The 113,449-nt window shown below is 60.8% G+C and carries 105 protein-coding genes and 4 tRNA genes (2 of these 109 running past the window's edge); 40 read left to right on the top strand and 69 right to left on the bottom strand.

What is annotated here, in order from left to right; genetic code table 11:
* On the top strand, positions 1 to 177 hold the end of the coding sequence (locus GTP58_RS08615) for a phospholipase A (RefSeq protein ID WP_161077062.1). The gene continues 945 nt to the left of window position 1, outside the view; 177 of the gene's 1,122 nt are visible here — the last part of the coding sequence; its start codon lies off the left edge, out of view; it ends in the stop codon at positions 175 to 177.
* Here the strand turns inward: GTP58_RS08615 and GTP58_RS08620 are convergent.
* From GTP58_RS08620 to GTP58_RS08640, 5 genes are all read right to left on the bottom strand, one after another.
* Positions 174 to 371: a hypothetical protein gene (locus GTP58_RS08620; protein WP_161077063.1), complete on the bottom strand. Its 198-nt coding sequence runs from the start codon at positions 369 to 371 to the stop codon at positions 174 to 176. The two genes, GTP58_RS08615 and GTP58_RS08620, sit on opposite strands and share 4 nt — an antisense overlap.
* A gap of 129 nt (positions 372 to 500) precedes the next feature.
* Positions 501 to 749 (bottom strand): hypothetical protein, encoded by a 249-nt coding sequence (locus GTP58_RS08625; RefSeq protein ID WP_072781828.1) that lies wholly within the window; start codon positions 747 to 749, stop codon positions 501 to 503.
* A gap of 57 nt (positions 750 to 806) precedes the next feature.
* Positions 807 to 1,757, bottom strand: coding sequence for a methyltransferase domain-containing protein (locus GTP58_RS08630; RefSeq protein WP_139260345.1), 951 nt, complete (start codon positions 1,755 to 1,757; stop codon positions 807 to 809).
* 95 nt (positions 1,758 to 1,852) lie between these two features.
* Positions 1,853 to 2,518 carry an ankyrin repeat domain-containing protein gene (locus tag GTP58_RS08635; protein ID WP_161077064.1) on the bottom strand — a complete coding sequence of 222 codons (666 nt, stop codon included), beginning with the start codon at positions 2,516 to 2,518 and terminating at the stop codon, positions 1,853 to 1,855.
* On the bottom strand, positions 2,515 to 3,294 hold the full coding sequence (locus GTP58_RS08640) for a TatD family hydrolase (protein ID WP_161077065.1): 780 nt from the start codon (positions 3,292 to 3,294) through the stop codon (positions 2,515 to 2,517). The genes GTP58_RS08635 and GTP58_RS08640 overlap by 4 nt, the downstream gene beginning before the upstream one ends.
* 144 nt (positions 3,295 to 3,438) lie before the next feature.
* Here GTP58_RS08640 and GTP58_RS08645 point away from each other — a divergent pair, with 144 nt between their 5' ends.
* Together GTP58_RS08645 and GTP58_RS08650 are read left to right on the top strand one after the other, a co-directional pair.
* A complete protein-coding gene (locus GTP58_RS08645) occupies positions 3,439 to 4,647 on the top strand; it encodes a cation:proton antiporter (protein ID WP_161077066.1) in 1,209 nt (402 codons plus the stop codon).
* A 19-nt stretch (positions 4,648 to 4,666) separates the two neighbouring features.
* The gene (locus GTP58_RS08650; RefSeq protein WP_161077067.1) at positions 4,667 to 5,224 is read left to right on the top strand and encodes a DNA-binding protein; all 558 of its coding nucleotides are present in this window, start codon (positions 4,667 to 4,669) and stop codon (positions 5,222 to 5,224) included.
* On the opposite strand, the gene GTP58_RS08655 is transcribed toward GTP58_RS08650, so the two are convergent.
* Genes GTP58_RS08655 through mltG form a run of 5 tightly spaced genes read right to left on the bottom strand, consistent with a single transcriptional unit; the run spans position 5,199 to position 8,761 of the window.
* A complete protein-coding gene (locus GTP58_RS08655) occupies positions 5,199 to 5,702 on the bottom strand; it encodes a GNAT family N-acetyltransferase (RefSeq protein ID WP_161077068.1) in 504 nt (167 codons plus the stop codon). The genes GTP58_RS08650 and GTP58_RS08655 overlap by 26 nt on opposite strands.
* An 18-nt stretch (positions 5,703 to 5,720) precedes the next feature.
* Positions 5,721 to 6,104: a PilZ domain-containing protein gene (locus GTP58_RS08660; protein WP_202413520.1), complete on the bottom strand. Its 384-nt coding sequence runs from the start codon at positions 6,102 to 6,104 to the stop codon at positions 5,721 to 5,723.
* Positions 6,105 to 6,114: 10 nt separating this feature from the next.
* Positions 6,115 to 7,143 carry a DNA polymerase III subunit delta' gene (locus GTP58_RS08665; RefSeq protein WP_161077069.1) on the bottom strand — a complete coding sequence of 343 codons (1,029 nt, stop codon included), beginning with the start codon at positions 7,141 to 7,143 and terminating at the stop codon, positions 6,115 to 6,117.
* Between the two features lie 16 nt (positions 7,144 to 7,159).
* Complete coding sequence (tmk, locus tag GTP58_RS08670) at positions 7,160 to 7,765, bottom strand: dTMP kinase (protein WP_161077070.1); 606 nt, start codon at positions 7,763 to 7,765, stop codon at positions 7,160 to 7,162.
* A 6-nt stretch (positions 7,766 to 7,771) separates the two neighbouring features.
* The gene (gene mltG / locus GTP58_RS08675) at positions 7,772 to 8,761 is read right to left on the bottom strand and encodes an endolytic transglycosylase MltG (protein ID WP_202413521.1); all 990 of its coding nucleotides are present in this window, start codon (positions 8,759 to 8,761) and stop codon (positions 7,772 to 7,774) included.
* Positions 8,762 to 8,917: 156 nt separating this feature from the next.
* On the opposite strand from mltG, the gene GTP58_RS08680 reads away from it, so the two are divergent.
* The 3 genes from GTP58_RS08680 to GTP58_RS08690 are packed head-to-tail and all read left to right on the top strand — an operon-like array spanning position 8,918 to position 10,957.
* A complete protein-coding gene (locus GTP58_RS08680; protein WP_161077071.1) occupies positions 8,918 to 9,934 on the top strand; it encodes a folate-binding protein YgfZ in 1,017 nt (338 codons plus the stop codon).
* A gap of 1 nt (position 9,935) precedes the next feature.
* On the top strand, positions 9,936 to 10,223 hold the full coding sequence (locus tag GTP58_RS08685; protein ID WP_161077072.1) for a DUF4936 family protein: 288 nt from the start codon (positions 9,936 to 9,938) through the stop codon (positions 10,221 to 10,223).
* Positions 10,214 to 10,957 (top strand): NRDE family protein, encoded by a 744-nt coding sequence (locus GTP58_RS08690; RefSeq protein WP_161077073.1) that lies wholly within the window; start codon positions 10,214 to 10,216, stop codon positions 10,955 to 10,957. Before GTP58_RS08685 ends, GTP58_RS08690 begins: the two co-directional genes overlap by 10 nt.
* Here GTP58_RS08690 and GTP58_RS08695 read toward each other — a convergent pair.
* Positions 10,912 to 11,988 (bottom strand): RimK family alpha-L-glutamate ligase, encoded by a 1,077-nt coding sequence (locus tag GTP58_RS08695; RefSeq protein WP_161077074.1) that lies wholly within the window; start codon positions 11,986 to 11,988, stop codon positions 10,912 to 10,914. The two genes, GTP58_RS08690 and GTP58_RS08695, sit on opposite strands and share 46 nt — an antisense overlap.
* 97 nt (positions 11,989 to 12,085) lie before the next feature.
* Here GTP58_RS08695 and GTP58_RS08700 point away from each other — a divergent pair, with 97 nt between their 5' ends.
* The gene (locus tag GTP58_RS08700) at positions 12,086 to 12,454 is read left to right on the top strand and encodes a flagellar protein FlaG (RefSeq protein ID WP_072781800.1); all 369 of its coding nucleotides are present in this window, start codon (positions 12,086 to 12,088) and stop codon (positions 12,452 to 12,454) included.
* Positions 12,455 to 12,531: 77 nt separating this feature from the next.
* Entirely contained in the window at positions 12,532 to 13,020 is a 489-nt protein-coding gene (locus GTP58_RS08705) for a PEP-CTERM sorting domain-containing protein (protein WP_161077075.1), read from the top strand.
* 1 nt (position 13,021) lies between these two features.
* Here GTP58_RS08705 and GTP58_RS08710 read toward each other — a convergent pair whose 3' ends face one another.
* The 7 genes from GTP58_RS08710 to GTP58_RS08740 are packed head-to-tail and all read right to left on the bottom strand — an operon-like array spanning position 13,022 to position 19,480.
* Entirely contained in the window at positions 13,022 to 13,435 is a 414-nt protein-coding gene (locus GTP58_RS08710) for a GNAT family N-acetyltransferase (protein WP_161077076.1), read from the bottom strand.
* A complete protein-coding gene (locus GTP58_RS08715; protein WP_161077077.1) occupies positions 13,432 to 14,343 on the bottom strand; it encodes an SDR family oxidoreductase in 912 nt (303 codons plus the stop codon). The genes GTP58_RS08710 and GTP58_RS08715 overlap by 4 nt, the downstream gene beginning before the upstream one ends.
* 2 nt (positions 14,344 to 14,345) lie before the next feature.
* On the bottom strand, positions 14,346 to 15,344 hold the full coding sequence (locus GTP58_RS08720) for an NADP-dependent oxidoreductase (protein ID WP_161077333.1): 999 nt from the start codon (positions 15,342 to 15,344) through the stop codon (positions 14,346 to 14,348).
* Between the two features lie 2 nt (positions 15,345 to 15,346).
* On the bottom strand, positions 15,347 to 16,126 hold the full coding sequence (locus GTP58_RS08725; protein WP_161077078.1) for an SDR family oxidoreductase: 780 nt from the start codon (positions 16,124 to 16,126) through the stop codon (positions 15,347 to 15,349).
* A gap of 13 nt (positions 16,127 to 16,139) precedes the next feature.
* Positions 16,140 to 16,442 (bottom strand): Dabb family protein, encoded by a 303-nt coding sequence (locus tag GTP58_RS08730; RefSeq protein WP_161077079.1) that lies wholly within the window; start codon positions 16,440 to 16,442, stop codon positions 16,140 to 16,142.
* Positions 16,443 to 16,454: 12 nt separating this feature from the next.
* Complete coding sequence (locus GTP58_RS08735) at positions 16,455 to 18,296, bottom strand: acyl-CoA dehydrogenase (RefSeq protein ID WP_161077080.1); 1,842 nt, start codon at positions 18,294 to 18,296, stop codon at positions 16,455 to 16,457.
* Positions 18,297 to 18,301: 5 nt separating this feature from the next.
* Entirely contained in the window at positions 18,302 to 19,480 is a 1,179-nt protein-coding gene (locus tag GTP58_RS08740) for an acetyl-CoA C-acyltransferase (protein WP_072781782.1), read from the bottom strand.
* Positions 19,481 to 19,683: 203 nt separating this feature from the next.
* Here GTP58_RS08740 and GTP58_RS08745 point away from each other — a divergent pair, with 203 nt between their 5' ends.
* The gene (locus GTP58_RS08745) at positions 19,684 to 21,378 is read left to right on the top strand and encodes an MFS transporter (RefSeq protein ID WP_161077081.1); all 1,695 of its coding nucleotides are present in this window, start codon (positions 19,684 to 19,686) and stop codon (positions 21,376 to 21,378) included.
* A 94-nt stretch (positions 21,379 to 21,472) separates the two neighbouring features.
* Here GTP58_RS08745 and GTP58_RS08750 read toward each other — a convergent pair whose 3' ends face one another.
* The 4 genes from GTP58_RS08750 to GTP58_RS08765 all read right to left on the bottom strand — a co-directional run bounded on the left by GTP58_RS08750 (position 21,473) and on the right by GTP58_RS08765 (position 26,203).
* Positions 21,473 to 22,306: a transposase gene (locus GTP58_RS08750; protein ID WP_161077082.1), complete on the bottom strand. Its 834-nt coding sequence runs from the start codon at positions 22,304 to 22,306 to the stop codon at positions 21,473 to 21,475.
* 182 nt (positions 22,307 to 22,488) lie between these two features.
* On the bottom strand, positions 22,489 to 23,142 hold the full coding sequence (locus GTP58_RS08755; protein WP_161077083.1) for a PEP-CTERM sorting domain-containing protein: 654 nt from the start codon (positions 23,140 to 23,142) through the stop codon (positions 22,489 to 22,491).
* Between the two features lie 181 nt (positions 23,143 to 23,323).
* The gene (locus GTP58_RS08760) at positions 23,324 to 23,962 is read right to left on the bottom strand and encodes a PEP-CTERM sorting domain-containing protein (RefSeq protein ID WP_161077084.1); all 639 of its coding nucleotides are present in this window, start codon (positions 23,960 to 23,962) and stop codon (positions 23,324 to 23,326) included.
* A gap of 159 nt (positions 23,963 to 24,121) precedes the next feature.
* Positions 24,122 to 26,203 carry a 3-hydroxyacyl-CoA dehydrogenase NAD-binding domain-containing protein gene (locus GTP58_RS08765; protein WP_161077085.1) on the bottom strand — a complete coding sequence of 694 codons (2,082 nt, stop codon included), beginning with the start codon at positions 26,201 to 26,203 and terminating at the stop codon, positions 24,122 to 24,124.
* A 333-nt stretch (positions 26,204 to 26,536) separates the two neighbouring features.
* Between GTP58_RS08765 and GTP58_RS08770 the strand changes: the two genes are divergently transcribed.
* The 8 genes from GTP58_RS08770 to GTP58_RS08805 all read left to right on the top strand — a co-directional run bounded on the left by GTP58_RS08770 (position 26,537) and on the right by GTP58_RS08805 (position 34,186).
* A complete protein-coding gene (locus GTP58_RS08770; RefSeq protein ID WP_161077086.1) occupies positions 26,537 to 28,234 on the top strand; it encodes a methyl-accepting chemotaxis protein in 1,698 nt (565 codons plus the stop codon).
* A 2-nt stretch (positions 28,235 to 28,236) separates the two neighbouring features.
* Positions 28,237 to 29,049 (top strand): protein-glutamate O-methyltransferase CheR, encoded by an 813-nt coding sequence (locus tag GTP58_RS08775; RefSeq protein WP_161077087.1) that lies wholly within the window; start codon positions 28,237 to 28,239, stop codon positions 29,047 to 29,049.
* A 13-nt stretch (positions 29,050 to 29,062) separates the two neighbouring features.
* Entirely contained in the window at positions 29,063 to 29,632 is a 570-nt protein-coding gene (locus tag GTP58_RS08780) for a chemotaxis protein CheD (protein WP_161077088.1), read from the top strand.
* The gene (locus GTP58_RS08785) at positions 29,625 to 31,151 is read left to right on the top strand and encodes a chemotaxis protein CheW (protein WP_161077089.1); all 1,527 of its coding nucleotides are present in this window, start codon (positions 29,625 to 29,627) and stop codon (positions 31,149 to 31,151) included. Before GTP58_RS08780 ends, GTP58_RS08785 begins: the two co-directional genes overlap by 8 nt.
* Before the next feature lie 64 nt (positions 31,152 to 31,215).
* Positions 31,216 to 31,908: a DUF4197 domain-containing protein gene (locus tag GTP58_RS08790; protein ID WP_161077090.1), complete on the top strand. Its 693-nt coding sequence runs from the start codon at positions 31,216 to 31,218 to the stop codon at positions 31,906 to 31,908.
* Positions 31,909 to 32,010: 102 nt separating this feature from the next.
* A complete protein-coding gene (locus GTP58_RS08795; RefSeq protein WP_161077091.1) occupies positions 32,011 to 32,460 on the top strand; it encodes a MarR family winged helix-turn-helix transcriptional regulator in 450 nt (149 codons plus the stop codon).
* Entirely contained in the window at positions 32,457 to 33,872 is a 1,416-nt protein-coding gene (locus tag GTP58_RS08800) for an MDR family MFS transporter (protein ID WP_161077092.1), read from the top strand. Before GTP58_RS08795 ends, GTP58_RS08800 begins: the two co-directional genes overlap by 4 nt.
* An 11-nt stretch (positions 33,873 to 33,883) precedes the next feature.
* Entirely contained in the window at positions 33,884 to 34,186 is a 303-nt protein-coding gene (locus GTP58_RS08805) for a hypothetical protein (RefSeq protein ID WP_161077093.1), read from the top strand.
* Here the strand turns inward: GTP58_RS08805 and GTP58_RS08810 are convergent.
* The 4 genes from GTP58_RS08810 to GTP58_RS08825 form a co-directional block, all read right to left on the bottom strand.
* A complete protein-coding gene (locus GTP58_RS08810; RefSeq protein ID WP_161077094.1) occupies positions 34,183 to 34,929 on the bottom strand; it encodes an AraC family transcriptional regulator in 747 nt (248 codons plus the stop codon). The genes GTP58_RS08805 and GTP58_RS08810 overlap by 4 nt on opposite strands.
* Positions 34,930 to 34,976: 47 nt before the next feature.
* Positions 34,977 to 35,423 carry an ester cyclase gene (locus GTP58_RS08815; protein WP_161077095.1) on the bottom strand — a complete coding sequence of 149 codons (447 nt, stop codon included), beginning with the start codon at positions 35,421 to 35,423 and terminating at the stop codon, positions 34,977 to 34,979.
* Positions 35,424 to 35,523: 100 nt separating this feature from the next.
* A complete protein-coding gene (locus GTP58_RS31715) occupies positions 35,524 to 37,125 on the bottom strand; it encodes a methyl-accepting chemotaxis protein (protein WP_161077096.1) in 1,602 nt (533 codons plus the stop codon).
* Between the two features lie 163 nt (positions 37,126 to 37,288).
* Complete coding sequence (locus tag GTP58_RS08825; protein ID WP_202413598.1) at positions 37,289 to 38,914, bottom strand: 3-(methylthio)propionyl-CoA ligase; 1,626 nt, start codon at positions 38,912 to 38,914, stop codon at positions 37,289 to 37,291.
* A 219-nt stretch (positions 38,915 to 39,133) separates the two neighbouring features.
* Here GTP58_RS08825 and GTP58_RS08830 point away from each other — a divergent pair, with 219 nt between their 5' ends.
* The 6 genes from GTP58_RS08830 (at position 39,134) to GTP58_RS08855 (ending at position 43,624) form a co-directional block, all read left to right on the top strand.
* A complete protein-coding gene (locus tag GTP58_RS08830; RefSeq protein ID WP_373924729.1) occupies positions 39,134 to 40,525 on the top strand; it encodes a YdiU family protein in 1,392 nt (463 codons plus the stop codon).
* A 14-nt stretch (positions 40,526 to 40,539) separates the two neighbouring features.
* Positions 40,540 to 40,938 (top strand): peptide-methionine (R)-S-oxide reductase MsrB, encoded by a 399-nt coding sequence (gene msrB / locus GTP58_RS08835; protein WP_161077098.1) that lies wholly within the window; start codon positions 40,540 to 40,542, stop codon positions 40,936 to 40,938.
* Between the two features lie 9 nt (positions 40,939 to 40,947).
* Positions 40,948 to 41,577 carry a septation protein A gene (locus GTP58_RS08840; protein WP_161077099.1) on the top strand — a complete coding sequence of 210 codons (630 nt, stop codon included), beginning with the start codon at positions 40,948 to 40,950 and terminating at the stop codon, positions 41,575 to 41,577.
* The gene (locus tag GTP58_RS08845; RefSeq protein WP_161077100.1) at positions 41,574 to 41,855 is read left to right on the top strand and encodes a BolA family transcriptional regulator; all 282 of its coding nucleotides are present in this window, start codon (positions 41,574 to 41,576) and stop codon (positions 41,853 to 41,855) included. Before GTP58_RS08840 ends, GTP58_RS08845 begins: the two co-directional genes overlap by 4 nt.
* 120 nt (positions 41,856 to 41,975) lie before the next feature.
* Positions 41,976 to 42,752: a peptidyl-prolyl cis-trans isomerase gene (locus tag GTP58_RS08850; protein ID WP_161077101.1), complete on the top strand. Its 777-nt coding sequence runs from the start codon at positions 41,976 to 41,978 to the stop codon at positions 42,750 to 42,752.
* Positions 42,753 to 42,844: 92 nt separating this feature from the next.
* Positions 42,845 to 43,624 (top strand): peptidylprolyl isomerase, encoded by a 780-nt coding sequence (locus tag GTP58_RS08855; RefSeq protein WP_072781738.1) that lies wholly within the window; start codon positions 42,845 to 42,847, stop codon positions 43,622 to 43,624.
* A gap of 327 nt (positions 43,625 to 43,951) precedes the next feature.
* On the opposite strand, the gene GTP58_RS08860 is transcribed toward GTP58_RS08855, so the two are convergent.
* The 3 genes from GTP58_RS08860 to purL form a co-directional block, all read right to left on the bottom strand.
* Positions 43,952 to 44,524: a PEP-CTERM sorting domain-containing protein gene (locus GTP58_RS08860; RefSeq protein WP_229215468.1), complete on the bottom strand. Its 573-nt coding sequence runs from the start codon at positions 44,522 to 44,524 to the stop codon at positions 43,952 to 43,954.
* Positions 44,525 to 44,582: 58 nt separating this feature from the next.
* Positions 44,583 to 45,161 carry a PEP-CTERM sorting domain-containing protein gene (locus GTP58_RS08865; protein WP_229215469.1) on the bottom strand — a complete coding sequence of 193 codons (579 nt, stop codon included), beginning with the start codon at positions 45,159 to 45,161 and terminating at the stop codon, positions 44,583 to 44,585.
* Positions 45,162 to 45,332: 171 nt separating this feature from the next.
* Positions 45,333 to 49,382 carry a phosphoribosylformylglycinamidine synthase gene (purL, locus tag GTP58_RS08870; RefSeq protein ID WP_161077102.1) on the bottom strand — a complete coding sequence of 1,350 codons (4,050 nt, stop codon included), beginning with the start codon at positions 49,380 to 49,382 and terminating at the stop codon, positions 45,333 to 45,335.
* A gap of 227 nt (positions 49,383 to 49,609) precedes the next feature.
* Here purL and GTP58_RS08875 point away from each other — a divergent pair, with 227 nt between their 5' ends.
* A complete protein-coding gene (locus GTP58_RS08875; RefSeq protein WP_161077103.1) occupies positions 49,610 to 51,250 on the top strand; it encodes a response regulator in 1,641 nt (546 codons plus the stop codon).
* Positions 51,251 to 51,252: 2 nt separating this feature from the next.
* Here the strand turns inward: GTP58_RS08875 and GTP58_RS08880 are convergent, their stop codons facing one another.
* The 5 genes from GTP58_RS08880 to GTP58_RS08895 all read right to left on the bottom strand — a co-directional run bounded on the left by GTP58_RS08880 (position 51,253) and on the right by GTP58_RS08895 (position 56,898).
* Entirely contained in the window at positions 51,253 to 52,260 is a 1,008-nt protein-coding gene (locus tag GTP58_RS08880) for a TraB/GumN family protein (protein WP_161077104.1), read from the bottom strand.
* Between the two features lie 10 nt (positions 52,261 to 52,270).
* Positions 52,271 to 52,411 carry a hypothetical protein gene (locus GTP58_RS31045; RefSeq protein WP_167544250.1) on the bottom strand — a complete coding sequence of 47 codons (141 nt, stop codon included), beginning with the start codon at positions 52,409 to 52,411 and terminating at the stop codon, positions 52,271 to 52,273.
* A gap of 90 nt (positions 52,412 to 52,501) precedes the next feature.
* Positions 52,502 to 53,026 carry a Clp protease N-terminal domain-containing protein gene (locus tag GTP58_RS08885; RefSeq protein ID WP_161077105.1) on the bottom strand — a complete coding sequence of 175 codons (525 nt, stop codon included), beginning with the start codon at positions 53,024 to 53,026 and terminating at the stop codon, positions 52,502 to 52,504.
* A gap of 2 nt (positions 53,027 to 53,028) precedes the next feature.
* On the bottom strand, positions 53,029 to 53,265 hold the full coding sequence (locus tag GTP58_RS08890; protein ID WP_161077106.1) for a helix-turn-helix domain-containing protein: 237 nt from the start codon (positions 53,263 to 53,265) through the stop codon (positions 53,029 to 53,031).
* A gap of 36 nt (positions 53,266 to 53,301) precedes the next feature.
* Positions 53,302 to 56,898: a hydantoinase B/oxoprolinase family protein gene (locus tag GTP58_RS08895; protein WP_161077107.1), complete on the bottom strand. Its 3,597-nt coding sequence runs from the start codon at positions 56,896 to 56,898 to the stop codon at positions 53,302 to 53,304.
* A 96-nt stretch (positions 56,899 to 56,994) separates the two neighbouring features.
* On the opposite strand from GTP58_RS08895, the gene GTP58_RS08900 reads away from it, so the two are divergent.
* Positions 56,995 to 58,500 carry an NAD(P)H-hydrate dehydratase gene (locus tag GTP58_RS08900; RefSeq protein ID WP_161077108.1) on the top strand — a complete coding sequence of 502 codons (1,506 nt, stop codon included), beginning with the start codon at positions 56,995 to 56,997 and terminating at the stop codon, positions 58,498 to 58,500.
* Here GTP58_RS08900 and GTP58_RS08905 read toward each other — a convergent pair.
* Positions 58,497 to 59,954, bottom strand: coding sequence for a S41 family peptidase (locus GTP58_RS08905; protein WP_161077109.1), 1,458 nt, complete (start codon positions 59,952 to 59,954; stop codon positions 58,497 to 58,499). The genes GTP58_RS08900 and GTP58_RS08905 overlap by 4 nt on opposite strands.
* On the bottom strand, positions 59,954 to 60,670 hold the full coding sequence (locus GTP58_RS08910; RefSeq protein ID WP_072781722.1) for an ABC transporter ATP-binding protein: 717 nt from the start codon (positions 60,668 to 60,670) through the stop codon (positions 59,954 to 59,956). The genes GTP58_RS08905 and GTP58_RS08910 overlap by 1 nt, the downstream gene beginning before the upstream one ends.
* 91 nt (positions 60,671 to 60,761) lie before the next feature.
* Between GTP58_RS08910 and GTP58_RS08915 the strand changes: the two genes are divergently transcribed.
* Both GTP58_RS08915 and mnmH read left to right on the top strand, forming a co-directional pair.
* Positions 60,762 to 61,343 (top strand): arylesterase, encoded by a 582-nt coding sequence (locus GTP58_RS08915; RefSeq protein ID WP_373924730.1) that lies wholly within the window; start codon positions 60,762 to 60,764, stop codon positions 61,341 to 61,343.
* Entirely contained in the window at positions 61,340 to 62,407 is a 1,068-nt protein-coding gene (mnmH, locus tag GTP58_RS08920; protein WP_161077111.1) for a tRNA 2-selenouridine(34) synthase MnmH, read from the top strand. The genes GTP58_RS08915 and mnmH overlap by 4 nt, the downstream gene beginning before the upstream one ends.
* Positions 62,408 to 62,414: 7 nt before the next feature.
* Here mnmH and GTP58_RS08925 read toward each other — a convergent pair whose 3' ends face one another.
* From GTP58_RS08925 to GTP58_RS08940, 4 genes are all read right to left on the bottom strand, one after another.
* Entirely contained in the window at positions 62,415 to 62,900 is a 486-nt protein-coding gene (locus GTP58_RS08925; protein WP_202413524.1) for a DUF4844 domain-containing protein, read from the bottom strand.
* 16 nt (positions 62,901 to 62,916) lie between these two features.
* Positions 62,917 to 63,156, bottom strand: coding sequence for a hypothetical protein (locus GTP58_RS08930; protein ID WP_161077112.1), 240 nt, complete (start codon positions 63,154 to 63,156; stop codon positions 62,917 to 62,919).
* Positions 63,146 to 63,289 (bottom strand): hypothetical protein, encoded by a 144-nt coding sequence (locus GTP58_RS08935; RefSeq protein ID WP_161077113.1) that lies wholly within the window; start codon positions 63,287 to 63,289, stop codon positions 63,146 to 63,148. Before GTP58_RS08935 ends, GTP58_RS08930 begins: the two co-directional genes overlap by 11 nt.
* Before the next feature lie 125 nt (positions 63,290 to 63,414).
* The gene (locus GTP58_RS08940) at positions 63,415 to 65,325 is read right to left on the bottom strand and encodes a SurA N-terminal domain-containing protein (RefSeq protein ID WP_161077114.1); all 1,911 of its coding nucleotides are present in this window, start codon (positions 65,323 to 65,325) and stop codon (positions 63,415 to 63,417) included.
* A 226-nt stretch (positions 65,326 to 65,551) separates the two neighbouring features.
* On the opposite strand from GTP58_RS08940, the gene GTP58_RS08945 reads away from it, so the two are divergent.
* Entirely contained in the window at positions 65,552 to 65,734 is a 183-nt protein-coding gene (locus tag GTP58_RS08945; RefSeq protein ID WP_161077115.1) for a hypothetical protein, read from the top strand.
* Between the two features lie 171 nt (positions 65,735 to 65,905).
* On the opposite strand, the gene GTP58_RS08950 is transcribed toward GTP58_RS08945, so the two are convergent.
* The 11 genes from GTP58_RS08950 to GTP58_RS09000 form a co-directional block, all read right to left on the bottom strand.
* A tRNA-Asp gene (locus GTP58_RS08950) sits at positions 65,906 to 65,982 on the bottom strand.
* 31 nt (positions 65,983 to 66,013) lie between these two features.
* A tRNA-Asp gene (locus GTP58_RS08955) sits at positions 66,014 to 66,090 on the bottom strand.
* Between the two features lie 71 nt (positions 66,091 to 66,161).
* Positions 66,162 to 66,237, bottom strand: a tRNA-Val gene (locus tag GTP58_RS08960).
* Positions 66,238 to 66,286: 49 nt separating this feature from the next.
* The gene (locus GTP58_RS08965; protein ID WP_072781714.1) at positions 66,287 to 66,559 is read right to left on the bottom strand and encodes an HU family DNA-binding protein; all 273 of its coding nucleotides are present in this window, start codon (positions 66,557 to 66,559) and stop codon (positions 66,287 to 66,289) included.
* A 182-nt stretch (positions 66,560 to 66,741) separates the two neighbouring features.
* On the bottom strand, positions 66,742 to 69,153 hold the full coding sequence (lon, locus tag GTP58_RS08970) for an endopeptidase La (protein ID WP_072781712.1): 2,412 nt from the start codon (positions 69,151 to 69,153) through the stop codon (positions 66,742 to 66,744).
* A 275-nt stretch (positions 69,154 to 69,428) separates the two neighbouring features.
* Positions 69,429 to 70,697: an ATP-dependent Clp protease ATP-binding subunit ClpX gene (gene clpX, locus GTP58_RS08975; protein WP_072781710.1), complete on the bottom strand. Its 1,269-nt coding sequence runs from the start codon at positions 70,695 to 70,697 to the stop codon at positions 69,429 to 69,431.
* Between the two features lie 149 nt (positions 70,698 to 70,846).
* Positions 70,847 to 71,464, bottom strand: a complete 618-nt coding sequence (gene clpP, locus GTP58_RS08980; protein ID WP_371851423.1) for an ATP-dependent Clp endopeptidase proteolytic subunit ClpP — start codon at positions 71,462 to 71,464, stop codon at positions 70,847 to 70,849.
* Positions 71,465 to 71,540: 76 nt separating this feature from the next.
* On the bottom strand, positions 71,541 to 72,881 hold the full coding sequence (gene tig / locus GTP58_RS08985) for a trigger factor (protein WP_072781707.1): 1,341 nt from the start codon (positions 72,879 to 72,881) through the stop codon (positions 71,541 to 71,543).
* A gap of 32 nt (positions 72,882 to 72,913) precedes the next feature.
* Positions 72,914 to 73,000: transfer RNA gene (locus GTP58_RS08990), tRNA-Leu, on the bottom strand.
* A gap of 176 nt (positions 73,001 to 73,176) precedes the next feature.
* On the bottom strand, positions 73,177 to 76,263 hold the full coding sequence (locus tag GTP58_RS08995) for an efflux RND transporter permease subunit (protein WP_161077116.1): 3,087 nt from the start codon (positions 76,261 to 76,263) through the stop codon (positions 73,177 to 73,179).
* On the bottom strand, positions 76,260 to 77,384 hold the full coding sequence (locus GTP58_RS09000; RefSeq protein ID WP_373924713.1) for an efflux RND transporter periplasmic adaptor subunit: 1,125 nt from the start codon (positions 77,382 to 77,384) through the stop codon (positions 76,260 to 76,262). Before GTP58_RS09000 ends, GTP58_RS08995 begins: the two co-directional genes overlap by 4 nt.
* Positions 77,385 to 77,567: 183 nt before the next feature.
* Here GTP58_RS09000 and hpnC point away from each other — a divergent pair, with 183 nt between their 5' ends.
* Positions 77,568 to 78,410: a squalene synthase HpnC gene (hpnC, locus tag GTP58_RS09005; protein WP_161077117.1), complete on the top strand. Its 843-nt coding sequence runs from the start codon at positions 77,568 to 77,570 to the stop codon at positions 78,408 to 78,410.
* 27 nt (positions 78,411 to 78,437) lie between these two features.
* Here the strand turns inward: hpnC and GTP58_RS09010 are convergent, their stop codons facing one another.
* Positions 78,438 to 78,761, bottom strand: coding sequence for a hypothetical protein (locus GTP58_RS09010; protein ID WP_161077118.1), 324 nt, complete (start codon positions 78,759 to 78,761; stop codon positions 78,438 to 78,440).
* Between the two features lie 132 nt (positions 78,762 to 78,893).
* Positions 78,894 to 79,304: a VOC family protein gene (locus GTP58_RS09015; RefSeq protein ID WP_161077119.1), complete on the bottom strand. Its 411-nt coding sequence runs from the start codon at positions 79,302 to 79,304 to the stop codon at positions 78,894 to 78,896.
* Positions 79,305 to 79,391: 87 nt separating this feature from the next.
* On the opposite strand from GTP58_RS09015, the gene hpnD reads away from it, so the two are divergent.
* The 5 genes from hpnD (at position 79,392) to GTP58_RS09040 (ending at position 83,548) form a co-directional block, all read left to right on the top strand.
* Positions 79,392 to 80,225, top strand: a complete 834-nt coding sequence (gene hpnD / locus GTP58_RS09020) for a presqualene diphosphate synthase HpnD (RefSeq protein ID WP_161077120.1) — start codon at positions 79,392 to 79,394, stop codon at positions 80,223 to 80,225.
* Positions 80,218 to 81,645: a hydroxysqualene dehydroxylase HpnE gene (gene hpnE, locus GTP58_RS09025; protein WP_373924714.1), complete on the top strand. Its 1,428-nt coding sequence runs from the start codon at positions 80,218 to 80,220 to the stop codon at positions 81,643 to 81,645. The genes hpnD and hpnE overlap by 8 nt, the downstream gene beginning before the upstream one ends.
* A gap of 112 nt (positions 81,646 to 81,757) precedes the next feature.
* Positions 81,758 to 81,913 carry a hypothetical protein gene (locus GTP58_RS09030; protein WP_161077121.1) on the top strand — a complete coding sequence of 52 codons (156 nt, stop codon included), beginning with the start codon at positions 81,758 to 81,760 and terminating at the stop codon, positions 81,911 to 81,913.
* A gap of 24 nt (positions 81,914 to 81,937) precedes the next feature.
* Positions 81,938 to 82,732 (top strand): DUF1700 domain-containing protein, encoded by a 795-nt coding sequence (locus GTP58_RS09035; protein WP_161077122.1) that lies wholly within the window; start codon positions 81,938 to 81,940, stop codon positions 82,730 to 82,732.
* A gap of 9 nt (positions 82,733 to 82,741) precedes the next feature.
* Positions 82,742 to 83,548, top strand: a complete 807-nt coding sequence (locus GTP58_RS09040) for a head GIN domain-containing protein (RefSeq protein ID WP_161077123.1) — start codon at positions 82,742 to 82,744, stop codon at positions 83,546 to 83,548.
* Here GTP58_RS09040 and GTP58_RS09045 read toward each other — a convergent pair.
* The gene (locus tag GTP58_RS09045) at positions 83,535 to 84,785 is read right to left on the bottom strand and encodes a TIGR03862 family flavoprotein (RefSeq protein WP_161077124.1); all 1,251 of its coding nucleotides are present in this window, start codon (positions 84,783 to 84,785) and stop codon (positions 83,535 to 83,537) included. The two genes, GTP58_RS09040 and GTP58_RS09045, sit on opposite strands and share 14 nt — an antisense overlap.
* Positions 84,786 to 84,821: 36 nt before the next feature.
* Here GTP58_RS09045 and GTP58_RS09050 point away from each other — a divergent pair, with 36 nt between their 5' ends.
* The gene (locus tag GTP58_RS09050) at positions 84,822 to 85,064 is read left to right on the top strand and encodes a hypothetical protein (RefSeq protein ID WP_072781690.1); all 243 of its coding nucleotides are present in this window, start codon (positions 84,822 to 84,824) and stop codon (positions 85,062 to 85,064) included.
* Here the strand turns inward: GTP58_RS09050 and moaD are convergent.
* Genes moaD through thrC form a run of 3 tightly spaced genes read right to left on the bottom strand, consistent with a single transcriptional unit; the run spans position 85,061 to position 88,022 of the window.
* Complete coding sequence (gene moaD, locus GTP58_RS09055; protein WP_072781688.1) at positions 85,061 to 85,315, bottom strand: molybdopterin converting factor subunit 1; 255 nt, start codon at positions 85,313 to 85,315, stop codon at positions 85,061 to 85,063. The genes GTP58_RS09050 and moaD overlap by 4 nt on opposite strands.
* Complete coding sequence (gene glp, locus GTP58_RS09060; protein WP_161077125.1) at positions 85,315 to 86,532, bottom strand: gephyrin-like molybdotransferase Glp; 1,218 nt, start codon at positions 86,530 to 86,532, stop codon at positions 85,315 to 85,317. The genes moaD and glp overlap by 1 nt, the downstream gene beginning before the upstream one ends.
* Positions 86,532 to 88,022 (bottom strand): threonine synthase, encoded by a 1,491-nt coding sequence (gene thrC / locus GTP58_RS09065; RefSeq protein ID WP_161077126.1) that lies wholly within the window; start codon positions 88,020 to 88,022, stop codon positions 86,532 to 86,534. The genes glp and thrC overlap by 1 nt, the downstream gene beginning before the upstream one ends.
* Positions 88,023 to 88,201: 179 nt before the next feature.
* On the opposite strand from thrC, the gene GTP58_RS09070 reads away from it, so the two are divergent.
* Positions 88,202 to 90,940: a bifunctional diguanylate cyclase/phosphodiesterase gene (locus tag GTP58_RS09070; protein WP_161077127.1), complete on the top strand. Its 2,739-nt coding sequence runs from the start codon at positions 88,202 to 88,204 to the stop codon at positions 90,938 to 90,940.
* On the opposite strand, the gene GTP58_RS09075 is transcribed toward GTP58_RS09070, so the two are convergent.
* From GTP58_RS09075 to GTP58_RS09085, 3 genes are all read right to left on the bottom strand, one after another.
* Positions 90,921 to 92,300, bottom strand: a complete 1,380-nt coding sequence (locus GTP58_RS09075; protein ID WP_161077128.1) for an L-serine ammonia-lyase — start codon at positions 92,298 to 92,300, stop codon at positions 90,921 to 90,923. The two genes, GTP58_RS09070 and GTP58_RS09075, sit on opposite strands and share 20 nt — an antisense overlap.
* A 70-nt stretch (positions 92,301 to 92,370) precedes the next feature.
* Complete coding sequence (locus GTP58_RS09080) at positions 92,371 to 93,339, bottom strand: NAD-dependent epimerase/dehydratase family protein (RefSeq protein WP_072781681.1); 969 nt, start codon at positions 93,337 to 93,339, stop codon at positions 92,371 to 92,373.
* A 26-nt stretch (positions 93,340 to 93,365) separates the two neighbouring features.
* The gene (locus tag GTP58_RS09085; RefSeq protein WP_161077129.1) at positions 93,366 to 94,571 is read right to left on the bottom strand and encodes a glycine C-acetyltransferase; all 1,206 of its coding nucleotides are present in this window, start codon (positions 94,569 to 94,571) and stop codon (positions 93,366 to 93,368) included.
* A 159-nt stretch (positions 94,572 to 94,730) separates the two neighbouring features.
* On the opposite strand from GTP58_RS09085, the gene GTP58_RS09090 reads away from it, so the two are divergent.
* Entirely contained in the window at positions 94,731 to 95,306 is a 576-nt protein-coding gene (locus GTP58_RS09090) for a helix-turn-helix domain-containing protein (protein ID WP_072781677.1), read from the top strand.
* Positions 95,307 to 95,313: 7 nt separating this feature from the next.
* Here the strand turns inward: GTP58_RS09090 and GTP58_RS09095 are convergent, their stop codons facing one another.
* The 6 genes from GTP58_RS09095 to GTP58_RS09120 form a co-directional block, all read right to left on the bottom strand.
* Positions 95,314 to 96,516 carry an ammonium transporter gene (locus tag GTP58_RS09095; RefSeq protein WP_161077130.1) on the bottom strand — a complete coding sequence of 401 codons (1,203 nt, stop codon included), beginning with the start codon at positions 96,514 to 96,516 and terminating at the stop codon, positions 95,314 to 95,316.
* A 229-nt stretch (positions 96,517 to 96,745) separates the two neighbouring features.
* Positions 96,746 to 97,474: an FxDxF family PEP-CTERM protein gene (locus GTP58_RS31320; RefSeq protein ID WP_229215470.1), complete on the bottom strand. Its 729-nt coding sequence runs from the start codon at positions 97,472 to 97,474 to the stop codon at positions 96,746 to 96,748.
* Between the two features lie 86 nt (positions 97,475 to 97,560).
* Positions 97,561 to 100,059 (bottom strand): zinc-dependent metalloprotease, encoded by a 2,499-nt coding sequence (locus GTP58_RS09105; RefSeq protein WP_161077131.1) that lies wholly within the window; start codon positions 100,057 to 100,059, stop codon positions 97,561 to 97,563.
* Complete coding sequence (locus GTP58_RS09110; RefSeq protein WP_161077132.1) at positions 100,056 to 102,227, bottom strand: prolyl oligopeptidase family protein; 2,172 nt, start codon at positions 102,225 to 102,227, stop codon at positions 100,056 to 100,058. Before GTP58_RS09110 ends, GTP58_RS09105 begins: the two co-directional genes overlap by 4 nt.
* A gap of 95 nt (positions 102,228 to 102,322) precedes the next feature.
* Positions 102,323 to 104,746 (bottom strand): bifunctional diguanylate cyclase/phosphodiesterase, encoded by a 2,424-nt coding sequence (locus tag GTP58_RS09115; RefSeq protein WP_161077133.1) that lies wholly within the window; start codon positions 104,744 to 104,746, stop codon positions 102,323 to 102,325.
* Between the two features lie 15 nt (positions 104,747 to 104,761).
* Positions 104,762 to 105,391 carry a methylamine utilization protein gene (locus GTP58_RS09120; RefSeq protein WP_161077134.1) on the bottom strand — a complete coding sequence of 210 codons (630 nt, stop codon included), beginning with the start codon at positions 105,389 to 105,391 and terminating at the stop codon, positions 104,762 to 104,764.
* A gap of 208 nt (positions 105,392 to 105,599) precedes the next feature.
* Between GTP58_RS09120 and GTP58_RS09125 the strand changes: the two genes are divergently transcribed.
* The gene (locus GTP58_RS09125; protein ID WP_161077340.1) at positions 105,600 to 107,351 is read left to right on the top strand and encodes a GGDEF domain-containing protein; all 1,752 of its coding nucleotides are present in this window, start codon (positions 105,600 to 105,602) and stop codon (positions 107,349 to 107,351) included.
* A 1-nt stretch (position 107,352) separates the two neighbouring features.
* Here the strand turns inward: GTP58_RS09125 and GTP58_RS09130 are convergent, their stop codons facing one another.
* The 3 genes from GTP58_RS09130 to GTP58_RS09140 form a co-directional block, all read right to left on the bottom strand.
* Positions 107,353 to 108,759, bottom strand: a complete 1,407-nt coding sequence (locus GTP58_RS09130) for a tetratricopeptide repeat protein (protein ID WP_373924715.1) — start codon at positions 108,757 to 108,759, stop codon at positions 107,353 to 107,355.
* Positions 108,760 to 108,856: 97 nt separating this feature from the next.
* The gene (locus tag GTP58_RS09135) at positions 108,857 to 109,483 is read right to left on the bottom strand and encodes a PolC-type DNA polymerase III (protein ID WP_161077136.1); all 627 of its coding nucleotides are present in this window, start codon (positions 109,481 to 109,483) and stop codon (positions 108,857 to 108,859) included.
* Positions 109,484 to 109,491: 8 nt separating this feature from the next.
* Positions 109,492 to 110,742: an Hsp70 family protein gene (locus GTP58_RS09140; RefSeq protein WP_161077137.1), complete on the bottom strand. Its 1,251-nt coding sequence runs from the start codon at positions 110,740 to 110,742 to the stop codon at positions 109,492 to 109,494.
* A gap of 189 nt (positions 110,743 to 110,931) precedes the next feature.
* Here GTP58_RS09140 and GTP58_RS09145 point away from each other — a divergent pair, with 189 nt between their 5' ends.
* Together GTP58_RS09145 and GTP58_RS09150 are read left to right on the top strand one after the other, a co-directional pair.
* The gene (locus GTP58_RS09145) at positions 110,932 to 112,056 is read left to right on the top strand and encodes a LacI family DNA-binding transcriptional regulator (RefSeq protein WP_161077138.1); all 1,125 of its coding nucleotides are present in this window, start codon (positions 110,932 to 110,934) and stop codon (positions 112,054 to 112,056) included.
* Positions 112,057 to 112,059: 3 nt separating this feature from the next.
* Positions 112,060 to 113,449, top strand: the 5' portion of a protein-coding gene (locus GTP58_RS09150) for an ATP-dependent helicase (RefSeq protein ID WP_161077139.1). Its footprint extends 782 nt past the window's final position; only the first 1,390 of its 2,172 coding nucleotides appear in the window; it begins with the start codon at positions 112,060 to 112,062; the stop codon falls past the right edge of the window.

Genomic DNA, 113,449 nt, shown 5'->3' on the forward strand with positions numbered 1-113,449 from the left:
GTCATGGGGCGCCGCAACTTCAGCACGCGCCACGGCGCGCTGCAGTTCGGCTGGGCCTTCCCGCTGGCCGCCAATCTCAAGGGCTATGTGCAGGGCTTTAGCGGCTACGGCCAGAGCCTGATCGACTACAACTATTCGCAGAAATCCCTGGGCGCGGGATTCCTGGTCAACTTCTAACGGGGCGAGCCGCCCAGGATGCGCGCCGGCAGCATGACGATGGCGCGCAGCAGCTCGAACAGGCCTTCGACCCCAATGCCGATCAGGCGGAACGGCAAGGTAATCAGCCAGAAGAAGGGATACAGCACCAGCGCCAGCAACGCCAGCGGCCAGCACAGGAACAGCAACACCAGCCACAGCATGAAACTCAGCATGAGACGCTCCCGAAATGGTTGTTTTTCTATGGTGTCACTTTAATCAAGCGACCCATCGGGGGCAATTTCTGTGCGACCAGCTGCATAAAAACGCTGACCAAGCGCTGCTTTCAGGGGATAAACGGCAGCTTACTGGCCCAGGCAGATGATTTTGGTGACGTACTCTTTGGCGTTGGGCTTTTTCTGGTTGGCCCAGGCAATCGCCTGGTTGGCTTCGTCGATGGTCAGCACCGAGGCCTTTTCCTTGGATTTGATGAAGGACACGCCTTCAAACACGCCTTCCTTGCTGCGCATGACTTTGGCAAACACGGGCGGTTTGGCCTCGCCATCGACAAGTTTGTTTTGCTGGATCAGGTAACGTTGGTCGGTCTGGGTCATATATTTCTCGCTTAAAAGGCGAAATATACGCTCCCGACCGGCCGTCGTGGGGACTTTTTACGCGTAAGCAGGGACGCGCGTGGGTTGCAGCGTGGCTTCGTACAGGATCTCGGCCTTGAGCGAGGCTTGCAGCGATGGAATTGCGCCACCGGCGCGGTACTGGAAGCTCACCTGCAGCACATCGCCTTCACGCGCCTTGACGGGCGTGGCCAGCGGCAGCGTCATATAGTGGTTGAGCCAGTCGATGGTGGTGGAACGCTCCTGCACCACCGCCAGAATGTTCTTGGTGACAAAGCGCATGGCATTGATCTCGCCATTGCGCTCGACCACGAACTTGCCCTGCCACGAATACATCAGCTCGTTCGGCTGGTTGAAATCGATGATGCTGTAGACGGCCGGCGGCGCCATTTCCACCGTGCCCGGATAGATCACCGTGGTTTCCTGGAACTGTACGATCGGCGCGTAGAAGCCTTCAAAGTCGTATTCCTGCTGCAGCGGCTGCACTGCCATGATGACGGCTTCCGGCAGGAACACCGGCAGCGGGCCGCCGAAGCGCTCGGTATAACGGCGCTTGAACGATTCAATCACTTCCACCTGCTTTTCGCGCAGCATGCCGACGTGGATCATCTCGCAGATCACCACATCGACCGGTTCCGGCGGCAGGTATTCAAACGCATCCGCGTGGACGACTTCGACTTTTTCGCCGTTGGGATTCATGGCCAGGAACTTGCGGGCTTCCTTGACCATGTCTGGATTGAATTCGACGCAATACACCTTGGCCGCCTTGGCGGCAGCAAACCACGACAGCACGCCCGTGCCGCCACCAAGCTCCAGCACCTTCATGCCCGGCTTCACGGCATAGTCGATGGCTGACTTGAACCCGTGCATGCGGTTCTGATCCATCAGCATATTGTGATGGTAGTGGACTGGAATAAACTGCCCCAGATAGCAGCTTTCAATTTCGCGTTCGTTCAGCATGGTGGTCCTTGGTGAGTGCTCTAAGGACATTATCGTTAAGATTGTTGCCCCACCATGCAGTGAGCTGGGCAACAAATACCCGTCAATTCAATCGCTCACCAAAATACCGTCACGCGTTACGTTATTTATGGCTTCGCCTGCTTTGCCGCCAGGAAGGCGTTGATGGTTTTGGCGATCCAGGGCTTGTCGGCCTTCAGCGCAAACTCGGCGGCCGTAAGGTGGAAGCCGCCATCTTTGAGGGTGGCGTCGGCACCCTCCTTGAGCAGCAGCGCCACCACGTCTTCCTGGCCTTCGCGCGCGGCGATCATGAGCGGCGTCATGCCGGACGGGGTTTCGGCGTCGATGTAGGCGTACTTGTCCAGCAGGATGGTGGTGATTTCCACGCTACCCGCGGCGGCGGCGTAATGTAATGCCGTCCAGCCCTTCTGGTTGACCTGGGCGCCGCGCTGGAGCATCTCCAGCACGGCCTGCTTGTTGATGCGGAAGGCAGCCATCATCAGCGCGGTATTGCCGTTGGGGGCCTTGGCTTCCAGATCGATGCCGGGCTGGTCCATAAGCAGGCGCGCCACCTTGAGCGACTCGTAACGCATGGCGACAATCAGCCCCGTCTCACCGTTGGGATCACGGACATTCGGGCTGACGCCACGCAGCAGCGCGGTCTGCACGCGGCTCACCGCGTCCAGCTGGGCGGCGCGGAAGAAGTCAACCTCGTCGTCGCTCTGCCCAGTGGCAAAAGCCGGCGCACTCAAGGCGGCAGCCAAGCCCAGCAGAATGAGGCGGCGGCGCATCATGCGGCAACGTTGAACAGCATGCGGAAGTTGGCCGTGGTCTGCGCGGCGACCTCTTCTACTGGCACGCCTTTGAGCTTGGCGATGTACTCGGCCACGTGCGCAACAAAGCCCGGCTCATTCATCCTGCCGCGGTACGGCACTGGCGCCAGGTAAGGCGAATCGGTTTCGATGAGGATGCGTTCCAGCGGCAGTTCCAGCGCCACCGCCTGCAACTCCTTGGCGCTCTTGAAAGTCACGATGCCCGAGAAGGAAATATAAAAGCCCATCTCGATGGCAGCCTTCGCCACTTCCAGCGACTCGGTAAAGCAGTGCATCACGCCCGCCACGCCGCCCGCCTCCGTGCCAGCGCCCTCTTCGCGCATGATACGGATGGTGTCTTCGCTGGCGCTGCGGGTATGGATAATCAAGGGCTTGCGGGTGATACGCGAGGCCTTGATGTGGGTGCGGAAGCGCTCGCGCTGCCATTCCAGATCGCCTTCCAGGCGGAAGTAGTCCAGCCCGGTCTCGCCTATCGCGATGATCTTGGGGTCATCCGCCAGCGCCACCAGCTGCTCGACGGTCGGTTCCGGCGTGTCTTCATAATCCGGATGCACGCCCACCGAGGCGTAGATGTGCGGATACTGGTGCGCCAGCGCCAGCACCTGCGGGAAATCCGGCAAGTCCACCGACACGCACAGCGCATGGGTGACCTTGTTGTGCGCCATCTGGGCCAGGATGTCCGGCATGCGAGCAGCCAGCTCGGGGAAATTGATGTGGCAATGAGAGTCGATATACATGCCGGGATTGTAACCGATCCCGCCGTGCGCCCGATTTGTGGAAACGATACCACTGTCGATATCAAAAACACTTTCCGGACTGTTAATACTCGGCTACCATCGCTTCACGTTATGTAATTACGTTACAAAAACAAAAGGAGACCTATGAGTACCACCGAAATTTTCCTGCTGGCGATGCTGCTGATTTTTGTTGCCCCTTACCTCGTCTGGCGGCTGGGCAAAACCGATTACTTCGCACCGCTGGTGATCGTGCAGATCATCATGGGCATCATTCTTGGCCCTGGCGTGCTCGGCGCCACCATGCCCGATTACTACAAATTCCTGTTCAATCCCGACGTGGTCAAAACCCTCAACGGCATTGCCCAATGGGGCGTGATGCTGTTCGTGATGCTGGCCGGTATCGAGCTGGACCTGAAAACAGTCTGGCAATACCGCCGCGAAAGCGTCACCACCGCCGGCCTGTCGCTGGGCGTGCCGCTGCTGTTCGGTTGCGCTGCCGCCCTGCTGCTCATGAACTACCAGGGCTGGATGGGCGCCAAGGCCGCCAACTGGCAATTCATGCTGGGCACCGGCATGGCCTGCGCCGTGACCGCGCTGCCGGTGCTGGTGCTGCTGCTGGAAAAACTCGACATCCTGCGCCAGCCGATGGGCCAGCGCATCCTGCGCTATGCCAGCCTGGATGACGTCGCCATCTGGGGCGTGCTGGCGCTGATTATGCTGGACTGGGAGCGCGTGGGCCGCCAGGCCGGCTTCCTGGTGGCGTTTGCCACGCTGACCTTTGTGTTCCGCCGCCTGATGGCGCGTCTGGAGGAAAGCGACCGCTGGTATGTGGCCGTGATCTGGCTGATCGCCTGCTCGTTTGGCGCCGACTGGGCCGGTCTGCACTTCATGGTGGGCGCTTTCCTCGCAGGCGTGGTCATGGACGCGGAATGGTTCGGCCAGGAAAAGCTGGACGCGCTGTTCAAAAACGTGCTGCTGGTGCTGATGCCGGTATTCTTCCTGAGCACGGGCCTGCGCACCAAGTGGGACCTGGGCGGCTACTCGGTGTTCTTCGTGGCGGGGCTGCTGCTGTTGGCTTCGGTCGGCGGCAAGCTGGCCGGCGCCCACCTGGCCGGCAAAGTGCTGAACTGGAAAAAAGGCGAAGCCTCGATCATCGGCTGGCTACTGCAGTCCAAGGGCCTGATCGAGATTGTGTTTGCCAACATCCTGCTGGACAAGCAAATCATCACCAACGAAACCTTTACCGCGCTGTTGCTGATGGCGGCCGGCAGCACCATGTTGACGATTCCGATTGTGCACCCTAAACTCAACCGTGCACAAAACCGGGGACTGGTGGGTCAAGCCAGCTCCTGAACGACAACAGGACAAACACATGGCGCGTACCGGATTAAGCAAATCACAGGTCAGGGAAACACGGGACCAGATCGTGGCCGAGGGGCGCTACCCCTCGGTTGATGCGGTCCGCCATGCCTTGGGCACCGGCTCCAAGTCCACCATCCACAAGCATCTCAAAGACCTGGCCGAGGAAGACAGCCAGTCCGGCCAGGGCCTCCGGCGCGACGACACGGCGCGCAGCATTACGGCGCTGGTCGAACAGCTCACCGACCGCCTGCATAAGGACACCGACCGCCGCCTGCGCGATCTGTGCGCCGGCTACGAGGAAGAACTGGAAGAAAAAGACCGCGAAATTGCCGAGCTGCGCCGCACTGTCGCGCGCCTGGGCGCGCGTCTCGACCAACTTCAAGCCGGCACCCGCGCCACCGATGCGCAGAACCAGGGCTTCGGCGACTTCAGCGACCTGTTTGCCAGCTCACGCAGCGGACCGCGTGACGATACGCCGTTCAATGTCATCCTGGCGGGCGGCCGTACCATGACCATCGATTTCGACAGCCCGCAAATCCACCTTACGCCACGCGTTTTCCAAGGATAATCAGGTCGCGCTCAACGCCGTCCAGATTCGCCACCTTGGGGAGGTGCGCCCAGGTTTCAAAGCCGAATTTGCCGAACAGGCCCAGGCTCGGCTGATTGTGGCCGAAGATGAAACCCAGCAGCGTGTGCACCTTGATCTGCGGCGCGTAGGCAATCGCCTGCTCGATGCAGTAACGGCCCACGCCCTTGCCGCGCGCCGCCTCGGCGATATAAATTGAAATTTCCGAAGTCCCTGAATAGGCCGGGCGGCCATAAAAATTCGAATACGACATCCAGCCCAGCGTCGCGCCGCTGTCAGCCGCTTCGATGATCCACAGAGGACGCTTGTCCGGCGTATGCTCGTGGAACCACGGCAGACGCGATTCCACCGGTACCGGCTCGGTATCGGCAGTCACCTCGCGCGAGGCGATGGTGCTGTTGTAGATGGCAACGATGGTAGGCAGATCTTCAAGCGTGGCAAGGCGATGGCGGAAAGTCATGTGAAGTGAAAAGCAGGGTTACAGGGTATGGGTAGCGCGCGCAGAACGCAACGCGGCGCCGAGGATATCTTCGATGCGCAGCCGGGCGCGCTGGCCGCTCTCATCGTCCGGAAAATGCACGCCCACGCCCTGCGCCTTGTTGTTGTGCGCGCCGGCCGGCGTGATCCAGGCGACTTTGCAGGCGATCGGATACTTGTTGGGGTCGTCCATGAGCGCCAGGATCAGATAGATCTCGTCGCCCAGTTTGTAGGGCTTCTGGGTCGGCACGAACATGCCGCCGTTTTTCAGGAAAGGCATGTAGGCGGCATACAGCGCCGCCTTTTCCTTGATCGCCAGCGACAGCACCGTCGGCCGTGGCGTCATCGGCACGGTGTTCGGGTCAAGTGGGCTGGCAGCGGACATTCCTTACCTTTCAGGCGCAGCAGGTCGTGTATTCAAGCAGCATATCCTCAAGGAACAGCTTGGGTGACAGCGGATGGTCGGCAGTCGCGCGGCGCTCATTGGCGCCCTTGATCGCGGCCATCAGGCGGCTGACGTGGATCTTGTCCGCCAGGCTGGCCACCTCTTTCTGATAGCGAGGATAATACCGGATGTTACCGGACAGTTTGTAGGAAAACACATCATAAAGCCAGCGCTGCAGCCAGGACACCGGGCCGCTCAACGGCGCTTTTTGTAACTTATCCGCAACTTTCAAGGCGAGATCCACGCTTGGATGGGCCAGCATCTGCAGCAGCGTTTCCAGATCCTCGCGGCTGCCGCTCTCGGCCTGCTCCATGGCCGCCAGCGGCGCGCCGCCCTGCTCGCGCAACCAGCTGTCGGCGTCCGGCACGCCTTGCTCCTTGAGCCAGGCCAGCGCCTCGGCATGGCTCGGCATCGGCAGCGCGAACTTGCGGCAGCGCGACAGGATGGTCGGCAGCAGGCGGTCCAGGCTATTGGACGCCAGCAGGAATACCGTGCCTGGCGGCGGTTCCTCCAGCGTTTTCAGCAGTGCATTGGAGGCCGGCATATTCAGCGCTTCGGCCGGATACAGCACCACCACGCGCAAGCCCTGGCGATGGGTGGAGATGTTCATGAAATCCGCCAGGTTGCGGATCTGTTCGATCTTGATTTCCTTGGATGGCGTCTTCGACTTGGCGGCCTTTTTGGTCTCGCCTTCGCCGTCTTCGCTGTCCGCCGGCTCATCCTCCATGGACTCGGGCCGCACGCGGCGGTAGTCCGGGTGGTTCTGCTGCGAGAACCAGCCGCAGGACGCGCACGTACCGCAGGCGTGGCCATCCGGCAGCACCGCCTCGCACAGCAAGCCCTGCGCAAAGCGCTCGATGAAATCGGACTTGCCTATCCCGGCGGCGCCATGGAACAGGATGGCATGCGGCATGCGCTGGCGCAGCGTTTGCAGCTGCTGCCACGCGGATTGCTGCCACGGGTAAATGGAATCACTCATTATTCAGTATTTTATTTCAAAAGCAGGCGTCGAGGATGACAGCGATCTGCTGCTGAATCTCGGCGATGCTTTGCGTGGAATCGATCACGCGGAAGCGCTGCGGGAACTGGGCCGCGCGGCGCAGATATTCGTTGCGGGTGGCGGCGAAGAAGTCGGCCTTTTCCTGTTCGAACTTGTCCAGCTCGCGCGTAGCGTCCAGGCGCGCGCGCGCCACTTCCAGCGGCACATCAAACAGCAAGGTCAGGTCTGGCTGCACATCTGGATGCACCCACTGCTCCAGCACTTCCAGCTTGGCCAGGCTGGTGCCGCGGCCGCCGCCCTGGTAGGCAAAGGTGGAATCGGTGAAGCGGTCGGAGATGACCCAGGCGCCGCGCGCCAGCGCCGGCTGGATGACCTGGGCGAGATGTTCGCGGCGGCTGGCAAACACCAGCAGCGCCTCGGTTTCCAGGTGCATTTTTTCGTGCAATACGATTTCGCGCAACTTCTCGCCCAGCGGCGTGCCGCCCGGTTCGCGCGAGCTGACCAGCTCAATGCCGCGTGCCTTGATGTAGTCGCTGACGAAGGCAATGTGGGTGGACTTGCCAGCGCCATCAATGCCTTCAAAGGTGATGAATTTAGACATTTACTCTTATCGTTGATACTGATTGACTGCCCGATTGTGGTCGTTCAGGTTGTCCGAGAACTGGCTGGTGCCATTGCCCTTGGAGACGAAATACAGCGCCGCCGTCTTGGCCGGCGCCAGCGCCGCCGTCAGCGACTGCACGCCCGGCAAGGCGATCGGCGTCGGCGGCAGGCCGGAACGGGTATAGGTATTGTACGGGGTGTCGGTTTCCAGGTCCTTCTTGCGGATCTTGCCGTCGTACTTGAGGCCCATGCCGTAGATCACGGTCGGATCGGTCTGCAGCAGCATGCCGATCTTCAGGCGGTTGACGAACACGCCGGCGATCATGGCGCGCTCGGATTTCTGGCCGGTTTCCTTTTCCACGATGGAGGCCATGGTCAGCGCCTCATACGGATTCTTGTACGGCAGCGCCGGATCGCGCTTTTCCCAGGCATCGGCCAGACGCGTGAGCATCATGGCATGCGCCTGCTTGTAGATTTGCAGGTCGCTGGCGCCCTTGGCGAACAAATAGGTATCCGGGAAGAACAGCCCTTCCGCATCCTTATATTCGGACGCAATGGCGCTCATCACTTCCTTGTCCGACAACGCGATAGTGTCGTGCTTGAGGCCCTTGTGTGCGGCGATCGCGGCGCGCATCTGGCGGAACGACCAGCCTTCGATGATAGTCAGCTGTTCTTGCGCAAACTCGCCGCGCGCCAGCTGGTCGATCAGGCGCAGCGGCGTCGATCCCGGCTTCAATTCATAGGAACCGGCTTTCAGCTTGCTGCTCTTGCCCGTCACGCGCGCCAGCAAGTTGAACAGCAGCGGCTGGATGGGGACGCCCGCTTCGGCGATTTGCTGGCCGGCGGCATGGGCGCCGCTGCCGGGCGCGATCGTAAACTCAATCGACTCCGCCTCGGGCGGAATGATCGGATTTTGCGACCAGTACATAAAATAAGCACCGCTGACGATGGCCAGCAAAACACATAGACCGATTATTTTTTTGATAAAAGCCATTATTAAAGCCGAATTGTTGGGTCAAGTCGCACAGCTTGCCAGTTCCTGGCACGCCACGCCAGTGCCACGTTTTGCGTGGCATCTGACGCGATCGCCGCGACATCACTATAATGAGCCCGTAATGATAATGCCTTCCCCGTCAAAATATTGAAAATTATGTCTTCTTGGAACGAACTTTTAGCGCAGCAAGCGGCTCCGCTGACCACCGCACAACTGCAAGCCGGCTTTGTCGCCCCGATCACCGACCTGGGCCTGATCGCGCTGGACGGCGAGGAATCGGCCAGTTTCCTGCACAATCAGTTGACCAACGATGTTGAGCACCTGGGCCAGGGCGAAGTGCGCCTGGCCGGCTACTGCTCGCCGAAAGGGCGCCTGCTGGCCTCGTTCCTGATGTGGCGCAACGTAACTACTATCTTCCTGCAACTGCCGCGCGACATCCAGGCGCCCGTGCAAAAACGCCTGAGCATGTTTGTGCTGCGCTCCAAAACCAAGCTCAGCGACGCGACCGACGCCCCGGCCAACCAGCTGCTGCTGGGCCTGGGCGGCGCCAGCGCCAACACCGTGCTGGGCCAGTGGTTCAGCGCCCTGCCCGCCGCACCGTACACCAGGATCGATGCCGAAACCGGCACGCTGATCCGCGTTGCCGACGCCTTCGGCGCGCCGCGCTACCAGTGGCTGATGTCGGCCGAAACTGCCGCCGCCGTGGTGCCGGTGCTGGCCGGCAAGCTGACCGTGGGTGCTGGCGATGCCTGGCATCTGTCGGAAATCCATGCCGGCGTGCCGCAGATTGCCAAGGCGACGCAGGAACAGTTCGTTCCGCAGATGGTCAATTACGAGCTGCTGGGCGGCGTCAACTTCAAGAAAGGCTGCTACCCGGGCCAGGAAATCGTTGCGCGCAGCCAGTATCTGGGCAAGCTCAAACGCCGCACCACGCTGGTCAGCATTCCAGACGCCACCGCCGCCGCCGGCATGGAAGTGTTTGCTACCGCCGATCCCGAACAGCCCTGCGGCATGATCGTCAACGCCGCACCCAACGGCCAGGGCGGCATCGACGCGCTGGTGGAAATGAAGCTGGCCGCCATCGAAGCTGGCTCGGTCCGCCTCGGCTCGGCCGACGGCGTGGCGCTGACCTTCCTCGACATGCCGTACGTGCTGGAACCGCTCGATCTCTAGCATGGATCTGTACATCTACTACAAGGTCAAGGACGCGGACGCAGCATCCTTGCAGGCAGCGGCCGCCGTCATGCAGGCGACGCTGGCGCAGCGCCATGGCGTTGCGGGCCAACTCAAACGCCGTCCAGAGACCAGGGAAGGCGTGCAGACCTGGATGGAAGTCTACCCGTCCACGCCGGAAGGATTTGCCGCCGTGCTCGACAGCGCGGTGCACGAGGCCGGCTTGCTGGCCTGGATCGCCGGCCTGCGCCACACCGAAGTTTTTATGGATGTCGTCCCATGTGCCTGATTGTTTTTGCCTGGCAGGTCGTGCCTGCGGTACCGCTGATCGCCGCCGCCAACCGCGACGAATTCTACCAACGCGCCACCGCGCCGGCCGCACCGTGGCCCGAACATCCACAGATTTTCGCGGGCCGCGATTTGCAGGCAGGCGGCAGCTGGATGGGAATTACCCAGCCGGGCGATGACGGCGGGCCATCGCGCTTTGCCGCCATCACCAACATCCGCGCGCCGTCCGAACATAAGGACCAGGCGCCATCGCGCGGCCAGCTGGTGGCCGACTACCTTGCGGGCAGCATGTCGCCGCAGGAATATGTCGCCGCCATCCGCCCCACTGCCGACCAGTACAACGGTTTCAACCTGGTGCTGGGCGACCGCGATACGCTGATCTGGTATTCCAACAAGGGCGACAACGATGCGCGCAACGGCCAGCCGCTCGCGCCCGGCGTCTACGGCCTGTCCAACGCCTTGCTGGATGCGCCGTGGCCGAAAGTGCTGAAAACCAAAGCCCAGTTCGCCAGCCTGCTGTGCCTGGGCGCGCCGGACGAAGCTTTCTTTGAAATGCTGTCCGACACCGCACCGGCGCCGGATCTGCGTCTGCCGGAAACCGGCGTGCCGCGCGATCTGGAGCGCGTACTCTCAGCCGTCCGCATCGAAAGCCCGAGCTATGGCACGCGCACGTCCACCGTGGTCAAACTCTACAAGGACGCCCCGGCCACGCTGCACGAAATGCTGGTCCACTGAGCGGCCACCCGGCCCAGCAGGTCGCGGAACGCCTTGCGCTGCACATCGGTGAAGCTGCCCTTGGCGTTGGATACATCGACAACCAGCAGTTCGCCGCCCGGCAGCTCCGCGCAATCCACACAGAGGTAAGGCAGGTTGAGGCGTTGCTGGATGGCCGATAGCGCTGGCCGGTGCCGCCGCATGTCATCGCAAACGCAAGGCTCGCCATCGATCAGGACAACGCGGCGCAGTGCTTGCGCACCATCACCGGCAGCGCTGGCAACGAAGAATTCCACACCCTCCGCTGCTGCCAGATAGGCGGCCAGTTGCGCTGGCGTCTCTATCCTGTGCCAGTGCGTTTCACCTTTGGCTGGCCGCACGCTGACCGGCAACTGGGCGACTGCAAGCCGGCCCAACGCGCTGCAATCCACACGCACCGCCAGCGGCATCGCCACACCTGGCAGACCGCTCAGTGCAGCCGGCACCCGGTCCGGCGACAGCATACGGATCTGCTCGGGATGGCTGATTACCGGGCGCGGCCAGTTGCTGACGTAGTCCGCCAACAATGCCAGCAGCGGTTGATTTGCCTCCGTGCTGGCCACCGCAACCAGCATGATGTCATGCGCGGGCACCTGTTCCGGGAACGCCTCATCAGCGCGCAGATACAGCAACTCCAGTTTGACGTCGCTGTCCTGCAGCAGGAATTCAACCGGCGTGTTGGCCTCCAGATCGCCCGGCCCCATCAGCGCCAGCAGTGTCAATCCGGGCTGCGGCCGCGCGGCGGGAATCGTATAGTGCGGCTGCAGCATGATGGCTTCCGCTTGCACGGCCAGCGCATCTTCATGCTCGCCCGTGAGATGCAAGACCGTGGAAAAATCCATGTAGGCGTGGGCGTCATTGGGGTAGGCTTGCGCGCGTTGCAACAACACCTGGCCGATCGATGCCAGGTCTTCGCCCGCATCGGCATGCCGCAGCAATGACGCCAGGCCCATCAGCGGGGCATCATGTTGCGCGATGGCATCTGCGAGCATCTCATGCATTTTTTGGGACATTTCGCTCAATTTTTCTTCAGACCTGCCGTTATCACCAGTAGCGGAGCATTCCGTTGCCTGCCGCGCCCCACGACACAGAAGAAGGAAATCAGCCACTATGGACACAAGCAGCATCAGCCGCCTGGACTTGCCATCCATCGCCACTGTGGCGACGGCGTCCACGCCTGCGTCCGGTAAAAATGGGGGCACGGATGCAACAAACGCTATTGTCGCGCCTAAAGACAGTGCTCAGCCCCGCGCACCGAGTAAAACTGAGTTAAAAAATTCCGTAGATGCAATTAATCACTTTCTGAAAGACAACAGCGAAGTGCATTTCAGCATCGATGAGGATAGTGGCCTGTCGGTCGTGAAAGTCATCGATAACGAGACCAAAAAAGTGCTGCAACAGTTCCCATCGGAACAGTCGCTGCAAATCGGCAAAAAGCTCGACAGCCTCAAAGGCTTGCTAATCAATAGCGAAGCTTGATTTAAAAAATGTTGTTATAAACAATTTCCTTCGTGATAGCATCTAGTGAAATTTAGATAATTCACAAAGGGGAATGTATGAAAACCATGAAGATGCTGTTGGCAGGTGTTGCGCTCGCCGGTGTCACGGCTGTCAACGCTTATGCGGGCGTCATTACGGTTCCAGACACAGGGCTGAGCACCCAGTTTAACTGGAACGCCGGCATCGGCCCTGCCCTCGACAGTTTCAGCCTGACGGTGGCCGGCCCATCCAAAGTAAGCGTCACGCTCACCGACATGTTTATCCCAGGCGACGAATTTGCCCTGTCGCTGGACGGCAATGCCATCACCTGGAATACCAGCGGCTACGTCGGCAACTACTTCCAGGGTGTCGCCAGCAATGTCCTGCTGAGCGCAGGCACGCATAGCTTCGGCATTACCCTGACCAAGACCGCGCCAGGCTACACCGCGGGTTCGGCATTGGCCACCTTCGGCGCAGTTACCGCAGTTCCTGAACCGGCAACCTACGGCATGCTGATCGCCGGCCTGGGCATGCTGGCCTACGCCGCACGCCGCAAAAAGGCCTGATTCAGAAGTTGCGCTGCATGTTGATGTGCGCGATACCCGCCTCGTAAAACTCATCGCCATCCACGCTGAAGCCGTGCCGTTCGTAAAACGGTGCGGCATGCGTTTGCGCGCTCAGCGCCACCAGGGTATCGCCGCGCAATCTGGCCTGCTCCATCAACGCTTGCAGTAGCTGACCGCCGACGCCGGTGCCGCGCGCGGATTTGCGTACCGCCATGCGGCCGATGTGGCCATCCGGCAGCAGGCGGCCGGTACCGACCGGCGTTCCCTCGGCGTCATAAGCCACCGCGTGCAGGCAGACCGCATCCATGTGGTCCATTTCCAGCTCGGCCGGCACGTTCTGTTCTTCGACGAAGACTTCCGTGCGGATCAGTTTTGCATCCGCGCTCAGCGTGCCCCAATCTCCCAGCCTGATCATGCTTTTGCTCCTTTGATTTTCGCGCGCAGCAGGTCCTTGAGTTGCGGCGCTGCGGCGTACGGGTCGGCGGGATTGGCGCCCGCCACAATATGCTCCATGCGCTCACGCACACCGGCCAGCGCTTCGGGATGCGAGTAAATGTAGAAGCGGCCTTCCGCCACGGCGCGGAAGGTTTCCTCCGCCACTGCTTCGGCCGACACCTTGCCGGACGAGACGGCTTTATCCGTCATGGCCTGCGCCGCCAGCTGGCTGGCCGTCGGCCCCGTCGTCATACGCACATCCTCGGGACGGTTGCGGTGCGACTGGCTTATGCCGGTCGGAACAAAGTACGGGCACAGCACCGAGGCGCCGATGGGCGCGCCCACCAGTTGCAAGTCCTGATACAGCGTCTCGCTCAGTGACACCACCGCGTGCTTGGAGACGTTGTAAACCCCCATCGCCGGCGCATTCAGCAGGCCCGCCATCGACGCTGTATTAACGATATGGCCTTCGAATGCGGGATCGCTCTCCGCTGCGGCCAGCATCAACTTGGTGAAAATCCGCATACCGTGGATCACGCCCCAGACATTCACCCCCATCACCCATTCCCAGTCCGCCTCGGTGTTTTCCCAGATCAGGCCACCGGAACCCACGCCAGCGTTGTTGAACAGCAGATGCACGGCGCCGAACTTGGCCACCGCCGCATCGGCCAGCGCCTGCACCTGCTCGCTTTTGCGCACATCGCACAGCTGCGCGATGACGCTGGCGCCCTGCGCGGTCAATTCATCGACCGCCGTTTGCAGCGCGTCACGTTGTACATCGGCCAGCACCAGCTTCATGCCCTCACGTGCCGCCACGTTGGCGAATTGACGGCCCAAACCACTTGCACCGCCGGTGATGACGGCGACTTTGTCCCGGAATGTTTTCATTTTTAAATGAGCTTCACCAGTTGTTTGCCAAAATTACGCCCTTGCAGCAGGCCCATAAACGCTTCCGGCGCGGCGGCCAGGCCGTCCGCAACGGATTCGCGATATTTGATCTGACGGTTGGCGACCAGCACGGCCAGCTCCTGCAGGCCCTGCTGCCAGTACTCCATATGTTCGGTGATGATGAAACCGCGGATGGTCAGGCGGTTAATCAGCAGCACGCGCGAATTCTTGATCGGCATGTCGGCGCCGTTGTAGCCGGCGATCAGGCCGCACAGCGCGATGCGCGCAAACGCATTGGTGCGCGCCAGCGAGGCATCGAGGCAGGCGCCGCCGACGTTCTCGAAAATCGCATCGACGCCGTCCGGCGTGGCGGCCGCAAGATCGGCGTCCAGATTGCCAGCCTTGTAATCGACGCAGGCATCGAAGCCCAGTTGATTGACCACGTAATCGCATTTCTCCGGCCCGCCCGCGATGCCCACCACACGGCAGCCGCGCAGCCGCGCCAGCTGGCCGACCACGCTGCCCACCGCACCGCTGGCGGCCGACACCACCACGGTTTCACCCGCAGCCGCTTCCATGATCTGGTTGAAGCCATACCACGCCGCCATGCCCGGCATGCCGACCACGCCAAGATAGGCCGACAATGGAATGCGCGTGGTATCGAGCTTGCGCAGCATGACGCCATCGGACACGCCCATCTCGGCCCAGCCCAGCATGCCGTTGACGAAATCGCCGGCCTGATAAAACGCGTTGCGCGACGCGACCACTTCGCCGACCGTGCCGCCGATCATGGTCTCATCCAGCGCTTGCGAAGCGGCGTAGCTGGCGGCCTTGCTCATGCGCCCGCGCATATACGGGTCCAGCGACAGATAGTGATTGCGGATCAGCACCTCGCCATCGGCCAGTGCCGGCACTGGCACGGTCTCGAGGCGGAAATTCTCCGGCGCGACCGCACCACGCGGACGCGCCGCCAGTACGATGCGCTGGTAATGCTCAGGAATACTCATACTGCGGAAACGCCTCCGTCCACTGCCAGGATCTGGCCCGTGATATGTTTGCCCGCGTCCGACGCGAACAGCACCGCCGCGCCTTTGAGGTCTTCATCATCGCCCAGGCGGTTCAGCGGCGCGTGGGCGATGAGCTGGTCGCCCATTTGCGACAGCAGGCCCTTGGTCATCTTCGATGGGAAGAAGCCCGGCGCCAGCGCGTTGACGGTGATGCCATGGCGGCCCCACTCGCCCGCCAGCGTGCGCGTGAAGTTGACCAGCGCGCCCTTGGAAGTATTGTAGGCGATGGTCTGCATCGTGCCTGGCGGGTTACCAGCCAGGCCTGCAATCGAAGCGATGTTGATGATGCGGCCATAACCGCGCGGGATCATCGAGCGCTTGCCCACCAGTTGCGACACCACGAAAATGCTGCGGATGTTGAGGTCCATGACCTTGTCCCAGGCATCGACAGGATGGTCTTCCGCCGGCGCGCCCCAGCTGGCGCCTGCGTTGTTGATCAGGATATCGATGTGACCGAGATGCGCAATGGCGCCATCCACCAGCTGCGCGGCCTGCTCGTCCTGCGACAGGTCGGCGGCAATCGCATGCGCGCTGATGCCGTGCTGCGACAGGTAGGCGACCGCTTCATCAAGGTCGGCCTGCTTGCGGGCCGAGACCACGATCTTCGCGCCCTGCTCGCCCAGCGCCAGCGCCATTTGCAGACCCAGGCCGCGCGAGCCGCCGGTCACCAGTGCCGTCTTGCCTTGCAGGGAAAAGAGTTCTTGGGTAGTACGCATGGGATGTCTCCTTTTATATTTCGTAGTCCATGCACTGGCGCTGATCGCGCACCGCGCCGAAGAACGGCTTGATGGCGACATGCTCAGGATGGTTCTGGTACGCGTCCAGCGCGGCCTTGCCGGTAAATTCGGAATACAGGATCACATCGTAGGTGGCTTCCAGGCCAGGCTGGGCCACCACCGCTTCAAACTTCAGGATGCCGGGCACCAGATTGGCGCAGGCGTCCAGCATGGACTTCATTTTGGCGGCATTGGTGGCGCGGTCGGCGCCTTCGGCGTGGTCCTTCAGTTTCCACATCACGATGTGCTTGAGCATTGCTATTCCTTGTTAAAACCACGCATCCTTCATATCGAGCGTGGTGGTGTCTATGCTGGCCAGCAGTTCCAGCTGCGGCCCAACCTTCGGCAGCTCCCACCGGAAGAAGTAGCGGCAGGCTTGCAGCTTGCCGTGATAGAAGTCCGCATCGTTCGCGCCGAGCGATGCGGCTGCCACCAGCGCCTGCTGCAGCCAGATCCACGCGACCACGATGTGGCCACAGGCTTCCAGATAGGTGCTGGCGTTGGCCAGCGTCTTGTTCATGTCGCCGACAGCATACAGCTTTTGCGTCACTTGCTCCAAGACCTGCCATGCCTGTTCCAGCGCATCGGCGTGCGACAGCAGGTCCTGGCCGATGCCGGCATAGCCCACCGGCGCTACATCCGGTGCGCCAACGCTGCCGCGCACCTTGCGGATGGTCTTGCGCACTTCGGCGGCAAACGCCTTGAACAGCGCGCCGTCCTGCATCGACACCTTGCGGCCCAGCAGATCCAGGCCATGGATGCCGTGCGTGCCTTCATGGATGGCATTCAGGCGGTTATCGCGGTAGAACTGTTCGACGTTGTACTCGCGCGTGTAGCCATAGCCGCCGTGGACCTGGATCGCCAGGCTGTTCGCTTCCACACACCATTGCGATGGCCAGGACTTGGTCATCGGCGTCAGGAATTCAAGCAGGCGGGTAGCATGTTCGCGCGCTTCCGGCGTTTCGGCGGTCTGCTGCTCGTCGACCAGTCGGGCGCTGTACATTACCAGGCCCAAACCGCCTTCCACATAGGCTTTCTGCGCCAGCAGCATGCGCCGCACATCGGTGTGTTCGATGATGGCCAGCTGCGGCTGCGCCGGATCTTTTTGCGCCGGATGACGGCCCTGTGGACGGTTACGCGCGTAGTCCAGCGCATGCAGATAGCCGGTGTAGCCCAGCACAGCAGCGCCCAGGCCCACGCCAATGCGCGCCTCGTTCATCATGTGGAACATATTGGCCAGGCCCTGATGCGGCTTGCCGACCAGGTAGCCGATGGCGCCGCCCTTTTCGCCAAAATTGAGCAGGCAATTGGTGGTGCCGCGATTGCCCATCTTGTGATTGAGGCCAGCCAGCGCCACGTCATTGCGTGCACCCAGGCTGCCGTCATCGTTGACCAGGAATTTCGGCACGATGAACAGCGAAATGCCCTTTACGCCGGGTATCAGCTTGCCGTCTTCACCGGGAATCTTGGCCAGCACCAGATGCACAATGTTCTCGGCCAGCTCGTGCTCACCGGCAGAAATCCACATCTTGTTACCGGTCAGGCGGTATTGATGCTCGCCGTCCGGCACCGCGCGGGTGGTGATGTCCGACAGGCTGGAACCGGCCTGCGGTTCGGACAGGCACATGGTGCCAAAGAAGCGGCCTTCCAGCATCGGGGTGACGAAGCGCTGGATCTGCTCCGGCGTGCCGGTCTTGAGCAAGGTGTTGGCGTTGCTCATGGTGAGGAAGGTGTAGGCCGACGTGCTGACGTTGGCCGCGGTGAAATACGCCGCGAGCGCCTTCTCCACCACCACCGGCAACTGCATGCCGCCGCGTTCATAGTCATGGCCCGCCGCCATCAGGCCGGCGGCGGAGAAGGCCTGCAGTGCCGCCCTGACCTCAGGGATGATCTGCACCTTGCCGTCCACCACGTGCGGCTCGTTGCTGTCGGCTTTCTTGTTGTGCGGCGCGAACAGCTCGGTGGCGAGGCGTTCAGCGGTATCCAGCGCCGCATCGAACGTTTCACGGTTGTGATCCTGGAAGCGGGTGCGCCGCGTCAGCGCCTCCGCATCCAGCCATTCGTACAGCATGAAAGCGAGGTCGCGGCGCGACAGAATGGTCGAGTCCATGCGGCTTACACCACTTCGAACAGACCTGCCGCTCCCTGGCCGCCACCGATACACATGGTGACCACCACATATTTGACGCCACGGCGCTTGCCCTCGATCAGCGCGTGGCCAACCAGGCGCGCGCCCGAGACGCCGTAAGGGTGGCCGACCGCAATCGCGCCGCCGTTGACGTTCAGACGATCCATCGGGATGCCCAGCTTATCGGCGCAATACAGCACCTGTACGGCAAACGCTTCGTTGAGCTCCCACAGACCGATGTCCTCCACTTTCAGGCCCGCCTTTTTCAGCAGCTTGGGAATCGCGAACACCGGACCGATGCCCATTTCATCCGGTTCGCAACCCACGGCAGCGAAGCCACGGAACACGCCCATCGGCGCAATGCCTTTGGCGGCAGCCGTTTGTGCGTTCATCACGATGGTCATGGCGCCGCCGTCCGAGAACTGGCTGGCGTTACCGGCCGTGATCACACCGCCCGGCAGTGCGGTGCGGATTTTCGAAACGCCTTCATACGTCGTATCAGCGCGGATGCCCTCGTCGGCCGAAATCGTGACTTCCTTCGACAGCAGCATGCCCGAGGCCTTGTCTGCCACGCCCATCACCGTAGTCATTGGCACGATCTCGGCGTCAAAGCGGCCGGCAGCTTGCGCAGCGGCGGCGCGCTGCTGGCTCTGCGCACCGTATTCATCCTGGCGTTCGCGGCTGATGTTGTAGCGCTTGGCGACGGTTTCCGCCGTCTGCAGCATCGGCCAGTAGATTTCCGGCTTGTGCTGCGATAGCCAGACTTCCTTGTACATATGCAGATTCATTTCCTGCGCCACGCAGGAAATCGACTCGACACCGCCAGCGGCGTAGATGTCGCCCTCGCCCGCGATGATGCGCTGGGACGCCGTGGCAATCGATTGCAGGCCCGAGGAGCAGAAACGGTTGATGGTCATGCCGGCAGTCGTCACCGGGCAGCCGGCGCGAATGGCGATCTGGCGCGCGATATTGCCGCCGTTGGCGCCTTCAGGGAAAGCGCAGCCGGCCAGCACGTCTTCCACTTCGCCCGCTTCAATGCCAGCGCGCTCGATCGCGGCTTGCAGCACGTGGCCGCCCAGCGTGGCGCCATGCGTCATGTTGAACGCGCCTTTCCAGGACTTGGCCAAACCCGTGCGGGCGGTAGAAACAATGACGGCATCGATCATGAGAGTCTCCTATGGAATGAGGTGTTATGCGGTCCAGAATAGCATATTTTTAGTACGGTCGTTCGCAAATATTTTTGTCAGTTTCGCGTAAGTTTCAAGCAAGCATGACGTAAGGTTCGGGGTACAGACTGGGATCAAGCTGACGAAGTTATAACTATCTCGGCTGGGGAAAAAATCCTAAAAAACTAAAGGAGACACACATCATGGCAAATACAGGAACCGCTGACGCGCGCACGCCCGGGCGCTCCAGCCCGATCACTGCCGAAGAGCGCAAGGTGATCTTTGCGTCCTCGCTGGGCACCGTGTTCGAATGGTATGACTTTTATCTGTACGGCTCGCTGGCGCCGATTATCGCCAAGCAGTTCTTCATCGGCGAACCGACTACCACCTTCATCTTTGCGCTGCTGGCGTTTGCCGCCGGCTTCATCGTGCGTCCGTTCGGCGCGCTGGTATTTGGCCGCCTGGGCGACATGATCGGGCGTAAATACACCTTCCTGATCACCATTCTGATCATGGGCGCCTCCACCTTCATTGTCGGCCTCCTGCCCGGCTATGCGGCCATCGGCATCGCGGCGCCAATTGTGCTGGTCACCCTGCGGATTCTGCAGGGCTTGGCGCTGGGCGGCGAATATGGCGGCGCAGCGACCTATGTGGCGGAGCACGCACCGCACGGCAAGCGCGGCGCCTTCACCTCGTGGATCCAGACCACCGCGACGCTGGGCCTGTTCCTGTCGCTGTTGGTAATCCTGGGCACCCGCACTGCGATCGGCGAAGAAGCCTTCAACGCCTGGGGCTGGCGCGTGCCGTTCCTGGTGTCGGTACTGCTGCTGGGGATTTCGGTGTGGATCCGCCTGTCGATGAATGAATCGCCGGCCTTCGCCAAAATGAAAGCCGAAGGCAAGACCTCCAAGGCACCGCTGAGCGAAGCGTTCGGCCAGTGGAAAAACCTGAAAGTCGTGATCCTGGCGCTGATCGGCCTGACCATGGGCCAGGCAGTGGTGTGGTACACCGGCCAGTTCTACGCCCTGTTCTTCATGACCCAGGTACTGAAGATCGACGGCGCCAACGCCAACATCATGACCGCCGTGTCGCTGGCGCTGGCGACGCCGTTCTTCATCTTCTTCGGCATGCTGTCCGACCGGATCGGCCGCAAATACATCATCCTCGGCGGCTGCGTGCTGGCTGCGGCGACCTACTTCCCGCTGTTCGGCGCCCTGACCCACTACGGCAATCCGCAGCTGGAAGCAGCGCTGAAAAATTCGCCGGTGGTGGTGGTAGCCGATCCGGCCTCGTGCCACTTCCAGTTCAACCCGACCAACACCAAGAAGTTCCCATCGTCGTGCGACATCGCCACCGGCATGCTGTCGAACGCCTCGGTGAACTACACCACGCAGGAAGCGCCAGTTGGCAGCGTGGCCAAGATCAAGGTCGGCGACAAGGAAATCAGCTCGTTCAACGCCGTCATGACGCCGGACGGCCTGAACTTCGACAAGCCATCGAAAGACGCTGAAGCCGCGCTGAAAAAAGAAGTCGGCGGCGCCATCAAGGCCGCTGGCTACCCAGCCAAGGCAGATGAGGCGCAGATCAACAAACCGATGGTGGTGCTGATCCTGTTCATCCTGGTGCTGTATGTGACCATGGTGTACGGCCCGATCGCGGCGATGCTGGTCGAGATGTTCCCGACCCGCATCCGCTACACCTCTATGTCCCTGCCCTACCATATCGGCAACGGCTGGTTCGGCGGCCTGCTGCCGACCATTTCGTTCGCGCTGGTGGCCTTCAAGGGCGACATCTACTACGGCCTGTGGTATCCCATCATCATCGCCCTGGCCACCGTCGTGATTGGCGTACTGTTCATCGGCGAGACCAAAGACAACAACATCTACGCAGCGGACTAAAGCCTTTCCCGCCGCTCCGCAAAAGCCGCCTTCGGGCGGCTTTTTTCATCCGGGGTCAGTTCTTGCAATCCAACACGACCTCATCAATAACGGCTTACTCTGCACGGTGGATGATGCGGCTGACAGTGGCGTAGGAGATGTGGAAATGCGCCGCTATCTGCGCCATCGTATATGCGGTGGACCGATAGGCTTGAGCGATAGCCATATCCCGATCCTGAAATTTTGCCTGATATTCGTCCAGCGAAAGCGCTAGTGCGCGCCGATGCGTTTTCGTCACTTCGTTTAACGTGGTATCGAACTCTGCACAACGATGGCCGGCAATAAAAGCCTCGTCGCCAAGAAACAGTTGATGCCGAACGTTGTTGAAAGGATTGCTCCCTCCTATTCCAGCGACGATAAAGCTGCGATAGGCTTGAATCGCCTCCAGACGAGTGGCTCCGAATTGCGCCAAAATCAAGTTGGTTTGCATCCAGGGCGGTGATGCATCCAGGCTCGTCACGAGATGGTAGCTACTCCAATGCCAATCATCCGGCAACCGCACCATTCCTGCGCGCACTGGATTCAGCACAACGTAACGCGCAGCTTCGCGCAAATGCGCTTCTTTCTGAACCAGGATCGCCTTATATCTGCCCTGAAACAGGTGCCCCACTACTCGATGGCGACGATTGAAGTACTGAGAATAAATTCCATTTAACTGGCGCATTCCGCGCGACAAATTCGCATCGCCAGTCTCTACCAGCAGATGGTAGTGATTCGTCATCTGGCAAAAGCCATGTACTGAAAAGTTGAAGCGTTCACAGGTCTTTTTTAGTACTTCTAACCAAAACAACCGGTCCGTGTCGTCACGATAGATAGCCTGCTGCCTGTCGCCGCGTGCGGTGACATGATACAGCGCGCCGGGAAACTCGAATCGTAATGGTCTGCTCATGAAGCAAACCGTACATCGGGAAGAGATCCATCGTTCTGTGTAGTCTCAACAGACGAGCCCGTGTTGGATTGCAAGAACTGACCCCGGAAAAAAAAACCGCCTCGTGGAGAGGCGGCAAACTATTAACCCAAGGAGTTTCTACTACTACTACTGCTACTTGCTACTACTGCTCTACTGCTTGCTCAGTGCTGCTGGCGGCGGCGCGCTAGGGCGCCAACCAAGGCGAGGCCGCCCAGCAGCATGGCGTAGGTTTCCGGTTCCGGAACCGCCGCCATGACACTCGACGTGCCAAACTCAACACGCAGGCCGGTCGGATTGCCGCCGTTCTGCGCCCAGTTGGTGACCACGAAGTCCAGCTTGTTGAGGCCGGACACAAATCCTGTACTTGCGCTGAAGTTGCTCCAGTCGGTAAAACCGCTCGCGCTGCTGATGACCTGGTTGTTGAGTTTGACCACCACCGCATTGTCCGCCGCCAGGCGGCCCACGAACGAGGCGCTGGCGGCGTTGAAGCCGCTCAGGTCAAACGACAGGGAATAGGTGTAGGTGCCCGCGCTCCAGGCGTCAAAGCTCTGTCCCTGGCTGCCGGTCGGCGTGATCCATTTGGAGCTGCTGCTGTTCGACAGCCACGGACCGATCGGCCATTGGCTGTCGTAAGTGATGACCGGTACGCTGTTGCCGATAACGATATCGCTGCTGGCTGCACTCAGGCTGTAGTTGGTGTCGGCACTGCCGCTGGCGCCCAGGCCGGTGTTTTTCAGGCCGGTGATGCTGGCAGCGTGTGCAGCAGTCATGGCAGTGAATGCCAGTACGGCAACGGTAATCAGGGGGCGTTTCATGGGAGCCTCTAAAAAATCGGTTAGTCGTTTCAGCCAGCATCGATGGGGATGCCTGGAGTTCCGACCCGTTTTTTAGGGCGTCGAAGGAGGTGCTTGTTGTGAAGAATTATATCGGGCTTTTCGCCGAAATGCTCACATGCCAATAAATTTTCTCTACGGCATGTGAGCTTTTACCACACTTTTATTGTTGTTTGCGACGGCGCGCAATGGCGCCAACCAGCGCCAGACCACCCAGCAGCATGGCATAGGTTTCTGGTTCAGGTACGGCTGCCACATTGGAGTTCAGGAACTCGACGCGCAGGCCGCTTGGATTGCCGCCATTCAACGCGTAGTTGGTGACGGTGAATTCCAGCGTGTTGACGCCGGCCACAAAGCCGCTGTGGGCCGAGAAATCGCTCCAGTTGGTGAAGCCGACCGCATTGCTCAACAGGCTAGTGGTATTCAATTTGACGGACACCGCGTTATCCGCCGCAATGCGCGCATTGAACACTGCCGACGCGGCGTTGTAACCGGTCAGGTCGAACTGCAGCGTGTAGGTGTAAGTGCCATTGCTCCATGGGTCCAGGCTCTCGCCCTGGGTGCCGGTTGGCGTGATCCATTTCGAGGCGTCGGTGTTGGCCAGCCACGGGTTGATCGGCCACTGGCTGCCGTTGGTGATGGTCGGTACGGTGTTGCTGACGCTGCTCGAAGTCAGCGTGTAGTACGCGTCTGCCGTGCCGCTGATGCCTTCGCCGGTGTTGTGCAGGCCGTTGATGGAGGCAGCCTGAGCCGATGAGAAGCTGGCGATTGCCAGTGCGGCAGCGATGATGGTGTGCTTCATGAAAACCCCTGGATTTTTTAGTATGAATTCGGACGCCCACCACACTGCCAGCCGTTTCCTGGGCGCGGGAAAACAAAAACGGCCGGGGTCGATTATAGCGACCCCGGCCGAAAAATGTGAACACAAAATTAATGACTATGGTTTATTTGCAACGTTAATTTATCCGTTGAAACTTTTCCCATCAGCAGCCAGTTTGCTCAGCAATGGCGCTGGCTTCCACGCCCCGCCCTGGTGTCCTTTGGCGTATTTGTTGATGGCCGACAGCACATTCGGCAAGCCAACCGTATCGGCGTAGAACATCGGTCCGCCACGGTACAGCGGGAAGCCATAGCCGGTCAGGTAGACCATGTCGATGTCCGACGCACGCAGTGCAATGCCCTCTTCCAGGATCAGCGCACCTTCGTTGACCAGCGAGTAGACCAGGCGCTCAACGATCTCCTCATCGCTGATCTTGCGGCGGGTGATGCCCAGGTCGGCAGAATGCTTGACGATCATGGCATTGACGTCCTCGTTGGGATACGCCTTGCGGTCGCCCGCCTTGTAGTCGTACCAGCCGGCGCCGGTTTTCTGGCCATAGCGCCCCATTTCGCACAGCAGGTCAGCGGTTTTGGAATAGCTGATCTCTGGCTTCTCGACATAGCGGCGCTTGCGGATCGCCCAACCAATGTCGTTGCCGGCCAGGTCGCCCATGCGGAACGGCCCCATGGCAAAGCCGAATTTCTCGGCAGCCTTGTCGACCTGCTCCGGCAACGCGCCCTCTTCCAGCAGGAAACCAGCCTGGCGGCTGTACTGCTCGATCATGCGGTTGCCGATGAAGCCGTCGCACACGCCCGACACCACGCCGGTCTTCTTGAGTTTTTTGGACAGCGCCAGCGCGGTCGCCAGCACGTCTTTGCCGGTGGCCTTGCCACGCACGATTTCCAGCAGCTTCATGACATTGGCCGGCGAGAAGAAGTGCGTACCGATCACGTCCTGCGGGCGCTGGGTGAACGCGGCGATCTGGTCAACGTCCAGCGTCGAGGTGTTGGTGGCCAGGATCGCCCCCGGCTTCATCACTTCATCGAGCTTGCGGAACACGGCTTCCTTGACGCCCATTTCCTCAAACACGGCTTCCACCACGATGTCCGCCTGGCCGATATCTTCGTAGGCCAGCGTGCTGCTCAGCAGGCCCATGCGCTGATCCAGTTTTTCCTGCGTCAGCTTGCCTTTTTTCAGCGTGTTTTCATAGTTCTTGCGAATCGTGGCGATGCCCTTGTCCAGCGCTTCCTGCCGGGTTTCCAGCAGCTTGACGGGAATGCCTGCGTTCAGGAAGTTCATGGCAATCCCGCCGCCCATGGTGCCGGCGCCGATGATGGCCGCGCTCTTGATCGGACGCACTGGCGTATCGGCAGGCACATCCGGCACCTTGCTGGCCACGCGCTCGGCAAAGAAGGCATGGCGCAGCGCTTTCGATTCGGTGGTCTGGATCAGGTGCAGGAAGCGCTCGCGCTCGAACTTCATGCCGTCTTCAAATTTCATGGTGACGGACGCGGCCACGGTTTCCACGCACTCCAGCGGCGCCGGGAACGGACCGGCCATGGCCTTGACCGTGTTGCGCGAGAACTGCAGGAAGGCTTCGTGGTTCGGGTAGTCCACCTTGCGGTCGCGCACTTTCGGCAGTGGACGCACATCGGCAATCTTTTCAGCGAAGGCCACGGCCGACGTCAACAGGTCGGCATCGGCGGCAAAGATCTCGTCAAACAGGGCCGGCAGCTTTTCCGACGCGACCGGATTGCCCGAGACAATCATGTTCAATGCCGGCTCCAGGCCCAGCACGCGCGGCAGACGCTGCGTGCCGCCAGCGCCTGGCAGCAGGCCCAGCTTCACTTCCGGCAGCGCGATCTGCGCGCCCGGCATGGCGACACGGTAATGGCAGCCCAGCGACAGTTCCAGGCCGCCGCCCATGCACACGGTATGGATCGCCGCCACCACCGGCTTGGTCGAGCTTTCGGCAGTGGCAATGAAGGTATGCAGGCTGGGCTCGGCCAGCGCTTTGGGGGTATTGAATTCTTTGATGTCGGCGCCGCCCGAAAAGGCTTTGCCGGCGCCGGTGATGACGATGGCTTTGACCGCATCGTCCGCCAGCGCTTGCTGGATGCCCTTCACCGCCGCAGTCCGGGTCTCCAGGCCCATGCCGTTGACCGGCGGATTGTTCAGGGTAATGACGGCAACGGCACCGTGCACTTGATATTCAGCAGTCATGTCTCTTCCTTATGTTTTGGTTGAAATGGCAGGCTTGCTTACTATACCTTACAAAACGAACGACCGTGTTATTTTTTGTGACGAGCTCATGCTTTTGAATCCGGCGGTAGCGCTTCGTAATGGCGCGAGTGATTTAAAAACCTGTCGTTTGCGGAGTACACTTAACCATGATTCCTTATTGCTCAGCTTGCCCCAGATTTAAATACAGGAAATAATTAATCAACGCCACGCATATTCCCTACCCCCGAATATCATATTGAATCTCACTAAATATCACACTGTATCAAAATACCTACGTATTTAGTATCTCATTAATATCAGACAGGGACTCCCATGAACGCTCCTAGCCAGCTAACCCAGACGCAGGATGTAGAACTCCAGGCCATCCACGCGGCATTGAACCGCGTGCAGGCAGTCATCGAGTTTGATCTTGAAGGCATCATTTTGCACGCCAATGAAAATTTCTTGCGCGTGCTCGGCTACTCGCTGAGCGATGTTCAGGGCCGCCATCACTCGATGTTCTGCGAACCTGAATTTGCTGCCAGCCCAGCGTACAAACAGTTCTGGATCCGCCTGGCTGCAGGCGAATACGAGCATGGCGAGTACAAACGCGTGGCCAAGGACGGCCGTGAGATCTGGATCAACGCCTCCTACAATCCGGTGATGGATGCCGATGGCAAGCCCTACAAAATCATCAAGTTCGCCACCGACATCACCGATAACCGCCTGCGCAACGCCGAGTATGAAGGCAAGGTCAGCGCCATCAGCAAAGCCCAGGCCGTGATTGAATTCGACATGCAGGGCCACGTGCTCAACGCCAATGAAAATTTCCTGGATGTTATGGGATATTTTATGGACGACATCAAAGGCGAGCACCATCGCATGTTTGTCGATCCCGATTATGCGGCCAGTGCCGAATATAAACGTTTCTGGCAAAAACTGAATCGTGGCGAGTTTGATGCCGGACGCTATAAACGAATTGGCAATAATAAGAAAACGATATGGATTCAAGCCACATATAATCCGATTATGGATTTAAATGGTAATCCATACAAAATAGTTAAATACGCAACTGATATTACCGCCCAGGTGGAACTGGAAGAATCCGTCACGGCCAAAGCCAAGGCTGACGGCGATAAAATCGCCCGCCTGCTGGACTCGGTGGAACGCGCGGCCAGCGGCGACCTGACCAGCAAAGTCACGATCGAAGGTGACGAGCCGCTGGATCACCTGGCCGAAGGCATCAGCAAGATGATTACCGACCTGCGCCGCGTCATCAGCGACGTCGTGATGTCGGCCAGCGGCCTGGCCGACGCCTCGACTACGATTGCCGAACGCTCCAACGGCGTGGCCGTGGGCACCCAGGCGCTGGGCGCCACCGTGGAAGAGATGAACGCCTCCATCGATGGCCTGACCAGCTCGATCAACACGATCGCCGGCAATACCTCGGACGCCGACGCCATGGCCAAATCCACCCAGCACGAGGCGGAAGTGGGCGCCAAGGCCGTGGCCAAGTCGATCGAAGCCATGGACCTGATCAACCGCTCGTCGGAAGACATCGGCGAAATCGTCAAGGTCATCAGCGATATCGCCAACCAGACCAATATGCTGGCCTTCAACGCGGCAATTGAAGCAGCGCGCGCAGGCGAGCACGGTCTGGGCTTCTCGGTGGTCGCCGACGAAGTGCGCAAGCTGGCGGAACGCTCGTCGCAGGCGACCAAGGAGATTTCCAAGCTCATCAACGAGTCGGTCAAGCGCGTGTCGGCGGGCAGCGAGATTTCGCGCCAGGCCAGCGATGCGTTCGACAAGATCCTGGTCGGCGTGGTCAAGACCACCAATGCGATTTCCGATATTTCCAAGGCCACCAACGAGCAGTTGCTGACCGCGCGTGAAGTCAGCACTGCGGTGCAGTACATCGCCGAGGAGGCCGAGAAATCGGCCGCCGCCTGCGACAGCATCGCCCGCTCGACGGAAGGCTTGAACCAGCGTGCCGGCGATCTGAATAAAACGGTAGCCGGCTTTACGGTGTAACCATGGACGTCGGTATCACACCGGCAACGCTGTCCGCGCTCATCGCGCTGGTGCGCAAGCATACCGGCATCGCGATGACCGAGCGGAAAAGCGTGTTGCTGGAGCGGCGCTTGCGCCCGCGCGTTCAGGCGCTGAAGCTGAACAGCTACCAGGCTTATCTGGACATGGTGGAGCAGGACCGGGCCGAGATACCGCATTTTATCGACCTGGTCACCACCAACGACACCCTGTTCTTCCGCACCCCGCAAGTGTGGGATTACGTGGAACAGGAGTTTTTGCCACAGTGGTGGCGCGAGCATCCCGGCAAGCGCCTCAAAGTGTGGTCTGCAGCAGCCTCGAGCGGTGAAGAGCTGTACTCGATGGCCATGCTGTGCGAAGAGTTTCAAGCCGCGCACCCCGGCTTCAGCTACCAGATCCACGCGACCGATATTTCGCGGCAGATCCTGGCGCTGGCGCGCGACGGCCAGTACACCGGCCGTTCGGTGGAACGCATCCAGTCCTCGCATCCGGACTGGGTCAAGAAGTACTTCCGTCCCAGTGCCAATGGCCTGCGGGTGGTGGATGCATTGAAGAATAACGTGGAATTAGCCCAACATAATTTGCTAACGCCACTCAAGCCTGCCAAGCAGTTTGACCTGGTATTTTTGCGCAACGTGCTGATCTACTTCGATCAGGAACAGCAGCAAACCATCCTTCAGCAAGCGCGCCTGAGCATGGCGGCCCACTCAATCATGATTGTGGGTGAATCCGAATCGATCTCTGGCCTCAACACCGCCTACCAGTTCGACCGGCCGATGATATATCGAATGGAATAAAAGGCGGTGTCCCATGCAAGCAACCATCCATACCAATCTGCCGTTTCTGGCGCCCCTGCCCTGGCCGGAGCTGGAGGCGCCCGAACGCGACAGCAGCGCGCCGCGCCCACCAGTCCAGGTCGGCATGGGCCAAATCAAGATCGCCAGCCGCACCGGCCAACTGCAGGCGCTGCTGGGCTCGTGCGTGGGCATCGGCATCCTCTGGAAAAAGCGCGGGCGCTGCGGCCTGGCCCATTGCCTGCTGCCGGAGTGCCCGCAAGCGGCCGAGGAACTGGGTGCGCGCTACGTCAACCAGGCCGTGCCTTCGCTGCTGCGCCTGATGGGCGCCACCGAGGCGGATTACGCGGATATTGAAGTGGTGGTCGCCGGCGGCGCCACCATGCTCAATGCCTGCTCCAGCCGCCTGCAGATCGGCCAGCAGAATGCCGACGCAGCGCGCCATCACCTGCGCAAACACGGCCTCAACGTGGCTTACTGCCGCGTCGGCGGCAAATGCGGCCGCACGCTGACCATCGATTGCGCCACCTGCGACTACACGGTGCAGGAAATCGTCACCACTACTTCGAAGGCTACCTATGCCTGATGCTTCCGCCACCTCCGTCACGGAGCTGTTTGGTTCTTTTGTGTTGGGCGAAGACGAATTCGCCTTGCCCGCAAGCTGCTTCCGCGAGGTGGTCAACTATCCGGACAAGATGACCACGCTGCCCTTGTCGCCCAAATTCCTGGAAGGGATCTTCACGCTGCGCGGCAGCGTGATCCCGGTGGTGAACCTGGGCCGCGTGTTTGACGCCAGCGCGCGTTCGGCGCTACCGACCGACAAAATCGCCATCCTCGATTATCAGGGCGTGCTGGTCGGCATACTGTTCCACGCCACCGGCGAAATCCTGCGCGTGCGTCCCGAGCAGCGCAGCACCCTCACCTACAACGATGGCGACCAAGGCGGCGTGGTGGCCGGCACGATACTGCTCAACCACGGCGCACGGCTGGTGCAGGTGCTGGACCCGGACGCGCTGATACGCATTGAAAACGTGCCGCAGGTGCTGGCGCTGCAATCCGCCGACCGCCTGGCGCGCCGCACGCACGGCGAGCGCCGCCAGTGCGTGAGCTTCTGCGTGGGCGGCTCGGCGTTTGCCTTCGAGATGAGCGCGATCCAGGAGATTATCCGCGTGCCCGAGCTGCAGGCCTCGGTGCTCAACAGCGCACTGTGCCTGGGCCGCATCAACTTCCGCGGCAGTCCGGTGGCGGTGGTGGACTTTGCCACGCTGCTCAATGCGGCGACGCCTTCAGTGGCGGGCGCCGAGCGCAGTTTCGGCGCCGACCAGCGCATCATCGTGGCGCGCATCGACGACGCCACCATCGGCTTCCTGGTCGACTCGGTCAACAACATCGTCAACTTCTACAGCGAAGAAGTGATGCCGATTCCGCTGCTGAGCAAGACCCGCACCGGCATGTTCGGCGGCTGCCTGTCCAAGCCGGACCTGGGCGATATCTTCTTCCTCGACCACCAGCAAATCTTCTCCAGCAACGAGATCAAGGAAATGCGCAGCGGCCACGCCAACCTCTACCCCAAGGACGAGGAGGTGCTGAACAAGCTGCAGCGGCAGGACGCGCGCCGTGGCCAGCGCAAGGTCTACATCACCTTTGCGCTGGAAAACAGCTATGCGGTGGAGATCAAGCAGGTGCGCGAGATCATCGACTTCACGTCCGGCGAAATCACGCGTCCGCCCGGCGTGCCGGCGTTCATGTATGGCATGCTCAATCTGCGCCAGCAAATGGTCAGCGTAGTGGACTTGCGCAGCCTGTATGGCATGGCGCCGCTGCAAGACACCTCGAAAGCCAAGATTCTCGTGGTGGACCGTGGCGACGAATGCTATGGACTGATGGTGGATGCGGTCGAAAACATCATGACCATCGAGGACAGCCGCCGCTTTGGCGCGCCCAAGATGATGCGCAACCCGAACGCGCAGGGCGATCCGCGCACCGAGATGGATGAGGTCATCAACATCGACAACGACGACGGCAGCCAGACCACGCTGAGCGTGTTCCAATGCGACCGCCTCATCGAACGCCTGTCGAGGGAGATGCCGGCGCTGGCGGCGTAAGGCGCGGTGGAGTACAGTAGCGCATACCGGCGGTTGCCGGTGCTGCCAACCTGGAGGTCCACCCATGCAGATATCCCGTCGTTCCATCGCCGTATTGATTCCTCTGAGCGTGCTGGCGGCCAGCGCCTTTGCGCTGTCGCTGGACGATCTCACCAACAAGGACGCTTCCGGCGGCCTCAAAGCAGCGCTGGAAACCGGCTCCAGCCAGGCCGTCAGCAAACTCGGCGCCGACGGTGGCTTCCTCAACAACGACAAGGTGCGTATCCCGCTGCCCAAGATACTGGAACAGGCGCGACCGATTCTCAAAATGACGGGCAAAGGCCAGCAACTGGACGACCTGGTGGTGCAGATGAACCATGCGGCCGAAGCGGCCGTGCCCATGGCCAAGCCGCTGCTGCTGGATGCGGTCAAGTCGATGACCGTCACCGACGCCAAGAACATCCTGACCGGCGGCGAGACCTCGGTCACCGATTTTTTCCGTGGTAAAACCCAGGACAAGCTGGCCGTGCAATTCCTGCCGGTGGTGAAAAAAGTCACCGACAAATCCGGCCTGGCCACCAAATACAATGCGGCCATGAACCTGGCGCCGAAAATCGGCGTGATCGCCAAGGATCAGGCCACGGTGGAAGGCTATGTCACGCAGCGCGCGCTGGACGGCCTGTACACCATGATCGCTGAAGAGGAAAAAGCCATCCGCGCCGACCCGCTGGGCACGGGCAGCAAGTTGATTGGCAAAGTGTTCGGCGCCCTCAAATAAGCCTGCTTCCTCCCTCTGCCCGGTTCGCCGGGCTTTTTTTCATCTTGAATTCCAGCCAGGCGTGGCTTAATATAGATAGGTAGCCTACCTATATTTATTGCCATGAGCCCTGAAAAACCCATCCCCCAGCATGCGATCGCGCTCGCCGACGAGCTGCGGGTCGCGCTGCACCATGTGTTCCGCCGCATCCGCCAGGAAAGCGACAACGATCCCTCCGGCCTGACCTTGCAGCAGAAAATGCTGCTGTCCACCATCAGCCTGCATCCAGGCATCGGCGTGGCGGAGCTGGCGCGCATGGAAAAACTGCGTGGTCCGACCATGAGCGGCCATATCAAGGCGCTGGAGGGGCTCGATCTGGTGCGCCGCGACGCGCCCGACCCAGAAGACCGGCGCCGCAGCGGCCTGCTGCTGACCAAACACGGCACTACCGTGCTGGAAGACATCCGCACCCGCCGCCGGGACTGGCTGGCCCGCAAACTCGCGCAACTGCCGCCGGAAGGCGCAGCGGCACTCCGCAACGCTTTGGTTTATCTGAATGAGATTGGCGAATGACGACGATGCAAAACCCCACCAAAATCCGGAATATCTACATGGGCCTGGTCATCATGATCGGCCTGTCCGCGCTGGACCAGAGCATCGTGGCCACCGCGCTGCCGCGCATCGTGTCGGAACTGGGCGGCATGGCCCACCTGTCGTGGGTGGTAACGGCCTATGTGCTGGCCTCCACCGCCACCATGCCGCTGTACGGCAAACTCAGCGACCAGTACGGCCGCAAACCGCTGCTGTACGCGGCCATCATCCTGTTCCTGACAGGTTCGGCACTGTGCGGCCTGGCGCAAAGCATGACGCAGCTGATTGTGTTCCGCGCCATTCAGGGCCTGGGCGCGGGCGGCTTTTTGCCGCTGGCGCAAATCGTCATCGGCGACCTGATTCCACCGGCTGAACGTGGCAAGCGTCAGGGCAGCATCGCGGCCGTGTATGCGGCCACCAGCGTCATCGGACCCGTACTGGGCGGCTTGATGACGGACTGGCTGTCGTGGCATTCGATTTTCTACATCAACCTGCCGATCGGTGCGGTGGCCGTGTACGTGATCGGCAAATATATGCACGACGATAAACCGCACCATGCCCACAAAATCGATTATCTGGGCTCGGTGCTGCTGACGGGCGCGGTGACGTCGGCGTTGCTGGTGCTGGCGCTGGGCGGTACCGAATGGCGATGGGACGGCAATCAGGTCAAGGAACTGGGCGCGCTGGCGCTGGTGCTGGCCATCGCGCTGCTGTTCCACGTGCGCCGCGTGCCGGAACCGGTGCTGCCGCCAGACCTGTTTGACAACCGCGTGTTCAACGTAGCGAGCGTGGTGCTGGCGCTGACTTTCGTCGGCATGATGGGTTCCAGCGTGTTCTTCCCGCTGCTGTTCCAGATGGTGATGGGAGTCAGCCCGGCCAATTCCGGCCTGCTGACCATGCCGATGATGGTGGGCCTGGTGCTGTCATCCACGCTGAACGGCCGCGTGCTGCTGAAATCCAGCGGCCGCTACAAGCCGGCGCAAATCCTGGGCCTGAGCCTGGCCACCTTGTCGTTTGCCACGCTGTCCTGGGGCATAGCGCATGCGGCCGGCTTTGGCCTGCTGGAGCCGGCCATCTTTGTGCTCGGCGCCGGCCTGGGCCTCGTGATGCCGAACATGACCATGGCGGTGCAGAACGCCCTGCCCGCCATGCGCCGCGGCGTCGGTACCGCCATGCTGGGCTTCTTCCGCTCGCTGGGCGGACTGATCGGCGTGACCGGCTCCGGCGCGATCCTGGCGATGCAGTTGCATGGCCAGGCCGCCAACCCAGATCTGTACCGCCACGCGCTGGCCATCATCTTCAGCGCTGGCACGGTGCTAGTGGGACTCGGGCTGCTGATGCTGTTCTGGCTGCCCGAACTGCCGCTGGCACATCACACCAACGCCAAACAATAAGGAGGGCCACCATGCACGCCTTTGCTCATTTCTTTACCGGCGCATTCCTGTGCAATGCCCTGCCCCATCTGGCGGCGGGCCTGCAGGGCAAGCGCTTTCCGACGCCGTTTGCGAGGCCGCGCGGCGTCGGCCATTCGTCCGCTGTACTGAATGTGCTGTGGGGCTTCTTCAACCTGCTGGCCGGCCTGGCGCTGTTGACGGCATGGCCGGTGCAACCTGGCGTGACGCTGGAGTTTGGCCTCACGGTGCTCGGTGCGCTAGCGCTGGGGCTCTATCTGGCGCGGCATTTCGCCAAAAACGCTGTTCCGGCTTAGCCTAGCCGCCGCCGATATTGTGTCGGCGTTTCGCCCATGACCTGACGGAAGGCCTGGGCGAACAGGCTGGCGCTGGAAAAGCCCGTTTCGTGGGCAATCTGGACCACCTGGTCGCGCGACATCGCCAGCCGCTCCGTGGCTTTGACGACACGTGCGCGCTGCACGAACTCCGACCAGCTCATGCTGAATTCTTCGGTGAAGCGCCGCGACAAGGTGCGCTCGGACGTGATGGCTGCTCTGGCCACGTCCGAAAAACTCAACACATCGCCGAGATGGGCCAGCGTATAGCTCACCGCACGATCCAGCTCCGCCGTGCGGGCACGCGGAAACCACAGGTCTTCGACGCAAGCGGCAGCTTCGCCGACGACGCCTGCCAATGCGGTCAGAAACGGTTGCGAGCTTTGATCCGATGCCGCCTGCTGCGCATCCCAGCGGGTCGCGTATTGAATCATTTCCGCGATCAACGGCGTGACCCGGAATACCTGGCAAGGCAGCGAAGGCTGTGCCACGCATCCGGGCGCGAACAGCACGGACGCCGAGGTGGCGGCAGCATTGCTGCGAATGCGGATCGGCGTGCCCGCCGAAATCAGCGCCGCCCGGTGCGGTGGCAGCAGCCAGCTGCGCTGTTCAACGTCCAGGTGGAAGGCGCCAGCGGAGGCATACAGCAGGTAAGCCTGCCCGAAGATGCGCTCACCGGTATCAAAGGGTTCGTCGAATCGCTTGGGGTAAGCGAAGGAAATCATGGCGCCTCATTGAAGAATCTCGGCGGATTATACGTCACGCCGACGGCCTATTTCAGCGCGCAGTCGCCAGCCACCACCAGTTCCGGCTGCAATTGCCGCAGCAGGCTGGCGGTATCGAACAACGCCCAATGCTCGACGATGCGGCCCTCGGCAACCCGGAAGGTGCGGTATTGCGCCACCTCGACGGCATTGCCGGTGGCGGCGATGTCGCGAAACCGGCCGCTGTGGCAGGCCTGGACCCTAAGCTGGAGCATCACCATGTCACCCTGTGCCACGCACTGTTCCACCCTGTGCGCGGCGCCGCTGAAGGCGGCAGAAAAGCCCCGCACCATATTCGCATGGCCACTGCTGTCGTGAGGTGTGTAGGCATGGTCGACAAACCCGGCGCCGACATAGTTATCGATCAGCTCTGGATTGCCGTCGCCCCAGACGGCCTGCATGAAATCGGTGACGAGGCTAACGTTGGCGTCCAGCGGTGGCGTGATAGCGGGCATGGCTTTCTTTCATGTGAGTCGGAGAGGGACTTCATGATAGAAAATGGCACCCAGAGCCGATAGGCCCTGGATGCCAAATGCTGCCGGTTTTACGCCAATCTTAGTTGGTCAGCGCCAGCGTTGGGCGACGCAGCGCTGCACGCATGCCCATGCGTGGCGTGCTATCGAGCTTGAAGGTGCTGACCATTTCTTCCAGCTGCGCGGCCTGCTCCTGCATGGCGTTGGCGGCTGCGGCGGCTTCCTCCACCAGCGCGGCGTTCTGCTGCGTCACTTCATCCATCGAAACGATGGCCTGGTTGATCTGGTTGATGCCTTCGCTTTGCTCTTCGCCGGCCACCATGATTTCGGTCATGATGCTGGTGACGCGCTCCACGCTGCTGACGATATCGCCCATCGTGGCGCCGGCCTTGTCCACCAACGCCGTGCCCGCGTCAACCTGTTCCACGGACGCCGTAATCAGCTCCTTGATCTCCTTGGCTGCGGCGGCCGAACGCTGGGCCAAATTGCGCACCTCGGTGGCCACCACGGCAAAGCCGCGCCCTTGCTCGCCAGCGCGCGCCGCCTCCACTGCGGCATTGAGCGCCAGGATATTGGTCTGGAAGGCGATGCCATCGATCACGCCAATGATGTCGGCAATCTTGCGCGACGAATTGTTGATGCTACCCATGGTATCCACCACTTGCGACACCAACTGGCCGCCCTTGCCCGCCACGTCCTGCGCGCTCAGCGCCAGTTGGTTGGCTTGACGGGCGTTGTCGGCGTTCTGGCGTACCGTCGAGGTCAACTCTTCCAGCGACGACGCGGTTTCTTCGAGTGCCGCAGCCTGATTCTCGGTGCGGCGCGACAGATCCAGATTGCCGGCTGCGATTTCCTCGCTGGCAGTTGCGATGGCACTGCTGCCGTGACGGATGCTGCTCACGGTGCTGGACATCTGGTCCTGCATTTTAATCAGGCCCTGCATCAGGCGGCCCATTTCGTCGTGGCGCTCAATGCGGATCTGGTTCGCCAGGTTGCCGCTTGCGATCTGGTCAAAGTGGCCCAGTGCGTGCTCCAGCGGGCGCAGAATGGCGCGCAGCAGGCGTACGCTGGAAATCACAATCAGCGCTGCGCCCACCAGCAGAATCACAGTAAAGCCTTTGGTAAAGCCGGAAAAGAAGGACTGGCTGTCGTCGTAATGCACCTTGGCGGAGTCCATCTGGAACGCTTCCAGCTTGTTGGAGGCTGCATCGAATACGCCAAACTGCGCCGACAGGGTCTTCATCGACAGCGTGTCGATTTTTTCCATGTCCTGAGCACGCAGCGCCGCCATCAGGGCGCGCATTTCGTTTACGTACAGCGTGCGTTTGGCATCGAGGTCGGCCGCCAGTTCTTTTTCGCCATCGCCCAGCGGCAGCGCCAGATAAGCCTTCCAGGCCTGGTCGGAATCCGTAATGAAGCCGTCGGCGCGGCTCAGGGTCTTGTCCAGATCAGGGGCGTCCGGGTGGAACACGCCGCGGTCGATCACAAAGCGCGAGCGGTTCAGGAAATTCTTGGCATTGGTCAGCGTGACGGTCGAGGCCATCTGGTTGGTGTACACGTCTTTCAGCGAGTAATTGACGGTGTTCATGCCGTAGATGCTGAGGCCGCCGAGGAACAGCATCAACGCGCCGAGGAAGGACAGGCTGGCGATCAAGCGCGTTCGTATCGTTATATTTTTAAACATCTTTATCTCTCCGTTTAGTCACAAATGATTCCACAGGGCAATAATGTAATGGTAAATTAGTTCGCAGTCAAAACATTTATTCCTGAATTAAACGGTTTTCCGATAGCTAAAAACAACAGCCCCGGCACGTGGCCGGGGCTGGATTGCGGCATAACGCTGGGGCTTATGCGGTGGGCAGCACGTAGTTGCGGTACTGCTCGCGCAGCTTGTTTTTCTGGATCTTGCCGGTGCCGCCGACCGGCAAGGCATCGGCAAACACCACATCATCCGGCAACCACCACTTGGCGACCTTGCCGTCAAAATGGGCCAGCAACTGCTCCCGGCTGACCTCCTGACCGGGCTTGCGCACCACCACGAGCAGCGGACGTTCATCCCACTTCGGGTGGAATACACCGATGCAGGCGGCCTGCATCACGGCCGGATGCGACATGGCGATGTTTTCCAGGTCAATGGTGCCGATCCACTCGCCGCCGGATTTGATGACGTCCTTGGCGCGGTCGGTGATCTGCATGAACCCGTCCGCATCGATGGTGGCAACGTCGCCGGTCGGGAACCAGCCGTCTTCCAGCACATCGCCGCCCTCGCCCTTGAAATAGCTGGCGATAATCCAGGGGCCTTTGACCAGCAGGCTGCCGCTGGTCACGCCATCCCATGGCAGTTCCTCACCCAGTTCATCCACGATCTTCATATCGACACCGTAAATGGCATGGCCTTGCTTTTGCAGGATCTGGCGCTGCGCCGCTTTCGGCAGTTCCAGGTGTTTGCTCAGCAAGCCGCCTGTCGTGCCCAGCGGCGACATCTCCGTCATGCCCCAGCCGTGGATGACCTGCACATCAAACTCGTCGATGAGCGTGTTCATCATCGCTGGCGGACAGGCCGAACCACCGATGACCGTGCGGCGGAAGGTGGAGAATTTCAGCCGGTTTTGCATGGCGTAGTTAATCAGGCCCAGCCAGACGGTGGGCACGCCCGCCGAGAATGTGACCTTTTCCTGTTCCATGAGCTCGTAGACGGACTTGCCGTCCAGCGCCGGGCCGGGAAACACCATCTTGGCGCCCGACAGCGGCACGGAATACGGCAAGCCCCAGGCATTCACGTGGAACATGGGCACGACCGGCATTACGGAGTCGCGCGACGACACGTTCAGCACATTGGGCAAGGCCGAGGCATACGCATGCAGCACCGTCGAACGGTGCGAATACAAGGCGCCTTTAGGATTGCCGGTGGTGCCGGATGTGTAACACAGTGTCGCAGCGGCGTGCTCATCAAACGTCGGCCAGGTGTAGTCCGGTGATTGCGCGGCCAGCAGATCTTCGTAGCACAGCAGGTTGGGAATATTGGTCTGCGCCGGCATGCGGTCGGCCGCACCCAGCAGCACGAAGCCTTTGACGGTCTTGCAGTGCGGCGCGATGGCCTCAACCAGCGGCAGGAAGCAGAAATCAAACAGCAGATACTGGTCTTCCGCGTGGTTGCAGATGTAGGCCAGTTGTTCGGGATGCAGGCGTGGGTTGATGGTATGCAGCACGGCGCCACTGCCGGAGACGGCATAGTAGGCTTCCAGGTGACGGTAGCCGTTCCACGCCAGCGTGGCCACGCGTTCGCCCATTTGCACGCCAAGCGCCTGCAGCGCCTTGGCCAGCTGTTTGGCGCGCTGCGCGCAGTCGCGGAAAGTGTAGCGGTGCAGGTCGCCTTCCACGCGCTGCGAGACGATCTCGCTGTTGGCGTAATGGCGCGCGGCAAATTCGAGGATGCCTGAAATCAGCAACGGCTGATCCATCATCTGGCCCATGAGCATGCAAGGTCTCCGTTTCGTCGTAGTTTGGATGGTCCGAGTGTGGTGCGCCGTTGCGCAGAGCGTCAACGGATTTCGATGCTGCACCGCCGCATCGCCGGCCTGCGGTAAAATTCCGGGCTAGCTTATTCTGAATGGGAACACATCATCACTGCCGCCAATCTGCCGCTGGACAATTCCTTCGCGTCCTTGCCGCCTGCGTTCTACACCCGTTTGATGCCGACCCCGCTGCCCGCACCGTATCTGGTGAGCGTCAGCGCTCCGGCTGCGGAGCTGATCGGCCTGACGCCGGCGCAAGTCGCCGACGGCCTGGATATCCTGATCGGCAACGCCGTGCCGGAGCGCGCGCAGCCGCTGGCCGCCGTGTATTCGGGCCACCAGTTTGGCGTGTGGGCCGGCCAGCTGGGCGACGGCCGCGCCATCCTGTTTGGCGAGGTCGCGACGCCGCAAGGTCCGCTCGAGTTGCAATGGAAAGGCGCCGGCCTGACGCCATACTCGCGCATGGGCGATGGCCGCGCAGTGCTGCGTTCGTCGATCCGCGAATTCCTGTGTTCCGAAGCCATGCAGGCGCTGGGCATCCCGACGTCGCGCGCGCTGTCGGTGGCGGGTTCCGACCAGGGTGTGGTGCGCGAAACCATTGAAACCTCGGCCGTGGTGGTACGCATGGCGCCCAGTTTCATCCGCTTCGGCTCCTTCGAGCATTGGTACTACCGCAAGAAAAACGACGAACTCAAGGTGCTGGCTGATTACGTCATCGACCGCCACTATCCGGCGCTGCGCAGCGCGGAAAACCCGTATGCCGCCCTGCTGGAAGAAGTCACGCGCCGTACGGCGCACACGATCGCGCACTGGCAGACAGTGGGTTTCATGCACGGCGTGATGAACACCGACAATATGTCCATCCTGGGCCTGACGCTGGATTACGGCCCCTACGGCTTCATGGAAGCGTTTGATGCCAACCACATCTGCAACCACACTGACCAGCAAGGCCGCTACTCCTACGCCAACCAGCCGCAGATTGGCCACTGGAACTGCTACGCGCTGGCGCAAGCGCTGCTGCCGCTGATCGGCGAAGTCGAGCCGACCCAGGCCGCTTTGGACGTCTATCAGCCCGCGTTCGCCGCCAAAATGGACGAACTGCTGCACGCCAAACTGGGCCTGACCATGCTGGACGAGCACCTGGACGCCGACCGCACACTGTTTGACGATATGTTTGCGATGCTGCCCGGCGTCGATTTCACGCTGTTCTTCCGCCGCCTGAGCGGCATGCGTGCGGCCGATGCCAGCGGCGACGAGCCGCTGCGCGACCTGTTCATCGACCGCGCCGCGTTCGACGCCTGGGCGCAACGCTACCGCGCCCGCCTGCACGCCGAAGCCAGCGACGACAGCGCGCGCGCGCTTGTGATGAATCAGGTCAACCCCAAATATGTGCTGCGAAACTACTTGGCCCAAGTGGCCATTGAAAAAGCGCAGAATAAGGACTTTTCCGAGGTGGAACGCCTGCTGGCCGTGTTGCAGCGTCCCTACGACGAACAGCCCGAACATGAGCACTATGCCGCCTTGCCGCCGGACTGGGCAAGCCACCTGGAAGTCAGCTGTTCCTCTTAAGCGAGTACTAAGCCATGAGCAATAAAGTCACCAAACCCGACGCCGAATGGCGCGCCCAACTGGACCCGATGGAATATCAAGTGACCCGGCATGCCGCCACCGAGCGCGCATTCACCGGCAAGTTCTGGGATCATCACGAACCCGGTATTTACACCTGCGTGTGCTGCAACACGCCGTTGTTCCGTTCCGACACCAAATTTGACTCTGGCTGCGGCTGGCCCAGCTATTTCGAGCCCATCGACCCGGCCAATGTCATCGAGAAAGTCGACCGTACCCATGGTATGCTGAGAACGGAGACTATCTGTGCCGTGTGCGACGCCCACCTCGGCCATGTATTCCCGGACGGCCCGCCGCCGACCGGACTGCGTTACTGCATCAACTCGGCGTCCCTGCGCTTTGACCCACAAGACTAATAAGACATCATGAAATTCCTGTTCGACTTTATCCCGGTACTACTGTTTTTTGCAGCCTACAAACTGACTGGCTTGAATGCCGATGCGGCCCAGCATTTCATCAACACTTACCTGAGCGGCATGATTTCCGGTGGCTCCGTCACGCCAGAGCAATCGCCTATCGTCATTGCGACCCTGGTCGGTATTCTGGCCACCATGGCGCAAATTGGCTGGATCAAGCTGCGTGGCCGCAAGGTTGACGGGATTTTGTGGCTGTCGCTGGGCATGTTCGTCGTGTTCGGCGGCTTGACCATTTACCTGCACGATGAAGACTTCATCAAATGGAAGCTCAGTATCGTGTATTGGCTGCTGGCGGCCCTGCTGCTGGTCAGCGACCTGGTGTTTAAAAAGAACCTGATGCGCAAATCGATGGGCGAGATCATTGAATTGCCGGATCAGATCTGGACCCGTCTGAATCTGGCGTGGATCGGTTTCTTTGTGTTTATGGGTGCATTGAATTGGTATCTGGCCTTTGTGCTTTTCAAAGGCAATACCGACGCCTGGGTCAACTTTAAAGCGTTTGGCGCCACCGCTATCATGTTTGTATTTATCGTGGCGCAAACGGTTTATTTGTCGCGTCATATCAAGGACCAGGCATGAACCCGAATCAGGATACCCGCCTGGAGCGCATGCGCGCCCGCTTTATCGACAAACTCAATCCTGTGGAACTGGTGCTCGATGACGACTCCGCCGCCCACGCCGGCCATGCCGGCGCGGCGTCCGGTGGTGGCCATTACAACGTTAGAATTGTTTCGTTACAATTCGAAGGCCTTAAACTCGTCACGAGACATCGACTCGTGTATGATTCCGTGCACGATATGATGCATAAAGAAATTCATGCATTGGCCATTACCGCATTGGCTCCGTCCGAAGTATGATGTAGCGCTTGGAACGGTGAGGCTGCTATCGGCTTTTAAAATAATTGAAGACAAAGACAGATAGTTAGTCCAACCCCATCCGAGTACCTCGCTAAACTTTCCCTATTACAGGAATTAATAATGACTTTCAAGCCAGCCAAGTTGCTGATTGCACTTCTCGTTGTCGCTGTTCCAGCTTTTGCGCAAAACGTTGCCGTTGTTAATGGCAAGGCTATTCCAACTTCGCGCGTGGACGCGGTCGTCAAACAAGTCGTGGCCCAGGGCCAGCAGCCTGATTCCCCACAACTGCGCGATCTGATCAAGAAAGACCTGATCGGCCGTGAAGTCATGATGCAGGAAGCGGAAAAACAAGGTTACGCCAAGAACGCCGACGTCAAGACCGCGCTCGAGAACGCCCGTCAAGCCATCATGATCAACGCCATGGTTGCTGATTACGTCAAGAAAAACCCGGTATCGGACGCTGATATCAAGGCCGAATACGACCGCTTTGTTGCCCAGGCTGGCGACAAGGAATACCACGTGCGCCACATCCTGCTGGGCACCGAAGCCGAAGCCAACGACGTGATCGCCAAGATCAAGGGCGGCGCCAAGTTTGAAGACCTGGCCAAGCAGTCGAAAGACACCGGCTCGGCAGCCAATGGCGGCGACCTGGACTGGGCTTCGCCTTCGTCCTTCCCACCAGTGTTCTCGCAAGCCTTTGTGGCCCTGCAAAAAGGCCAGGTTACCGAGAAGCCAGTGCAAACCCCTAACGGTTTCCACGTGATCAAAGTGGACGATATCCGTGCCGCCAAACTGCCAACCCTGGAAGAGGTGAAGCCACAAGTGGCCGAAGCACTGACCCAGAAGAAACTGCAAGCTTACCAAGAAGAACTGGTCAAGAAAGCAAAAGTGCAGTAATGTTATGAAAGGCGGCGCCCTGCGGGGCGCCGTTTTTGATTCAGCGTTGGTATCATGCGCCCTTAGCGTGTACTTTTTATAGGATTTAAATAATGATGTTGAAACCAGCCCGCCTGTTGTTAGCACTGATCGCTGTCGCTGCAGCACCAGCATTCGCGCAGAACGTCGCGACCGTCAATGGCAAGGCTATTCCTGCCGCCAAGGTTGATCAAATGGTTAAGCAAGTCGTTGCGCAAGGCCAGCAACCTGATTCGCCGCAACTGCGCGACATGGTGAAAAAAGAACTGATCGGCCGTGAAGTATTGCTGCAGGAAGCGGATAAACAAGGCTACGGTAAAAAGCCTGAAGTCAATGCCGCAATCGACAATGCCCGTCAAAGCATTATCATCAATGCGATGCTGGCTGATTATGTGAAAAAGAATCCAATCAAAGACGCTGATATTCAGGCTGAGCTGGATAAATATAAAGCAGCAGTTGGCCCAACCGAATATCACTCGCGTCATATTCTGGTAGCGACCGAACAGGAAGCCAAGGATATTATCGCCAAGCTCAAAGGCGGCGCCAAATTCGAAGACCTGGCCAAAGCATCGAAAGATCCAGGTTCGGGCGCCAATGGCGGCGATCTGGGCTGGATGTCCCCAGGCAAACTGGTCAAGCCATTCGCCGATGCCATGGTGGCACTGAAAAACGGTGAAACCACCCAGACCCCGGTCAAATCGGAATTCGGCTACCACGTGATCCGCCTGGAAGAATCGCGTCCAACCAAGTTCCCTACCCTGGACGAAGCACGCGGCCAGATCAGCGAAGGCCTGATGCAGCGTAAGATCGCCGCATACCGCGAAGAACTGATGAAGAAAGCCAAGATCCAGTAAGCTGGATTCCGGCAGCAAGAAGCGCCTGTACGCAGGCGCTTTTTTTACGTCTTGTTCGCACTGATAAATGGCTTGAACGCGCCAACTACTAGCATGAAACCCGGCTTCTTGAATGTAGGGAAACGCGTATCGCTTTACTTCACCAATTGGGCTGACGCGATAAAGCCGATAAAACACCTATTATTTAATTACTCTTTTTCATTCAAAAATCCATCGGCGGCGAAATTACGCGCACCATGCACCGGATGCGGTACGGATATTCACACATAAAGAAAAAGAGCGGCTTGCGCCGCTCAGTTTTAGATGCCAATAAACCCCGCTAATCAATCAAGCCTGACGACGGCGGGCGCAAACAGCCAATAAACCTGCACCGACCAGCATCATGCCATAAGTGGCAGGTTCTGGAACCGCAGTAACCTGCCAGGTATAGTTGACTTCTGCATCTTCCGGATTTTGACGGTAATAAGGCCCCACACCTGACACATACATTTCCATACCGATGGTCATGGGATATGGCCAAGTCGGATCAACGGTGTAACTATAAAACGAACCCGTGAAACGATCGCCGTCGAGATTCTGGCCACTAGTATAAAAATCGTTGTTATAACCACTGAACGAGACCACGGGTTTAACGCCTGTGCCCGCGATAAATGGTTGAGTTGTCCAGGTATCAAAAACCATACCGTTATACGTAAAATTCTTAAACACCACGTCACTGATGATGTCGCCATTACTCTGTCCAGTGAAGTCCGCCGTCACAGTAACGGGGATCTCGTGCATGGGTGCATCATACGTTGTTGACGTAAAGGTATAACTAAGGTGAAACTGTTCGGTTGCAGCGAAGGTAGCTGTGCTGCACAAGATTCCCAAAGTAGCAATCATTCCCTGAGCGATTTTCATTTTTTTCTCAATCACGTAAGTGTTGAAGTTATTGAAGCCTATGTCATGCCGTATCGGATCAAGCCTTGCGGCGGCGCGCCGTTACGCCAACCAGGGCTGCACCGAGCAGCAGCATGCCGTAGCTGGCCGGCTCAGGGACGGCGCTAACACGCCAGCTGTAATTAATTTCCTGGTCTTCTGGCGTGTAGGAATAGAGTGGCTCGATCGTCGGGACGAACATTTCCATGCCAATTTGCGGCGGAGGCTGCACAGGTATATCAAGGAAGGTATAGCTGAAAAAAGAACCGCTATAGGGATATTCGGGGCCGCCAGCACCATGAACGTAAAAATCGTTGCTATAACCGCTGAATGAAATGACCGGCGCAGCATTCTGACTACCCGGGAAGGCCATCGCCCTCCCTGTGTGGAGCACGTTGCCATTGTAGGTAAAGTTTTGGAAAGACAGGTTTGTGATGACATCGCCATTCTGCTCGCCGGTGAAATCAGCCGTGACGACAACGGGAATCGTATGCATTGCCGAGTCGCCCGGCACCTGCGCCGTGAACGTGTAATCGAGGTGAAAGCGCTCAACAGCTGCGTACGAAGCGCTGCTACAGAAGATACCCAAGCCAACAATTAGCCCATGAATCCGTTTCATATAATCTCCATAAGGTTGCAAAACAATATTTTCATCATTGCAATTATTATGGATTTTATATTTATAATTTCTTGTCGTCTAGCCTAATTGCAAAAAAAATAAACCCCGGAGCTGTATGTCAGCTTCCGGGGTTTATTTCTTTATGCAGGCCATCTGCCTGCGCCGCGTTGTTTAGCCTACAAACTTGCGTGCATTGCGGAACATCCGCATCCAAGGCGATTCCTCACCCCACGACTCCGGCGCCCACGAGTGCTGGACGGAACGGAACACACGCTCAGCGTGCGGCATCATGACGGTGAAGCGGCCATCCGGCGTGGTCACCGAGGTCAGGCCTTGCGGCGAGCCGTTCGGGTTGTACGGATAGGCTTCGGTGGCGGCACCACGGTTGTCGATGAAGCGCATCGCCGCAATCGCGTCGCCGATGTTGCCGGTCTGCGAGAAGTCGGCATAGCCTTCGCCGTGCGCAATCGCGATTGGCGTCTGGGTGCCGGCCATGCCGTTGAAGAAGATCGACGGCGAATCCAGTACTTCCACCATCGCAAAGCGGGCTTCGAACTTCTCCGACTTGTTGGTGGTGAACTTGGGCCATGCCTGCGCGCCGGGGATCAGCGGTTTCAGGTTGCTCATCATCTGGCAGCCGTTGCAGACGCCCAGGCCGAAGGTGTCCTGGCGTGCGAAGAACTTGGCGAACTGGTCCGACAGCGCGTTGTTGAACAGGATGGTCTTGGCCCAGCCTTCGCCCGCGCCCAGTACGTCGCCGTACGAGAAGCCGCCGACGGCGATAATGCCCTGGAAGTCATCCAGCTTGGCGCGACCCGAGATCAGGTCGCTCATGTGCACGTCGACTGCGGTGAAGCCAGCCTGGTGCATCACGTAAGCCGTCTCGATATGCGAGTTGACGCCCTGCTCGCGCAGGATGGCAACGCGCGGACGCACGCCGGTGGCGATGAACGGCGCAGCGACGTTCTCGCTCAGCTCAAACGTCACTTTCGGCGTGATGCCTGGGTCTTGCTCGTCCAGCAGACGGTCGTATTCCGCATCGGCGCAAGCAGGATTGTCGCGCAGGCGGGCGATACGCCAGCTGGTTTCGCTCCACAGGCGGTGCAGTTCAACGCGCGGCTTGGTGTAGATGATCTTGGCGTCGCGTGTGAACTCAATCACGCCACGGTCGTTCGGCTTGCCAATGATGTGGCTGCAGGCGCCCAGGTTGAACGAACGCAGCACATCCATCACGACCGACTTCTCGTCAGCACGCACCTGGATCACCGCACCCAGCTCTTCCGAGAACAGCGCGCGCAGAGTTTGCTCGTTGCGGCGTTCGGCGATCTGGGTAGCCCAGTTCTTGGCATCGCCCTGGTCGGCGCCATGGCCTTCTTCCAGCGTCAGGATGTCGAGGTTGATCGACAGACCGGCACGGCCAGCGAAAGCCATCTCGGTCAGCGTACCGTACAGGCCGCCATCCGAACGGTCGTGGTAGGCCAGCAGCTTGCCGTCCTTGTTCAGTTGCTGGATCGCAGCGAAGAAGGCTTTTACGTCTTCCGCGCTGTCCACGTCCGGCACGCTGTTGCCCAGCTGGCCCATGACTTGCGACAGCGACGATGCGCCCAGACGGTTTTTGCCACGGCCCAGGTCGATCAGGATGATGGCGGTGTCGCCGGCATCGGTACGGATTTGCGGCGTCAGCGACTTGCGCACATCGTACACCGGCGCAAACGACGACACGATCAGCGATACCGGCGACAGCACGGCCTTGGCGTCATCGCCTTCTTTCCAGGTGGTGCGCATCGACAGCGAATCCTTGCCGACCGGGATGCTGATGCCCAGCGCCGGGCACAGTTCCATACCAACGGCCTTGACCGTGTCGTACAGCGCTGCGTCCTGCCCAGGCTGGCCGCAAGCGGCCATCCAGTTGGCCGACAGCTTGATGTCTTCGATCGAGTTGATCGGTGCAGCAGCGATGTTCAGCACCGCCTCGGCAACCGCCATGCGGCCCGACGCGGCAGCGTCGATCACGGCCAGCGGCGTACGCTCGCCCATGGCCATCGCTTCGCCCTGGTAGCCTTCAAAGCTCATCGCCGTCACGGCGCAGTCCGCTACCGGCACCTGCCATGGGCCGACCATCTGGTCGCGCACCGACATGCCGCCCACGGTACGGTCGCCAATGGTAATCAGGAAGGATTTGTCGCCAACGGTCGGCAGCAGCAGCACGCGCTTGGCGGCTTCTTCCAGATCCATGCCGGTCAGGTCGATGGCCGGGAAATCGTTTTGCACGTGATGGACGTCGCGCTGCATCTTGGGCGGTTTGCCCAGCAGGACTTCCATCGGCATATCGACCGGGCTGTTGCCCAGGTCCGGATCGATCAGCTTCAGCTGACGTTCTTCGGTGGCAGTACCGACCACGGCGAACGGACTGCGCTCGCGTTCGCAGATGGCCTGGAATACCGGCAGATCGGCTGGTGCAATCGCCATGACATAGCGTTCCTGCGATTCGTTGGACCAGATTTCTTTCGGCGCCATGCCGCTTTCTTCCAGCGGAATCTTGCGCAGATCGAAGATCGCGCCGCGCTTGGCGTCGTTGGTGATTTCCGGGAAGGCGTTCGACAGACCACCCGCGCCAACGTCGTGGATCGAGATGATCGGGTTGTTCGCGCCCAGCTGCCAGCAGCTGTTGATGACTTCCTGCGCACGGCGTTCCATCTCTGGATTGCCACGCTGGACCGAGTCAAAGTCCAGGTCCGCCGTGTTGGTGCCGGTTGCCATCGACGAAGCAGCCGAGCCGCCCATGCCGATCCGCATGCCAGGGCCGCCCAGCTGCACCAGCAGGCTGCCGACCGGGATGTCGTTCTTGTGCGTGTGCTGCGACGAGATATTGCCGATACCGCCAGCAATCATGATCGGCTTGTGGTAGCCGAACACGGTGTCGTGCGCGCCGGCAAACTGCTTGCCGATGTTTTGTTCGTAGGTACGGAAGTAACCGCCGAGCACCGGACGGCCAAATTCATTGCTGAACGCGGCGCCGCCAAGCGGACCGTCGATCATGATTTGCAGCGGCGACGCGATGCGCTCCGGCTTGCCGTATGGCTGGCCGCTGTCGCGGTAGTCAGCCACCGGTGCGGTCACGACCGCGTCGCTTTCCCATGGACGTACGGCACCCGGCAACAGCAGGTTCGACACGGTAAAGCCGGCCAGCCCGGCCTTGGGCTTGGCGCCGCGGCCGGTTGCGCCTTCGTCACGGATCTCGCCGCCGGCGCCGGTCGAAGCGCCAGGGAATGGCGAAATCGCGGTTGGGTGATTGTGGGTTTCCACTTTCATCAGGGTGTGCGTCAGTTCGGTGACTGGCGCATATTCCTGGTTGCCCGACTGCGGGAAGAAGCGCATCACTTCGGCGCCTTCCATGATCGACGAGTTGTCGCTGTACGCCACCACGGTGCCTTTCGGCTGCAGCTGGTGGGTGTTCTTGATCATGCCAAACAGCGATTTCGGCTGGGCCACGCCATCGATGGTCCAGTCGGCATTGAAGATCTTGTGGCGGCAGTGTTCCGAGTTGGCCTGCGCGAACATCATCAGTTCAACGTCGGTTGGATTGCGGCCGGCCTTGGTGAAGGCGGCATCCAGGTATTCCACTTCGTCGTCCGACATGGCCAGGCCGAGGTCGGTGTTGGCCTTGTCCAGCGCAGCCTTGCCGCTGCCGATCACATCAATGGCTTCCAGCGGACGCGCTTGCAGCTCGCGGAACAGGCCTGCGGCCTCATCCGCCGAGCGCAGCACCGATTCCGTCATGCGGTCGTGCAGCAGCGCGGCGACGGCCTGGATTTCCTCGTCCGACAGCTTTTTCGGTGCGCCGATCGAGCTGCCCAGAATGCCGGTCTTCAGGTTGATGCGGTACGCCACGCCACGCTCGACACGCTTGATGTGCGCCATGCCGCAGTTGTGGACGATGTCGGTGGCTTTCGAGGCCCATGGCGAAATCGTGCCGAAACGCGGGATGACGAAGAACTCTTCGGCATGGCCTTCGGTGTTGTCGGCGTGGGCCGGCTCACCGTAGGTCAGCAGACCACCGAGGCGGCTGGTGTCGTCGGCCGACAGCGGCTGGGCGGCATCGATGAAGTGGACATAGCGCGCCTGAACAGCGGCAACAGATGGCAGCACAGCCTGCAGTTGGTTCAACAGACGTTGGCTACGGAATGCGGACAGGGCGTTGGAGCCCGGCAGAATCAGCATGGTTGGAAGATAGTTGATGCAGCTAGGCTGCGGTTTAAAGGGGAATGAGGCACGAGATACTTGGTCTTGCAGATTTTCCTTTGCCGACATTATACCCGCTATCAGCGTTGCCATATAGTGCCTCTACCTGGCAAAAGCTGCCACAGAAGCAACATTTCGCGCCAAAAATAAGGTATTTTCACTTGCCATGGAGTATGCTGAACAAAACTTAGCATGGATGTAAAACAATGGCAGAATATAGCGACTTGTCAGTGCTGATCGTTGATCCCAACCCCGGGATGCGCGGCAACCTGCACAATATGCTGAGCCAGTCATCGATCACAAAAATTGACTATGCGGTCAGTTCCGGCACGGCGATCCGCCAGCTGGCGAAAAAACCGTTCGACATTATTTTGTGCGAGTACGACCTGGGCAATGGGAGCGGCGAGAACAATGGCCAGGACGGCCAGCAGCTGCTGGAAGACCTGCGCCATCACAAGCTGATCCAGCCCTGGACCATCTTCATCATGCTGACCTCGGAAGGCGTCTACAGCAAGGTCATCGGCGCCGCCGAGCTGACCCCGACCGATTACGTGCTCAAGCCATTCACGGTCGACGCCCTGCTTCAGCGCATCCGCAAAGCCGTGGACCGGCGCGAGGTGTTCCTGCCGATCTACCAGTTGATCGAGTTTGGCAATATCCGCAAGGCCATCGCCGACTGCAAGGTCGCCGAGGAAAAGAACCCGCGCTACGCGGTCGACTTCGCCCGCCTGCGCGCCGAATTGCTGTTCGATCTCGAAGAACTGGCCGATGCGGAATTGATTTACCAGTGGATCCTGATGACCAAGCCCATCGCCTGGGCGCACCTGGGCCTGGCGCGCTGCCTGTTCGGGCAACAGAAATATCTGGAGACGCAGGAGACGCTGGAAACGCTGCTGGAACAGAATCCCCGCTACATGGCGGCCTACGACCTGCTGGCCCGCACGCACGAGGCGCTGGGCCAGCAGGAAGCAGCAAAAAAAATCCTCGAAGACGCGGTGGCGATTTCCCCGCACATGGTGCGCCGCCTGCGCCATCTGGGTGAGGTCGCGTTTGAGGCGGGCGACGTCGGCGTGGCCGAAAAAGCCTTCAAGCAGGTGGTGGCCAAGGCCAAGTATTCCGAATTCCGCGATCCCGAAGACCACGTCAAGCTGGTCAAGACGCTGGTCAAGAAAGGCGATGCCAACCAGGCCAGCGGCGTCATCCGCGACATGGAGCGCTCGCTGCGCAGTGGCCCGAATGTGGACGTGTGCCGCGCGATTGCAGCCGGTATGGTGCAGGAGATGGCAGGCAATATAACCGCCGCCGCGACCGAGCTGACCAATGCCGTCAACTCAGTGGCCGGCAGCCGCGGCTTGTCGACCGGCCTGAAAATCGGCCTGGTACATAGCTGCCTCAACATCAAACTGGATCAGCAGGCGTCCGACCTGATGCTCAACCTGATGAACGACGTGGAGAGCGGCGTCTCGATGGACGATGCCGTGAATGTGTTTGAGAAGGCCGGCCGCCACGACCTGGCGCAGGGCATGGGCGAACAGATCAAGATTCAGGTGGACGAGCTCATCGCGCACGCGGCCGACCAGCGTTCACACGGCGACCTGCGCGCGGCGGTGGATACTTTGAATGCCGGCCTGCGCAAGGCGCCGGGCAATCTGGCGTTGCTGCCAGCTGCCGCCTCGGCCATCCTCAAGCAGCTGGATGACCTGGGCTGGGAGGCGCCGCTGGCCGAACAATGCTACTTCCTGCTGGAGCGCATGCGCCGCCTGGACCCGACGCATCCGTCACTGGAAGCGCTGACGGCGCAATATCACCACACCCAGCGCAAATACGGTATCTCGGCCGTGGCCTGACTTTAGTCCGGGGCGTCGATCTGGTAGCCCTTGGCCTTCAACGCGGCGAGATAGTTGCGGGAACCGAGAATATTGCCGAGGCCAAGGACGGCAAAACTGGTGTTGTTGGTGCTGATCGCCTTTTCCGCCGCAATCACCCAGGCGTCCTGGATGCGCTGCTCCAGGTTTTGCCAGCCGGGCTGATTCTTGACAAAACCAGCGCCCATCATGGCATCGTCGCAGGCGCTTTCCTGGTCTGGATAGCTGAGTTTCTGTATGCCTTCCAGATCGCCTTTGGCCCAGGCGTTGGCGCGCACGCGCATGCCGTCCAGATCCTGCTCCAGGCGGGACACGGTTTTGGTAAAGCATTCGGTATCCGCCAGCGAGGAATTCTTGAAATCGCTGAGCGCCTGCGATGCGCCACTGGTATCGAGTGCAATCGCGGTCTCGGTGACTTTGATGTTGTGCTCCTTGACGATGCCGCGCAGCTTGGCGCCCACCGCCTGGCCCTTGTTCAGGCCGGCCTGTTTGAGGCCAGCATCGAACAGCGCCTGCGCCGCGAAGATGGGACGTTCCTGTTCCACATCGTTATTCCTGGGCAGGTATTTGGCTTTAAGCGGCTGCCAGCGCGCGTAAATATCGGCGGGCAGCACTTCCTTGAGCGAGGCGCCGTCAGGATTTTTCTTCAAGCCGATCAGCTTGGGCAGCAAGGTCAGGCCGCGCAAGATGCCAACATGAGCCGAAGCGCCGGGCGGCGCCAGGTATTCCTGCGATTGCGACAGAATGTTCTCGACCTGCTGCGAGCGCCACTCCATCTTCTCCGGCAGCGGGCCGTAGCTGCCAAACACCCACAGCACGTGGCCGTCCTTGCTCACCTTCCACAGGCCGGGGCCGGGACGCTGGCCAACCAGCAGCACTGTCTCGCCTGGTGCCGCCGCTGGCTCGGCCTCCGTGGGCGGGGCCTCGGTCTGGGCCCAGGCCGTGGAGAGCGACAAGGACAGGCAGAGCGCTGGCAGCAGGTATTTGGTCATGAACGGGCTTTCAGAAGGAAATCAGGCCGGGCGTCAGGCAGTGGCTGATGATGTACCAGGAAGCAAAGTACAAGCCGCAAAGCAGGAAGGCCAGAATAATCGCCGTGCGCGACGAATTACGGGATTGAAAAATCCTGAGTAATGTACGCATCGTGCCCTCCTCTTGCCTGTCGAAAACACGACTGTACGTCGGCGGCAAAGTCGCAGACAAGCAAGGAATCCGGGGTAGCAGATTTCAGCACTACCGGTATTGAGATACAGCACGCAACTCCGCCTCTGCGGCGCTGCTCAGTACATTCAGGTCAATGCCGGCGGCTTTAAAAGCGCGTCCAGCCGCACTGTGGGCCATCGAGGCGGCGGCCAGCAAAACATGGGCGCCACACAGCGGCGCCGGCAAGCGCTGCTGCAACTCGGGCAGGCGGCGCATCAGGCTCTGGCCCGAAGGCTGGGCATCGAACAATGCTGAAGGCGGTACTGGCAGCGGCGCTTCGGCGTTCGGCGTCGCGGCGGCAGCGCCGTCCAGCCCCATGGCGCTCAGCGCGTCGCCATGGCGGCTGGCCAGCGCCGCGCGATACGCTTCCGGATTGACGCCAATGCGCGCAAAGACGCGACGTGCGGAGCCGTCTTCCAGGTCCAGCGCGGCCAGTGTGTAGTGCTCGGCGCCAGGATGCTTGTGGCCCTCCTGCAGCGCGCGCTTCTCTGCGTCCAGTGACAGGGCCATGATAGTACGGGTATCTTTCCAGCGCTGTTTCAGTTTGGCGAACATGCTCAGTCTCCGGTGAGGTCGGCTGCGCGCCGCGAGGCGCATGCTGCAGCGTGTTTTTTATGGGCCGCCTGCCGGGTCACACCAAGCGCTTCGGCGATCTGGGCCCACGTCCAGCCTTGCTCCACCGCCTGCCGCACGGCCTTGCGCTCGATCTGGTCGGCCAGTTCGCGCAAAGCCAGGGCGGCCGCCATTGCGTCGCCCGGCTCTTCCGGGATGTTGAGGTGGTGGAGATCGGTCATGCGTCAACTGTAGTTGACAACACGGGGAATGTCAACTCAAGTTGACACGCCATAACCGCCCCCGCCCGGCGTCTCGATCACGAACACATCGCCCGGCTGCATATCGGTCTTGCCGATGTGGCCCAGCTCCTCGATGCTGCCGTCCGCACGCTGCACGCTATTGCGGCCCAGGGCGCCCGGCTCGCCACCAGCCATGCCGAATGGCGCGTGGATACGGTTGTTGGACAGGATGGCGGCCGTCATCGGCTCCAGGAAGCGTACCTTGCGCACGCCGCCGTTGCCGCCATGCCAGCGTCCCGCACCACCGCTATCGGCGCGGATCTCGTAGCTGTCGAGACGCACCGGGAAGCGGAACTCCAGTATCTCCGGATCGGTAAGGCGCGAGTTGGTCATATTGGTTTGCACTACGCTGGTGCCGTCGAAACCGTCGCCGGCGCCGGAGCCGCCGCTGATGGTTTCGTAGTACTGGTAGCGCGCGTTACCAAACGTGAAGTTGTTCATGGTGCCCTGCGCCGCCGCCATCACGCCCAGCGCGCCATACAGGGCGTTGGTGATGCAGGTTGAGGTTTCGACGTTACCCGACACCACCGATGCCGGATAGCGCGGGTTCAACATCGAGCCCTGCGGAATAATCACCTTGAGCGGCTTGAGGCAGCCTGCATTGAGGGGGATCTCATCGTCCACCAGCGTGCGGAATACGTACAGCACGGCCGCCATGCACACTGCGGACGGCGCGTTGAAATTGTTCTGCAACTGCGCCGAGGTGCCGGTGAAATCAATCTCCGCGCGCCGCGCCGCCTGGTCGACACGCACCGCCACCTGGATCTGCGCACCGTTATCCAGCGGCAGCGTGTAGCTGCCGTCCTTCAAAGCGCTGATGACGCGGCGCACCGCTTCCTCGGCATTGTCCTGCACGTGGCCCATGTAAGCCTGCACGACATCCAGGCCGAAATGCGCGACCATCCTGTGCAGCTCTTCGACGCCTTTCTGGTTGGCCGCAATCTGCGCGCGCAGGTCGGCCAGGTTCTGATCAGGACTACGCGCCGGGTATTGCGCGCTTGCCAGCAGCGCGCGGGTTTCCACTTCGCGCAGCTGGCCGCCGTCCACCAGCTTGAAGTTATTGATTAACACGCCCTCTTCTTCGATCACGCGCGAATCAGGCGGCATCGAGCCTGGCGTGGTGCCGCCGATGTCCGCGTGGTGGCCGCGCGAGCCGACGTAGAACAGGATGTTGGCGCCAGCTTCGTCGAACACCGGCGTAATCACCGTGACGTCCGGCAGATGGGTGCCGCCGTTGTAGGGATCGTTGAGCATGAAGACATCGCCGGCGCGCATCTTACCGGCGTTTTCGCGCATCACGGTCTTGATGCTCTCGCCCATGGAACCCAGATGCACCGGCATGTGCGGCGCGTTGGCGATCAGGTTGCCGTCGGCGTCGAAGATGGCGCAGCTGAAGTCCAGGCGCTCCTTGATGTTGACCGAGTACGCGGTGTTCTGCAAACGCAGCCCCATTTGCTCGGCGATCGACATGAACAGGTTGTTGAAGATCTCCAGCATCACCGGATCGGCGGTGGTGCCGATCGCGCGGCGCTCGGGCAATGCGGCGACGCGGCGCAGTATCAGGTGATCGTGCAGCGTGACCTCGGCCTGCCAGCCCGTTTCCACAATCGTGGTGGCATTGGCTTCGGCGATAATCGCCGGAGCTTTGACGATATCGCCAATCCGCGTGGCGGAGCGCTGGTACAAGCTGGTTTGCCGCCATTTGCCGCCGCTGTACATCGGCACCACTGCGTGCGGCATCAGGCCGGACAAGCGGCGCGCCGCCGGTTCTACCGCTTCCAATGGCGCATCGGACTTGCCGACCGCTTCCACCGATACGGCTTCCACGATCAGCGCGCGCGCCGGCATCAGGAAGGAATAGCGTTTGCGATAGGCCGCTTCAAACTGGGCCTGCATGCTTTCCGGTGTATCGAACAAGACGATCAGCGCGGTGTCCGTGCCTTCGTAACGCAGATGGACGCGGCGGATCAGCGCAATGCGCTCGTCTTCCACCTGCTGATGATGCAGGTCGGCGCGCGCCTGGCGGCCCAGCGCATGCAGGCGCGCGTCCAGATCAGCGTGCGCTTCAGCGCTCAAGCGTATTTCAACGGCGGCTTCGCGCATTGCGGTCTGGTCGGCCAGGCCCATGCCGTATGCCGACATCACGCCGGCCAGCGAATGCACAAAGACGGTCTTCATGCCCAGCGCATCCGCCACCAGGCAAGCGTGCTGGCCACCGGCGCCGCCAAAGCTGGTCAGCGCGTATTCCGTCACATCGTGGCCGCGCTGCACGGAGATCTGCTTGATGGCGTTGGCCATATTGCCGACGGCGATATCCAGGAAGCCTTCCGCCACCTGCTCCGGCGTGGCCGGCTGGCCGGTGGCGGCAGCGATCTGCTCGGCCATCTCGCTGAAGCGCTGGCGTACCGTGGCCGCATCGAGCGGCTGCTTGCCGTCCGCGCCAAACAGCTGCGGGAAATGCTGCGGCTGGATTTTACCCAGCATGACGTTACAGTCGGTGACCGCCAGCGGACCGCCACGGCGATAACTGGCCGGTCCCGGATTGGCGCCCGCGCTGTCCGGGCCGACGCGATAACGGCTGCCGTCAAAGTGCAGGATCGAACCGCCGCCCGCAGCCACCGTGTGAATGCTCATCATCGGCGCGCGCATGCGTACGCCCGCAACCTGGGTCTCGAACACGCGCTCAAATTCGCCGGAGAAGTGCGAGACGTCGGTCGAGGTGCCGCCCATGTCGAAGCCGATCACCTTGTCAAAGCCGGCCAGCTTGCTGGCGCGGACCATGCCGACAATGCCGCCCGCCGGGCCGCTCAGGATCGAGTCCTTGCCCTGGAACGCGCGCGCGTCAGTCAAGCCGCCGTTGGACTGCATGAATTGCAGGTTCACACCGGGCAGCTCCTGCGCCACCTGGTCCACGTAGCGGCGCAGGATCGGCGACAGATAGGCGTCGACCACGGTGGTATCGCCGCGCGCCACCAGCTTCATCATCGGGCTGATTTCGTGCGACACCGAGACCTGCGTAAAGCCCATCTCGCGGGCCAGATCGGCCACCTTGGTTTCGTGCGCGTGGTAGCGGTAGCCGTGCATGAAGACGATGGCCAGCGAACGTAGACCACGGTCGTATGCCTCGGCCAGACCGGCGCGCGCGGCGGTGAGGTCAAGTTCCGCCACCGTCTCGCCGTGGGCGCCCATGCGCTCATCAATCTCGATCACATGCGAATACAACAGCTCCGGCAGCAGGATGTGGCGATCAAACAAGCGCGGACGGTTCTGGTAGGCGATGCGCAACGCATCGCGGAAGCCACGGGTGATCGCCAGTGCCGTCGGTTCGCCTTTGCGCTCCAGCAGCGCGTTGGTGGCGACCGTGGTGCCCATTTTGACAGCACCGATCTGCGCCACCGGAATCGCTTTGCCTTTGGCCACACCCATCAGCTGGCGGATGCCGGCAATTGCTGCATCGGCATAGTGCTCTGGATTTTCGGACAGCAGCTTGAGTGTACGCAGCCGGCCATCCGGCGCGCGCGCCACGATGTCGGTGAACGTACCGCCCCGGTCTATCCAGAATTGCCAATCCATGCGTGCCTCGCTAAGCTGTGAAGCGTATATTGTAGTGCTGCGTGCCCGCCGCGCACCAGACGCTGTGACCAAAATTTTAGATGCTAAAATGGCACGATGAATCCTCTCTACTCCGTCGCCGAAATCCGTGCCATCGAACGCGCCGCCGCAGCCACGCTGCCGCCGGGCGCCCTGATGCAGCGCGCGGGCCAGGCCAGCGCCAATGCCGCGCTGGATTTGATGCCATTCTCTACGGCCCACGCCAAGGTACTGGTGCTGGCTGGCCCCGGCGACAATGGCGGCGATGCGCTGGAGGCGGCGGCCCACATTTCCTACACTGGCGCACAAGTCACGCTGATTCATTTTACGCCCGCTGGCACAGCATCGCCCGAGCGCATGGCTGCGCTGGAGCGCGCCAAGGCCAGTGACGCCCGTTTCCGCGCCTGGGACGATGCCGATATCGCCGGCACGGACTGGAATCTGGTGGTTGACGGGCTGTTTGGCCTGGGCCTGAAACGCCCGCTGACGGACGAATTCCGCACGCTGGCGGAAGCGGTCAATAAACTCAGCTGCCCGGTGCTGGCGCTGGATATCCCCAGCGGACTGGATGCCGACACCGGCTGCGTGGTCGGTCCTGACGGCATCGCCATCCACGCCACGCATACCATCACTTTCATCGGCAACAAACCCGGTTTGCATACCTGCGATGGCCGCGACTATGCGGGCCTGGTGGACGTGGCCCGGCTTGAAATCGACGCCGCACACTACGTGCCATCCCACCTGCATCTCAACGACGTCAAGTTCTTCTCGCGCCACCTGCGCGCGCGGCGCCATAACTCGCACAAAGGCAGCTATGGCAATGTAGCAGTGATCGGCGGCGCACGCGGCATGAGCGGTGCACCGGTCCTGGCCGCGCGTGCGGCGCTCAACAGCGGCGCCGGCCGCGTTTATGCCCTTTTTGCGGACGAGGCACTGGCCAGCGATCCGGGCCAGCCGGAACTCATGTGCCGTTCCGCCGGCGAGTTTGACCTGAGCATGGCGACACTGGTGGTCGGCCCCGGTCTCGGCGACGAGCGTCACGCGCACGACCTGCTCGCAAAAGCCATCAACTGCGGCAGCGCCCTGCTGGCTGACGCCGATGCACTCAATCTGCTGGCCGTTGACCCGGCCCTGCAAAATGCGCTGGCGCACCGGCCGGCCGCCGTGGTGCTGACACCGCATCCGCTGGAAGCGGCGCGCCTGCTCGGCACCACGATTGCCGCCGTACAGGCCGACCGTCTGGCCGCGGCCCGCACACTGGCCGCGCGCCTGCACGCCATCGTGATCCTGAAAGGCTCGGGTACCGTGATTGCCGCCCCAAGCGGCGATGCGGTCATCAACACCACTGGCAATCCGGCGCTGGCCACGGCCGGCACTGGTGACGTGCTGGCCGGCCTGTGCGGTGCACTGCTGGCGCAAGGCTGGCCCCAGTGGGAGGCAGCGCTGGCCGCAGTCTGGTTGCATGGCATGGCGGCCGACGTGCTGGTGACGGAAGGCCTTGGCCCTATCGGCCTGACTGCGACGGAACTGATCCCGGCGATCCGCACGGCGCTGAACCGCATGGTCCAGCACCACGGCCGCTAACGCGTTTTCAGATCCGCCTCGATCACTTTCAGGAAATTTTCGGTCGACCATTCGAGATCATTGACCTCGATCTGCGGCGAATAAAACTGTCCCGATGCGCGCGGACGGCCAACGTACACCTTGTTGGGAATGACGACGCGGACCAGCCCTGAATCCAGCGGCTGGTAACGCACTTCCATGTAAGTGGAATCGGCAGAACTCGGAGCGCCAATCAGCTTCGTATTCGGGAACATGGTGAACACGTCCAGCGCATCCAGGCAGGCGCTCGCGCACTGGCCGGGCACGATGACGTACACCGGGCGGTTGAAGGCCGAAGCTTGCACTTCCGCCGCTGCCACAGGCGGTTTTTTGTCGCCAGTGACGAAGAACTTGTCGCCGCGCTCCAGCGCCAGTTGCATCTGCTTTGCGACTTCCCGCACGCCGGCTGCGATATCGGCGCGTCCCTGCCCGTCCAGCATGCCGGCCAACCAGCGCACATGCGCCACATTGCCAGCCGACGCCCGCCACCACACCTGCTGCTTGCTCAGGTTTGCACGTTCGTGCTGCGCGACGGCTTCATCTCCCCACAGTGCGCGGGCAAAATCCTGGCTCCACAGCGAGGAACCGCCGTGGTTGCCGCGCAGGTCGATCACCACGGCGTCGGCCTGCTGATAGCGTTCGGGATGCGCATGCAGCGCTTCGTACATGGCGCGATATGCGGCGCGCTGCGGCTCATCGGGCTGGAAGTCCGGCATCGCGGCCCAGTAAAGGCGCGGACGCGGTTCAGTCAAGCCTACCGGAAGGACGTCGCCATTGTAGCTCTGCTGGCGCCAGCGCAGCATGTCGTTGTCCATCGGACTCCAGGCCAGCGTCATGCTGAAGCGTTTGCCATCCTTCGTAAAGCTGCACACGGACGGCAGCTTGATAAACGGATTGCCCGCATCGGTGAATACTTCGCGCGCTGTGATCCACCAGCTGCCGCGCTCCTCGCTGCGGCCCTGATAGGCAAACACATTGGTTTCGGCCAGCTTGGCAACTGCCTGGCCATCGCATTGCTCGATCTTGCTGCCGGCCGCAGGGCCGCCCGGCACGGTGGCGTAGACATACATGCTGTCGCCGCGCCATGCCGCCACAAAGCCGGGCCAGCGCCACTGCGCCGCCAATGGCCTGGTGAATTCCACACCTCCGTGGCCGTCGTGGATGGCGGCATTAAAACCGGCCAGCGCCGCCTGATAGCCCGCACCATCGCGCACCTGCGTCGCCAGTTGCAGGCCAAGCTTGCGCGCCTCGGCCAGATGGGAGGCAAAGCCGGGATTGGCGGGATCATAGGTGCCGGGATGGTTGTCCAGCGTCAGCTGGTAGGCAACCTCAATATCGGCAACGGCAGCGTGCTGCCATTGCTCGGGCGTCTGCGGCGGCTCCGCTGCCATCGCCACGCCGGCCGCAAACAGGCTCGCCGCAACGAGGCGGCGCATCAAACCAGTCTGCCTGCCGCGATGGTGATGGTGCGCGCACAGCGCGCCGCCATGGCCTGATCGTGCGTGACCAGCACCAGCGTAGAGCCATGCTGGCGATTTAGCTCGAACATCAGTTGAATCACGGCTTCGCCAGTGGCGGCATCCAGGCTACCTGTCGGCTCGTCGGCAAACAGCAGCGGCGGTTCAGTGACGAAGGCACGCGCCAGCGCCACACGCTGCTGCTCGCCGCCGGACAAATATTTGGGATAGTGTTTCAGGCGGCTCGACAAACCCACACGCGACAGCATGGCTTCCGCCCGCTCTTTCGCGCCCGGCACACCGGCCAGTTCCAGCGGCAGCATGACGTTTTCCAGCGCCGTCAGGTGCGCCAGCAGCTGGAAGGACTGGAACACAAAGCCCAGCTTTTCCTTGCGCAGCGCGGCGCGGCCGTCTTCATCCAGTGCATAAATGTCTACGCCATCCAGCACTACTTTGCCGGCGCTGGGCGTGTCCAGGCCTGCCAGCAGGCCCAGTAAAGTGGATTTGCCGGAGCCGGAGGCGCCAACAATCGCCAGCGTCTCGGCCTTTTGCACGGTAAAATCCACCTCGTGCAGGATTGTCAGTTCGCCGCTGGCGTCGGCGACACGCTTGGCCAGGCCGCTGACGGCAATCGCAGGCGCCACAGACGCCGCCACCGCGGCTTTCGATGACACAGCCGCCGGAGCATCCGGCATGAAATGGGAAGACGCATTAGGGAAATCAGGCATGCTCAATATGTTCAATCGTTTATTATCTGGAAAACCACTGGCCGCCCTGCTCTTGTCGATGGCAGCGGCGAGCGCCTATTCTGCACCAAAAACGGTACTTGTGGTGGGGGATAGTTTGTCAGCCGAATACGGCCTGTCGCGCGGCACCGGCTGGGTCGCGCTGGCGGAGCAGAAGCTCAAGCAAAACAATATCGATGCCGTGGTGGTCAACGCCAGCGTCAGCGGCGAAACCACGAGTGGCGGCCGTTCGCGCCTGCCGGCCCTGCTGACCAAATACAAACCGGACGTGGTCGTCATCGAACTGGGCGCCAACGATGGCCTGCGCGGCCTGCCGGTGGCGGCGGCCCAGGCCAATCTGCGCGCCATGAACGATGCCGCCACCCAGGCCAAGGCCAGGGTAATGCTGATCGGTATGCGGATGCCGCCCAACTACGGCCGCGACTACGCCGACAAATTCTTCGCCATGTACGGCACGCTGAGCAAGGACATCAAGGCGCCGCTGGTGCCCTTCATGCTGGATGGCATAGCGGACCAGCCGCAGATGTTCCAGTCCGACCGCTTGCACCCACTGGCCGAAGCCCACCCTGCCATCCTGGCCAATATCTGGCCGGTGCTGCAGAAAACCATCAAGACAAAATGAAATACCCGGAAATACTGGGCATCGACGAGGTCCTGTCCCAACTCGACACCTTTGATGCCATCATCGACGCGCGCAGTCCCTGCGAATTCGCGCTCGACCACCTGCCCGGCGCCATCAACGCGCCGGTGCTGGATGACGAGCAGCGTATCCGCGTCGGCACCATGTACAAGCAAACCGGTTCATTTGAAGCCAAGAAGACCGGCGCGGCGCTGGTCGCCAAGAACATCGCTCATCACATTGAGACGCTGTGGATCGACAAGCCACGCGAATGGCGGCCGCTGATTTACTGCTGGCGCGGCGGCAATCGCAGCGGCGCGATGGCGCACATCCTCGCCAGGATCGGCTGGCCGGTGGTGCAGCTGGAAGGCGGCTACAAAGCCTTCCGTCAGCAGGTCAATACGGTGCTGGAGCAGGCGCCCGCGCTGCGCTTCAAGGTCATATGCGGCACTACCGGCAGCGGCAAGAGCCGCCTGCTGGAGGTGCTGGCGTCACAAGGTGCGCAGGTACTGGACCTGGAGCGGCTGGCCGCGCATCGCGGCTCGGTGCTGGGCCAGTTGCCCAATGCACCGCAGCCCAGCCAGAAAGCGTTCGAGACGGCGGTGTGGGAGGTATTGCGCCGTTTCGATCCGGCGCGTCCGGTGTTTGTGGAGTCCGAGAGCAAAAAGGTCGGCAATCTGCGCGTGCCGGCGGCGTTGATGGACACCATGCGCGCGGCGGACTGCATCGCGCTGTCGCTGTCCGTGCCGAACCGCGTGCGTCTGCTGATGGAAGACTACGAGCATTTCCTGGTCAGCCCGGACACCCTGAATGGCCAGCTGGCGCATCTGACACAGCTGCATGGCCGCGAGCAGATCGCGCAATGGCAGGCCCTGTCGCAAGCCGGCCAGATGCCGCAGCTGGTTGAACAGCTGCTGGTGCAGCACTATGATCCCGCTTACCTGCGCTCCATCGACCGCAACTTCACGCAGTATGCGCAGGCCGTAGCGCTGGCGCTGGATGATATCGATGCTGCGAGCTTCGCCGCGGCGGCGCAGTGGCTCATCGCCAATCACTCAGGCGCGTGACTTCGGGTCAGAGGAACCAGCCGTACGGAAAACCATAGCGCCAGACATTGAATAGCTCGGCGGAACTCTGCACCCCGCAAATCTCCATGATCTGGGTGAAATATCCCAGCAGCCGGTCACGCTCTTCCGATTCCACGGTATCGAAATTCGCCAGGGCGACCTTCATCGTGCCAAGTACGGTCGAGCGCTGTGGATGTGCCGGCAGCTGGGTAATCAGTGATGCAATGGTCGCATCCACCGCCGCCTGCGCAGCCGCGCGCTCCGTCTCATTGCGCGCACCTGGGTAGAATGTCATGGCGTCAGGCTCGAATTTGCGCTCCGACTGCAAATCGCGCAAGCGCTGTATGACCTCCGGCGTAATGGCCAGTTTGTGGTCAATCAAGCTGGTCGGCCAAACGTAAAAGATCAAACCGGTACAGCCGGCAAACACAACCGCTGCAATAAATGCGGCCACGGCGACCAAAGGGGTCGCCACAAATTTTTGCAACATCATTCCTAACCTCCGGATACTATTGATCCGGTTTTGTCTTGTTTTTGAAATACTCGGCGTCTGGATCAAGGTCTTCGTACTGCTGCACAATTGGGCGCTGCAGTTTGAGCCAGATGTCAGCCACCAGTCCGGTCAGGGCAGGCAGATAGGCGCTTCGCTCCTCGGCGGACAGCGTACGGATTACACTATCGGCCTCATTCAGCACCGCCCCCATGCGATCATAGGTCGACATGAGCTTCTTGGCAGTTTCATAGTCCATGGCGACGGCGGCGAGCGAGTGCGCCGAGAGAAATGAAGATGCCGCTGATCGCCACGAAAGCGTGCGCCAGCAGCTTCGCCAGTGCGAGTACGCCGGACAGGCCCGGAATGATTGCGGTTCTACTGAAAGACATCTTTTACCCTTGAACTCAACAGGCTTTCAGCATAACAGTTTGCTGCGGCGGAAAATCCTCATATTGTCACGCAGGCATCACTCATAAACAAAAAAGGCCGCTGATGTTTTCAGCGGCCTTTTGTTTTACTTCACTTCGGCGACGGTTGTCGTCGTCACAGGCTTGAGGATTTTCACTTTCGCCTTTTGCTTCAGCAGTTCGATGTATTGCGCCATCTCTTGCTGGGCGATGATGTTACCGATCTGCTCGGCTTCCTGCTTGCGCTGCGCCTCGTCCTGCTGGGCAGGCTGCTGCACCTTGGCGATACGGTACACGCCGTAGCCCATGCCGGGCACATCGACGCCGACGTAGGCTGGCAGCTTGGTGGTGTCCGTCTTCATGATCGACTGCATGGCCAGGCCGTTGATGCCTTCGTTCTTGGCGCGCGAGACAACTTTCGCAGCGCTGAAGCCAGTCGCTTCGCCGGACTTCTTGAACGCAGCCAGCTTGTCTTCACCCGCTTTGGTGGCCAGCTTGGCGGCTTCTTCCATGGTCACGCGCTGACGGATCTGCGCATCGACTTCTGCCAGCGGACGCTTGGTCGCAGGCTTGAATTCGACGATGCGGCCGGCCACCAGCGTGCTTGGCGCGGTTTCAACGGCTTCGGTATTGCGCTTGCTGCTGATCGAATCGTTGGAGAACAGCGCAGCCAGGAACTTGGCGTTGTTGTACGGTGCCGCAGCAGCCATCGGCGATGGCATACGCGATACATTGGCCGCGGTTTCGATCTTCAGGCCCAGCTTGTCAGCGACCGGCTTCAGGCTGTCCGATTGCTCGTAGACGGTGTTGGTGAAGGCTTCAGCCATCTCCGAATATTTCTTCGAGGCTTTCTGCTTTTTCAGCATGTCGGTCACGTCAGCTTTTACCGACTCAAACGGCTTGACCAGGGCTGGCTTGAGCTCGGTCACGGTCAGGATGTGGAAGCCGAATTCCGACTGTACCAGATCGCTGATCTCGCCCTGCTTCAGCTTGTTGATGCCGTTTTCAACCGGCGCCACCAGCATGCCTTTTTCAATCACGCCCAGATCACCGCCCTGCTCGGCCGAACCTTGGTCTTCCGATTTGGCTTTTGCGATTTTGGCGAAATCAGCTGGCGCCTTGCGCACTTCCGCCAGGATGGCTTCGGCCTTGGTTTTGGCTGCGGTGGTCTCAGCGGCGCTGGCGCCCTTCTTCAAGGTCACCAGGATGTGGCTGGCGCGGCGCACTTCACCGGTGGTGAATTGCGCTTTGTTCTTCTCGTAGTAGTCCGACACTTCGGCGTCGGCCACGCTGATCTGGCTCAGCACCGCATCGTTGTTGAACACCACGTATTCGATCTTGGCCTGTTCAGGCACTTCGAACTGCTTGGCGTTCTTTTCGTAGAACGACTTGACCATGTCGTCGGTCACTTTCACTTGCGGCACGAAGTCAGCCACCGGCAGCAGCAGCTCCTGTACTTCGCGCTCCTGCGCGGCGATGTCCGACAGCGACTTGGCCACGGTGCGCGGTGCAAAGCCCGTGCCTTCCACCGCCACGGCCAGTTGCTGCAGCACCAGATCCTGACGCATACGCGCGTCAAAATCGGTCGGCTTCATGCCTTGGGCGGCCAGCACCTGTTTGTAGGTGTCCATATTGAAGTTAGCCGGACCGCCGAACTGGTCCATGATGGCCTTCTGCAGCTGAGCGTCAGGGACAGCCAGATTGCTGTGGGCGACTTCCGCAGCCACGGCGCGCTGCGCGATGAGCTGGTCCAGCACGCTTTGCTTGAACTCAGGGGTGTCAACCATCTTCTGGTCGAACTGTGCGCCCATACGCTGGCGATAGGTGTCCAGCTGGTTGCGCACGGCGTTGTCAAATTCCAGCTGGGACAAGGGCTTGCCATCGATTTTAGCGATGGTGCCGGCATCGTCGCCAAAGCTCTTGTAACTACCGAGACCGACAAATGCAAACGACGGAACAATAATGATCGCCAGGAAAATCTGCATCAAGCGCTGATGGGTACGAATAAATTCAAACATGGTCTACCAATTCGGATGATGGTTACTTGCACATACAAAAAAGGCGAACTCGCGTTCGCCAATTCTCTTTTTTATTCAATGACTTGCACCGCAAAGTGAAGCCGGAGTATGCCGAAAAAATCAGTATCGCACGATTCTACAGGGGCACTGGTGGCTTAGCAAGCATCTGCTTATCACTTTGATAGCGGACGATCGGCAAAAATGAAGATTTTCAGAAACTATGTTTATGACCCAGCTCACCAAAGGATGTTCGATGCGCCCTACTTTGACGCTCCTCTTTGCATGCAGCGCTGCCGTCGCCAGTCACGCGGCTGACTTGCCGGGCACTTGGCAATATGAAACCGGTGCGGCGTATTTCGGCCAGGCGGGCGTGTTCTTGGTCATCAAAAACGGTAAAGTCACCGGCTAGATGCCACCAGCACGAAAATATTAACAATAAAGAAAATAGCACCGGAGTCGTGCATTTACGCCACGAACAGTTCGTTTAATTGCGGCAGCATTAAATCAATACGGGGAATTAATCTGACGTGGAAAAAGAAAAACCCCGCAGCTTATTTAAAGCTGCGGGGTATCTTGTTCTTGGCGGAGCGGACGGGGCTCGAACCCGCGACCCCCGGCGTGACAGGCCGGTATTCTAACCAACTGAACTACCGCTCCTTGTTGGGCACTACTAAACTCAATATCTCGTTGGCGGAGCGGACGGGGCTCGAACCCGCGACCCCCGGCGTGACAGGCCGGTATTCTAACCAACTGAACTACCGCTCCAGCTGGATACTGAGGTGCAACATTTTACTACATGATTTACTGCTTGGCAAATGTGATTGATAAACAATCTTTGGTGGGCGGTGAGAGGCTCGAACTCCCGACCTAAGCCTTGTAAGGGCTCCGCTCTACCAACTGAGCTAACCGCCCATCTGCCGCAGTGAACAGCTTGATTACCTTTGCTGCTCACCGAAGTCCGTTAGTTTACAGCATCTTTCAAAGCTTTACCAGCTTTAAATTTAGGAACTTTAGCTGCCTCGATAACGATCTCTTCTTTGGTGCGTGGGTTGCGGCCGGTACGGGCTGCACGCTCGCTGACCGAGAAGGTGCCAAAGCCGACCAGGGTCACGCTGTCGTTGTTTTGCAGGCTGGTGGTCACGCCGTCGATTACTGCGTCCAGTGCGCGTGCAGCAGCCGCTTTCGAGATATCAGCGGTGGTGGCGATATGGTCAATCAATTCAGTCTTATTCAAAGCAATTCCCCGTGACTAAGGTTATATCTGTTCCCGTTAAAATAACTGGAACGCAAAAAATTCAGGCCGTATTAAACAAGCCAGCCCACTATCGTGTCAAGGCTGCACAATAGAAAAATAAGTAAAAATAAAAAAACAGGCGCTATAAAAGCGCCTGTTTTCTTGATATTACAGCTAAACAGTTAGTGTTTTACCACGTCACCCTGGCCGTCAGGTTTGGTCGCGGCAGCCGCCACAGCCTCCACTGGTGCGGTTTCCACCAGCGCTTCCGGCTGGCGCTCCAGCGCGATTTCCAGCACTTTGTCGATCCAACGCACCGGAATGATTTCCAGTTTGTTTTTGACGTTGTCCGGAATATCGGCCAGATCCTTGACGTTCTGCTCAGGGATCAGCACGGTTTTAATGCCACCGCGCTGCGCTGCCAGCAGTTTTTCCTTGAGGCCGCCGATCGGCAGCACTTCGCCGCGCAGCGTGATCTCACCCGTCATGGCCACATCGGCGCGGACCGGGATGCCGGTGAACACCGACACCATGGCCACCGTCATTGCAGCGCCGGCAGATGGACCATCTTTCGGCGTCGCGCCTTCCGGCACGTGGATGTGGATGTCGCTCTTCTCAAACACCTCGTTCTTGATGCCGAGACGGTTGGCACGGCTGCGCACCACGGTGCGGGCAGCTTCGATCGATTCCTTCATCACGTCGCCCAGCGTACCGGTACGGATCACCCCGCCCTTGCCTGGCATCGACACAGCTTCGATGGTCAGCAGATCGCCGCCCACCTCGGTCCATGCCAGACCCACCACCTGGCCGATCTGGTTTTCCTTCTCGGCCACGCCGAAGTCGTAGCGGCGCACGCCCAGGAACTTGTCCAGGTTTTTCGGCGTGACCGTAACCTTCTTCTCCGACTTCTTCAGCAGCAGCATCTTGACCACCTTGCGGCAGATCTTCGACACTTCGCGTTCCAGGGAACGCACGCCAGCTTCACGCGTGTAGTAGCGCACGATGTCGCGGATGGTCGCTTCGCTGACAGCAATCTCGTCTTCCTTCAGACCATTGTTCTTGATCTGTTTCGGCAGCAGGTAGCGCTGGGCGATGCTGGTCTTCTCATCTTCGGTGTAACCCGACAGACGGATGACTTCCATACGGTCCAGCAGTGCCGGCGGAATATTGAACGAGTTCGAGGTCGCCACAAACATCACATCCGACAGGTCGAAATCGACCTCGATGTAGTGGTCCGAGAACGTGTGGTTTTGCTCAGGATCCAGCACCTCGAGCAGCGCCGACGATGGATCGCCGCGGAAGTCCGCGCCCATCTTGTCGATCTCATCCAGCAGGAACAGCGGATTGCGCACGCCGACCTTGGCCAGCGACTGCAGCACCTTGCCCGGCATCGAACCGATGTAGGTACGGCGGTGGCCCCGGATCTCGGCCTCGTCACGCACACCGCCCAGCGCCATGCGCACAAACTTGCGGTTGGTGGCGCGCGCGATCGACTGGCCCAGCGAGGTTTTACCCACGCCTGGCGGACCGACGAAGCACAGGATCGGCGCTTTCAGCTTGTCCACGCGCTGTTGCACCGCGAGGTATTCCAGAATGCGTTCTTTGACTTTTTCCAGGCCGTAGTGGTCGCCTTCCAGCACTTTTTCAGCGTTGGACAGGTCGTTGTTGACCTTGGATTTTTTCTTCCATGGCAGGCTGACCAGCGTGTCGATGTAGTTGCGCACCACGGTGGCTTCGGCCGACATTGGCGACATCAGCTTGAGTTTTTTCAGCTCGGCGGTAGCCTTGTCCAGTGCCTCTTTCGGCATCTTGGCCAGTGCGACCTTCTTCTCCAGCTCGTCCAGATCGGCGCCGTCTTCGCCCTCGCCCAGTTCCTTCTGGATGGCTTTGACCTGCTCGTTCAGGTAGTACTCGCGCTGCGACTTTTCCATCTGGCGCTTGACGCGGCCACGGATGCGCTTCTCGACTTGCAGGATGTCCAGTTCGCCTTCGAGCTGGCCCAGCAGGTGCTCCAGGCGCTTGGCAACACTGAAGATCTCCAGGATCACCTGTTTCTGCTCCAGCTTCAGCGGCAGGTGCGCAGCGACGGTGTCAGCCAGGCGGCCGGCGTCATCGATGCCCGACAGCGATGCCAGGATCTCCGGCGGGATTTTCTTGTTGAGCTTAACGTACTGGTCGAACTGCTGCACGATGGCGCGGCGCATCGCCTCGATTTCCGAATCGTCGCCCAGCTCGGAATCGAGCGGCGTCAGATCGGCCACGAAGTGCGTCGGCGCATCGGTAATTTTGTTGATGCGTGCACGCTGAGCGCCTTCAACCAGCACCTTCACGGTACCGTCCGGCAGTTTCAGCATTTGCAGAATATTGGCCACGCAGCCAATTTCATAGATATCGGAAGCAGAAGGTTCGTCCTTGGCAGCGGCTTTTTGCGCGGCAAGCATAATGCTCTTGCCCTGCTCCATAGCGGCTTCCAGCGCCTTGATCGATTTTGGGCGCCCTACGAACAGCGGTATCACCATATGCGGAAATACGACGACGTCCCGCAGTGGCAATAACGGCAGCTGAGTTTGCTCAGTTAATTTGGAAGTTGTCATGGCGTACCTTATGTGAAAGCGTGATTATGATATTGGCGCTGTTTTGCCGAATCACAAGACCAAACTACAAGAAATAATTCCTTATATAAAAGAATGTTTTTCAAAGAAGCCAGTCGCACTCTAAAAGAATCAAATAAAAAAGCCACGCGTGACAGGGTGTCACGTGTGGCTTTCCGAATGAAGCCTGATTCTTTTATTGGTTTTGATTGTACCGCCTTGCCCTTGGGATGCGAAATGAATTTTGCATCCGTCAGAGCGAAGTGTGCACAAGTTATTTAATTCTCACCAGACGCTTTTGCCTGCTCCTGATAAATCAGCAAAGGTTTAGCGCCACTGGTAATGGTATTTTCATCAATAACCACTTTAGTGACATTGGTTTCATTTGGCAGCTCGTACATGGTATCGAGCAGCGCATGTTCCAGGATCGAACGCAGGCCACGGGCACCGGTTTTACGCGCCAGCGCTTTTTTGGCGATCGCGTGCAGTGCAGCAGGACGGATCTCCAGTTCAGCGCCTTCCATTTCCAGCAGCTTGGAATATTGCTTGATCAGCGCATTTTTCGGCTCGACCAGAATCTGGATCAGCGCCTCTTCGGTCAGCTCGGCCAGCGTGGCCACTACCGGCAGACGGCCCACCAGCTCAGGGATCAGGCCGAACTTGATCAGATCTTCCGGTTCGGCTTCCTGCAGCACATCGCTGACTGCGCGCTCGGACTTGCTCTTCACCGAGGCGCCGAAACCGATGCCGGATTTCTCCGAACGGTTCTCGATCACCTTGGCCAGGCCGTCAAACGCACCGCCGCAAATGAACATGATGTTGGTGGTGTCGATCTGCACGAAGTCCTGGTTAGGATGCTTGCGGCCGCCTTGTGGCGGGACCGATGCCATGGTGCCTTCGATCAGTTTCAGCAGCGCCTGCTGCACGCCCTCGCCCGAGACGTCACGCGTAATCGACGGGTTGTCCGACTTGCGCGAGATCTTGTCGATCTCGTCGATGTAGACGATGCCGCGTTGCGCCTTGTCCACGTCGTAGTTGCAGCTTTGCAACAGCTTCTGGATGATGTTCTCGACGTCCTCGCCCACGTAGCCGGCTTCGGTCAGCGTGGTGGCGTCGGCGATCACGAACGGCACGTTCAGCATGCGCGCCAGGGTCTGGGCCAGCAGGGTCTTGCCGGAGCCGGTAGGACCGACCAGCAGGATGTTGGACTTGGCCAGTTCGACGTCGTCTTTCTTGCCCAGGTGTTTCAGGCGCTTGTAGTGGTTGTACACCGCCACCGACAGGATGCGCTTGGCCGTTTGCTGGCCAATCACGTATTGGTCCAGCAAGTCCTTGATTTCATGCGGCGTTGGCAAGTCCGACTTGGCGCCAGTGACCGACTCGATGGCCGAGGTTTCATCGCGGATGATGTCATTGCACAAATCGATGCACTCATCGCAGATGAAGACCGATGGGCCGGCGATGAGTTTCTTCACCTCGTGCTGGCTTTTGCCACAGAACGAGCAGTACAGAAGTTTTTCGCCGCTGGAGGATTTTTTGTCTGACATGGGGCAGTTTTCTTTGGTTACAGGATGCAAGTACGCTGCGATGCGGGCCGGAAACCCGGCCTACATGCACATGCTACCCGAAATAAAAACGAAACGCCCGAACGATTAATCGCCCGAGCGTTTTTTCTAGCAATGCTGCAATGGATGCATCAAGCCCGGTTGGTCAACATTTTGTCGATCAGACCGTACTCTACCGCCTCTTCCGCCGACATGAAACGGTCACGATCGGTGTCTTTGGCGATCTGTTCGACGCTTTGACCGCTACGCTCGGCCATGATCGAATTCAGACGGTGGCGCAGGTACAGGATTTCCTTGGCCTGGATTTCGATATCCGACGCCATGCCTTGCGAGCCGCCCGACGGCTGGTGAATCATGATGCGCGAGTTCGGCAGCGAGAAGCGCTTGCCTTTGGCGCCGGCTGCCAGCAGGAACGCGCCCATCGAGGCGGCAATACCCGTGCACAGCGTCGAGACGTCAGGCTTGATGAACTGCATCGTATCGAAGATGGCCAGACCGGCCGACACCGAACCGCCAGGAGAGTTGATGTACAGCGAGATGTCCTTGTCTGGATTTTCGCTTTCCAGGAACAGCAGCTGCGCGACGACCAGATTGGCCATCTGGTCGTTGACCGGACCGACCATGAAAATAATACGTTCCTTCAGCAGGCGCGAGTAGATGTCGTAAGAGCGCTCGCCGCGACCGCTTTGTTCCACCACCATCGGTACCAGGCCGAGCATTTCGGTGTCCAGTGCCGGATTACGGTTCATACCAGTCATTCTATTTCCTTGTGAAGCAGCTTTGGGGGCCGGAATGTTTATATTACATCATCCGGCCCAAACTGAATTACGCTTGTGCGTTGCTTCCCATCAGTTCGTCAAAGGCGATCGCCTTGGACGAAGTCTTCGACAGGCCCAGGACGTAGTTGACGACGTTTTCTTCCAATACAAGGGCTTCGACTTCTGCCAGACGACGACGGTCGCTGTAGTAGTACTTCAGCACTTCACGTGGATCTTCGTAGCTTTGTGCGAAGTCTTCGATCTGGGCTTTGACTTGTTCTGGCTGGGCTTGCAGGTTGTTCTCACCGACCAGTTGCGACAGGATCAGGCCCAGGCGTACGCGGCGCTCGGCTTTTTCTGCGAACAGTTCTGGTGGGAATGGCACGTCCTTGACGTTCATGCCGCGCTGCGCCATATCTTGACGGGTCATTTCAGCCAGACGCTCGGTGTCCTGAGCGATCAGCGATTTTGGCACGTCCAGGGTAGCGGTCTTGACCAGGGTTTCCATCACGGCTTCTTTGTTGCGTGCTTTCACGCGGCCAGCGACTTCACGTTCCAGGTTGACTTTGATGTCTTCGCGCATTTTAGCGACGTCGCCATCGGCCACGCCCAGCGATTTAGCGAACTCGGCGTCCACTTCCGGCAGGTGCGCCCATTCCAGTTTTTGCAGGGTGATGGTGAACGAGGCGGTTTTGCCGGCCACGTCTTTACCATGGTAGTCCTCTGGGAATGCCAGTGGGAAGGTCTTCGACTCGCCCACTTTCAGGCCGACGGTCGCAGCTTCGAATTCTGGCAGCATGCGGCCTTCGCCCAGGACGAATGGGTAGCCTTCAGCCTTACCGCCTGGGAATTCCACGCCGTCGATCGAACCGACGAAGTCCACGGTCACGCGGTCGCCGTTGGCAGCGATGGCTTCGCCACCGTCGCCGTGTTCGCCAGCTTCGCCTTTGGTGTGGAAGTGCACGCGCTGCTTGCGCAGGATTTCGATGGTCTTGTCGATTTCAGCATCGCTGACGTCGGCTTTGACAGTTTCGATTTCTACCTTGGTCAGGTCGCCGATCGCGACTTCCGGGTAGATCTCGAAGGTAGCGTCGAAGGTCAGCACGCCAGCTGGCGAGTCCGACTTCGGCTCAATGTTCGGGAAGCCAGCAACACGCAGTTGCGCTTCGTTTGCGGCGTCGTTGAAAGCGCGGCCAACTTTATCATTCAGCACTTCGGTTTCGATCTGGTAACCGTACTGTGCTGCGACCATTTTCAGAGGAACTTTGCCCGGACGGAAGCCTGGTGCCTTAGCCGTTTTGGCTTGCACTTTCAGGCGCTTCTCAACTTCAGCGCGGACTTCGGTCAGCGGGAAGGAGATCGTGATACGACGTTCGAGTTTGCCCAAGGTTTCGACTGCAGTTGCCATGTAAAAATCGTCCAAAAAATAAAAAATACAGTTGGTGCGAGGAGGGGGACTCGAACCCCCACACCATTGCTGGCGTCAGGACCTAAACCTGGTGCGTCTACCAATTTCGCCATCCTCGCGGCTTGTTTGCACAAAAGCAAAGGGCGACCTGTAAGTGAAAAACGGTCGCCCTCTTCCTGCTTTATACGCAGGAGCTTTCAACTTCAACGCGATATTCTAACGGGTTTTTCAGCGAAATGAAGAGGTTTTTTAATATGTCGCCAACATTCCACTGAAAATATGCCGATTTTGGCGATTAATTGGGCTTTTTCACTCTGAACCACGCTGCATACAAGGCTGGCAGGAACAATAAAGTCAGCGCCGTTGCCAGGATCAGACCGCCCATAATCGCCACCGCCATGGGCCCCCAGAATACCGAGCGCGACAGCGGAATCATGGCCAGCGCCGCTGCGGCCGCTGTCAGGATAATCGGCCGGCAGCGGCGCACCGCTGATTCGACAATCGCGGTCCACGCATCGTGGCCGGCCTTGATGTCCTGCTCGATCTGGTCCACCAGAATCACCGAGTTACGGATAATCATGCCAAACAGCGCAATGATGCCCAAGTTGGCCACAAAGCCCAGCGGCCGTCCCAGCAGCAGCAATGCCATTGCCGCGCCCGCCACACCCAGCGGACCGGTCAGGAACACCAGCAGCGAACGCGAGAAGCTGTGCAACTGCAGCATCAGCAGCGTGAAGATGATGAAGATCGCCAGCGGCAGATTGGCCGCAATCGATGCTTCCGCCGCCCCGCTATCCGACGCCGCGCCCTTCTCGGTAATCGCGTAGCCAGCCGGCAGCGCGTCACGCAAGGCTTTCAGTTGCGGCGCAATCTGGCCGGAGACGGTGGGGCCTTGAATATTGTCAGCCACATCCGACTGCACGGTAATGGCCCAGTCACGCCCTTCGCGCCATACCACGCCTGGTTCCCACACAAAGTGGGCGCGCGCCAGCTGGCTGATCGGCACCGACTTGCCGCTGGCGGTCGGGATATTTGTATCGTTGAGCACGGCAATGGTGTTGCGCTCTTCAAGCGGCTGGCGGATCTGGATATCGATCAGCTTGATGCCCTCGCGGAACTGGCCTATCGTCGTACCGGACAGGATGGTGTTGGCGGCACGCATCACGGTTTGCGACGTCACGCCCAGTGCGCGCATCTTGTCCTGATCGAGGTCGAGGCGCAGCACCTTGATCGACTCATTCCAGTTGTCGTTGACGCCGATGGTGTTGGGATTGGCGCGCATCAGGTCCTTGACCTGGTCGGCAATGGCACGCACCTTGTCCACTTCGGTACCCGTCACGCGGAACTGCACCGGATAAGGCACGGGCGGACCATTCGGCAGCAGCTTCACGCGGCCGCGCACTTCCGGGAAGTCATGCTTGAAGAGATCGACGATCTTCTCGCGCAGCGCGGCGCGCGCCTGCAGATCCTTCGGCAACACCACGATCTGCGACACGTTCGTCTGCGGGAAAATCTGGTCCAGCGGCAGGTAGAAACGCGGCGAACCGGTGCCCACATAGCTGGTCACGCTGACCACGCCTTCCTGCTTGCGGATGAAGGCTTCAAACTTCTTCACCTGCGCTTCGTTGGCGGCAAACGTCGTGCCTTCCGGCGTCCACATTTCGACCATGAGTTCAGGCCGGCTGGAGTCCGGGAAGAACTGCTTCTCGATGAACTTGAAGCCATACACGCCCAGCGCAAAAATCAGCAGCGTGGCGACGATAGTGGTCTTGCGGAACTCGACACACCAGTTCACCAGCGCGCGGAACTTGCGGTAGCCCGGCGTGTCAAACAAATCATGCTCGCTGCCGCCATCGGTATGCGGCTTGACCTTGAGCAGCACATAGCCCAGGTAAGGCGTGAAGGTCACGGCCACCACCCACGAAATCACCAGCGCCAATGCATTCACCGAGAACAGCGAGAAGGTGTATTCGCCCGCCGCCGACTTGGCCATGCCGATCGGCAGGAAGCCGGTGACGGTAATCAGGGTTCCGGTCAGCATGGGAATCGCGGTGGACTTGTAGGCGAAGGTGGCCGCGTCAAAGCGCGACATGCCCTCTTCCATTTTGCGCACCATCATCTCCACCGCGATGATGGCATCGTCCACCAGCAGGCCCAGCGCGATAATCAGCGCGCCCAGCGAGATCTTGTGCAGGTCGACATCCAGCATCCGCATGAACAGGAAGGTCACCGACAGCACCAGCGGAATACTCAGCGCCACCACCAGGCCAGGCCAGACGTCCAGACGCAGCAGCGGTTTGCTGTGCAAGCCCAACGCCACAAAGCTGACCGCCAGCACGATCAGCACCGCCTCGATGAGCGTATGCACAAACTCGCCAACCGACGCTTTCACCGCTTCCGGCTGGTCCGACACGCGCTCCAGCTCGATACCAACGGGCAGCTTGGCCTTGAGTTCGCGCACGGTCTTTTCCATGTGCTTGCCAAGCTGGATGATGTTGCCGCCCTTCTCCATCGATACGCCCAGGCCAATCACTTCCTTGCCGTTGAAGCGCATCTTGTTGCCCGGCGGGTCCTGATATTCGCGCTTGATGGTGGCAAAGTCGCCCAGACGGAACGTGGTACCGTTGGCGCGCAGTTCCAGTTCTTCCAGATCCTTGACAGTCTTGAGCGCACCCGTCACGCGCACTTGCAGGTTGTCGGAAGGCGTCACCAGCACGCCGGTGGCCTCCACCGTGTTTTGCGTGGCGATCTGGTTCACGATGGCTTCAAACGGAATCCCGAGCTGCGCAAACTTCTTGTGCGAGAACTCGATATTGATTTTCTCGTCCTGCACGCCAAACAGCTCGACCTTGGACACCAACGGCACGCCCAGCAACTGCTGACGCACGAAATCGGCATAGTCCTTCATTTCGGCATAGGTAAAGCCGTCGCCAGACAGCGCGAAGATGGAGCCATAGGTATCGCCAAACTCGTCATTGAAGAACGGCCCCTGCACGCCGGATGGCAGCGTGCCGCGGATATCGCCGATCTTCTTGCGCACCTGGTACCAGGCGTCGGAGACGCTTTTCGGCGGCGTCGATTCGCGCAATTTCAGGATGATGGTGGTTTCGCCCGGCTTGGAATAGCTCGAAATCTCATCGATGCCGGGCGTTTCCTGGAGCTTTTTCTCCAGCTTGTCCGTGACCTGCTCGGCCATTTGCAACGAGGTCGCGCCCGGCCAGTTGGCCCGCACCACCATCGCACGGAAGGTGAATGGCGGATCTTCGTCCTGCCCCAGGTTGGAATAACTGAGCATGCCGCCGATCAGCAGCACGGCAATCAGATAGCGGGTCAGCGGGATGTGTTCCAGCGCCCAGCGTGAGAGGTTGAATCCTTCCTTCATTTGGCGGCCTCTGCCACCTTGGGTGCGACCGGCACGTCATTGCCCAGGATCTTCACCTTCTGTCCCGGCTTCAGCAGGTTGACGCCTGCCGTGACCACGGTCTGCCCCGGCTTGACGCCGCCCGCCAGCACAATCTCATTGCCGGCCACGCCACCGATCTGTACGGGAATCAGCTTGACGGCGCCGCTTTCCACCACCCACACCGAGGTTGCGGACTTTTCGTAGAACAGCGCGGTCAGCGGTACCTTGATTTGCGGCACTGGCGTCTTCGAGGCGAACTGCACCACGGCAGTCATGCCCAGCTTGGCTTCCGCCAGCGAATCCGGTATCGAGACTTTGACGGTGTAAGTCCGGGTGGACGGGTCGGCCACCGGGGAAATTTCGCGGATCTTGCCCGCCACCGGGTTCTTCGGATCTGCCCACAGGCGCACCTGCACGTCCGGCACGCGGCGCAGCGTATCAACCTTGTCTTCTGGAATACCGATAACGATTTCCTTCTCGCCCGCCTTGGCCACGCGCACCACCGGCGTTCCCGGCGACACCACCTGGCCCACTTCCGCATCGACCGAGGTCACCACGCCGTCCACATCCGACAGCAGCGAAGCATAGCCCGCCTGGTTGGACTGGCCGCGGTAGCCGGCCTGTGCGGCGTCAACACTGGCCTGGGCCGCCTTGTAGGTTGAATCCTTGGAGTCCAGCACCGCCTGGCTTACGAAGCTCTTGCTGCGCAGCTCCTGATAGCGCGCCAGCTCGGCCTTGGCCAGATCGCGGTTGGTTTCCGCCGCGCGCAGATTGGCCAGCGCCTGCGCCTGCGACAGCTGCAAGTCCAGCGGGTCCAGCTGCATCAGCACCTGGCCTTGTTTGACCAGCGTGCCGACGTCGACCTTGCGGCTGACGATCTTGCCGCCGACGCGGAAGCCCAGACGCGATTCCACGCGCGCCCTCACCTCGCCGGAAAATTCGGCATTCACGTCCACATCGCTACTGACCAGCGACATGGCCCGGACCGGGCGCACATCTTCGGTTTTTTCTACCTGTTTGGAACAAGCGCCAAGCAGTACCAGCGCCGAGGCGGCAACCAGCATGGCGGGAGTTGGGCGCACTTTCTTCTTAGTGGACACGGCAGCTTCCTTTGATTAATGACTGAAGGGTTATTTATTAATTATATGCCTAACAATCATCTTTGCAAATGACTTCTGCGTCATTAAGCACCAAAATAAGCCCCAAAAACTTGCCCTGATTTCAAGATGGCACTACCATTACACGCTGGAAACCACCCGGCACCCGCCGCTCTTCTCTTTTCTATGCCGGTCGATCACTACGAAAACTTCCCTGTCGCCTCGATTTTGCTGCCTAAACGCCTGCGTCCGGCGGTGGAAGCCATTTACGCCTTCGCCCGCAGCGCCGACGATCTGGCCGATGAGGGCGACGCCACGCCGGAAGAGCGCCTGGCGGCGTTGAGCGCCTACGAGGCAGCGCTGGTGCGCATCGAGCAAGGCGCCAGCGACCATCCGCCGCTGTTTGAACGGCTGGCGCAGGTGGTGCGGGACTATGAGATGCCGCTCAAACCGCTGTATGAGCTGCTGTCGGCGTTCAAGCAGGACGTGCTGGTGTCGCGCTACGCCACGTACGACGCGCTGCTGGACTATTGCGCGCGCTCGGCCAACCCGGTGGGGTTCATGATGCTGCACCTGTACGGCGCGGCGGATGAAGAGAATGTGCGCGACTCGGATGCCATCTGTACCGCGCTACAACTCATCAATTTCCTGCAAGACGTGGCGATTGACCTGCACAAGGAACGGATTTACCTGCCGCTCGAGGACCTGAACCGTTACGCGGTCTCGCCCGCTGCGCTGGATCACGCCAGCGCCCGGCCGCGCTGGCGCTCGCTGATGCGCTTCGAGGTGGACCGCGCCCGCAAGCTCATGTTGAGCGGCGCGCCATTGGCCCTGCGCCTGCCCGGCCGCATCGGCTTTGAACTGCGCCTGGTGGTGCAAGGCGGTCTGAGGATTCTGGATGCGATTGAAGCGGCGGAATATGACGTGTTCCTGCACCGCCCCAAATTGAGCAAGCGCGACTGGCTGGGGATTTTCTGGTCCGCCGTGCGGATGAAAAAGCAGATGAAAGCGGTGCTTCGCACGGCTTGACTCGGCTTGACGCCACGCGGCGGGCGGTCAGGCGGGAGCGACGGTCTGGGCCGACGCCAGCTTGGCAGGATGGCGTTCCGGCAGGCTGTTCACGGACGATGAGGGTGGCGGCGCCTTCGGTGCCGCTGCCGGCACGGCTGGCCTGGACTGCTTGAGCACAAACTCGCGCAACGACGCCGCTTCCGACACCGATAGCGCGGTCTGGCAATTTACGCCTTCGTTGGAAATTTGCCACTCCTGATAGTCGCCGACGCTCAGCGTACGCTGTTTTTGCACGTCCAGCAGCTTGCAGCGGCCGGCCACGTCGTGCGCCTCCTGCAAGTGCTGGGTGTAATAGGTGGCAGACTTCATCGGTGTCGCTCCCTCTGCAGACGTGCCCTCACATCCAGCAAGTGCCGGAATCAGGATCAAGGCTGCAACAGTCGGCGATCTCATACAAATATGCTCCTTACAAACAGTAACATATTGTATCCGCAAATCGCCTCACTTTGCAGCCGGAGGGCCTTTCAGCTCAACAATGTTGCCTTCTGGGTCAGTAATATAAATCGACGGCCCCTCGCCTTCCGCGCCATAGCGGGACTCGATCGCGCCCGCCTGGACGCCGTGCTGCGTCAGGTGCGCAAAGATGGCGTCCGCGTCAAACGGCTCCACCCGCAGGCAGAAGTGGTCCATATTGCGCCCCTCGACGCCAGGCGCGGCGCCGCCCATGCGGCCCAGCTTGCCATCCACGGGAATCAGGTCGATGAGCGAACTGCCGGCGCGCAGCTGGATCAGGCCGATTTCCTCCTGCTTGCGCTCGACCGGACAGCCCAGTACGCCGCAGTAGAAATCCAACATCCGCGGCAACTCAACCACGCGCAGCACCAGGTGATCTATTTCACGAATACTAAACATGCCCATTCCTTAACAAATAATGGACCGACACTATAACGCTATCCTATAAAATAGCGGCTTCGACCAGCCCATCATTGCTTTTTATTCATGTCCCCCGACGACTACTGCCAGCAAAAGACCGCCCAAAGCGGCTCCAGTTTTTACTACAGCTTTCTGTTCCTGCCGCCGGAGCGTCGCCGCGCAATTACCGCTTTGTACGCATTTTGCCGTGAAGTGGACGACACCGTCGATGAATGCACCGATGAATCGATTGCCCGCATCAAGCTGGCCTGGTGGCGCAAGGAGATCAGCAGCATGTACGCCGGCCAGCAGAGCCATCCGGTCACGCTGGCGCTGCAGCCGCACCTGCAGCCGTACAACCTGAAAGAAGAACACCTGCAAGCCATCATCGACGGCATGGAGATGGACCTGAACCAGACCCGCTACCTCGACTACGCGGCGCTGGGCAAATACTGCTGGCACGTAGCCAGCGTGGTGGGCATCCTGTCGGCCAGCATCTTTGGCGTGACCAATCCGCAGACCCTGCAATTTGCGGAAAAGCTCGGCCTCGCCTTCCAGCTCACCAACATCATCCGCGACGTTGGCGAAGATGCGCGCAAAGGCCGTATCTACCTGCCGATCAATGAACTGCAGCAGTTCAACGTCACCGCCGCCGAAATCCTCAACGCCAAGCACAGCGACAAATTCGAGAAGCTGATGGCCTTCCAGATCGCCCGCGCGCAGCAGGCTTACGACCAAGCCTTCGCCCTGCTGCCGAAGGAAGACCGGCGCGCCCAGCGTCCGGGCCTGATGATGGCCGCCATCTACCGCACGCTGCTGACCGAAGTGGAAGCCGACGGCTACCACGTGCTGGACCACCGCATCTCGCTGACGCCAATCCGCAAACTCTGGCTGGCCTGGAAGACCTACATCCGTGGTTGACCAGCCGATTGCCGGCACGCCGGCAGACAAGCGCGGCCAGGCGGAACCGGCGCTCGCTTCGCGCGCCATCGCCGTGATTGGCGCCGGCTGGGCCGGCTGCGCGGCAGCGGTCGAACTGGCCCGTGCCGGCTACAAGGTGACGTTGCTGGAAGCAGCCCGCACGTTGGGTGGCCGCGCGCGCCGCATCGAAACCGACCGCAAGCAGCTCGACAACGGCCAGCACATCCTGCTGGGCGCCTACAGCGAATCGCTGCGCCTGATGCAGCTGACCGGCGTCGATACCAGCCAGGCCGTGCTGACGTTGCCGCTGCAGATGCGCTACCCGCCCAACACCGGCGGCATGGATTTCATCGCGCCCGCGCTGCCGCTGCCTGCGCCGCTGCACCTGGCCATCGCGCTGCTGCGCGCCCAGGGTTTGCACCGCGAAGACAAACTGAGCCTGGCGCGCTTTTCCACCAGCGCCCGCTGGATGGGCTGGCAGCTCGACACCGATTGCAGCGTCAGCGCACTGCTGGAACGCTTCGACCAGACGCCGCGCCTCATCAAGCTGATGTGGCGTCCGCTGTGCCTGGCCGCGCTCAACACGCCGCCCGAACGCGCCTCCGCGCGCGTCTTCCTCAACGTGCTGCGCGACAGCCTGGGCGCCAAACGCCGCGCCTCCGACATGCTGCTGCCACGCGCCGACCTCAGCGCGCTGTTTCCGGATGCGGCAGCCGCCTACATCGGCCGGCACGGCGGTTCGGTACGCAGCGGCGCCAAGGTCCAGGCGATCCGCAATATCGAAAGCCGCCTGTGGCAGCTCGATATCAGTGGCGCGGCGGTGGGCGGCACCTGGAGCACCTACTTTGGCGGCGTCGTGATTGCTACCGGCGCCAGCCAGGCCGCCGCGCTGCTGCACGATCTGCCCGACTGCGACACCAGCACCCTGTGCCACCAGCTCACCGCGTTTGAGGCGGAAGCCATCACCACCGTCTACCTGCAGTACGACAGCACGACCAGACTGGACCTGCCGTTCTACGCCCTGCAGGACGATCCGGACAGCCACCATTACGGCCAGTTCGTGTTCGACCGCGGCCAGCTCGACGCCAGCCAGGCCGGCCTGCTGGCCGTCGTCATCAGCGCCTCCGGCCCAGCCGCAGCCCAGCCACAAGAGCTGCTGGCCGAAGCGGTGGCGGTGCAGCTGGCGGTGGATTTCCAGCGCCCGGAACTGGGGCGGCCCGCATGGTTCAAGGTGATTACCGAAAAACGCGCCACCTATGCCAGTTCGCCCGGCCTGGTCCGGCCCGCCAACGCTACCGGCCTGCCCGGCCTGGTGCTGGCCGGCGACTACACGGCGGGCGACTATCCGGCCACGCTGGAATCGGCCGTGCGCAGCGGTGTGGCTGCCGCCAACCTGTTAAAGAGGAGCACCGTCCAGTAGCCCGTTTTTGTCGCCTGTTCCGCATTTTGTGCAGCCTGTCACATGCCTGTGGCACCAGAACGGACGCTTGCGTACAGTGGAATCATCGGCAAACCCCTATATTGGAACGTAAATGAAACTCGCCCTGAGCCTGAAAACCCTCGCGCTGCTCGCCTTTGTGGCCGCCAGCACCGCAGTCATCGTGCATCCGGCACGGACGGCGGACGGCACGATGGCCATGGCGCACAACACGACGAATGGCCTGCCCCTGCCGTCGTCCTTTCACTAAGAGAAACATTGGGGAATTGATATCATGACCAAGCAGGAATACCTCGACGCGCTCAAGCAAGCCATGCAGGGTCTGCCGCCAGAAACGGTGGCCAAGACGCTGGCCTACTACGAGCAACGCTTTATCGACGGCCTGGTGGCTGGCCGGAGCGAGGCCGAGGTCTATCAGGAACTCGACGAGCCGCGCAAGATCGCCATGACGCTGCGCGCCAGCGCCCACCTGAACGCTTTCGAGCAGAAAAAGACCCCGGTCAACCTGGCGCGCATGATGATCTCCTTCATTGGCCTGGCGATCTTCAACCTGTTCATGGTCATCCCGGCCATGGTTTACGCCAGCCTGCTGGGCGCCGTCTACATTTCCGCGTTCGGCTTCTATATCGGCGGCGTGGCGCTGACCGCCAGCGGCCTGTCGGGCCAGAATGAGCTGGCGCTGGAAGGCCCGCTGCGCCACATCATGGAATTCACCAACAGCCATTTCGACACCCGCGCAGAAGAGGAAGAAGCCCAGGGCTGGCGCGTGTCCATCAACAATATGGGCGTGCAGGTCAACAAGGACGACAACGAAAGCCCGCCAGCGGACGAGGAAGGCCTGAGCCGCAGCGGCCGCGTGCTGAACCGCGCCGAAGCCGTGGCGGCCGGCGATGTCCACATCACCACCGATTTTGACAGCGGCGCCCGCACCACGCAGTCGCTGATCGGCATGGGACTGGTCCTGGGCGGGATCGGCCTGACCCTCATCAGCATCGTGCTGACCCGTTACACCATGATCGGCCTGCGGCGTTATGCGGCGATGAATGTCTCGCTGCTGCGCGGACGTTAAGGAACAATGATGCGCGCATTATTAAAAATCGGAGCGGGCCTGCTGCTGCTGGCATTTGTGCTGATCGGCATAACCTACAGCATGCTGAAAGCCTACGGCAGCAGCAGCCCGACCAGCGTTGCCGGCCGCTCGCTGGGCAGCGAAAGCCGCAAGATCGACGCCATGGCCACCGCCGTGGAACTGAGCGGCCCCATTGACCTGATCCTGACCCAGGGCCAGACCGCGTCGCTCAAGGTGCGCGGCGAGCAGCGCTCGCTGTCGAATATTGAAACCATCCAGGATGGCCGCGATCTGCACATCGGCACCAAGGGCATGCTGCTCAATCCACGCCATCGCCTGCAGGTGGAGCTGATCCTGCCCTCGCTGGAAGAACTGGTGGTCAACAGCAGCGGCGACACCAAGGTCAGCGGCTTTACCGGCGAGCGCCTGGAACTGCAGCTGCACGGCTCGGGCAATGTGAACTTCAACGGCCGCTATCGCGAATTGACTGCCGGCGCACGTGGCAGCGGCAACCTCAATCTGAATGCCGGCAGCAGTGAGAACGTGGAGCTCGAAATGGTGGGCTCGGGCCAGATCAGCGCGTCCGGCAGCTGCAAGAACCTCAACGCGGAGCTGACCGGTTCCGGCGACCTCAATGCGCGCCATCTGGCGGCGGACAAGGTCACGGTCAATCTGAAAGGCTCGGGCACCAGCCACGTGTTCGCCAAGCAGTCAGCGGATCTGACCTTGCGCGGCAGCGGCGACATCCGCGTGCTGGGCAATCCGGATCAGCGCAATGTGAGCCGCACCGGTTCCGGCGAAGTCACCTGGGAGTAAGCCAGGCCAGCGCATCGCGCGCGGCCGCCACGCCGCCGGCAAAGCAGGCTGTCAGCAGATAGCCTCCGGTGGGCGCTTCCCAGTCGATCATCTCGCCCGCCACAAACGCGCCCGGTACGGCCTTCAGCATGGTGCCCTCCAGCGCTGACCAGCACACCCCACCGGCGCTGCTGATCGCTTCATCGATAGGACGCGGGCGCAGCAGCCGCACCGGCAGGCGCTTGATGGCCTGCGCCAGCAGTGACTCGTCAGCGTATTCGTCCTTGCTCAGGCACTCCCGCAGCAGCCCCGCTTTCACGCCCTTGATGCCAAGACGGCTTTGCAGATGGCTGCTCATGGAACGCGAGCCACGCGGCCGCGCGATTTCGTCAGCCACGCGCTGTGGCGACAGGTCCGGCAGCAGGTCCAGCCAGATGGTGGTGGTGCCTTCCGCGGCGATCTGGTCGCACAGCGCGGCGGACAAGGCGTAAATCAGGCTGCCCTCGATGCCGCCCTGCGTGACCACGAACTGCCCTTGCTTGCGCATCTCCTGGCCTTGCGCATCACGCGCGATCACGGCCACGGTCATCAGCGGTTCGCCCGCGTGGCGGCTGCTGAAATGCTCACTCCATGCGACATCGAAACCACAATTGGCAGGCGCCAGCGGCGCCACCTCCACGCCACGCGCAGCCAGCACCGGCATCCAGGCGCCATCCGACCCCAGACGCGCCCAGCTCGCACCGCCCAGCGCAAGGATTACCGCATCGGCGGACACCAGCTGTTCGGCCGGATGGCCGTTGTCGTCCGGCGCGCTGAAGACCAGCGCATCATCACGCCAGCCCTGCCAGCGGTGGCGCATGTGGAACTGCACACCGCTTTCGCGCAACTGGTGCACCCATGCCCGCAGCAAAGGCGCGGCTTTCATATCGGTCGGGAAGACGCGGCCCGAGGTGCCGACGAAAGTCTCCAGTCCCAGGCCATGCACCCAGCCGCGCACCGCCTGCGGATCAAACGCGTCCAGCATCGCTTGCAACGGCTGCGCGCTTTTGCCGTAACGCGTTACGAAATCAGCATAGGGCTCCGCGTGCGTGATGTTCATGCCGCTGCGGCCGGCCAGCAGAAACTTGCGGCCGACCGAAGGCATCGCGTCGTAGACATCCACCCGCACCCCGCCCTGCGCCAGCGTTTGCGCGGCCATCAGGCCGGCGGGGCCGCCGCCAATGACGGCGACGCGAAAAGGTGTCAAACTAGACTGCATGTGATTCGGTCCAATACGTAAAACAAGGGAGACAAAATGGGTGCGGTATTCTGGATTAAACGCTACCTGCAAGCGGCCGTGCCGCTGTTTGCGATACTGGCCGCCGTCGAATGGATCAAGGGCTCAACCGCCAGGGAAGACTACCTGAGTGCCGGCGCATGGGCGCTGATCGCCGCCGGCATTTTCACTTACTTTGCCTGGCGCCGCTACCGCAACGCCGTGGCTTGCGGCATGTGCGATAACTTCGCCGCCGCCAGTAAAAACGACAAGCCTTCCTAACCGCCCGTCACGGGCGGGAAAAACGCCACTTCGGCGCCATCGGCAAGCGCGGTATCGGCGCTGCACATCACCTGGTTGCACGCCATGCGCAGCGCCGGGTGCGACAGCGCCTGCTGCCAGTTCTCGCCACGCGCAGCCAGGTGGTCGCGCAAGGCGCCCACCGTGTTCACGCCATCCGGCAAGGCCAGCGATTCGGACGATGCGCCAAGCGCCTCACGCACGCTGGCAAAAAATTTAACGGTAATAACCATCAGTACAGTAACTCATTAAACGGTATAAATCGTACGGTGTCGCCGGCAGCGATTGCCTGGCCAGGCGGATTATCGATCACACCGTCGCCCCACACCGTGGATGTCAGCACTCCAGAACTCTGGTTGCGGAACAGTTCCACGCCACCATTGTCGTTGATACGGGCACGCAGGAATTCGTTGCGCTTGTCAGCTTTGGGCCAGTCGAAATCGGCGCGCATGTTGAAAGCACGCGGCGCCACTGCGCCTTCCACGCCCTGCAGGCGCAGTACAAACGGCCGCACGAACAGCATGAAGGTGATGAAGCTCGATACCGGATTGCCGGGCAGGCCGACAAAGAAGGCCTGCTGCACCTCGCCGAACGCCAGCGGTTTGCCAGGCTTGACGGCGATCTGCCACATATTGAGCTTGCCCTCGGCTTCTACGGCAGGCTTGATATGGTCTTCTTCGCCGACCGACACGCCGCCCGAGGTGATAATCAGGTCGTGGCCCTGCGCGGACTGGCGCAGCACCGAACGTGTCGCCTCCAGCGAATCCGGCACGATGCCAAAATCGGTGATCTCGCAACCCAGGTTTTCCAGCAGCGCACGCAACGTGAAGCGGTTGGAGTTGTAGATCGCGCCCGGCGCCAGTGGTTCGCCCGGCATGGTCAGCTCGTCACCGGTAAAGAACACTGCCACACGCAGCTTGCGTTTGACCGGCAGCTGCGCCAGGCCTATCGATGCGGCGAGGCCCAGTTCCTGGCTGCGCAAACGCGCACCAGCTTTCAGCACCACGCTGCCGGTGGCGATGTCCTCGCCCGCGCGTCGTATCCATTCGCCCGATTTTGGCGTGTGCCTGACGGTGACCACATCGCCAGCCAGTTCGCACTGCTCCTGCATGACGACAGCGTCCGCACCTTCCGGAATCATGGCGCCAGTGAAGATGCGCGCCGCCGTCCCTGGCTGCAAAGGCTGTCCGACATGGCCTGCCGGGATACGCTGCGACACCTTGAGCGCCGCGCTGCCGCTGACGCAGTCGGCTGCGCGCACCGCATAGCCGTCCATCTGCGTATTGTCCGCGCCGGGCACGTTCATGCCCGATACCTGCGCTACCGCCAGCACGCGGCCGTTGGCCTGCAGCGTCGGGATGGTCTCCGACTCCGCCACAGGGCGGACGGCGTCCAGCATCAGCGCCAGCGCATCGCTGACAGACAGCATCGGTTTGCGCGGCTCGCTCATTACAGGCCCGTGTTGGAAGCGATGTAGGCCTTCATGGCGGCGACATCCGGCTTCATGACGACAAACTTCTGCGGCAGGTCTTCGATGTTTTCGAAACCTTCCGGACGCTCGGCATCTTCACCCAGCGCTTCCAGGATGGTTTCGTTGAACTTGGCCGCCAACGCGGTTTCCAGCACGATCATGGTCACGCCAGGTTCCAGATGTTCCTTGGCGACCTTGATGCCGTCGGCGGTATGCGTATCGATCACGATGCCGTAATCGTCGGCCACATCGCGGATGGTATCGACGCGGTCCTGGTGCGTGGACTTGCCCGACTTGAAGCCGTAGTTAGCCACCAGTTTGAATTCGTCGCCATCGCTGCCCGGTTTGCCCGACAGGTCGAAGCCGCCGTGGGTGTCCACTTTCTGGAACAGCGCGCGGGTGCGGTCGCTGTCGCGGCCCACCAGTTCGTAGACAAAGCGCTCGAAGTTCGACGCTTTCGAAATGTCCATCGACGGGCTGCTGGTGTGGTAGGTCTCAGCTGACTTGCGCACGCGGTACACGCCGGTGCGGAAGAACTCATCCAGCACGTCGTTTTCGTTGGTGGCGGCGACCAGTTTGTCGATCGGCAGGCCCATCATGCGGGCGATATGGCCGGCGCAGATGTTGCCGAAGTTACCCGAAGGGACGGTGAACGACACTTTCTGATCGTTCGAGGTGGTCGCTGCCAGATAGCCGCGGAAGTAGTACACCACCTGCGCCACAACTCGCGCCCAGTTGATCGAATTGACGGTGCCGATTTTGTGCCGGGCCTTGAATTCCAGGTCATTCGACACGGCCTTCACCATATCCTGCGCATCATCGAACACGCCTTCAATCGCGATGTTGAAGATGTTCGGGTCCTGAAGGCTGAACATCTGCGCAGTCTGGAAGGCGCTCATTTTCTTGTGCGGCGACAGCATGAACACGCGGATACCCTGCTTGCCGCGCATCGCGTATTCCGCCGCGCTGCCAGTGTCGCCCGAGGTGGCGCCGAAGATGTTCAGCTCAGCGTTTTGTTTGGCCAGCGCGTATTCAAACAGGTTACCCAGCAGTTGCATGGCCATGTCCTTGAAGGCCAGGGTCGGGCCATTCGACAGCGCCTGCAGCACCAGTCTGGTGCCATTCTCGCCTTCTTCCAGCACGCGCAGCGGCGTGATGTCGGCAGCGCTTTCTTCCTTGCGGGCGTTTTTGTAGACGTCTGCGGTGTAGGTCTTGGCGGTCAGCGCGCGCAGGTCAGCTTCCGGAATATCGGTGGCAAACTTCTTCAGGATTTCAAACGCCAGTTCAGCGTAGGACAGCTTGCGCCAGGCATCCAGCTCGGCGCCAGTCACCTGAGGGTAGGAAGCCGGCAGGAACAAGCCACCGTCAGCGGCAAGGCCGCCCAGCAGAATATCGGAAAACTGCGCGGAAGATGGTTGGGAAGGCGAAGCGGCGGCCGACGAAGCGGCGCGGGTAGACACGTATTGCATAGAGTAGAAAAGTCCGGTTGGGCTGCAGAACGGTACAAAGCGAGCGAATATTATAGTGCCACCGGGGCTTTCACGTGAAATTCACGTTGTTTTAAGGTCATTCTTCCGTTTCTGGGGTGCTGGCCGGTCCGCGCCGCAGGCCATATACTATTGGTCTCTGTAGATCGTCACCTAACACCATGAAGTCGCCCGTCCATTCCTCACAACGTCATTTCGCCAGTTATCTGTGGGCCTGCTTCGGCACCCTGCTGCTGGTGGCAGCGGCGTTCATGTTTTACGTCTGGACCGAGAAACGCATCGACGAAGCCAACGAGCTGCGTTACAACTCGCACAACCTGGTCGATGAGCTGCGCCAGTCTTCCGACGACCTGTCGCGCATGGCGCGCACCTACGTCATCACCGGCGAACCGCAGTACCGCAAAAACTTCCAGGAGATTGTCGAGATCCGCGAAGGCCGCGCGCCCCGCCCCAGCAACTATGAAAACGTCTATTGGGACCTGGTGCTGGGTAACGGCCAGCGCCCGCGCAAGGTGGGTGTGACGGTGCCGCTGATGCAGCTGATGCGCGAATCGCGCTTCGCGCCGGAAGAGCTGGCGTTGCTGGCCGCCGCCAAGAACGAATCCGACAAACTGGTCGGACTGGAAATCGCCGCCATGGACATGCGCGCCGCCGGCGGCGACGTCCAGCGCGCCATCGCCATGCTGCACGATGAGACCTACCACCGAGGCAAGGCTGACATCATGCGGCCGATCGGGGAAGTCAATGACAGCGTCGACCGCCGTACCCGTTTGCTGGTCACGGAAACCGAGGTCGATGCCAACCTGGCCCGCTTCTCCTTCATGTTCAGCGCCATCGTTCTGGTGCTGCTGGTGTGGCGCGCCAAGCGGCAGCTGGACGCGTCGCTGGGCTGCTCGGTCGACCAGCTCCAGACCGTGATGGAACGGCTGGGACGCGGCGATTTTTCCGAACCATTGAAAGTCGCCAGCAACGCGCAAGACAGCGTCTGGGGCTGGCTGGCCCACACGCAGCAAGGACTGGCGCGCCTGGATGCGGAGCGCAAGGAAGCGCTGGAGCGCACGCAGCGCCTGAGCCGCCTGTATTCTGCGCTAAGCCAGTGCAACCAGGCGATTGTCCGCAGCCACAGCGAAGCCGAACTGTTTGAGCGCATCTGCCGCGACGTTGTTACCTACGGCGGCATGGCGATGGCGTGGATCGGCCTGATCGACCGCGAACATGACCGCATCAGCGTTGCTGCAGCCTATGGCGGCGGCGTCGAATATCTGGACGACCTGGAAGTCTCGCTGGACTCTTCTGTGCCGCACGGCCGTGGCCCCATCGGCCTGTCCTATCAAAGCGGCCAGCCCTACTGGTGCCAGGACTACCAGCATGCAGCAGAAACTGCGCACTGGCACGGCCATGGCGCCCGCTATGGCTGGGCGTCATCCGCCGCGATCCCGCTGCGGCGCGACGGCGAAATCATCGGCTTCTTCGCACCCTACTCCAGCGCCGTCAACGCCTTCGACCACGAGGTGCGCGAGCTGCTGCTGGAAATGACGCTCGACATCGAATTCGCGCTGAAAAACTTCGACCGCGAAACCATACGCCAGCAAGCCGACCAGCGCGTGCAATACCTGGCCCACTACGACGTGCTGACCGGCCTGCCGAACCGCTCGCAACTGCACGAACGCGCACGCCTGCTGCTGGAGCAGGCGCGCAGCCGCCGCACGCCGATGGCACTCATGATGCTGGACCTGGACCACTTCAAGGACATCAACGATTCGCTGGGCCATACGGTGGGCGACGCCCTGCTGTCCGAACTGGCGCTGCGCCTGACCAGCTGCCTGCGGGACGGCGACATGGTGGCCCGCCTCGGCGGTGATGAATTCATTTTCGTTATGCGTAACGTCAATAGCGCAGAAACCAGCGACATCGCGCGCAAGCTGCTGGATCTGACCGGCCAGTCCTACACCGTCGGTCTGCACGACCTCAAAGTCTCTGCATCCATCGGCATCGCCATGTACCCGGAAGACGGCCTGGATGTGGAAACCCTGCTGCAGCGCGCGGACGCCGCCATGTACCAGGTCAAGCGCGCCGGCCGCCACGACTTCCGCTTCTTCACCGCCGCCATGCAGCAGCGCGCGGCACGCCATCTGCAGGTGGTGAATGCGCTGCGCTATGCGCTGGAACGCGAGCAGATGCACGTGGTGTATCAACCGCAGGTATCGCTTAAAACGGGACGCATCATTGGTGCGGAAGCGCTGCTGCGCTGGAACACGCCGGAGCTGGGCGCGGTATCGCCAGCGGAATTCATTCCGGCCGCCGAGGAAAGTGGACTGATTGTGCCGATCGGCGAATGGGTGCTGCGCCAGGCCGTACGCCAGGCGCGGACCTGGCTGGATGCGGGCCTGCCGCCGCTGGTGATGGCGGTGAACCTGTCCGCCATCCAGTTCCGCACGGCCAACCTGCCATCGCAAGTAGCCCAGGTGCTGTATGAAGAAGGCTTGCCGCCGGAGTACCTGGAGCTGGAATTGACGGAAGGCGTGGCGGTGCAGGATCCGCAAGGCGCCATCGCCACCATGAATCAGCTGCACGACCGTGGCATCCGCATGTCCATTGACGATTTCGGCACCGGCTTTTCGTCACTGAGCCATCTGAAAAAGTTCAAGGTCTACAAGCTGAAAATCGACCAGTCCTTTGTCCGCGACATCAGCACCGACAGCGAAGACAAGGCCATCGTCAGCGCCATCATCAACATGGCGCGCAGCCTGGGGCTGACCACCATCGCCGAAGGCGTGGAGACGGTGGAACAGCTGGAGTTCCTGCGCGAGCAGTCATGCGATGAAATTCAGGGATACCATATCAGCAAGCCATTGCGGCCTGCTGATTTCGAGGCGCTGCTTAGCAAGCAGCGTGATTGACGGTGATGACGTGAATCGCCAGGCCACCCAGGGAGGTTTCCTTGTACTTGGCCTGCATGTCGGCGCCAGTCTGGCGCATGGTTTCGATCACTTCATCCAGGCTGACGAAGTGGGTACCGTCGCCTTTTAAGGCCAGCGAAGCCGCGGTGATGGCCTTGACTGCGCCCATGCCGTTACGCTCAATGCAGGGAATCTGCACCAGGCCACCGATAGGATCGCACGTCATGCCCAGATGGTGCTCGATGCCGATTTCGGCAGCGTTCTCGATCTGGCCATTGCTGCCGCCCAGCGCCGCCACCAGGCCTGCTGCAGCCATGGCGCAGGCCACGCCCACTTCGCCCTGGCAGCCGATCTCCGCGCCGGAAATCGATGCGTTGCGCTTGCACAGCATGCCGATCGCTGCTGCCGTCAGCATGAAGTTACGGATGCCGGTCACCGGATCACTCGGTTTACAGTCCTCCGCATAGTAGCGCAGCACCGCTGGGATGATGCCGGCCGCGCCATTGGTCGGCGCAGTGACCACGCGGCCACCCGCAGCATTTTCTTCGTTGACGGCCATTGCGTACAGGCTGACCTGATGCAGCGCGTCGTGCGGCAGTTCGTTGGCGCGATCGCTCACGCTGGTGTGCTGGGACCACAGGCCGGCAGCGCGGCGCTTCACATTCAGGCCGCCTGGCAGCTGGCCCGGCGTCTCGAGACCGTGTGCGATACAGTCGCGCATCACATGCCAGATATTGTCCATGCCCGCATTCAGCGCTTCTTCGCTCATGCGCACGCGCTCATTCGCACGCAGCATTTGCGGAATCGTCAGGCCACTGCGCACGCCGTGCGCCAGCAATTCGTCCATGGTGTCGAAGGTGTAGGGAATGGCGACTGCTTCCGCCGCCGCAGCTGGGGCCTCGCCTTCTTCGCGGATGAAGCCACCACCGACCGAGTAATACACTTTGCTGACGCTGCTGCCATCCTTGCGGGTCAGAGTAAAGCGCATGCCGTTCGGGTGCTCAGGCAGCGATTCAGCCATATGGAAAATCAGGTGCGTACCGCGCTTGAATGGCACAGCGTGGGCGCCCAGCAGTGCCAACTGGCCAGAGGCTTCGGCTTGCGCCAGCTGGGTGTCAACGCTGGTCGGCACCACGTCCTGCGGGGTTTCGCCCATCAGGCCAAGCAGTACGGCTTTATCGGTTGCGTGGCCAACGCCGGTCAGGGCCAGCGAGCCATACAGCTCCGCCTTGACTTCCGTGACGTCGTCCAACGGAGCGTTATCCAGCAAGAAGCGGCGTGCCGCAACCATCGGTCCCACGGTGTGGGAGCTCGATGGGCCGATGCCGATCTTAAATAAATCAAAAACGCTCATGTCCATCAGATGTCTCTCTTATAAATAACTGCACCCCGCACGCAGCGGGGGCAAGGTTGTATTACTGGCCGCGGGCTTATGCCGCTTTGCCCAGGCTGACATCAACGTTTGCCAGCATGTCTTCTACCATTTCATCCACGCCAATGCGCGCTTTCCAGCCCCAGTCCGCAGTGGCGGTGGCGTCGTCCAGGCTTTGCGGCCAGGAGTCGGCGATCGCTTGACGGCTGTCGGGCTTATACGCAATCTTAAAGTCCGGCAGCTTGCGGGTAATCGCCGCCGCCAGTTGCTCCGGATTGAACGACACGCCTGCCACGTTGTACGACGAACGTACTTTGACCAGCTCCGCCGGTGCGTCCATCAATTCGATGGTGGCGCGGATGGCGTCCGGCATGTAGATCATCGGCAGCGTGGTTTGCGGGCCGAGGAAGCATTCATAACGCTCACCGCGCAGCGCTGCATGGAAAATCGCAATCGCGTAATCCGTGGTGCCACCGCCCGGCGGCGACTTGAAGCTGATGATGCCTGGGTAGCGGATCGAACGCACGTCCACGCCATACTTCAGGAAGTAGTATTCGCACAGACGTTCGCCGGCCAGCTTGCTGATGCCGTAGATGGTGGTTGGGTCCATCACGGTCAGCTGCGGCGTATCGGCTTGCGGCGTGTTCGGGCCAAACGCTGCAATCGACGATGGCCAGAAAATTTTCAGCGGCTTGCCGATGGCGCCGCGCTCGCGCGCCACTTCCAGGATATTCAGCAGGCCGTCCATGTTCAGCGTCCAGGCTTTGAGCGGCGCCGCTTCGCCAGTGGCCGACAACATCGCTGCCAGCTGGTACACCTGCGTGATGCCCTCTTCGGTCACCAACGCCGACAAGGCCTGCTTATCCAGCACGTTCAGCGTGGTGTAGCGGGCGGCATTATACAGATTCGTCGGGCTGACATCGCTCGCGATCACGTTCTGTGCGCCGTGCTGTTTGGCGAGCGCTTCTACCAGCTCGCTGCCGATCTGGCCATTGGCGCCGATGACGAGAATTTTTTGTTGTTCCATTTCTGTATTCCTGACGATTTTCATTTTTAGTTCTTCAGCAAGCCCAGTTCGCGGCCAGCCTGTTCGAATGCTTTGAGCACGGTCTCCAGCTGCTCACGGGTATGCGCCGCAGACAGCTGCACCCGCACGCGCGCCTGGCCCATTGGCACCACCGGGTAGAAGAAGCCGCTCAGCAGCACGCCCAGCTCATACATGCGCGCCGCGAACTTCTGCGCCACGGGCGCCTCGAACAGCATGACCGGCACTACAGGATGGGTACCGGGCTTGATGGTGAAGCCGATACGCTCAATCTCCCTGCGGAAGTAAGCGGTGTTTTCGTGCAGGCGGTCGCGCAGCTCGGTCGACGACGACAGGCGCTCCAGCACTGCCAGCGAGGCGCCGGCAATCGATGGTGCCAAGGTGTTCGAGAACAGGTAAGGACGCGATTTCTGGCGCAGCATGTCGATCACTTCCTTGCGGCCGGAGGTAAAGCCGCCCATGGCGCCGCCCAGCGCCTTGCCCAGCGTGCCGGTGATGATGTCGATTTTGCCGACCACATTGTGGTGCTCGTGCGTGCCGCGGCCGGTCTTGCCCATGAAGCCGGAGGCGTGGCATTCGTCGATCATGACCAGCGCGCCGTATTTCTCGGCCAGCTCAACGATCTTGTCCAGCTGGGCGATGGTGCCGTCCATCGAGAACACGCCGTCGGTGACGATGATCTTGTGGCGCTTGTCGGCCGCCGCTTGCAGCTGCTGCTCCAGGTCCGCCATATCATTGTGGGCGTAACGGAAACGCGCTGCCTTGCACAGACGGATACCGTCGATGATCGACGCATGGTTCAGCGCATCGGAAATGATCGCATCATTTTCGTCGAACAGCGGTTCAAACACGCCGCCATTGGCGTCGAACGCCGCCGCATACAGGATGGTGTCTTCCGTGCCCAGGAATGTGGAGATCGCCTGCTCCAGCTGCTTGTGCACGGTCTGCGTGCCGCAGATGAAACGCACCGACGACAGGCCATAGCCATACTGCTCGGTCGCATCGATGGAAGCCTGCGCCACCCACTCCTGGCCCGACAGGCCGAGGTAATTGTTGGCGCACATATTAATCAGCTTGCGACCATCTTCGCTCACCACTTCCGCGCCCTGGCGCGAAGCCAGTACGCGCTCCGGCTTGTACAGACCCTGTTCGCGCAGTTGATCCAGGGTTTGCTGGAGGCCGCTGTAGAAAGTGCTTTTTGCTTGATTGCTCATGATGGTCCTTGTATATGATACGATTTCGCTGCCTTATGCGGAATTCGCTATTTCGAATGCGAGTTCAATATATTGAATATTATAGAGAACCAGTGAACTCTGCAACCCGCCAAGGTGTACCGATTCACTTGAAATTTAGCCCATCCGCCAAATAAAACAATGAAAACTGCTGTATCGACAAATGCTCCTCCGGAGGTTGGCGCCGCGCTCCAACGCTTGCGCCTGGCCCGTGGTCTCACGCTGGAGGACCTGTCACGCATCGCTGGCGTGTCCAAATCAATGTTGTCTCAAATAGAAAGGGAAAAGGCGAATCCGACCATCGCCATCACCTGGCGTCTGGCCAATGCGCTGGGCGTGCAGATCGGCGAACTGCTGGCCACTGCCGAGCGCGAGGTCGAGACGATCCGCGTGGTCGAATCGCACGAGATCCCTACCCTGCCCGGGCTTCATGCGGGCTATGTGCTGCGCATCCTGGGACCGCTGGAGCTGGCCAGTAAGTATGAATGGTATGAATTGACGCTGTCGGCCGGTGGCGAACTGGCCTCGCAAGGCCATGATCCCGGCGCGCAGGAGCACCTGACGCTGCTACACGGCTCGGTGGAAGTGGAAGTCGGAAACGACAAGAAGAAGGTCAAGCTGGGCAGCACGGCGCGCTACCCGGGCGACCAGCAGCACATCATTCGCAACGTCGGCAAGACCGAAGCGAAAGCGCTGCTGGTGGTGATCCACCGCTAATTAACAGCTACCAGCTGGTTTCGCGCTCCGGCGTGGAGGTGATGCGGTGGATGGACAGGTCGGCCCCCTGGAATTCCTCTTCCGGGTCCAGGCGCAGGCCGACAGTCTTTTTCAGCACGCCGTAGACCAGCGTGCCACCGATGGCAGCAATTGCTACGCCCATAATGGTGCCGATCAGCTGCGAGGCCAGCGCCACCCCGCCGGCGCCGCCCAGCGACTTCAGGCCAAAGATGCCGGCCGCAATACCGCCCCAGGCGCCGCACAGGCCGTGCAGCGGCCATACACCCAGCACGTCATCGATCTTCCATTTGTTCTGCGCCAGCGTAAACATCCAGACGAAGATGGCGCCGGCAATACCGCCGGTGACCAGCGCGCCCAGCGGGTGCATGATATCCGAGCCCGCACACACGGCCACCAGGCCGGCCAGCGGGCCGTTATGCACGAAACCGGGATCATTCTTGCCCAGCATGGTAGCGACCAGCGTGCCGCCGACCAGGGCCATCAGCGAATTGACCGCCACCAGCCCGTTCATCTTGTCCAGCGCCTGTGCGCTCATCACATTGAAGCCGAACCAGCCGACCATGAGTATCCAGGCGCCCAGTGCGAGAAAGGGGATCGACGATGGCGGATGGGCGGCAATGCCGCCGTTTTTCATGTAGCGGCCACGGCGTGCGCCCAGCAGCAGCACCGCTGGCAAAGCAATCCAGCCGCCCACCGCGTGGACCACAACGGAACCGGCGAAGTCGTGAAACTCCGCACCAAACGTCTGCTGCAGCCAGCCCTGTACGCCAAAACGGTGGTTCCAGGCGATGCCCTCAAAGAAGGGATAAACCAGCCCAACCAGCAGCGCCGTCGCCGCCGTCTGCGGATGGAAGCGTGCGCGCTCGGCGATGCCACCTGAAATAATCGCAGGGATCGCCGCAGCAAAGGTCAACAGGAAGAAAAACTTGACCAGCTCATAGCCGTTTTTGGCTGCCAGCACGTCCGCTGCGGAAAAGAAATTGACACCATAAGCAATGCTGTAACCGACAAAGAAGTACACGATGGCCGAGACGCAGAAATCGACCAGAATTTTCACCAAGGCATTGACCTGATTCTTTTTACGCACCGTGCCCAGTTCCAGGAAGGCAAAGCCGGCATGCATTGCCAGAATCATGATGGCACCGAGCAAGATAAACAGTGCATCCGCACCGTCTTTGAATCCAGACATCAAATCACTCCCCAAAAGTAGGCACACAAAATAAAGATGCTTCATACAAAGCAATATCTGTACCAATTTGGTGCAAAACCTTAAGTGATTGATTTCAAATAGCTTGGCATTGGCTGCGCAAGCAAGCCATTCTGCCTTGCGCACCAAAACAGGGAGTTAAAAAGCACCACGCTGGTGAGCCAAAAACAAAAAAGCCCCGAAGGGCTTTGTGATACGAAGCAGATGTCGTTCAGGCTTGCTGTTTGCGGCGGCGTGCCGCGCAGCCCACCAGACCCAGCCCCGCAAGCAGCATTGCGTAGGTTTCCGGCTCTGGCACTGCCGAGACAGAAAAGTCATAAGAAATCTTGCCCAGCGTCAGATTGCTGGTGCCGACACCATCCTGAAGAGCCTGCCACGAAAAATCGGTATCGACCCGAACCGCTTTATACGTAGTGTCGAGCGTTGTACTGAGACTTTCCTGGACCGCACCACTAAATGCCCCACGGCCAGTCGATGCCCACCAGTTGAATTGATATAGCGCATCCTCACCAACGCCCCCGCCAAGAACGCCGTTGTTATAGCTGCTCCCAGCAGTAAAAATCGAACCCAAAGTGAACGTGGTAAAACCACCGTAGATAGGAATGCTGTACGTGCCGCTGACGCGATTACCCATCGCCCCACTTAAGTTGTAGCCGGACTTTGCCACTGCGAACAACGCACCTGCGACAGCGTCGGTATGCTGGTTGTCTTGATGATGAGTTGACGAACTCGACTTGGCGGTGACATTGTAGTCATCAGACAGCCCAAAGGAGATCGAATTGCCGGTGACTGCTGCCGTCCCGGTCCAGAAATCGGCATCATAGAAAAATTTGACGTTGGCACCATCAACTTCGACCAGATTGGTGGCTTGAGCAGTACTCACAGCACTCATTGCGGCCAGCGCGGCAAACATCAGGCTGCGTGGAAAATTCAAGTTCATTGCAATCCTTTCAATTGTGAATTTGAAATAACTACGCACCATTATGGTCATTGTTTTTTTTGCAAGTCAACTTGTATTTGCTTTTTTTATATCGGCGCTCCTGGCGGCACTGGCGGTAATGCACGCAATTTCACACTGTGTGGATCGGCCAGGTAGGCGGCGATCAATTCGGCTGCCTGCTTGCGGCTGTCCGCAGTCACGCCCTTGCCGGGATTTTTTTGCAGCCATTGCACCAGCTCCCGCAACGACTGGCGTACTTCGGCAGCGACTTGCGGATGCAGTTTGCCACCCTCCAGCAGGTTGAGCAGGCTGTCCGCGACTACCCAGTTGGATGCCAGCTGCACTGCCTCGCCTGCAATCACGGAGCCAGGCACCACGTCGCGCTTCCAGGTTTTTTGCAGAAGCTGCGACAGCACTTCCTGCACGCCCGGCTGTCTGGCATCGCGTGCGTGCTGCCACGAGACGCGGTTGATGCGGCCAGCTTCCAGCAGGAAGCCGGTCGTTTGCGCGGCGCCTGCCTCGGCGATCGAGAAGGCATCGAACACGGAATCCATGCGGGTGGTGAAGTATTCGCGGCTGCGTTCATAGCCCGCTGCCGGCGGCGTCAGAACATCCAGCACGTTGGCTGGCAGTGCCAGATATTCGGCGCGCAGGCTGTCGGTCAGGCGGCTGAGCGCCTGGCGCTGAACATCCGCTGGCGTGACTCTGATACCGGCCTTGGCGATGCCGGCTTTGACGTCACCAGCACTGGTGTAGTCAAAGTCGCCGCCGCCGATCAGCCGCGCCAGCGCCTCGCCCTGATAGCGCTGCAGCAGATACACCGGCACCAGACGCGCTTCCAGCTCGCCAATCTGGCGCGTATCCGGCAGCACATCAATGGAGAAGGTTTGCAGCGCGCGCTGGCGCACCGCGCCCAGCTGGTCCCAGGTTTTCAGCGTGTCCGGGCCGAAGTCCCACAACAGGCCATCGGGATGGCTAGCGCCCGGGGCGCGGTCATCCTGGTCGCTTGAGTACAGCATGCCCGCAGCGCGCGCCTCGCCGCGCAATTTGGCCAGCGCTGCCTGCTCCTGGGTGCCGCTGCCAAAGTCGCCGTAGATGTAGTTGACGATGTAATCGTCCCATGGGCCGACGCCCACGCCATACGCATTGGATAGATCGACCTCGCCCCGCGCATTGAGCTTGACGATCGGATGAGGATAGTCCATCACCGAACCATTGCCCATGCGGCTCGCAGCAAAGTTGTGGGCGAAGCCTAGTGTGTGGCCGACTTCGTGCGCAGCCAGCTGGCGTAGACGCGCCAGGGCCATTTGCTCAGCCATTTGCTGCTGCTCGGCGGGTGTGCTTTTACCATATGGCGCCAGCAGCGCTTCCGCAATCAGGATGTCCTGACGCACGCGCTGCGATCCCAGCGTGACGGCGCCGCGCACGATCTGGCCGGTGCGCGGATCGGTCAGCGCATTACCGTAGGACCAGCCACGCGTGGCACGGTGCACCCAGGTGATGACGTTGTAGCGGATGTCCAGCGCATCCACGCCTTCCGGCAGCAGCTCGACGCGGTAGGCGTCCTTGAAACCGGCTTTTTCAAAGGCCGTCGCCCACCACGAGGCGCCGGCAATCAGCGCCGAGCGCACCGGCTCGGGCGCGCCACGGTCGACGTAGTAGACAATCGGTTTTTTTACCGGACTGACAGCGGCCGACGGATCGGTCTTTTCCAGCTTGTGCCGCACCTGCCAGTGCACGTCGATGCTCTGCGACAGCGGCGTGGCGAAATCAAAGTAACTGGTATCGAAGCCGCCCGAATATGGGTGATAAACGCGCGGATGCCATGCGCTGCCAGCCTCGCTTTGCGGCAGCCGCACCATGCTGATACGCTGACGCATCGACAGGCTGGCCGCATCGGCGCCAACCTGGCGCACATACTCGGCCTGGCCAGGCCCCGCAAAGGTCAGCAGCGATTCCAGCTCGACGTTATCGGGAAAGGCTTTGGCTTCCGCCGCCAGCACTGCACTGCGCGCGCCATCGACCGAATACGCGCCCTGCCTGGCGCCCGCCAGCCGTGCGGCGATGCCGTGACGGTCGGCCAGCAGGAAGCTGGAGAAATCCACCAGCTGGCGTTCATTGTCGCTGGCCAGAATATCGCCCGACCACAGCACCGAATTGGAGAACGACTCGCGCACCGCTGCACGTTCGTCGCGATCCGGCGAGACTGCAACATAGTTCGTGTTTTCCTGCACCAGGAACAGGCGCGCACCGTGCTTCTCAAAATGCACCATGCGGACTTCGCCCGGCTGCGCGCGATCCAGTCCAACATCATTGGAGCCCAATGCATACGGCAATGAACTCACCAGCAGGAATGGTTGTTCCAATGCGCCCACCGCCAGCAGCACCCTGCCCTTGTCCGTATCGCGCCAGACATCGATAAAGCCCGGCTGCGGCTGCAAACCGCGCGTGAAATCGGCAATCTGCTTGACGGCCGGCGTGTTGGCGGCGGCTGGCGCCTGGTCGGCGGCATGGACCGCCACCGGCGCCAGGCCCGCCATCAACAGCGCCAGCAGGATGGGTTTGGCGGCAGGCGCGCCCCTCATTGCTGGCCTGCCGCTTTAGCGGTGTCGCCAGTATTCATTTGCAGTGCGCGGCTCAGGAAGCCCCAACGGTCAGCCACTTCCTCGATCTGCTTGTTGGTTGGCTTGCCGGCGCCGTGGCCCGCCTTGCTGTCAATCCGGATCAGGATCGGTGCACCACCCGGCGCCTGGTCGGCCTGCGCGGCCGCCGCAAACTTGAAGCTGTGCGCCGGCACCACGCGGTCGTCATGGTCTGCCGTGGTAATCATGGTCGCCGGGTAGCAGGCGCCCTTCTTCAGATTATGCAGCGGCGAGTATTTGACCAGCGCCTTGAATTCGTCCGCATTGTCCGACGAGCCATAGTCCGAGGTCCACGCCCAGCCGATGGTGAATTTATGGAAGCGCAGCATGTCCAGCACGCCCACCTGCGGAATCGCCGCCGCAAACAGGTCCGGACGCTGCGTCATGGTGGCTCCCACCAGCAGGCCGCCGTTACTGCCACCGCCAATCGACAGCTTGGACGGCGAGGTCACCTTGTGCGCCACCAGCCATTCCGCCGCGCCGATGAAGTCATCAAACACGTTCTGCTTTTGCAGCTTGGTGCCGGCCGCATGCCACGATTCGCCGTACTCGCCGCCGCCGCGCAGGTTGGCCATCACATAGACGCCGCCCATTTCCAGCCAGGCCAGGTTCGCCACCGAGAAGGTTGGCGTCAGCGAGATGTTGAAACCACCGTAGCCGTACAGGTAAGTTGGATTGCTGCCATCCAGCTTCATGCCCTTCTTCGACACGATGAACATTGGTACCTTGGTGCCATCGCGCGAAGTGTAGAACTCCTGGCGGGTTTCGAATGCGGACGGATCAAAGTCCACTTTCGGCTGGCGGTACACGCTGCTCTTGTTGGACTTCAGGTCGTAGCGGTAGATGGTCGATGGCGTGGTGAAGCTGGTGTACGAGTAGAAGGTTTCGGTATCCGAGCGTTTGCCGCCGAAGCCACCGGCCGTCCCCAGTCCTGGCAGTTCGACGTCATGCAGCGCCTTGCCTTTCAGGTCGAACACCTTGACCAGGCTGTGGGCGTCGCTCAGATAATCGACGATCAGCTGGCTGTTGACGACCGACGCCAATACCATGGTGTTGCTGGTTTCCGGCACCAGCTGCTTCCAGTTCAGCACACCCGGCTTGCGAGTGTCGATGCTGACGATGCGGCCGCGCGGCGCATTGCGCTCGGTACGGAACAGGAACACCGGGCCATCGTTGCCGATGAAGTCATAGGCGGCATCGAAGTCCTCCAGCAAGCCAACCACCTTGGCGTCCTTCTTGCTCAGGTCTTTGTAGAACACGCGGTTCTTGTTTTCGGTGCCCTGCGAGGCATTGATAATCAGGTAGCGCCCATCTTCCGTCACTTCCGCGCCAAAGCCCCAGTCCTTGTGGTCCGGACGGTCGTAGACCAGCACGTCCGCGCTTTGCGGGGTGCCCAGCTTGTGGAAGTACAGCTTCTGGAAGTAGTTCACGTCCGCCAGCTTGGTGGCTTCTTTCGGTTCGTCGTAACGGCTGTAGAAGAAGCCCGAACCATCGTGCAGCCAGGCGGTGCGCGAGAACTTCACCCACTTGATGTGATCCTCGACGTCCTTGCCGCTGTCGATATCGCGCACCTTGATCTCGTTCCAGTCGGAGCCGGAGGCGGCGGTGCTGTACGCCAGGTATTTGCCATTCGGGCTCACTGCCAGGCCGGCCAGCGCCACCGTGCCATCAGCCGCCAGCGTGTTCGGGTCGAGCAGCAGGCGTGGCACATCGGCCAGCGTCTTCATGGTGTACAGCACCGACTGATTCTGCAGGCCGTCGTTGCGGCTGTAGAAGTAGCGGCCACCTTCCTTGAACGGCACACTGAAACGCTCGAAGTTCCACAGCTTGGTCAGGCGCGCCTTGATCGCTTCGCGGTTGGGGATTTGCGCCAGATAGCTTTGGGTCAGCTTGTTCTGCGCTTCGACCCAGTCCTTGGTCTCGGCGCTATTGGCGTCTTCCAGCCAGCGGTATGGGTCGGCCACCACCGTGCCGTGGTAGTTATCCTGCTGGTCCACGGTGCGCGACACCGGGTAGTTCAGGGTGGTACCTGCCGCAGGCGTTGGGCAGGTTTGCGCCATGGCGGCGGCTTGGGTGAACAGCAGTGATGCCAGGAGTGCTCGTCGTTGCATGTGTGATCCGTATCCAGGTAAGGTTCATCAGGAACACAGATCATAACGTGAAGTATGACAAATATGACACGTTAGCTGAAATGCCAAGGCAACTTTTATTTGGCGTAGCTGACGTCCGGCTCATCGATGCCGGCCACCACCGCGACCGGCGGATGCCATTTTTCCAGCCACGAGAACAGCTGGTCGGCTGGAATCGGACGGCTCATGAAGTAGCCCTGCCCCTGGTCGCAGCCCAGCGCCGCAAGCAGGCGCCAGACAGCCTCGCTCTCGATCCCTTCGGCCACCACGCGCAGACCCATGTTGTGCCCCAGGTCGATGGTGGAGCGGACAATCTTGGTATCGCCTTCGTCGTTCTCCATATTCAGCACGAAGGATTTATCGATCTTCAGCTCATTGACCGGCAGGCGCTTGAGGTAGGCCAGCGAGGAATAGCCGGTGCCGAAATCGTCAATCGACAGGTCGACCCCCATGGCGCTGAGGCGCTCCAGCGTGTGCTGGGCGCGCACCGGATCGTCCATGATGGCGCTTTCGGTAATCTCCAGGCAGAACGAGCCGGGCGTCAGCTTGTGGCGCGTGAGCAGGTCGGCAAACTTGGCCGGCAAGTCTTGGTCCAGCAAGTCGCGCGTGGACAGGTTGACCGACACTTTCAGATGGTGGCCGCGCGTCGCCAGCTCGCGGCACAGCTCTGCCGAGCGCTCCATGACCCAGCGCGTCAGCACGCGGATAAAACCGGTCTGCTCGGCGAACGGAATAAACTCGTCGGGGAACACATTGCCGCGCTCCGGATGCACCCAGCGCACCAGCGCCTCCATGCCCACCACCTTGCCCGTATCGAGCGAAATCTTGGGTTGCACATGCAGGCGGAACTCGTTGCGTTCGGCGGCGTTGCGCAGCTCGGTGAGCAGCGACAGGCTCTTGGCGCTGGATTTGTCCATGGCAACGTCGTAGACCACGGCGCCGTCGTTGCGCTGCTTGGCCGCGTACATTGCCACTTCAGCCATACTCAGTAGCGTCTCGCCTTCCTCGGCATGCTCTGGATAACCCGCAATGCCCAGACCCGCGCCGATATCCACCATTTGATCTTCCAGCGACAGCGGTGTCTCCAGCGCCTGCAGGATCTCGGCCGCCATGCGCTGCGCTGCCTCCAGATCGGCGCCCGGCAGCAGCACCGCAAATTCGTCGCCGCCCAGGCGCGCCACCTGCGCCGACGATTGCCGGCGATTGGCCAGCAACAGCTGCAGGCGGCCCGCGACCTGGCGCAGCAGCGCGTCGCCAAAGCTGTGACCCATGACGTCGTTGACGTGCTTGAAGCGGTCAAGGTCCATCATCAGCACATACAGGCCTTCCTGGCGGCCGCGCGCCTCCACCAGCGCGTCGTTCAGCAGCAGCACGAACTGCGCACGGTTCGGCAGATTGGTCAGCGTGTCCCAGTACGCCAGGCGACGGATTTCCTGTTCGCGCTTGGCGATCCCTTCGCGCATGGCGTCAAAGGCGTGGGCCAGCGCGCCGATTTCATCTTCGCGCGTGCTGTCGATCGACACCTTGTAGTCGCCCTCCTCCAGCCGCTTGGCGGTCACCACCAGTTCGCTGATCGGCTGCGCGATGCGCTTGGCGGTAAACACGATGGCCAGCGCCGACGCAAAGATGCCGCCCAGCGCCAGGCCAATCAGCCAGCGCTCCAGACGCCGGTACTCGGCCGTGGCTTCATCAATCGAGCGCGCCAGCAGCACGCTGGCGTTCTGGTCGCCGTCTTCGCCAATCGAGATCAGGCGCGCGCTGTATTTGGCGGTTTCCACCGTGAGGTCGAAAGGCCCGGTGGGCCGGGTTGGCCCCAGCGCCTGTAGCTGCTCGACCACGGTCTGCGCCGACGGGCCAACGAAGGTCGAACCGGCCGACAGCCATTTGCCCTGCGCGTCGCGCGTGAGCACCGAGGTGTGGAGCGAGCTGACCTCGCGCATATCGTTGGCCAGCTGGCGGTCGATCGGGAAGGTCATCACGATCCAGCCGATGGTAATGGGCGCCTTGACCGGCATGGCGACGATCTGGAACGGCCGGTGGTCAACGATGGCAATGCCAATCGCGCCATCCGCCGCTTCCGCCTGGTCCAGCAGGCTCAATGCCATTTTCTCCAGGCCGGCCGACTGCTTGGGATTGGTGGTGGCGCTGATCTTGCGTTCGTCGCTAATCAGCATGGACAGCGAGGCCTTGATGCGGCGGCCGCTGTTTTCCAGCGCCGACTCGATGGTGGCGCGGTCGCTTTCGTCGTTATTGCCGATGGCGGCGACAAACGCGGTGTCGCGCGCCAGCAGCCGTGCGCCAAAGCGCAGGCTTTGCGCATTCTGCTCCAGCAGGCGGCGAAACACCTTGGAGCCGTTATTCAGTTCACTGCTGATGGCCAGGCGCGCATTGTTGTCAATGCCGCGCTGGATGACAAACAAGCCCACCACCTGGACCGCAATGATGAGGACCAGGAAAAGCGTAACGATCCGGCTTTCGAGGCTGCGAAAACGTAAACGCATGCTCAGGCTATTCCCTTAAAGAGTAGAACCATCATCCGCCGTAAATGGCTTCATCGGCAACTTGAAAACTGCGGTGGCCAGGTCGCCCGCCTTCACCGTCAGCACCTGTTCCAGCGTCGCGCTACCCACGGTATTGTAGTGCCAGGCCTTGACCACGTACTTGCCGGCCGGCAGTTCCACGCGCGCCGCGCCGGAACCGTCCGTCTTGGCGAAATATGGCGTATCGACCACTTTGACGTAAGCGATCATTTTGTCATGAATATTGCAACCCAGGACAACCGTCCCGGCTTTATCGAACACCTGCGGCGATGCCGACTGTCCTGAATACAGCTTCTGGTCGAATTTATGCGCCGGCGAGAACGAGTAGATGTGATGCCGCACCTTGTCGTTATTCGGGAAGTTGATGGTGGCGCCAACTTGCACCACGGTCACCAGCGGCATGAATTTCAGGCCCTTCTGCTCGATCTGCGCCGCTGCGGTTTTCGCGCCGCCCGGCGCGCCGCTTTCCGGCTCCATGTAGATCACCGTATCCGGCAACACTTTGCCGTTGGCGTCCTGCACTTGCACCGCAATGCCGGTAGCGCTTGCGGTGGCCGCGCTCAACAGGGTCAGGCTGAAAATGATACGGCGGGTAAAGCGGTGCATAGATATCCTGCTTGGTGGGGTGAGTCTATTGTAACGTTGTCCTGAACAAATTGTTTCCCAAATTCATCATCCGGTCATAAATCGACACTATGATCGTACAGTTAAACCGATTTTTGGAAAACGATTCATCGTGAATTCCGCACTTAAGCCGGCCATCGGCGCCACAGTCACTTATCTGAAACCTCGAGAAGATGATGAGGAGGCCGTGTTGCGTGCCCATTTGTTCGATATCCTGTCACGCCGCCAACTGAGTGCGCTGTTCCAGCCAATTGTACACATGCAGACCGGCGAAATCATCGCTTATGAAGGTCTGATACGCGGACCGTCCGACAGCCCGCTGCATTCGCCCATGAATCTGTTCAAGGCGGCGCGCGCCAACGGCCTGACGGTGGAAGTGGAACACCTGTGCCGCAAGGTGGTGCTCGAGCGTTTTGCCGAGCTCAAGCTGCCGGGCAAGCTGTTCCTCAACGTCAGCCCCGAGTCGCTGCTGCAGCGCGACGCGCGCCATGGCGAGACGCTGGAAGTCATCCATCAAATCGGCATCCATCCAGACCGTGTGATTATCGAGCTGACCGAAAACCAGCCCACCTACGATTACGACCTGATGCGCGAGGCGGTACTGCATTACCGCAAAATGGGCTTTCAAATTGCCATTGACGACCTCGGCGAGGGCTTTTCCAGCTTGCGCCTGTGGTCGGAGCTGCGGCCGGAATACGTCAAGATCGATATGCACTTCATCCAGGGCATCAATCACGACCCGGTGAAACTGCAGTTCGTGCGCTCGATCCAGGAAATCGCCGAGAAATCAAATACCCGCGTGATCGCCGAGGGCATCGAAACCCAGGCCGAGCTGCTGGTGCTGCGCGATGTCGGCGTCGCCTACGGCCAGGGCTATCATCTGGGCCGCCCTCACCCGATGCCGGCGCGCGCCGCGCCAGCGGAAGTGGTCAAGGCCCTGTCGCGCAACGGCGTGGCGGTTTATCCGCAACGCGTTACGGATAAACAGGCCACGGTGGGCAAGGTGCTGCACCAGGTGCAGGCCGTGTCGCCAGCCATGAACAACAACGAGGTCTACCATATTTTCCAGCAGGCGCCGGAACTCATGATTATTCCCGTGGTCGATGATGGAATGCCGCTGGGCCTGATTACGCGCTTTGCCATGATCGAACACTTTGCCCGCCCGTATGAGCGTGAGCTATATGGTAAGAAATCGTGCACGCAGTTCATGGACCGCAAGCCGCTGCTCGCCGACCGCGCCACCAGCTTGCAGGAACTGAGCTTCCGCATGGCGGAGGCCGACGCCCACCACCTGTTCAACGGCTTCATCATTACCGACCAGGGCCGCTACATCGGCATGGGCACCGGCCACGACCTCATGCGCGAGATCACGCAAATGCAGATCCACGCCGCGCGCTACGCCAATCCGCTGACGCAACTGCCCGGCAATGTGCCGATCAACGAGCATATCGACCGGCTGCTGGAAAGCGGCACGCGTTTCTGGGTCTGCTATTTTGACCTCGACCATTTCAAGCCGTTCAACGACGTCTACGGCTATCGCCGTGGCGACGATGTAATCCAGCTGACCGGCAATATCCTGTCCAGCAATGGCGATCCCGACCGGGATTTTGTCGGTCACATTGGCGGCGATGATTTCATGGTGCTGTTCCAGAGCGAGAACTGGGAACAGCGCTGCCAGGCGATCCTGGAGGAATTTGGCGGCAAGGTGCTGGACTTCTACAGCACCGAAGACCGGGAGCGTGGCGGCTACCTCAGTGAAGACCGTCAGGGCAAGAAAGTGTTTTACCCCGTGATGAGCTTGTCGATTGGCGCGATCCGGATCGAACCGCACCAGTATTACACCCACCACCAGATTGCCACCGCTGCGGCCGAATCCAAGAAGCAGGCCAAAAAGGTCCACGGCAACAGCCTGTTCCTCGACCGTCGCCAGCGCGGCGCCTGACCTAGTCTGCGGCGCGGCCATGCTGCGCCGGCGCCAGCGCGGCAGGATGCGCGGCGCGCCACTGCCGCGCCAGCTCCTGCGCCTCGGCGATGGCTTGCGCCGTCATCACCAGCTGCATGCGCTGGCGGTTGCTGCCGGCCGCCACATCGCCAGCCTGTGCCGACAGGGTGAGCCACATCAGGCACCGGCCGGGATCGCGCACCACGCCACGGCCGCTGCGGTACATGCTGCTCAGGTTGAATTGCGCCAGCGGATGGCCCTGCTCGGCAGCGCGGCCATACCAGTCGACCGCCTGCACATCGTCGCGTTCCACGCCCACGCCGTTCGCATACATCGCGCCCAGATTGTTCTGTGCGCCGGCGTCGCCCTGCTCGGCTGCGCTGCGGTACCACGCGGCCGCCAGCACCTCATCCTTGTTCACGCCGTGGCCGTTGGCGTACATCACCCCCACATTGAACTGCGCGTTGGCGGCGCCCTGCTCGGCCGCCATGCGGTACCACTCCAGCGCGCGCCGCTCGTCACGGTCGACGCCGCGGCCGCGCGCATACATGCTGCCAAGGTTGTATTGAGCCAGCACATGGCCTGCCTCCGCCGCGCGCTGATACCACACCAGCGCCAGTTCCAGATCCTGCTCCACGCCCTTGCCGTTGGCCAGCATCACGCCCAGATTGTATTGGGCGTCGGCATCGTCGCGTTCGGCCGCGCGCAGCAGCCAGGCCACGGCGCGGCGCGGATCGCAACGCACACCGCGCCCCTCGGCGTAGGCCACGCCGATCAGGCGCTGGGCCGCCGGCACATCCCGCATGGCCGCCTGACGAAACCAGGCCACCGCCTGATTTTCGTTACGCGTTACGCCGCAGCCGTGCTTGTACATCAGCCCGAGCCGCACCTGGGCGTGCGGGTCGTGTTGCAGTGCCGCCTTGCGGTACCACGCCATGGCCATGGGATAGCAGCGCGTTACGCCACGGCCTTCCGCATAGGCTTCGCCGAGCAGGGTCTGTGCGCTGACCAGGCCCTGCTCGGCGGCGCGCGCAAACCAGAGCACGGCGGCCTCGTCGCTGCGGACGAGGCCGCGCCCCTTGCGGTACATCTGTCCGAGATTTTGCTGGGCCGAGGCTTCGCCCTGCGTCGCCGCGCTGCGGAACCAGTGCACGGCCAGGCCGTCATCGGCATCCACGCCACGGCCGTAGTAGTACATGGCGCCCAGATGATTCTGTGCGTACGCGATACCTTGCACGGCGGCTTTGTTCATCCAGTAGAAAGCCTGCGCCTCATCGCGCGCGACGCCGTCGCCTGCCTTATAGATGCGCCCCAGATTGAATTGGGCATAGGGATTACCGCGCTCGGCGGCAACGAGAAACCAGCGATAACTGTCGTGGCCCTGTCGGGCTGAGCACGGTTTTTTCACGATACACCCCCGACCAACGTGAAACGTTGTTGGGTAAAGTGTAAAACGCGAGATGTACCGGAGTTTGCGCGCGCTCAAACGCGCTGTGATGATAATATTATCGTTTATTGCTCTGAGCGCCACGCAGGAATTGCGCCACCTTGGCGGCCGCCAGTTTGTTGACCGACACCAGCAAAGCCGGATCAACCTGCGTGATGCCATAGGTCGCGCGCAGGTGCTGGCCGATATGCACCAGCACTTGTGCCGCGACTTCCGCATCCGCCTCGGCCCGGTGGGCAGCGCTGGGGAACTTGATGCCGAGCGCATCCGACAACAGCCCCAGCTTGTAACTACCGAGTTCAGGGAACACGCGGCGCGACAATTTCAGCGAACAGACCAGCGCCTGATAGCGCGGCGTCAGGCCAAGTGCGGCAGCTTCCGCACGCAGGAACTTATCGTCAAAGCTGGCGTTGTGGGCGGACAGCGCATCGCTGCCGATGAAGTCCAGCAGCGCCGGCATGACCTCCTCGACGGGCGGCGCGCTGTCCACCATGGCTTGGGTGATGCCGGTCAGGCCCGTGATGAAGGAAGGAATGCGTACGCGGCAATTGACCAGCGACACATAGCGCTCCACCACCTCGCCCCCGACAATGCGCAGCGCCGCCACCTCGGTAATGCGGTCGCCGTTTTGCGGCGACAGGCCGGTGGTTTCAAAGTCCAGCATGACAATCGGTTGATCCAGCATCGTCGCCCTTAGCCGAATTTACGCACTGCATCCAGCGCCAGCCCGGCGCCGATGCTGCCAAACAGGTCGCCCTCGACCTTGCGCGCGGACGGCACCAGCGCGCCGATACGCTCGCGCAGCAGGCGCACGCCGCTGGAACCGCCGGTGAAGAACACCGTGTCCACGTCCTGCGGTTTGACATTCGCATCGCGCAGCAGGTTCAGCACCGTGGTTTCGATCGAGCCCACCAGATGGTCGATGGCGCCGTCAAACTGGGCGCGGTTCAGTTCCAGCGTGACGGGCGGCGCCAGGCGGTCCAGATCCAGCTGCACCAGCGGGTCCGCCGACAGCGCGATCTTGCCTTCTTCCGCCTTCATGGCCAGCCAGTGGCCCGCGCGTTCATCGATCAGGCGCTGCAGGCGGCCCAGCTTTTCCTGCTCAGCCGAATCGCGCAGCAGGTCGGACAGCTGGGTCCACATTTTCTTGGTGTAGACCTGGTTGATGGTGTGCCAGGTGGCCAGGTTGAAGAAGTAGCTGGACGGTACTTCGCTGTTGTTGCGCAGCCGGCTGCCATAGCCCAGCAGCGGCATGACCGACGACAGGCTCAGATATTTATCGAAGTCGGTACCGCCGATGTGCACGCCGCCGTTGGCGAGAATGTCATCGCGGCGCTCTGCCTGTTTGGCGCGCTCGGGCGACAGGCGCACCAGCGAAAAGTCCGAGGTACCGCCGCCGATGTCGGCAATCAGCACCAGCTCTTCGCGGTCGATCTGCGACTCGTAGTCAAACGCCGCAGCAATCGGCTCAAACTGGAAAGCGATGTCCTTGAAGCCGACCGAACGCGCAACCTCGGCCAGCGTATCCTCCGCCAGCTGGTCGTTTTCCTTGCTGTCGTCAATAAAATGGACCGGGCGGCCAAACACCGCCGAGGTGAATTCGCGCCCGGCCGACCGCTCGGCACGGCGTTTCAATTCGCCGATAAACTGGGCCAGCAACATGCGGAACGGCAGCGCACGGCCGCCTACCTCGGTCTGACCGTCGATCAGACTGGTGCCAAGCAGACTCTTCATCGAGCGCATCAAACGCCCTTCGTAGCCCGCCAGATACTCCGCCAGCGCAGCGCGCCCGTAAGTGACTTCGTCGTCGTCCGCATTAAAGAAGACGACAGACGGCAAGGTGGCTTTCCCATCCTCCAGTCCCAGCATCACCGGATGGCCGGGACGCACCCAGCCGACGGTGGAATTGGATGTGCCGAAATCGACGCCGCAAGCAATGGCCATCTTGCCCCTTCCTCTAAATTAAGGGGCGATATGCTATCAGAAAAAGAGTCGTCGCAGGGAAAATTGCGTAGTAGCCACAGCTTAAATGATATTTCTTTCCAGAAATGCGATATTTGTTGCCATTGGGTAAGTTTTTCACTATGCTTGTTCAACTGATAAAAAAGCAAACTCCAGCAGCGCAACGAGACGATGACCAAATCCAAGCCGACTGTCGAACACAGCGCAAATGTGCTGAAGGCGGTAATCGCCAGCGAGAACCGCCGCGTCACTTCCTATGACGTGGCGCTGGTGGCTGGCGTGTCGCAATCGGCGGTGTCGCGCTGCTTCAAGCCGGGCGCCAGTGTGGCGCCCGCCACCCATGCACGGGTCATGAAGGCTGCCACGCTGCTGGACTATATTCCGAATGCCGCGGCGCGCAGCCTGATTACGCGGCGGTCGAATATGATCGCGCTCATCATCACCAACCAGGCCAATCTGTATTACCCGGAACTGCTGGCCGAACTGAGCCAGCAATTCAACGCGCGCGGCAAGCGCGTGCTGCTGTTCACGCTGGAGCGCGAAGCCGACGCCGACCGCGTGCTGGCCGACGTCTGGCAGTACCAGGTCGATGGCGTGATTGCCGCCGCCCGCCTGTCCGAAGAACACGTGGCTGAATTTGAGCGCCGCCGCGTGCCGCTGGTGCTGTTCAACCGCACGCTGCGCGACAGCGCCGTCAACACTGTCACCTGCGATCACCTCGAGGCCGGCCGCATGCTGGCAACCAGGCTGGCCGCAGCGGGCCACCGCCGCTTCGGCATCATTGCCGGCCATGATGACGCCAGCCCCGCCAACGAACGCCGGCATGGCGCCTGCGAACGCATCGCCGAACTCGGCCTACCGCCGCCCGTGGTGGTGCCCGGCGAATACGACTACCGCAGCGGCGCGCTGGGACTCAAAGCCATCATCGCCCGCCTCGGCTCGGTGCCGGACGCCATCATCTGCGGCAGCGACGTCATGGCGCTGGGCTGCCTGGATGCCGCCCGCCACGAACTAGGGCTGGATGTGCCAGGCCAGCTGTCCGTAGCCGGTTTCGACGCAGTGGAGCCGTCCAACTGGACCAGCTACAACCTGACCACGCTGCGCCAGCCGATGCCGAAGATGGCAGCGGCGGCGGCCGACCTGCTGTGCGCGCGCATCGCCTCGCACGATACGGAAACGGAAAAACGCGTGTTTAACGCGCAATTTATCGAGGGCGCCACCGCACGCCTGACCCCAGTGGCCGTCACGCCGGCCATCCCCGCTACCGGCTTGCGCCAGCCGGTCGCTATAATGTAGCGGATGAACCCGTCCAATCCTCCCCGTTTTACTCCGCAAGGCCTGATCCCGACCGCAGAACAGCGCGCCATCCAGCTGGCACAGAACAAGGTGTCGCTGGTTGACGCTAATGCGGGCGCGGCAAAAACCACCACGCTGGCTCTGCGCATCGGCGAGGCACTGGCGCGCAACATGGCGCCCGGGCAGATCCTGGCGCTGACCTTCACGCCGGAAGCGCGCGAAGTGCTGCGCCGCCGCCTGATGGAAGTGGGCATTGCGCAGGCCACCGTGGAGCGCATTGCGGTGCTGACCTTCGAGGATTTTTCCGCATGGATGATGGACCTCATCGATGACGATGGCGTGCGCCAGTGCCGCGAAGCGCGCGCGCTCAAGGACTATGCGCTGCAGGCGATGGACCGCACCGGCGAGCGCTACGCCGGCAGCGTCGATGACCTGGAACTGCATACGCACAGCCTGGCGCTGAGCCGCTTCCTCGACGTCCAGCAGACGCTCAAGGCCACCATGGCGCTGGAAACCGACGTCGAATTCCTGCGCCACGAAGAGGCGGCCGAGCTGCTGGACGTGCCGCTGACCGACTACCTGACCACCATCGAATATGAAACGCTGCGCCTCGATGGCGGCGCCGGCGCCGTGTTCCGCGGCCCGTTCGACGCCACCTACGACCTGGCCTGCAATCTGTACGGCGGCGCGCGCCTGGCCGAACAATTCCCGGATTACCGGCTGGTGCTGTGCGATGAGCTGCACGACCTGAACGAGGCCGCCTTCCGCGTCCTGGAATCACTCATCGACCGGCCGCAATGCTACTTCGTTGGCGCCGGCGACAAGGACCAGGTCATCCACGCCAAACTGGGCGCCAGCGATGAATACCTGAACCGCCGCTTCAGCGAACGCTTCCCCAAGCTGACGCGTTATCCACTCACGCAAACCTATCGCCACGGCCCGCATCTGGCGTATGCCATGGCCGAGTTAAAGCAAAAGCAGGTGGAATCCAGCCTGCCCTTGCGCACCGAAATCCAGCAGGTCCATTACGCCAGCGCCGCCGACTGCGCCCAGCGCACAGTGGCCGCCGTGCGTCAATGGAAGGCGGACGGCCACGACTACGACGACTGCGCCATCCTGATACGCGACCGCCACCAGTCCATGGCCATCGAAAACGCCCTGATCGAGGCCGATATCGACTACCGCACGCCGCCCATGGCAGGCTACCTGCAGCGCGACGAGATCCTGTTCCTGCGCGGCCTGCTGGCGATTGCGCTCAAGGACTTTGGCGCCGTCAAATCCGAACAGGTACGCACCGCCATCGTCGACGCCATGGTGGCGTTCAGCGAGATGAAGTTTGCCGCGCGCAGCATGGACAACTTCAAGCAGCAAATCCTCAAGAGTCCGGATTTGC

This window comes from Duganella sp. CY15W (assembly GCF_009857555.1).
Classification (GTDB): domain Bacteria; phylum Pseudomonadota; class Gammaproteobacteria; order Burkholderiales; family Burkholderiaceae_D; genus Rugamonas; species Rugamonas sacchari.

Bases quoted from the DNA above. Each gene is read 5' to 3' on its own strand.
- GTP58_RS08900 (WP_161077108.1), top strand. From the start codon at position 56,995: ATGAATCCTCTCTACTCCGTCGCCGAAATCCGTGCCATCGAACGCGCC.
- GTP58_RS09090 (WP_072781677.1), top strand. From the start codon at position 94,731: ATGAAAACTGCTGTATCGACAAATGCTCCTCCGGAGGTTGGCGCCGCG.
- GTP58_RS08840 (WP_161077099.1), top strand. From the start codon at position 40,948: ATGAAATTCCTGTTCGACTTTATCCCGGTACTACTGTTTTTTGCAGCC.
- GTP58_RS09105 (WP_161077131.1), bottom strand. From the start codon at position 100,059: ATGAGGGGCGCGCCTGCCGCCAAACCCATCCTGCTGGCGCTGTTGATG.
- GTP58_RS08635 (WP_161077064.1), bottom strand. From the start codon at position 2,518: ATGATGCGCCGCCGCCTCATTCTGCTGGGCTTGGCTGCCGCCTTGAGT.
- GTP58_RS09135 (WP_161077136.1), bottom strand. From the start codon at position 109,483: ATGCTGGATCAACCGATTGTCATGCTGGACTTTGAAACCACCGGCCTG.
- msrB (WP_161077098.1), top strand. From the start codon at position 40,540: ATGAGCAATAAAGTCACCAAACCCGACGCCGAATGGCGCGCCCAACTG.
- GTP58_RS08850 (WP_161077101.1), top strand. From the start codon at position 41,976: ATGACTTTCAAGCCAGCCAAGTTGCTGATTGCACTTCTCGTTGTCGCT.
- GTP58_RS09030 (WP_161077121.1), top strand. From the start codon at position 81,758: ATGAAACTCGCCCTGAGCCTGAAAACCCTCGCGCTGCTCGCCTTTGTG.
- GTP58_RS08790 (WP_161077090.1), top strand. From the start codon at position 31,216: ATGCAGATATCCCGTCGTTCCATCGCCGTATTGATTCCTCTGAGCGTG.
- GTP58_RS09120 (WP_161077134.1), bottom strand. From the start codon at position 105,391: ATGCACCGCTTTACCCGCCGTATCATTTTCAGCCTGACCCTGTTGAGC.
- GTP58_RS08625 (WP_072781828.1), bottom strand. From the start codon at position 749: ATGACCCAGACCGACCAACGTTACCTGATCCAGCAAAACAAACTTGTC.
- GTP58_RS08690 (WP_161077073.1), top strand. From the start codon at position 10,214: ATGTGCCTGATTGTTTTTGCCTGGCAGGTCGTGCCTGCGGTACCGCTG.
- GTP58_RS08825 (WP_202413598.1), bottom strand. From the start codon at position 38,914: ATGGGCCAGATGATGGATCAGCCGTTGCTGATTTCAGGCATCCTCGAA.
- GTP58_RS09115 (WP_161077133.1), bottom strand. From the start codon at position 104,746: ATGCGTTTACGTTTTCGCAGCCTCGAAAGCCGGATCGTTACGCTTTTC.
- clpX (WP_072781710.1), bottom strand. From the start codon at position 70,697: ATGTCAGACAAAAAATCCTCCAGCGGCGAAAAACTTCTGTACTGCTCG.
- GTP58_RS08935 (WP_161077113.1), bottom strand. From the start codon at position 63,289: ATGTCTTTCAGTAGAACCGCAATCATTCCGGGCCTGTCCGGCGTACTC.
- glp (WP_161077125.1), bottom strand. From the start codon at position 86,532: ATGAGCGAGCCGCGCAAACCGATGCTGTCTGTCAGCGATGCGCTGGCG.
- GTP58_RS08730 (WP_161077079.1), bottom strand. From the start codon at position 16,442: ATGCTCAAGCACATCGTGATGTGGAAACTGAAGGACCACGCCGAAGGC.
- GTP58_RS08775 (WP_161077087.1), top strand. From the start codon at position 28,237: ATGGACGTCGGTATCACACCGGCAACGCTGTCCGCGCTCATCGCGCTG.
- GTP58_RS08945 (WP_161077115.1), top strand. From the start codon at position 65,552: ATGACCCAGCTCACCAAAGGATGTTCGATGCGCCCTACTTTGACGCTC.
- GTP58_RS08745 (WP_161077081.1), top strand. From the start codon at position 19,684: ATGGCAAATACAGGAACCGCTGACGCGCGCACGCCCGGGCGCTCCAGC.
- GTP58_RS09040 (WP_161077123.1), top strand. From the start codon at position 82,742: ATGCGCGCATTATTAAAAATCGGAGCGGGCCTGCTGCTGCTGGCATTT.
- GTP58_RS08765 (WP_161077085.1), bottom strand. From the start codon at position 26,203: ATGACTGCTGAATATCAAGTGCACGGTGCCGTTGCCGTCATTACCCTG.
- GTP58_RS08885 (WP_161077105.1), bottom strand. From the start codon at position 53,026: ATGTTCGCCAAACTGAAACAGCGCTGGAAAGATACCCGTACTATCATG.
- mltG (WP_202413521.1), bottom strand. From the start codon at position 8,761: ATGGCTTTTATCAAAAAAATAATCGGTCTATGTGTTTTGCTGGCCATC.
- GTP58_RS08640 (WP_161077065.1), bottom strand. From the start codon at position 3,294: ATGTATATCGACTCTCATTGCCACATCAATTTCCCCGAGCTGGCTGCT.
- GTP58_RS08795 (WP_161077091.1), top strand. From the start codon at position 32,011: ATGAGCCCTGAAAAACCCATCCCCCAGCATGCGATCGCGCTCGCCGAC.
- GTP58_RS08925 (WP_202413524.1), bottom strand. From the start codon at position 62,900: ATGATGTTGCAAAAATTTGTGGCGACCCCTTTGGTCGCCGTGGCCGCA.
- GTP58_RS08930 (WP_161077112.1), bottom strand. From the start codon at position 63,156: ATGGACTATGAAACTGCCAAGAAGCTCATGTCGACCTATGATCGCATG.
- GTP58_RS08805 (WP_161077093.1), top strand. From the start codon at position 33,884: ATGCACGCCTTTGCTCATTTCTTTACCGGCGCATTCCTGTGCAATGCC.
- GTP58_RS08865 (WP_229215469.1), bottom strand. From the start codon at position 45,161: ATGAAACGGATTCATGGGCTAATTGTTGGCTTGGGTATCTTCTGTAGC.
- tmk (WP_161077070.1), bottom strand. From the start codon at position 7,765: ATGTCTAAATTCATCACCTTTGAAGGCATTGATGGCGCTGGCAAGTCC.
- GTP58_RS08780 (WP_161077088.1), top strand. From the start codon at position 29,063: ATGCAAGCAACCATCCATACCAATCTGCCGTTTCTGGCGCCCCTGCCC.
- GTP58_RS08995 (WP_161077116.1), bottom strand. From the start codon at position 76,263: ATGAAGGAAGGATTCAACCTCTCACGCTGGGCGCTGGAACACATCCCG.
- GTP58_RS09010 (WP_161077118.1), bottom strand. From the start codon at position 78,761: ATGAAGTCTGCCACCTATTACACCCAGCACTTGCAGGAGGCGCACGAC.
- GTP58_RS08735 (WP_161077080.1), bottom strand. From the start codon at position 18,296: ATGGACTCGACCATTCTGTCGCGCCGCGACCTCGCTTTCATGCTGTAC.
- moaD (WP_072781688.1), bottom strand. From the start codon at position 85,315: ATGGTTATTACCGTTAAATTTTTTGCCAGCGTGCGTGAGGCGCTTGGC.
- GTP58_RS08760 (WP_161077084.1), bottom strand. From the start codon at position 23,962: ATGAAGCACACCATCATCGCTGCCGCACTGGCAATCGCCAGCTTCTCA.
- thrC (WP_161077126.1), bottom strand. From the start codon at position 88,022: ATGCAATACGTGTCTACCCGCGCCGCTTCGTCGGCCGCCGCTTCGCCT.
- GTP58_RS08810 (WP_161077094.1), bottom strand. From the start codon at position 34,929: ATGATTTCCTTCGCTTACCCCAAGCGATTCGACGAACCCTTTGATACC.
- purL (WP_161077102.1), bottom strand. From the start codon at position 49,382: ATGCTGATTCTGCCGGGCTCCAACGCCCTGTCCGCATTCCGTAGCCAA.
- mnmH (WP_161077111.1), top strand. From the start codon at position 61,340: ATGAAATACCCGGAAATACTGGGCATCGACGAGGTCCTGTCCCAACTC.
- GTP58_RS08890 (WP_161077106.1), bottom strand. From the start codon at position 53,265: ATGACCGATCTCCACCACCTCAACATCCCGGAAGAGCCGGGCGACGCA.
- GTP58_RS08715 (WP_161077077.1), bottom strand. From the start codon at position 14,343: ATGAAAACATTCCGGGACAAAGTCGCCGTCATCACCGGCGGTGCAAGT.
- GTP58_RS08880 (WP_161077104.1), bottom strand. From the start codon at position 52,260: ATGACCAAATACCTGCTGCCAGCGCTCTGCCTGTCCTTGTCGCTCTCC.
- GTP58_RS08685 (WP_161077072.1), top strand. From the start codon at position 9,936: ATGGATCTGTACATCTACTACAAGGTCAAGGACGCGGACGCAGCATCC.
- GTP58_RS09145 (WP_161077138.1), top strand. From the start codon at position 110,932: ATGACCAAATCCAAGCCGACTGTCGAACACAGCGCAAATGTGCTGAAG.
- GTP58_RS09070 (WP_161077127.1), top strand. From the start codon at position 88,202: ATGAAGTCGCCCGTCCATTCCTCACAACGTCATTTCGCCAGTTATCTG.
- GTP58_RS08815 (WP_161077095.1), bottom strand. From the start codon at position 35,423: ATGCCCGCTATCACGCCACCGCTGGACGCCAACGTTAGCCTCGTCACC.
- GTP58_RS08695 (WP_161077074.1), bottom strand. From the start codon at position 11,988: ATGTCCCAAAAAATGCATGAGATGCTCGCAGATGCCATCGCGCAACAT.
- hpnD (WP_161077120.1), top strand. From the start codon at position 79,392: ATGTCCCCCGACGACTACTGCCAGCAAAAGACCGCCCAAAGCGGCTCC.
- GTP58_RS08895 (WP_161077107.1), bottom strand. From the start codon at position 56,898: ATGGATTGGCAATTCTGGATAGACCGGGGCGGTACGTTCACCGACATC.
- GTP58_RS08875 (WP_161077103.1), top strand. From the start codon at position 49,610: ATGGCAGAATATAGCGACTTGTCAGTGCTGATCGTTGATCCCAACCCC.
- GTP58_RS09075 (WP_161077128.1), bottom strand. From the start codon at position 92,300: ATGGACATGAGCGTTTTTGATTTATTTAAGATCGGCATCGGCCCATCG.
- GTP58_RS08800 (WP_161077092.1), top strand. From the start codon at position 32,457: ATGACGACGATGCAAAACCCCACCAAAATCCGGAATATCTACATGGGC.
- GTP58_RS09085 (WP_161077129.1), bottom strand. From the start codon at position 94,571: ATGAGCAATCAAGCAAAAAGCACTTTCTACAGCGGCCTCCAGCAAACC.
- GTP58_RS08940 (WP_161077114.1), bottom strand. From the start codon at position 65,325: ATGTTTGAATTTATTCGTACCCATCAGCGCTTGATGCAGATTTTCCTG.
- tig (WP_072781707.1), bottom strand. From the start codon at position 72,881: ATGGCAACTGCAGTCGAAACCTTGGGCAAACTCGAACGTCGTATCACG.
- GTP58_RS09140 (WP_161077137.1), bottom strand. From the start codon at position 110,742: ATGGCCATTGCTTGCGGCGTCGATTTCGGCACATCCAATTCCACCGTC.
- GTP58_RS08905 (WP_161077109.1), bottom strand. From the start codon at position 59,954: ATGCGCCGCCTCGTTGCGGCGAGCCTGTTTGCGGCCGGCGTGGCGATG.
- GTP58_RS31320 (WP_229215470.1), bottom strand. From the start codon at position 97,474: ATGAACTTGAATTTTCCACGCAGCCTGATGTTTGCCGCGCTGGCCGCA.
- GTP58_RS09080 (WP_072781681.1), bottom strand. From the start codon at position 93,339: ATGGAACAACAAAAAATTCTCGTCATCGGCGCCAATGGCCAGATCGGC.
- GTP58_RS08785 (WP_161077089.1), top strand. From the start codon at position 29,625: ATGCCTGATGCTTCCGCCACCTCCGTCACGGAGCTGTTTGGTTCTTTT.
- GTP58_RS08700 (WP_072781800.1), top strand. From the start codon at position 12,086: ATGGACACAAGCAGCATCAGCCGCCTGGACTTGCCATCCATCGCCACT.
- GTP58_RS31715 (WP_161077096.1), bottom strand. From the start codon at position 37,125: ATGTTTAAAAATATAACGATACGAACGCGCTTGATCGCCAGCCTGTCC.
- GTP58_RS08830 (WP_373924729.1), top strand. From the start codon at position 39,134: ATGCCGACCCCGCTGCCCGCACCGTATCTGGTGAGCGTCAGCGCTCCG.
- GTP58_RS08860 (WP_229215468.1), bottom strand. From the start codon at position 44,524: ATGAAAATCGCTCAGGGAATGATTGCTACTTTGGGAATCTTGTGCAGC.
- GTP58_RS08660 (WP_202413520.1), bottom strand. From the start codon at position 6,104: ATGTCCGCTGCCAGCCCACTTGACCCGAACACCGTGCCGATGACGCCA.
- GTP58_RS08755 (WP_161077083.1), bottom strand. From the start codon at position 23,142: ATGAAACGCCCCCTGATTACCGTTGCCGTACTGGCATTCACTGCCATG.
- clpP (WP_371851423.1), bottom strand. From the start codon at position 71,464: ATGAACCGTAATCCGGCACTGGACACCGAAATGCTCGGCCTGGTACCG.
- GTP58_RS09050 (WP_072781690.1), top strand. From the start codon at position 84,822: ATGGGTGCGGTATTCTGGATTAAACGCTACCTGCAAGCGGCCGTGCCG.
- GTP58_RS08770 (WP_161077086.1), top strand. From the start codon at position 26,537: ATGAACGCTCCTAGCCAGCTAACCCAGACGCAGGATGTAGAACTCCAG.
- GTP58_RS08645 (WP_161077066.1), top strand. From the start codon at position 3,439: ATGAGTACCACCGAAATTTTCCTGCTGGCGATGCTGCTGATTTTTGTT.
- GTP58_RS08680 (WP_161077071.1), top strand. From the start codon at position 8,918: ATGTCTTCTTGGAACGAACTTTTAGCGCAGCAAGCGGCTCCGCTGACC.
- GTP58_RS08710 (WP_161077076.1), bottom strand. From the start codon at position 13,435: ATGATCAGGCTGGGAGATTGGGGCACGCTGAGCGCGGATGCAAAACTG.
- GTP58_RS08855 (WP_072781738.1), top strand. From the start codon at position 42,845: ATGATGTTGAAACCAGCCCGCCTGTTGTTAGCACTGATCGCTGTCGCT.
- GTP58_RS09015 (WP_161077119.1), bottom strand. From the start codon at position 79,304: ATGTTTAGTATTCGTGAAATAGATCACCTGGTGCTGCGCGTGGTTGAG.
- GTP58_RS09095 (WP_161077130.1), bottom strand. From the start codon at position 96,516: ATGTCTGGATTCAAAGACGGTGCGGATGCACTGTTTATCTTGCTCGGT.
- GTP58_RS08630 (WP_139260345.1), bottom strand. From the start codon at position 1,757: ATGTCCTTAGAGCACTCACCAAGGACCACCATGCTGAACGAACGCGAA.
- GTP58_RS08910 (WP_072781722.1), bottom strand. From the start codon at position 60,670: ATGCCGGATGCTCCGGCGGCTGTGTCATCGAAAGCCGCGGTGGCGGCG.
- GTP58_RS08845 (WP_161077100.1), top strand. From the start codon at position 41,574: ATGAACCCGAATCAGGATACCCGCCTGGAGCGCATGCGCGCCCGCTTT.
- GTP58_RS09045 (WP_161077124.1), bottom strand. From the start codon at position 84,785: ATGCAGTCTAGTTTGACACCTTTTCGCGTCGCCGTCATTGGCGGCGGC.
- GTP58_RS08655 (WP_161077068.1), bottom strand. From the start codon at position 5,702: ATGACTTTCCGCCATCGCCTTGCCACGCTTGAAGATCTGCCTACCATC.
- hpnC (WP_161077117.1), top strand. From the start codon at position 77,568: ATGCCGGTCGATCACTACGAAAACTTCCCTGTCGCCTCGATTTTGCTG.
- lon (WP_072781712.1), bottom strand. From the start codon at position 69,153: ATGACAACTTCCAAATTAACTGAGCAAACTCAGCTGCCGTTATTGCCA.
- GTP58_RS08650 (WP_161077067.1), top strand. From the start codon at position 4,667: ATGGCGCGTACCGGATTAAGCAAATCACAGGTCAGGGAAACACGGGAC.
- GTP58_RS08750 (WP_161077082.1), bottom strand. From the start codon at position 22,306: ATGAGCAGACCATTACGATTCGAGTTTCCCGGCGCGCTGTATCATGTC.
- GTP58_RS09035 (WP_161077122.1), top strand. From the start codon at position 81,938: ATGACCAAGCAGGAATACCTCGACGCGCTCAAGCAAGCCATGCAGGGT.
- GTP58_RS31045 (WP_167544250.1), bottom strand. From the start codon at position 52,411: ATGCGTACATTACTCAGGATTTTTCAATCCCGTAATTCGTCGCGCACG.
- GTP58_RS08725 (WP_161077078.1), bottom strand. From the start codon at position 16,126: ATGCGTACTACCCAAGAACTCTTTTCCCTGCAAGGCAAGACGGCACTG.
- GTP58_RS08915 (WP_373924730.1), top strand. From the start codon at position 60,762: ATGGCAGCGGCGAGCGCCTATTCTGCACCAAAAACGGTACTTGTGGTG.
- GTP58_RS09110 (WP_161077132.1), bottom strand. From the start codon at position 102,227: ATGCAACGACGAGCACTCCTGGCATCACTGCTGTTCACCCAAGCCGCC.
- GTP58_RS08665 (WP_161077069.1), bottom strand. From the start codon at position 7,143: ATGAGTGATTCCATTTACCCGTGGCAGCAATCCGCGTGGCAGCAGCTG.
- GTP58_RS08705 (WP_161077075.1), top strand. From the start codon at position 12,532: ATGAAAACCATGAAGATGCTGTTGGCAGGTGTTGCGCTCGCCGGTGTC.
- GTP58_RS08740 (WP_072781782.1), bottom strand. From the start codon at position 19,480: ATGATCGATGCCGTCATTGTTTCTACCGCCCGCACGGGTTTGGCCAAG.
- GTP58_RS08620 (WP_161077063.1), bottom strand. From the start codon at position 371: ATGCTGAGTTTCATGCTGTGGCTGGTGTTGCTGTTCCTGTGCTGGCCG.